This is a genomic window from Clostridia bacterium (assembly GCA_026414765.1).
GTDB lineage: Bacteria > Bacillota > Clostridia > Acetivibrionales > DSM-27016 > SKW86.
The window spans coordinates 1-115,343 of the sequence record JAOAIJ010000010.1 but is presented as its reverse complement, the minus strand read 5'-3'; the positions used below and the strand labels follow the sequence as shown (position 1 = coordinate 115,343).

The following is a 115,343-nucleotide window of genomic DNA, read 5'->3' as shown; positions in this document are numbered from 1 at the left end:
CAGTTCCGCGATCTTCTCTATAAGCCTTGCCTTATTTACTTGATAGGGAAGTTCCGTTACTATTATTCTTTGTTTATTGTTAGTCATCTGCTCTATAGTAGCTTCCGATCTAACGATTATTCTTCCCCTACCTGTTTTATAAGCTTCCCTTATTCCCTGCTTGCCTACAATTGTTCCCGAAGTAGGGAAGTCAGGACCCTTAATGATTTTATTTAAATCTTCTGTTGAAATATCAGGGTTATCTATCACCATTTTTATACCATCTATAACCTCACCAAGGTTATGAGGTGGTATGTTTGTTGCCATTCCTACGGCTATCCCCGTAGAACCGTTGACAAGAAGGTTTGGGAACCTTGATGGAAGAACAACGGGCTCCATTTCATGCTCGTCAAAGTTTGGTTTGAAATCTACTGTATCCTTATTTATGTCACTGAGCATTTCCATAGATATCTTCGAAAGTCTTGCTTCTGTATACCTGTATGCTGCAGGTGAATCACCATCCAGCGAACCGAAGTTTCCATGCCCATCTACCAGTGTGTGGCGTAAAGACCAATCTTGGGCCATACGCACCATACTGTCGTAAACAGCGGCATCACCATGCGGATGAAACCTACCGAGAACATCCCCTACTGTCGTAGCACACTTTCTGTACGCCTTATCCGGTGTAAAGCCTTGAGTAAACATTGAATATAATATACGCCTGTGAACAGGCTTTAACCCATCTCTTACATCTGGAAGAGCACGGTCTATAATAACACTCATAGCATACTCAATAAAGGATTTTTTCATTTCCGTTTCTATATCAACCGGTATTATCTTCTGTTCTTTTACCTCATTTGTATCTGCCATTAAACTTATACCTCTCTTTACTAAGCGTTTTCAGCGTATGCTTCAGGAGGCAGGACAAACTAACTTTATAGTGATAAGATAGACGTAAAGGTAAAAGAAGAAAGCCTTTACCTTTTTCAGATTTCTTAATTTTGTCCATTGCCTATATTATATTTTAATAAACTTTTACAATACTGTCCACTTTTTTGATTATTTATAGTCATACCTTTATAATAGGCTATCTGGTTTAATTCCTTATATCATAATAACAAGGTATAATGATACCAGGATGTATGCCCTTTTTCTAGTAGTATTTCCAATTCTGCACCTGCTTTTACACAAAAATAAAAGAGGATAGCTCATTTTCCGCCATCCTCTGAATTATAATTCCGTTATCCTATTGAGTTTTCTTTTTTTGGTATGCGTACAATAAACTCTATATATTCTCCCCTGTCTATTTGTGCTGCCTTTGCACTTACTCCTGATTTTTTCATAAGCTCAATAGCCTGTCTTATGGTATTAACAAATATTCTTATATCTTTGATAGCCTTTGTGCACTTTTTCTCACTGTTTTTTTCTCTTCCTTCACGGGTGTATCTCTCTATAGCCCTCTCTACAAGATCTTCTGTTTTCTTAACATTTAGCCCTTTTTCACATACATGCTTGAGAACTTTTAATTGAAGCTGCTCATCGTGAAGCTTGAGCAATGATCTTGCATGTCTTTCTGTCAGGTTGTTGTCTGCGATAATCTTCTTAACAAGTGGGGGAAGCTTTAATAGCCTGATTTTGTTTGCAATGGTTGATTGGCTTTTGCCTATCTTCTGTGCAAGCTCCTCCTGTGTAAAATTATGCTCTATGATAAGGTTATTATATCCTTCAGCTTCTTCCATATAACTAAGATCTTCCCTTTGAAGGTTTTCAATGAGGGCTATGACAGCAGAATTATTGTCATCTACATTGACAATAATGGCCGGAATTTCTTTGAGTCCCGCCATTGTTGCAGCCCTCAAACGTCTCTCTCCTGCTACGAGTTCATATGTGTTGCTGGAAATTTTTCTAACATTGATAGGTTGAATAACTCCGTACTGTTTTATTGATTCGCAAAGCTCTTCTAAGGACGCTTTGTTGAACTGCTTTCTGGGCTGATATGGATTTGGCCTTATCCCATCAATGTTTACATAGGTTATGTTTTTTTGTTCTTCTTTTTTCTCTGTCTTTGTAACATGTAATCTATTTTCTAGCATTCCGGCACCATCCTTTGTAAAATTAATATTCTTCAAAAGTAATAAACAAACCTTGGTTTGTTAGAATCAGGGGATAGGAATAATATACCTTTAATGTCATAATTTAATATTCTCCAATTATTACCTATTACCTTTTTTTCTTTTAAAGAATCGTTCGCCAGAAAGCTCTTTTTTACTGCATTTTATCACTTATATCAACGGTTCTTTTGATGGTTTGCCCGCTTTCCTTGGATATTTTGTCGGTGTTTGTCGTAACTTTTTTATTATGATGATATTTCTTTTCATATCACTGAAAGGAAGAGTCAATTCTTTAACCGAATCCAGTTTACCGCCCAGTATGTCCAGAGCTTTGGCAGAAGCATCAACTTCTTCGATATTGCTGCCCTTCATAGCAATGAATATACCTCCAGTCTTAACAAAAGGAAGACAGTATTCAAGCAGCACAGGAAGGTTGGCTACAGCTCTTGCTACAACAATATCGTACTTCTCCCTGTATTCCTGTTTCATTCCGTATTCTTCGGCTCTTCCGTGCAGTGCTCTGATACCTTGAAGCTTCAGTTCTTCGATTACAATATTTAAGTATTTTATTCTTTTTTCTAATGAATCAAATAGAGTTATATCAAGGTTACTCAGGACTATTTTCAGTGGAATACCGGGAAAACCCGCACCAGTACCCACATCCATAACCTTTTTATTGGTATTTTCTAGATATGGGAGTATGCTTAAGGAATCAACAAAATGTTTTATCATAACATCTTTGTCATCTTCAATGGCAGTAAGGTTAATCTTTTCATTCCATTCCTTCAGTAAATCCTTATACTTCATGAAATTTTCTATTTGAAGCTCTGTTAATACAACTTCATACTCTTTTGCTCCCTCAATAAGGAGATTCTTCAAATCTTTTTCCATAACTCACTCCTATCCCTGAAAATTTTATTGAATATAGTTATTATTACTCTATCCTTTTACTTTTCTTTTTAGATACAGATTATCCCAAACTCGGCCTTTTTCCCTCATTTTGTAAGATAGGGATGCAGGGGTAAGTTATTTTCCTCTACGTGCCTGTTCCAGATATACCAAAAGTACAGATATATCTGCAGGAGATACTCCGGAGATCCTAGATGCCTGCCCTACTGAATCAGGCTTTATCTGATTAAGCTTCTGCCTTGCCTCAATCCTTAAACCCTGTATATCATTATAATCTATATTTTTAGGGAGTTTTTTTGTTTCCAGCTTTTTGAACTGTCCAACCTGCATCATCTGTCTTTTTATATAGCCTTCGTACTTAACGGAAATTGCCACCTGTTCTCTTATCGAATAACTTAATTCCGGCCGTTCCTCATCTATCTCTGCTAGGTCATCATAATTAATTTCCGGCCGTCTCAGAAGTTCTACCAGCTTTACACCACTTTTTATAGTTGAACTGTTTTTGCTTTCAAGAAATTTATTAACCTTCTCACTCGGTGGAACAACTGTCTTTTCCAGCCTTTCAATTTCAGAATATATTTTATCCCTTTTATCCACAAATTTATTATATCTTTCTTCAGTTATCAACCCTGTTTCATAGCCTCTGGGGGTAAGTCTCAGATCTGCATTATCCTGTCTCAACAACAGTCTGTATTCAGATCTTGAAGTCATCATTCTATAAGGCTCCTTTGTTCCTTTTGTTATGAGATCATCTATTAAAACTCCTATATAGGCTTCCGATCTATCAAGTATCAAAGGCTCCCTGCCCTTAATCTTCATTGCAGCATTAATACCGGCAATCAGCCCCTGTGCTGCCGCTTCCTCATACCCCGAGCTTCCGTTTATCTGCCCTGCAGCAAATAATCCATCTATATTTTTGAATTCAAGTGACAGTTCGAGCTGAGTAGCGTCAATGCAGTCATACTCTATTGCGTACGCACTCCTCATTACAGATACATTTTCCAGCCCAGGAATTGTTTTCATCATTGCGATCTGCACATCTTCCGGTAAACTGCTGGACATGCCCTGCAAGTACATTTCTTCAGTCCCAAGCCCCATAGGCTCAAGGAATACCTGATGCCTGTCCTTATCGGCAAATCTTACTACTTTATCCTCTATGGAAGGACAATACCTCGGCCCTACCCCTTTAATATCACCACAATATAGGGGAGATCTATGTAAATTCTCTTTTATAATTCTATGAGTTTCCTCCGTAGTATAGGTAAGCCAGCATGATACCTGCTCCCTGTCTATTTCCTCAGTTTCAAACGAGAAAGGAACTACCCTCTCATCCCCAGGCTGTTCTTCCATCTTTGAAAAATCAATACTTCTTCTGTTCAACCTTGCAGGTGTTCCAGTTTTAAACCTATATAGCTCTATACCGTTTTCAACAAGACTGTCTGAAAGCTTGTTTGCAGGGAACAATCCATCCGGTCCCCCACTATAGCTTACATCCCCGATTATTATCCTTCCCTTTAAAAAGGTGCCCGTAGCCAATATTATAGCCCTGCATTTGTATACCGCTCCAGTGTGAGTCTTTACACTTTCGACTCTTCCATCCCTGATCAGCATATCTACTATTTCTGATTGCTTTATATCAAGATTTTCCTGCTTTTCTACTACGTGCTTCATTTCCATCTGATATTTTCTCCTATCAGCTTGAGCACGAAGAGAAAAAACAGCAGGGCCTTTGGCTGAATTAAGTATTTTGGATTGAATAAAAGTCCTGTCAGTGTTTTTTCCCATTTCTCCACCAAGAGCATCTATCTCTCTCACCAAATGCCCTTTTGCAGTTCCCCCTATACTGGGATTACAGGGCATATTTGCTACACTGTCCAGATTTATTGCAAACATTGCTGTCTTGCAGCCAAGCCTTGCTGCAGCAAGAGCGGCTTCACAGCCGGCATGTCCTCCGCCAACTACTACTATATCGTATTCACCAGCAAAATAATCCATTATTGCTCCTCCCCATCGTCATCACAGGCTAAAGGCGACTGTCCACTGCCTGCAAAAAACCTTGTACCGTTTTACTTTCCGATACAAAATCTTTTGAATATTTCATGCATTACATCTTCACTTATTGATTCACCGGTAACCTGCCCCAGATATTCGGCTGCATTTTTTATATCTATTGTTATACAATCCAGCGGCATTCCTGCTTCATAAGCACTACAAGCTTCACATGTACTGCTGATAGCTTTATCGATAAGATCTTTATGCCTGATATTAGTTACAAGTATTTCATTATTTGCATTTATTTCGCCTGTAAAGAACATTCCGCTAATTTCATCCTCAAGTTTGTCTATACCTATATCATTTTTTACCGATGATTTCAATACCTTTCTTCCTGCAAACCTGCTTTCAATTTCATTTATTACAAAATCATCCACAAGATCAATCTTGTTTAGCAAAACTATCAACTTTTTATTCCCGGCTTTTTCAAGTATTTTTAAATCTTCATCATCCATACCCATGCTTGTATCTATGACAATTATAATCAGATCTGCTGCATCTATAGCTTTTTGAGCTCTCTCAACACCTATTCTTTCAACAATATCCTCTGTTTCCCTTATACCTGCCGTATCTGTTATCCTTACAGGTATCCCGTTTATATTTATATACTCTTCAATTATGTCGCGGGTGGTCCCCGGTATGTCAGTAACAATTGCTTTATTTTTTCCTGAAAGTTCATTTAGGAGAGAAGACTTACCTACATTGGGTCTTCCGACTATGACAATATTAATGCCCTCCCTAATAATCCTGCCTTTTTCAAACCCTTTGACTATATCCTGAAGCTTGTTTTTTATCTCCAATGCATTATTATACACTTTTTGCCCCGTTATTTCTTCGATATCATGTTCAGGATAATCGACAGTCACTTCTATATGTGCAATAAGCTCAATGAGTTTTGATCTTACTTCCCTGAGTTTCCTCGACAGTTTCCCCTCCAATTGATCCACTGCAGCCCTTGAGCTTTCATCCGTCTTAGAGTTTATGATATCTATTACGGCTTCCGCCTGAGATAAATCAATCCTTCCATTCAGAAAAGCCCTTTTGGTAAATTCCCCAGGTTCAGCTATCCTTGATCCTTGTTTTATAACAAGCTCAAGTATTTTTTTTATAACCACCATGCCCCCATGACAGTTTATTTCCACTACATCTTCTCTTGTAAAAGTATTTGGCCCTTTCATTTTAGAAATCAATACTTCATCAACAGTATCACCAGTTTTGGGATCTATTAATTTTCCATAGCTTATAGTATGGGATTTAATTTTATCAAAAGAATTTTTCCCTTTAAATAGTTTTGAAGCTATATCAAAGGCTCTGCTGCCGCTTATTCTTATGATGCCGATCCCGCCGGTTCCCTGTGCAGTTGAAATTGCAGCTATTGTATCATCAATGTACATATAAATCTCCTGACTTAAGGCAATAGGATATCTAAAGCAGGTAATAGAAATAGACTTTACAGTCAAGCGTTTTAGGAGCTACAAACTTGCTCAAAAAACAAACTTCCTGAACTATAAAAAATGGCTCAAGAAACCTTCCTCCTGAACCATTAATCATTTCTTATTATTAATTTTTCTATAACCTACAGTTAATAACCTTAGCCCATTTCTATTTTAAGGTTATTACTACCTTCCTGTTTGGTTCATCTCCTACACTATAGGTTTCAACATATCTATTATTTTGCAACGTTGAGTGAATTATTCTTCTTTCATAAGGATTCATCGGCTCAAGAGTAACATTTTTTTTATATTTCATTACTCTCTCTGCAAGCCTGTTTGCAAGCTTTATCAATGTTTCCTCACGTTTTTGCCTGTAGTTTTCTATATCTATTACTACTCTTTTGTAATCTTCATGCCCCTTATTAACTACCAGACTTGTAAGATATTGAAGAGAATCTAATGTTTCCCCTCTTCTACCTATGACAATTCCTATATCTTTTCCGCTAACTTTAAGGAGTATGGACTCATCACTTTCCTGTACGTCTACATCAGCATTTACATTCATTTTTTCAAACACAGAAAGCAGAAATGCTTTTGCTTTATCTGCGGAAGACTCCTTGACGGTGACCTTTATCTTGGCCATTTTATTTCCTATGAGTCCAAAGATACCTTTGTTTCCCTCATCAAGAACTTCTATGTTAACATTGTCTTCCGTAGTTTTTAGTTCTTCCAATGCAAGAGAAATTGCTTCTCTAACAGACTTTGCCGTTTTTTCAATACTATAAGCCATTTATTTCACCACAGCCTCCTTTTTATCCAGGACGTGTTTATTAATATATAACTGCTGTATTATCTGAATCACATAACCTACAGACCAATACAAGCTTAAACCTGCCGGAAATTGGAATGAAAATATAAGGGTCATTAATGGTGCAACATACATCATGGTATTAGAAATTCCTGCCATTTGTGCATTCTGGTTACTCTGGTTTGCTTTTGGCATCGAAATCCTAACTGATAAAAATGTAGTTACAGTAGCGAATATAGGTAATAACAATAATCCTATAGCTTCCCAACTCAGTGTTTCAAGATTTAGTCTCCATGTAGGCACACTACCGAGATTTAATCCGATGAAATGCATACCTTCTTTCAAATCTGCTATTTTCTGAGCAATATCAGGGCTGATTATATTACCTACCTTATCTAATGAAAACTGTTTGATAATATCAATCTGAGGATACCCTGCAGTCTTAGAAATATTAAAAGCAGTCCTGAGAGCTTCAACCTGCTGGTCAGTCACATTAAGCATGTGAGTAAACGGTTTTGTTATTACATACCATAATGAAAAAAGTATGGGCATCTGAATAAGGAGTGGCAGACAGCTTCCTGCAGGATTAACCTTATTTTCCTGATAAAACTTCATCATTTCCATCTGAAGTTTTTCTTTATCGTTTTTATAGCGTTTTTGAATTTCCTGTATCTGTGGCTGTAACTGCTGCATCCTTGCTGTCGAACGATATTGCTTTATAGTTAGCGGTAAAATAAGCAATCTGATAAAAATAGTGAATATAATTATGGCTAAACCGTAGTTATGAAAAGCCATGCTATTATATATGAAATACATAAATTGTCCTAACGGATTTGCAATAAAATTAAGCATTATGTCAATACTCCTTTACTTATAAACAAGAAACACCTTACTTTAAGGACCCTATTTTACAGGATCATACCCTCCGTGATTAAAAGGATTGCATCTGAGCAGCCTCTTTGCCGCCATAAAACTACCTCTTAATGCACCATACTTTTTTACAGCATCAATAGCATACTGTGAGCATGTAGGATAGAACCTGCAGCTTGGTCTTGTTTTTAGTGGAGATAGAACTAGCTGATATATTCTAATTAAAAAAACAAGTATTATTTTAAATATATTCATTAATCCTTTTTCTCCTGAATAAATACATCCAACTTCTTTAGAAGAAATTTCATTTCTCTTTTAATATCGCTGAAAACAGGTATTACATCTGTGTTTCTTGCTACAAAAACGTAATCATATCCTTCTTTAATAGTACTTTCATACATTCTGTAGTTTTCTTTTATCAATCTTCTCAATCTGTTTCTTATTACACTTTTTCCAACTTTTTTGCTGGCCGTAATACCTAATCTATTCATACTAAAATTATTTGCTAATACATATAGAATTATAAATTTTCCAACATAAAACTTTCCTTTTTTATAAATTCTGAGAAATTCATAATTCTTTTTTATTGGAACAGTTTTAATCATATATGGAGCTATCCCTCCGGTCATAATTATTCGGAAAAGAGTCATTGTAAAAAAGCTCCATAGGGATATCACAGCTTAAAGCGCGTTTTTAATATTTATGAGAGGTTATATTTGGTACACATAACTTCCTTTATATTAAAGAAAAAGACCACACTTGTGCGGTCTTACGCTGAAAGCACTTTTCTACCTTTCAATCTGCGTCTTGCTAATACTTTCTTACCATTAGCAGTTTTCATTCTTTTCCTAAAACCGTGTTCTTTTTTTCTTTGTCTATTTTTAGGTTGGTACGTTCTTAACATTAATATACACCCCCGTTCCCTTTCCAACAAATACAACTTTATAGTTTATACCGTTATTATCAAAACTTCATAGTGCTAACAAAGTTTTGATTCGGTACTCAATACGAATATCTTAACAAAATAACCGCATATTCAATATTATTTTTAAAGACACCGAGCTAATTATATATTAAAATAACAATACATGTCAAGAAAGTCTTTTGTGGATAAACATAAAAATATTTCATATTTTTTGTGGATATCTTTTCTATAATTATATTGAATAATCAACAAAAGTCTGATATATTATTAATGCTTGTTGATAACTTATCGTTTTTTTGTATATTATGTGTTAATAACTACAGAATTTATACACAATTTGTTAATAAACTATACAAAAGTTGTTAATAACTTTTGTTAATAACTTTTTATCACAAAATCATAAATTTAATATCATCAGTCTTTAAAAGCCCTGCATAAGGGCTTAATTATACGTAAATGCGTTAATAATTATATATAACAATACTCTTTTGGAGGAAATAGTATGAATACCCAATTATCAGATATATGGCAAAGGACAATGGATTTATTGAAAAACGAGCTTACAGAAATAAGCTTTAATACTTGGATTAAAACCATAGAACCATTATCACTAAATGCAAACTCCATAAATCTGGGTGTTCCCGCAGAATTCAACAAGGGAATTTTAGAATCAAGGTATACGGCATTAATAAAAAACGCAATCAAACAGATTACATCAAAAGAGTACAATGTTAATATAGTAGTCCCATCACAGGATGATACCAAATATAATAACCAATCGGATAATAACCAGAATGATGAACTGGTTGTATCAATATTGAATCCCAAATATACTTTTGATACTTTTGTAATAGGAAACAGTAACCGTTTAGCCCATGCAGCATCCGTAGCAGTAGCCGAATCACCGGCAAAGGCTTATAACCCTCTGTTTATATATGGAGGAGTTGGTTTGGGTAAAACCCACCTTATGCATGCTATAGGACATTATATATTAAGCCAGAATCCATCCTTAAAAGTATTGTATGTATCTTCGGAAAAATTTACAAATGAATTGATAAACGCGATTAAAGACGACAGGAATGAGGAGTTCAGGTCAAAATACAGAAATATTGATATTCTTCTAATAGATGATATCCAGTTTATAGGCGGCAAGGAAAGAACCCAGGAAGAATTTTTCCATACTTTCAATGCGCTATATGAAGCAAACAAGCAAATAATTCTTTCAAGTGACAAGCCTCCAAAGGATATTACTACATTAGAGGACAGGCTCCGCTCAAGGTTTGAATGGGGTCTTATAGCTGATATACAACCGCCTGATCTTGAAACCAGGATAGCTATACTCAGAAAGAAGGCTCAACTGGAAAATCTTGATGTTCCTAATGACGTTATGGTATTCATAGCTGACAAGATAGCTTCAAATATACGTGAACTTGAAGGAGCCCTTAATAGAGTAATTGCATATTCTTCTCTTACCGAACATGAAGTAAGTGTAGAACTGGCAACTGAAGCTTTAAAGGATATTCTGACAGTGGCAAAAGCTAAAGTTATTAACAGTACTGTTATACAAAATGCAGTAGCCAGATACTATGACATAAAGCCTGAAGAGTTCAAGTCAAAGAAGAGGAACAGAGAAATTGCATTTCCAAGACAGATTGCAATGTATCTGTGCAGAGAACTTACCGATATGTCTCTTCCTAAGATAGGTGACGAGTTTGGAGGACGAGATCATACAACAGTAATCCATGCCTTTGACAAGATAACTGAGGATATAAGCAACAACTCAGATACCAGGCGTGCAATAGAAGAACTTAAACGCAACATAGTGGGAAAATAATCTAGTCTTTGTTATTGGTTAATTATAGCAGAATTAGCTATATAAAAATTAAAGTTATTAACAGTTCATGTGGTTATGGGGACAAGTTTGTGTGGACAACTTTAATTTAATAAAACATGTGACTTAACTGTTAATTAATTAGTATATTTAATCAACACATTAATAACAGGCTAAACTAAACAAACATAAACACTGGTACAGGTTATTCACAATATCAACAGTACTTATTACTACTATTACTAAAATTTATTTATATTTATATTAAAGAAAAGTTCGAGCAAAAAGCCGAAAAAACCTAATTCAAATTTACCTTAGCGTGATTGTTAAATATGCAGGAGGTGCATGAAAATGAAAATAATATGCTCTAAAGAGGATTTAATAGAAGGTATTAATATAGTTCAGAAAGCAGTATCAACAAAAACTACTTTACCCATACTTGAGGGAATTTTACTTGACGCAGGTGATAGTTTTAAACTAACAGGAAACGATCTTGAAATTGGTATAGAGTGTTTTGTTGATGCAGACATAAAAAATCAGGGAAAAATTGTCTTAAATTCAAAGATGTTTGGAGATATAGTAAGAAGACTACCCGAATCTGAAGTTTTGATAGAGGTAAAGGAAAATAACCTGGTAGTAATTGAATGCGAAAATTCACATTTTGAGGTAAAAGGCTTACCTGCTGATGGGTATCCTGCTATACCTGAAATAAAGAAAGAAAATGCTTTTAAAGTAAATCAGAAAATGATAAGAGAAATGATAAAGCAGACTATTTTTGCTGTAGGAATTGATGAAAACAGACCTATTTTAACAGGTTCCCTAATAGAATGCAAAAGTAATGAAATTACTTTTGTTTCAATAGATGGTTTCAGGCTTGCTCTTAGGAAAACAGAGATAAGCAATGAAAATGCAAGTTTTAACGTTGTTGTTCCGGGAAAAACGCTTAATGAGATAGTAAAGATACTCCAACCTGTTGATGATGAACTGGTTATTTATAATTCAAACAATCAGATAATGTTTGATATGAAAAAATGCAAGGTTGTATCCAGATTGCTGGAAGGAGAATATCTTAACTACAGGGGAATAATCCCCCAGGAGCATGAAACAAAGGTAAAAGTAAACACAAAGGATATGCTTTCAAGTATAGAAAGGGCTTCATTAATTACTATGGAAGAAAAGAAGTACCCGGTAAAATTCAGTATTAACGATGATAAGATAATTATTTCATCAAATACTGATGTCGGTGCTGTAAGGGAAGAGATCAGAGTGGACATGACAGGTAATAAACTTGATATAGGATTCAATCCCAGATATTTTATAGATGCTTTGAGAATAATAGAAGATGATACTATAGATATATGTTTTACATCAAATATTGGGCCGTGTACTATAAGGCCGGTAAAAGGGGATAATTTCAACTACATGATTCTTCCTGTCAGGACAAGAAACGATTAAAGTATTTAAGAAAGTGAGGGACAGATTAAACTGCATGACAGTTTACTGTCCCTTTTATTTAGCATAATAAATAATATTTGTAAAAGGATAAAAAAATGATATAATGTAAAAATACGAACAAATGTTCGTAAAGGAAGGTGTATATATGGAAACAATTACTATTAATACAGAATTTATAAAATTGGATCAGTTTTTAAAATGGATAGGGGCAGTTGATACAGGTGCTGATGCAAAGAATGTAATTGCAGAAGGGATAGTAAAAGTAAACGGAAATGTAGAAATAAAGAGGGGAAAAAAACTAAGAAGCGGGGATACTGTGGAGATAGAGGGAAAAATATTTAAAATTGGATAAAATGTGTGTTTAGACAAATGTAGTATGGAGGTCTTAATTTGCATATAGAAAAGTTAAAGTTAATTAATTTTAGGAATTATGAAAAGATTGATATAAAATTTGGTAATAACTTTAATATTATTTTTGGAGAAAATGCTCAAGGAAAAACAAATATTCTTGAGGCAATTTTTTTATGTGCATCAGGCAGATCGCACCGTACATCAAAAGACACAGATCTTATTAGAATAAATGAAAGTGGATTTCTTATAAAGGTTGAGTATAAAAAACAGAGTATGGAATCCCAAATAGAAGTGTTATACGAAAAAGAACAGAAGAAAAGGATTAAGATTAATGAAATACCAATAAAAAAGATAGGTAATCTAATAGGGAATTTAAATGCGATAATATTCTCTCCGGAAGATCTTATGATAATTAAAGAAGGTCCTTCCGAAAGGAGAAGATTTATTGACATTACACTAAGTCAGTTAAGGCCATCATATTTTTATGATTTGCAGCAGTATGCAAAGGTACTTCATCAGAGAAACATACTTTTGAAAGATATACAAAAAAACAGAAATTTAATTGATACTTTGGAAGTATGGAATATGAATATGGCAATTATAGGAACAAAAATAATGAAAGTACGCCATGAGTTTATAAAAAAGCTGAATAAATATATAGAGGAAAGCCACAGAAGATTGGCAGGGGGACAGGAAAGTCTAAAAATTAAGTACAGTCCTTCTATAGCAATAAAAGATTTTGATGAAAAGGATATTAAAGAAGAATTCACTAACACACTGAAAAAGAACATTAACAAAGAAATATTAAAACAATCTACATTATATGGCCCACAAAGGGATGATTATGAAATTCGGCTGAATGATATGAGTTTAAAACTCTATGGATCACAGGGGCAACAAAGAACTGCCGTGTTATCTATAAAGCTTGCTGAAATGGAAATAATGAAAGAAGAAATAGGAGAGTATCCTGTTTTATTGTTAGATGATGTAATGTCTGAACTTGATAACAATAGGCAGGAGTATTTGATGGAGAATATGAGACATATACAGACATTCATCACCTGTACAGATTCAGAATTTTTTAAAAAAAGAGATAAAACAGAATACACATTCTTTAATATAAAAAAGGGAGAAGTAACTGAAATAAAGAAGTCTATAGAGGAAAATAATTAACATACAGTAAAAATTTGCACTTATAAGGTAATTAGGATAAAATATATATAGCTAATTGATGTTGGTTAATGGAGGAAAATATGTTTTTGCATATAGGAGGGGATGTAGTAATCCCTGTAAAAAATATAATAGCAATAATGGATATTGAAACTACAACCATATCCAAGGATACGAAAGAATTTCTGAAAATAGCTGAAGAGGAAGGGTTTATAGAAAGTATTTCACACGATTTGCCAAAATCTTTTATTATAACTGAGTATGACAAAAAGAGTAAAATATACCTTTCTCCCATATCTTCGGTTACTCTTCAGAAGAGATCCGGATATATTGATGAAATATCCAATCTGTAAACCTATAGTTATGGATAGAGAAAAATTTGTAATAGTAGATAGAGAATTTGATTTGAAGCGATAAGATAATATTAATAAGTACTTCTGTAATAGGGTTATTGTATTAAGGATAATAGGTTTTGTTAGGAGGATAACATAAAAAATGCTGGAAAATGAAAAAGTAAATGTATCCTATGATGAGAGTCAGATACAGGTATTAGAAGGTCTGGAAGCAGTAAGAAAGAGACCGGGAATGTATATAGGAAGTACCTCTATAAGAGGGCTTCACCACCTTGTCTATGAGATAGTAGACAACAGCATAGACGAAGCTTTGGCAGGATATTGTACTGAAATAGAAATTACTATAAATAAAGATAACTCTATAACAAATATAGATAACGGAAGAGGGATACCTGTCGGAATTCACCCTAAAATGGGAATACCTACTGTAGAAGTAGTTCATACAGTTCTTCATGCCGGCGGAAAATTTGGAGGAGAAGGATATAAGGTATCGGGGGGACTTCATGGTGTAGGAGCTTCAGTTGTAAACGCCCTTTCAGAGTATTTGGAAGTGGAAGTTTCCAGAGATGGTAACATATATAAACAAAGGTATGAAAGAGGAAAAACTGTATCTGAAATTGAAATAGTGGGACATACTGATATAACTGGAACAAAAACTGTATTTAAGCCTGATAACGAAGTCTTTGAAGACCTCGTATTTGATTTTGATACTCTTCTGACTAGATTCAGACAAATGGCTTTTCTGAATAAAGGAATAACTATCAGACTTATTGATGACAGACCTGAAGAAAGAGTAGTTAAAAACCTGCATTATGAAGGCGGTATTATTTCCTTTGTAGAATATATGAACAGAAATAAGGAAGTAATACATCAGAAACCTATATATATAGAAGGTAGTAGAGATACTTCATATGTGGAAATAGCAATGCAGTACAATGATACGTATGTAGAAAATATATATAGTTTCGCGAATAATATAGAAACAACAGAAGGCGGTACTCATATGACCGGCTTCAAGGCTGCAATAACAAAAGTATTTAATGATTATGCAAGAAAATATAATATTATTAAAGATAATGATAAAAATCTTTCTGGAGAAGATGTAAGAGAAGGCTTAACAGCAGTAATCAGTGTAAAGATTTCTGAACCTCAGTTTGAGGGACAGACAAAAACGAAATTAGGAAATAGTGAAATAAGAAGCTTGGTAGAAAATGTAGTTAGTGAAAAGCTCACAGATTTTCTTGAGGAGAATCCATCAATTTCAAAGGTAATTCTTGAAAAGTCTCTTACTGCTGCAAGAGCAAGGGAAGCTGCACGTAAAGCAAGGGAACTGACAAGAAGAAAGAGTGTACTCGAAACAAATACTTTGCCTGGAAAACTAGCAGATTGTTCGGAGAGAGATCCATCATTATGTGAGATATACATCGTAGAGGGAGATTCAGCCGGGGGATCGGCTAAGCAGGGAAGAGAAAGAAGATATCAGGCAATTCTACCACTATGGGGAAAGATGATGAATGTAGAAAAAGCCAGATTGGATAAAGTATATGATAATGAAAAGCTTCTTCCGGTAATAACTGCTTTAGGATCAGGAATAGGTGATGATTTTGATGTATCAAAATTAAGATATCATAAAGTAATAATAATGGCAGATGCTGATGTCGACGGATCACATATCAGAACACTTTTACTTACATTCTTCTTTAGATATATGAAACCACTAGTAGAAAATGGACATGTATATATAGCACAGCCGCCTTTATTTAAAGTAGCAAAAGGTAAGGAAGATTTTTACGCATATAATGAAAAAGAGGTAGAAAAAATAGTAAAGGAAAAAGGATGGAGAAAAGAGGATTGCAGTATACAAAGATATAAGGGTCTTGGGGAAATGAATCCGGATCAGCTTTGGGAAACAACAATGAATCCTGATTCAAGAACAATATTAAAAGTAGAATTGGAAGACGCAGTAGCAGCAGATGAAATATTTACGACACTCATGGGGGATAAAGTTGAACCCCGGAAAGAATTTATACAAGCATATGCAAAGATGGCTGCAAATCTCGATATATAAAAATTAATAATAAATAAAATAAAAATATAAAGCAAGGATAACTCCTTGCTTTATATTTTTCCAGATACTAATAAGACTCCTATGATTATAAATGCAATGCCGGAAAATAGCTGTACATAAAATGCAGGTATAAATTTATTGATAACAGAACCAGCCAAAACTCCTAAAAGAGATGATAAAACTAAAGCACATGCCGAGCCAATAAAAACATACCAGATAGATTTTGATTTAGAAGCAAGAAGCATGGTAGATAATTGAGTTTTATCTCCGAGTTCTGCAAGAAAAACAAGTAAAAAGGTCGAGATTATAGTTTTATACATTTATTCGTCTCCCATATTCTTATTGTCTCTAATATTATTCAAAACATTATATTCAGTAATTTGTAAAATATACATTGTTTCACGTGAAACATTTTTGAAACAGTGATAAATAAAGGCTTATATGGCATAGGTATTTTTTATCTATTTACTATTAATTTTTCCGATCTATAACTACAATTTATTAAAATTATCCAGACTATGAAAAATCGGACTTTGTGTTCGTAAGTACTTTTGTTGCGGCTCGTGAAGTACTATGATATAATCATTTAAGTGACCTAAAGAAAAACAAGAATTACAGTTTTTATAGAATTAAGGAGTGTGAGGTTGTGGCAAAAGTAATTGCAATAGCAAACCAAAAGGGTGGGGTAGGAAAAACTACAACGGCAGTTAATCTTAGCTCATGCCTGGCCTATAAAGGCAAAAAGGTTCTTGTTATTGATATAGATCCACAAGGTAATACTACAAGTGGTCTTGGAGTAGATAAAAAGGCAGTAGAGAAATCAATATATGACGTATTAATAAATGATGTAGAAGTAGAGTCTACTTTAATAAATACAGCCATTGATAATTTAAAACTGTGTTCTTCTAATATCCAACTTGCTGGTGCGGAAGTTGAACTTGTTTCTGTGATCTCAAGAGAGAATAGAATGAAAATGGCTTTAAGCGATATAAAAAAAGAATATGATTTTGTTATAATAGATTGTCCACCTTCACTTGGTCTTTTAACTGTAAATTCACTTACTGCCGCTGATACTATTCTAGTACCTATACAGTGTGAATATTATGCCTTAGAGGGGTTAAGCCAACTTATGAATACAGTGAAACTTGTACAGAAGCATCTTAATCCGAGTCTGGATGTAGAGGGAGTAGTACTAACAATGTTTGATGCACGTACAAATCTCTCTTTGCAGGTAGTAGAAGAAGTAAAAAAATATTTCAGAAACAAAGTATATAGGACTATAATTCCGAGAAATGTAAGATTAAGTGAAGCGCCAAGTTTTGGGCTACCTATCATATTATACGATCCAAAATCAAAAGGTGCTGAATGTTATCTTGAGTTAGCCCAAGAGGTTATTGATTATTCTGAGGAGGATACTAAGGTATGATGAAAAAAGGTCTTGGAAAAGGTCTTGGGGCTTTAATTACTTCTGCAAATAATGAAAATGAAGAATCAGGAATTTTAGAACTAAAAATTAATGATATAGAACCTAATGTAAATCAACCAAGAAAACACTTTAATGATGAGAAGCTTACCCAGCTGTCTGAATCTATAAAGCAGCATGGGATAATGCAGCCAATAATAGTAAAAAAAGAGCAGGAAACTTATAGAATAGTAGCTGGTGAAAGAAGATGGAGAGCAGCGAGACTTGCTGGTCTTACTAAAGTGCCGGTAATTGTAAAAGAACTTTCAAATAAACAGGTAATGGAAATAGCATTAATAGAAAATCTTCAAAGAGAAGACTTGAATGCAATAGAAGAAGCAGAAGCTTATGATAAACTTATAAAAGAATTCAATATGACACAGGAAGAAGTCTCTGCAGCTGTAGGAAAAAGCAGGTCTGCAATAGCGAATTCGACAAGGCTTTTAGGATTGTATGATAAAGTAAAGGGATATGTAATAAGTGGAGATCTAAGCAGTGGACATGCCCGGACTTTAATAGTAATTGAAGATAAGGAATTGCAGCAAAAAGTTGCTGAAGAGATAATAGATAAAAACTTAAATGTAAGAGAAACAGAAAAACTTGTAAAGAAGTACCTTACTAAAAAAACTGTAAAGAAGACTGAAAAAAGAAGCATAGAAATGGATGAAATAGAGGACAGGCTAAAAAATATTTTTGGAACAAAAGTACAGCTATTATCTAATAATAAAAAAGGTAAAATACTTATAGAGTATTACTCAAATGATGAATTAGATCGAATATTGGAATTATGTGGAAAATTTTATCAAAATTAGGTACCTCCTAAAATTGTTTTAAAAGGATTATTAGATATGGGGTAATATGGTTTTTCATACAAATGGTAAAATTGATTTAAAAGGAAAATAGGACGTAATACGGAAAGTTCGAAAGAGAGAAGAAAATATTACTCTATCTATTATAATATTAATTTGTATGAAACTAATTTATAGGTGTAAGGGTTTTATTAGTTACTTTTAGTTTAAAGAATTTTTATTGCATGCAGCTAGAATTATAAGTTACATAAATATGATCTTATGAAAATAATTAAATGAGTATTATTTAGATGCTTTTTCAAAGATATATATTTAAATTGTGGCTGACTTTATTTACCGGCATAAAACCTGGCGATGAATAAGTGTTTCACGTGAAACAAGTACTTATGATTAAGGTACATTTGTATTTATAAGAATTATCTTTTAAGGAACTACATAATTAAAGGAGTAACTTCATGGATTATATATTTTCTGGTATTTCATATGAGTTATTGATTATACTTGCAATAAATTTTTTCTTAATATTTATATTGTTCTTAATGAATATTGGAAACAGATCAAAATATAAAAAATTAAAAGCAAAATATAATAAATTTATGAATGGTCTTGGAGATGCTAATATTGAACAACTGCTTGAAAACTGTATTGAGAAAATAAATGGAATGAATATAAAAACCAGGGACTTGGAAAATCAGATAAACAGTATAGAGAGAAACTTGATTCAATGCGTGCAAAAAATAGGAGTTGTTAGGTATAATGCATTCGATAATGTAGGAAGTGACTTGAGCTTTTCAATAGCACTTTTAGACAATAGTGACAGTGGAATAATATTGAGCGGTATCTATGCTAGAGATAGTTCTTTAACTTATGCAAAACCGGTTATATCCGGAAAATCAAAGTATGCATTGTCAGCAGAAGAAATACAGGCACTGGAAACAGCCAGAAAATCATCAAGGGAAAGAATTTATACGGACAAACATATATAGTATATTTTTGGGGGGAGACTGAGTGGCAGAAAATAATAGTGATAAGAAAAAAGTTTGGATATATGCAATTGTTTTATTTACAAGTGCGTTTGTAGTTTTACTGCTTACTGCCGTCAGCCAGATTAAGCTAAATAAGAATATTAGTGATTACAAAACACAAATACATATGAAAGAAAAAGAAAAAAGCAATTTCCAGTTAAATCTTAGTTCTTCTGAAAATCAGAATAAAAAACTTCAGGAAGAGCTTAAAGCAACTAAAGAGAATCTAAAGAATGAGTTAGAAAATAACAAGGAAGATATAAAAAAATATAATGAATTAGAAACAAAGCATAAAAGAACAGTTGAGGCATTTGAAAAGCTTATTTTAGCAGAAAGTGAATATGATAATAAAAATTTTGCTGAAGCTGCACTAATTTTACTTAAACAGTGTGATTCGGACTATTTGAGCAATGAGTCATTAAATAAATACTTTTCGCTCAAAGAAAAAGTATATAAAATAGCTGCGAGACAGTTTTATGTCGAAGGGTTCAAAGAGTATAAAAGATCAAACTATAGTAATGCGATCCTAAAATTTCAGTATTCTATAGACTTAATACCGGATGAATATTACTCTGATGATTGTATTTTCTTCATGGCATATTCATTTTATAAAAATGGGAATAATGAGGATGCGGAGAAAAATATAAATATACTATTTAAAAATTATCCGGACAGCACTTATATAAATGATGCACAAGATCTTTTAAAAAATATTAAGGGATAATTTGTTTATGGGATTTTCCGCTTTTACTTGTACGTAAAGATATATGTAGCGGGCTACATTACGATAATTATTCAAAAGAAATTTTTTTACGGATACACTGGCTCCATATGTGTTTATAAATATTGTAGTTCATTAGGAAGAAAGAGTATAAATGTATGATAACAATTTATATTCTACGATATTGTAAGTACACTTCAATGAAAAGATAGTTTATTATCATAAAGTTTTGACAAAAAATTTTACTGTAAGGAGATTGAAGATGTTAGACATAAAAATGCTAAGAAATAATACAGAAGCCTTGAATAAAGCCTTATTGAAGAGTAAGGGGAAATTTGATATTGACAGGTTCTTATCCTTGGATGAAAAAAGAAGAGATCTGCTTTATAAGGTAGAACAACTTAAAAGCAAACAGAATGCCGATTCAAAGCTTATACCCCAATATAGGAAGGAAGGTAAGGATGTTTCTTCCATTATGGATGAAATGAAACTTTTGTCTGAAAACATCAAAGTGATGGATATACAGGTGAAGGAAGTAGATGATGAACTTGAGCAGTTATTGCTTACTTTGCCTAATATTCCTAATGAGGCAGTACCTGTAGGAGATTCTGATGCTGATAATATTGAAATCAGAAAGTGGGGAGAGCCAAGGAAGTTTGAATTTGAACCCAAGGCTCATTGGGATATAGGCGAAGATTTAGGGATTCTAGATTTTGGAACTGCTGCCAAGGTGACAGGAGCCAGATTTACATTTTATAAGGGTATAGGCGCAAAGCTCGAAAGAGCTCTTATTAACTTTATGCTCGATCTTCATACTGAAAAGCATGGCTATACGGAAGTTTTTCCACCCTTCATGGTTCATAGAAACAGTATGGTCGGGACAGGACAACTTCCTAAGTTTGAGGAAGATGCATTTAAAGTAGCAGGAACAGAATATTTCCTCATCCCTACAGCAGAGGTACCTGTAACAAATATGTACAGGGAACAGATACTGGATATAAAGGATTTGCCAATATATCATACGGCTTATTCTGCATGTTTCAGAGCTGAAGCAGGTTCTGCAGGGAGAGATACCAGAGGACTAATCAGGCAGCATCAGTTTAACAAAGTAGAGCTCGTAAAATTTACTACGCCTGAAGAGTCCTATGGAGAATTAGAAAAGTTAACAAATGATGCTGAAGAGATACTAAAATTACTTGGCATACCTTACAGGGTAGTAAAGCTTTGTACTGGAGACCTAGGTTTTTCTTCAGCGATGACGTATGATTTGGAAGTATGGATGCCAAGTTATAACAGGTATGTAGAGATTTCATCATGTAGTAATTTTGAAAGCTTCCAGGCAAGGAGAGCAGGCATTAAGTTTAGAAGGGGACCAAAGGAAAAAGCGGAATTTGTACATACATTGAATGGATCGGGAGTAGCCGTGGGAAGAACAACTGCGTGTATTTTAGAGACATATCAGCAGGGAGATGGATCTGTACTTATCCCTGAGGCATTACAGAAGTATATGGGAGGTAAGACTGTAATTAGAAGATAATAAAAAACCTCCACTTAAAGTTCCTAAGTGGAGGTTTTTTTAGGTATATTACGATATTTGGGAAAAAAGGATTATTGTTTCACATATTAAGGTGTTGACAAATGGCTTGTTTCATTGTAGAATATAATTCGTTGCTTGACATTTAGCTTGGAGAGATGGTCGAGTTGGTTTAAGGCACCGGTCTTGAAAACCGGCGTAGTCGTGAGGCTACCGTGAGTTCGAATCTCACTCTCTCCGCCACAGTTTTATATCAATATAATATAAAATTGATTTATGGAGAAGTACCCAAGCAGGTCGAAGGGGACGGTTTGCTAAACCGTTAGTAGGAGTAATCCTAGCCAGGGTTCGAATCCCTGCTTCTCCGCCAAAATTGTCTGAAAACCCTTGATTATCAAGGGTTTTTTGATGTTTAAGAAAAGAAAAATGGTGCTGGATTTATATGGAAAACTAATGAGAATTGAAGCTCTTACAGCCCTATATTTTATACTAAGTAATATTCTCTTTAAAAAGACCCCTTATGCGTATATTTGGATCGCTGTTATAGTCCAAGCATTGTGATAACGTGCTCAATATCTTTTGCTACCGGGACGTTGCAAGATTCCAATCTATCATGACTGTGATGTCCTAAGGATAAAAGTATGCATTCACAACCTACTGCTTTTGCAACTTCATAGTCATGCACCGTGTCGCCGATTAGAACGATTTCTTCTTTTTTATATGGTATTTCCGAAACCCACTTTTTACCGTTCTCAAGCTTGCCTGCAGCGTGTGTGTTATCAAGGCCAATAAGCTTAATAAAAAATTTTTGAATACCATAATAAGAGGCGCATTTTTCAAGATAATCCTGATGTGCCGCAGATAAAATGGATTGTGTAATACCCGAAGCATATATCATCTCTAATGCCCGTTTTGCTCCTTTATGCAGTGAGCACGAGAAACAGTTCTTCTCATAGCTGCCTGTAAATTCATCAGAAATGCTTTCGAAAGGTTCATTTGTAAAATCAAAACCCAAATCTATATAATAATCCTTGACGGGAAAGTTAAATATAGACATATATCTTTCTTAAGAAAGATGGCTAAGGTTACGTTTACTCAGAATTGAGTTCATTATTTTTATACAAGTATCCGTATCGTCTAAAAGTGTACCGTTCCAATCCCATATAATATGTTTATATTTACACATTTCATACCTCTTCTCATATATTTATCCACAGATTTTATTACATTCTGTTGATAATTTCAAGACTTTCTAAAACACATGTGAGTTTTTTTATTATTATAATAATTTTGCAGACTTTTTTTTAGTGTGTTCGTATTTATATATGAAATGGAAATGCAACAATACAACTAAATTTCCATTGAATCATATATTAATGATCTGGTACTATTAGTCCATTCATTAATAAATTTATATAGATGGGGTTGAGTATATATTATGAAAAAAATCAGTTTGGTTTTATTAATCGCTATGTTTGTAACAGTACTGTCTGGTTGTGCAATTTCAATTAACGGTAAAAAAGTTGTTTCGTTTAACGAGGATAGAAAAGGTTTTGAATGGCCTGCAGGAAATAATGTTGCAGAAAAATCCGAAGTAAAAGAACAGGATGTAGAATCACAGAACAGAATTAATGTATCAAATGCAACAGGTAAGATTGAATTTAAGGTATGGGACAAAAATTTGGTGCAGGTTACTTCACATAAAAAAATAAGAGCAGGTGGAGACAAAGCAAAGCTGGATAAGCTTCTTGACGAAATCAAAGTAGAAGTCCAAAAAGGCTCAAACAATATTGATGTGAATGTAAGATATATTAATGGAATGTGGGGTCTTAACAATCAGAGTGTTGAGCTTGAGATTATGGTTCCTAAGGGAATGACATATATTAAAGCACATTCTGCTTCCGGCGAGATTAAAATTGATAATTTTAATGATATTGAAAGATTGGATTTATCCTCAGTTTCAGGGGATGTGGAAGTAAAAAACACTACAACAGATGAATTTGAATTTGGAACTACTTCAGGAAGTGTAAATATCGATAAAGTTACCGGGAATGGAAGTATCCATACTGTGTCAGGTGAAATAAATGTGCGTAATATTGTTGGAGATGTGAAATATAAGACAACTTCGGGTTCGATTCAATCCCGGGGAGTTGAGGGTGAGGCGGATGTGACCACTGTATCTGGTTCTATAGATATATTCAGCAATTACTTCAAGGCTTCTGAAATACATTCCACATCGGGGAGCGTAAACATACATGCAGATAAGATAGATAATAGCGGCAGATATACGATCAATAGCATATCGGGTGGAATAAATATCAGACTTCCCCAGGAATCCGGTTTTGAGCTTGATGCAAGCTCTACATCAGGAAATATTAGAAATGACTTCAGTAACGAATTTGATGGTGATATAGGAAAGAAAAGCATGAACGGTGTTGTTGGAGCAGGTGGAGCAGAGATAGAAATCCATACTGTATCAGGTGGAATAAATATTATGAAATGAAAATATAAAAATAAACAGGGTAGCCTCTAAAAAGCTACCCTGTATCAAATATATTATCTTTTTTTAATTTTAATCCTGCATATCATGAAATAAGATAGAAGAACAGTAAAAGCGGCTGTTACTATCGAGTGTATGGAAGTAATTTTGTTATTTACATAAGCAAACCAGTTAAATAAGTTTGCAATTGATAAAAATGCACCAGCTATGGTAATAGGCATCCCTATAAAGAAGTTGTCAAAAGTTGTTACGTTAAAACGAGCCAATCTGTAAGCGCCTGCCATAGGAAAAATCAATGCAAGTATATAACCTGGTATCCCCAGGTGCATGAAGCTTATTCTCCATGTAATTATTATTGGTGCTACACCAAAGGAAATTAAGTCTGCCAGTGAATCCAGTTCTTTCCCAAGCTCACTGGTTTTACCCAGCATTCTTGCCACCTTTCCGTCAAACCTATCAGTAAGTGCTGCTATCATTACCAACAGAGACGCAGTAAAAAGCAGATTTATGTCATTACTTGAATTGGTGGCCAATAAAATAGCAATCACACCAAGGGACATATTTAATAAAGTCAATATATTTGGAATTGTACTTTTTATTTTCTCCAATTTATCACCCCTAAATAAACTAAACATTCAGACTGAGATATTCGAAACTCCATTGTATATTCCTGAATGTACCTCTATTGCATTTAATTTTCTTTACCTATACTTACTATTTTAGTTATTCCTGTATGTCGTATACAGCCTTGGCCGCTATGCTGCTAAAAATGCTATAAGCACAATTATATACATAATCGGATCTTTAGCAATGGGAAAGTTTCTCACGTAATCAGGTGTGAAGCCTGCTTTCATTAGTAAAGGAAAGTATAACGCTTTAAGTATTGCTTATAATTATTACTAGGTCATAATATATATTTTACACTTTGACGTTTATAATGTTATAATATGAATGTATTTCTAATGTTTTCTTATAATTACTATAGTGACGCCAAACACATGGCGTAAGCTGAAAATGTTTTTGTGCATAATTAGATTATAAATAAAATTGGTTTTTTCTACAAGCATTTTATTAATTAATGTTCTGGTAAAGGGAGAATATGAGGAATAAAAAAAGTATTATTAAAATAACGGCTGTTCTTATTACATTATCCGTAAGTATATACTTTGGAATAAGGTTTAACCTGATTGGAGAAATCAACTTACAGGGAATTAAAGATTACATATATTCATACGGAAATTTTGCTGCTCTTGTTTTTATACTATTTTTTACCCTAAGAACGCTATTTGTTATATTTCCGTTCTCTGTAATGGTTATTCTGGGAGGAAATATATTCGGGTTTACCAATGCTTTAGTATATTCCATGATATCTGCCTTCTTAAGTGCTTCATTTGCATTTTACATAAGCAGATTTGCAGGCAAAGATTTTGTTCAAAAACTATTAAAAGGAAGAATGGAAAAGCTGGATTTGAAAATTGAAAGACATGGTTTAAAAATCATTTTCTTAATGCGGATTTCTTCTATATTTCCTTTTGACATACTGAATTTTACTGCGGGGCTTTCAAAAGTAAAATATAGGGATTTTATCCTCGGAACTATTATAGGTATTGCTCCCGAAACCTTTTCCCTGTCTTATCTGGGAAAAAATTTGGACAACCCTTTTTCCAGCAAATTCTATATAGCTATTGCATTGGTAATATTAACTATAGCTATACCTTTTATCATCAGCAAGGTGAGGGGTAAAAAGTTAATATAAAAAGAGCTCATGATGATCTACGCTTCAGCCAATGTAGATCTTTTCACACCTATAAACAATTATGGTATCCATGGGTACCACGACTGCCCACAAGCACTACAAAACCTACACTAACCTATGCTCGACTATCAAGAGTACCTTAGAAACCTACTGCAATCTTCCGACTGCAATAGACCTCCAGCAAACAGCATATACTCTGTAGAGGGACTGCCGCCACCTATGCCAACAGGCTTCATACAAAAATGCTTTATGCCTGCGGAACCCTTAATAATCTTAGCTCGAACCTTACTCATCCCTTTTAACCATGCTGCAATGCATAAATGTATAAAGAACCATTAAAGCACTGCAACACAGCCTTACAGAACAAAATGTAAGGTTCTGCTCTCCGACTAATACCAAGCCTTTGCGTCAACTATAGGACGAAACCTGGTATTAATCTTTGACCGAATATTATAAAGCCCTTCACGGACCTTATGACACTCTTGGCTCAACCACCACGAACCCTTGTGCTATTATTGTGTCCGCATACTGCGAATATATTCAAAGAAAATTTTTCTTAAATATGATGGAGAATACTATATATTATTTAAAGATAACTTGTATTGATAAAATGAATTACCATTTATATTACATAAATAACATATTTAAGTATGTTATTTATTTTTTTATAATTTTTTAAAAAAAATATTAAAATTTCTTAAGTTAATTGAGTAATTTCGTATCTTTATACGTATAAGTAAGTGTGGGCATACGGAAAGTGTGCTGGTGCAAAGGAGATAATCTGTGTTTAAACTGGCTTGGAGAAATATAATGGAACATAAGATGAGAATGCTTCTTACTGCTCTGGGAGTTATCCTCGGAGTATCAATGTTTCTGGCAGTCAGCATTCTTAATCAATCAATGCTCAGGACCTTTGAAGAAATAAATATGAACAGCGGCGGAAGGACAGATGTAATAGTAACAAAGAATAATGCGTTTTCTTCCAGTGACCTGAAATATATAAAAAGTCTTGAGGGTGTAGAATATATTGCTCCTTTTTCTTCAGATTATGTACGGCTTAAGAATATAAAAGGGGAAAAGGAATGGGTCAGAGTAAAAGGGATTGATATTGGTTTAGACCGTGCGATAAGGGATTATCATATTTCCGAGGGTGAATGGTTCTCGGGTAGTGAAGAAAGGGAAATAATAATTAATAAGAAAAGTGCGGGCCAGCTTGGTCTATCATGTAATGATATTGTATATCTACCGACAAATACTGGAGAGAAAAAATATAGGGTAGTGGCAATTATTGAAGACAAGGGTGCAGGGCTGCCTTTCTGGCATCCTGAAATGTATGCGCCAATCGATTCAATAACATTTGATTCCGGCCATCGCAATATTTATGGAAGAATAGACCTGGACATAAGTGATGATTCGCTTATTGTTCCTACAGCAGAGAAGATCAAAAAGCACTTCGGGGATGTGGTAAACACTCAGACTTTAACCGAAAGGCTAAGTATGGCAAAACGAAATATGGGGGGCATGGTAATGGGCTTTTACTGTGTTCTTGCCGTCGTTATATTTGTAGGATGCTTTCTTATCTATAACACATTTATGGTCATAGTAATGGAGAGGATTCAACTCATAGGGCTATTAAGAACCTTGGGAATGGATAAAAAACAAACAATACGTATGATACTTGTAGAAGGGGTTTTACTTGGAATAGTAGGTACAATAGTGGGGATTGCACTTGGCCTTGGAATTGCATGGGGTTTACTAAACCTGATGAGCAAATCAATCAATATTGATTACAGCGGATTTATTATTAATCCCTCAAACATAGTCTCGGCAAGTGTTATAGGACTAGTGATGCCCATATTGTCATGTCTGATACCAGGGAGAAGGGCGAGCAAGTATGTACCTATACAAGCATTAAAGATTACCGACTCGACATATTCTGCATCTGATAAGAAAAAAGGAATCTTTAAGAGGTATAAGACTCTTTTCGGTATGCTTCTTATTGTGATATTTGTAATTAACTTTGAGGTTTTAGCAAGATATACAGACAGCGAATTAATCAATAATGTTGTTCTCCCGATGTCCTTACCTGTTGCATTCCTCGGAGTAATATTCATTATACCCTTTTTGTTGGAGAAAACTGTTAACATCGTAAACGGTTTGACAAAAAGTATGATGAGTGGCAGAACAATTCTTTCTACAAGAAATTTGCTGAGGAATAAAAGCAGAACCTCTATCACTGTTTCAATAGTTATTATAGGAATAACTATGTCTATAGGTTTCAGCGGTATGTTTAACAGTGTGACAGAAACTGTAGTTTCCCTGCTGGATAGATCTTTAAAAGGTGATATTGTAGTGCATATAGACTGGAACCTGGAAGATGACAATAATATGAGAAAGCTTAAAAGTATAAGAAAGGCACCTGGCGTAGAATGTGCTTATTACCTTAGAGAAGAATACTTTCAGGATGATGATAAAAGATGGATTAAGATAATGGGAGTAAAACCTGATGAACACAAAGCTACCGGGTATTTTGACATGATAGAAGGCGATTCCGATGAGGTATATGCAAGAATGGAAACCGGAGAAAGGGTTGCTGTAGTAGGCGAATATTACTCAAAGGAATTGGGGCTAAGAGTCGGAGATACGATCAATCTCAAAGGGCGTACAAAGAAATACCAGTTTACCATAGCAGGTATTATAAATGATATGAATCCTGAGGTTGCATACATAGACCGCGATATACTGGATGACATGTATGGGGGTAAGGGTGCCAACGCCATTATAGTTAAAGTGGTAGAAGACACTGATATTGATGCTCTGAGGGATAAGATAAGTGATGATATTATCAAGGATGATTCCGTAAGTGTAGAGACATCTTATGAAATGAGAGAAACTATGAAGAAGGAAGTAATGTCAGGGACTGAGCCTTTTGATGTTATTAATGTTGTTACACTCATAGTTGCACTTTTCGGGCTTATGAATACGCTCCTTATGAGTATTCTTGAAAGAAGAAGGGAAATAGGTATGTTGAGGTCCATAGGCTCTTCAAAGAGTCACATCAGGAGGATGATATTCGGAGAAAGTATAACTATGGGATTATTCAGTATTATCATAGGAACTCTTACAGGGTTTGCATTTGTAAGGGAAGCAAATACTGCAATGGGAGGAATGTTTGGTGTCAGTATTAATATGTATATGCCTTACAACTTCGTAATAGTGTCCTGTATTGCTGTTTTTATCTGTGCTTTTGCAGCAGCGATATATCCATCAAATCTGGCAGTTAAGACAGGTATAGTGGAAGCTATAAAAGGAGAGTAGGGAGTTTGACATAAAACAAATAATCCTAAGAAAAAACATTAAAATATAATGGAGGTTAGTCTAAATGAAAAAGGGAAAGCTGATAGCAATTGTTTTAGTCTGTGTTGTACTGGCAGGAGCAGCCGGATATGCAGTAATGGCTAAAGGAGAAAGTAGTGTAGATGTTAAAGTATTTAATGCAAGGAAGGATGATATACTTTCCACAGTATCTGCAACCGGGGTAGTAAAGGAGCAATCCAGTTCAAATGTATATATAAATACTCCCTTCAAGGTAACAAAAGTAAATGTAGAAAAGGGTGAAAATGTAAAAAAGGGGGATGTATTGGCCGAGCTGGATACTGCCAGTGTAAGAATACAACTGCAGCAGGCTAAAGTCAGTTATTCAAATGAAAAAATCAGCCTTGAAAACTTGAGGAAGAATACGGGCATAATGAGTACTCTTCAAGCAGAAAATGCAGTGGATTCTGCAAAAATGGAAATAAGGCAAAAACAGGTACTAAAAAATGAAGCGCAAAAGAATTACGAGAATAGTAAAAGCCTTCTTGACACGGGTAGCATATCAAAAAGTGATCTTGATAAATCCAAACAGGCTTACGATTCTGCAGTAATCGACCTTGAAGCTGCAAATCTAAAACTGGTGAGCCTTGAAAAAGAGCTCAAAAATGCAAATGAAGATAAATCACGAGCTGCGGGAGATAAAAGGGCGCAGATAGATATGCAGGAAAACAGGGTATCTGTAGCTGAACTAAAGGTAAAAGAGCTGGAAGAAAATATTAAGGATGTAGATATAGAAAGCGGTAAGGTTATAGCTCCTGCAGACGGTTGTATTGCTTCTATAGGAATAAACGAAGGTGATTATACAAAAGTAAATGAAGCTGCTTTCAGTATAGTAAATCTAAGCGAGCTTATAATAAATGCAAAGATTTCTGAAAGTGATATAAAAGATATAAAAATAGGAAATAAAGTGGAAATTTCGGGGGATTCCATAGATCCGGAAAAGTATGAAGGAACAGTAAAAAGTATAGCTCCTGTAGCAAAAAAAGAGGTAGTAGATAAAACGGAACAGACAGTAGTAGATGTAGAAATTCAGGTAGTTAGCAAAGGTACAATTCTTAAGCCAGGATTTAACGTAGATATAAAGATCCAGACTAAAAGTATGAAAAATGTACTTTCGGTAATAAACGATGCTGTAAAGGAAGACAAAGAGGGTAAAAAATTCGTATATGTCGTTGAAAATGGTGTGGCTAGGGAAATTGGAGTTGACATAATCATAGAGTCAGAGCTTTATGCAGGGATAAAGGAAAATAAGGATGGAATAGCTGAAAAAAGCAAGGTAATATACAACAGCTCTGAAAGTTTAAAATCAGGAACTCCTGTAAAGGTTATACAGGAGAAATAGGAGAATTATTATGGTTATTTTAAGAACGGAGAACTTGATTAAGGACTTTAATACAGGAGAAGTACCGCTGCGTGTGTTAAGGGGAGTTAACCTTGAGATAAATGAGGGAGAATTTGTCGCTATAATGGGACCATCAGGTTCAGGTAAAAGTACGCTTCTATATTTGCTTGGAGGGCTGGATCAGGCAAGTGGGGGTAATATCTTCCTCGGAGGCAGGGACATAAGTACCCTTAATGATATGGAAATAAGCAAGGTCAGAAGAAGGGAAATGGGTTTCATTTTCCAGTTTTATAACCTTATCCCTGTACTGGATGTAGAAGAAAATATAATGATGCCGATAAATCTGGATGGACAAAGAATATTAGACTATACCGACCGGTTGAACCGGATAATCAATCTGGTAGGGTTGGGGGAGAGACGCCATCACCGTCCGTCCCAATTATCGGGTGGACAGCAGCAGAGGGTAGCCATAGCGAGAGCGTTGATAAACGAGCCTAAATTGATTCTTGCAGATGAACCTACAGGGAATCTGGACTCAAAGACATCAGAGGAGATACTTTCGCTACTGCGCAGGCTCTGTGATGAAGAGGGGAGAACAGTTGTAATGGTAACCCATGACCCAAAAGCGGCAGAGCATGCGGATAGAGTTATTTTCATCAAGGATGGGGAGATAGAGAAGGAAAAAATCAACCTGCGGGTAAAGGCTATAGTGTGAATAAAGAAAAAGGATCAAAGCAGGCCGGTGTAGACCGGCTTTCTTTGATCCTAAATACGGGGTTTAATACTATGCCATAATAGCGCAACAATATAAGCGCGAGTATGCTATGGTAAATTTGTATATCCCATCAGGTACTTGTCACATTCTCTTGCTGCAGCCCTTCCTTCATTTATTGCCCATACGACAAGGCTTTGACCGCGGCGCATATCTCCTGCTGAGAAGACGCCTTTTACATTTGTTTCAAATTTGCCGTAATCAGCTTTAACATTGGAGCGAGCATCCTGCTCTACTCCCAGAGGCTTCAGAACTGTATCTTCAGGCCCGAGGAAGCCCATTGCAAGGAGTACAAGCTGTGCGGGATATACCTTTTCAGATCCTGGAATTTCAACAGGTATGATACGACCTGAGTCATCCCTTTTCCATTCTATCTTAATAGTATGAACTTCTTTTACGTTTCCGTTCTCGTCACCTACAAACTTTTTCGTTGTTATGCAGTACTGACGCGGATCACTTCCATGGACAGCAGCAGCCTCTTCCTGTCCGTAATCTACTTTCAGGACTTTAGGCCATTGTGGCCAGGGGTTGTCAGCCTGCCTCTCGCATGGAGGCTGTGGTAGTATTTCAAGCTGTGTAACACTGTTGCAGCCATGACGCAGCGATGTTCCTACACAGTCTGTTCCTGTATCACCACCTCCAATTACTATCACATCCTTACCTTTGGCACTGATGAAATTAGCATTAGCATGGTTTGAGTCGAGAAGGCTCTTTGTATTTGCATGAAGAAACTCCATGGCAAAGTGAATACCTTTAAGGTGTCTGCCTTCTACAGGTAGGTCACGAGGTTTTGTAGCACCTCCGCATAATATTACTGCATCAAATTCTTTAAGCAGGTTTTCAGCAGGGTAATCTTTTCCCACCTCGGTACCGGTAACGAAATTGATACCCTCCTGAGCAAGTATATCTACCCTGCGATTTATAACTTTTTTATCCAGCTTCATATTGGGAATGCCGTACATAAGAAGTCCGCCAACTCTATCCGAACGTTCAAATACAGTTACCAAATGACCTGCTTTATTGAGTTGAGCAGCACAAGCAAGGCCGGAAGGGCCAGAACCTACTACTGCTACTTTTTTTCCAGTACGTACTTCTGGGGGCTCCGGCACTACCCATCCTTCAGAAAAAGCTCTGTCTATTATAGAACATTCATTGTTTTTTATAGTTACCTGCGGGTCATTTATACCTACGGTACAAGCACCTTCACAGGGAGCAGGACAAACTCTGCCTGTAAATTCCGGAAAATTGTTTGTCTTGTGGAGACGGCTTACAGCTTCGCGCCACAATCCACGGTAAACTAAATCATTCCACTCTGGTATAAGGTTATTTATAGGGCATCCCGATGCCATACCGTTTATAAGAATACCTGTATGACAGAACGGAATCCCGCAATCCATACAGCGTGCACCTTGAGTACGCTGCTGTTCTTCTGTGAGATGTAAGTGAAATTCCTGCCAGTCCTTTATACGCTCCAGTGGAGGACGGTCAGCCGGAAGTTCGCGCTTATACTCCATAAATCCTGTTGGTTTACCCATTGTATTTCCTCCAAATCTTTATAAATACTACATTTACCTCTTTTATTAATTACCTGTTACGCGGGAAACGTCCTTGTTATTTGCTTCAAATGCTGCCATAAGAGCTTCTTCACCACTTAACCCGGCAGCATGCATTTGCTTGATTGCCTGCAGCATTCTTTTAAAGTCCTTAGGCATTACAACTACAAACTTTTTAGCCATCTCATTCCAGTTATCGAGTACTCTTTTGGCTAGACTACTGTTTGTATACTCGTAGTGCTTCTGTACCATTTCCTTAACTTCAGCTACAGCATCCGGTGCTTCTAGTTTTTCAAGGAGAACCATTTCCTTATTACATCTTGATTCAAAATTGCCTGCTTCATCAAGAACATAAGCGACGCCACCGGACATACCGGCTGCGAAGTTTCTTCCTGTAGAACCGAGAACTACAACACGTCCTCCGGTCATATATTCGCAACCGTGGTCACCCACAGCTTCAACAACTGCACGTACACCGCTGTTTCTTACACAGAAACGTTCCCCTGCCATACCGCGTATATATGCTTCGCCTTTTGTCGCACCATAGAACGCAACATTGCCTGTGATAATATTTTCTTCTGCAACAAAGGTAGAAGCCTTAGGCGGATATACTACTATCTTACCGCCGGATAGTCCCTTACCCAGATAATCGTTTGTGTCTCCTTCAAGAGTCATTGTAATCCCTTTAGGAACAAATGCTCCGAAGCTCTGCCCTGCGGATCCCTGGAAATTGAGTTTTATTATATCTTCAGGAAGCCCTTCTCCACCATACTTTTTGGATATTTCGCTGCCTAAAATCGTACCAACAACACGGTTCGTATTTTTTATAGGCAAGGTTGCTTCTACCTTTTCACCTTTTTCTATAGCAGGCTTACATAAATCTAGGAGTACCTGCATATCAAGTGATTTCTCAAGTTCGTGATCCTGCTTCATCTGACAATATCTGCCTACAGTTTCCGGAACTTCAGGCTTGAAGAGTATAGATGACAAATCAATACCGGAAGATTTCCAGTGCTGCACAGCCTTGTTGGATTCAAGTTTGTCTGTACGTCCTACCATTTCATCTATTGTACGGAATCCCAGCTTGGCCATCCATTCACGCATTTCCTGAGCTATGAAGTACATGAAGTTAACCAGATGCTGAGGATCTCCTTTAAATTTCTTACGTAGTTCAGGATTTTGAGTAGCTACACCTACAGGACATGTATCAAGGTTACATACCCTCATCATTACACATCCGAGAACAACCAAAGGAGTAGTTGCAAAACCGAACTCTTCAGCTCCGAGAAGAGCTGCTATTACTACATCACGGCCTGACATAAGCTTACCGTCAGTTTCCACAACAATACGGCTGCGCAAATCATTTAACAACAGTGTCTGGTGTGTTTCTGCCAGACCCAGCTCCCACGGAAGACCGGCATGTCTGATACTGGTCCTTGGGGAAGCACCTGTGCCGCCATCATAGCCGCTTACTAATACGACGTCTGCGCGCCCTTTTGCAACACCTGCTGCAATAGTACCGACACCTACCTCAGAAACAAGCTTTACACTTATTCTTGCATCACGATTGGCATTTTTGAGGTCATGTATCAATTCAGCCAAATCCTCTATAGAGTATATATCATGGTGGGGTGGTGGAGATATAAGACCAACACCGGGCGTTGAGTTTCTTACATTTGCTACCCATGGATATACTTTACGTCCCGGTAACTGTCCGCCTTCGCCGGGCTTAGCACCTTGAGCCATCTTAATCTGTATTTCTTTAGCATTTACAAGGTAATGGCTTGTAACACCAAAACGGCCTGAAGCGACTTGTTTTATAGCACTGCAGCGTGAATCGCCGTTCGCATCAGGTATAAAACGTTCAGGATTTTCACCGCCTTCACCTGTATTACTCTTTCCACCTATCCTGTTCATGGCTATAGCCATAGCCTCATGTGCTTCCTGGCTTATTGAACCGAAAGACATAGCTCCTGTTTTAAAGCGTTTGCATATGGATTCAACGGACTCTACTTCTTCTATCGGAATCGGATTTTCTGCCAGCTTCAGATCCATCAGACCGCGGATTGTACACAATCTCTGTGTCTGGTCATTAATAAGCTGTGCATATTCCTTATATAGTTTATAGTCATTTGTGCGGCATGCATGCTGTAGTTTTTGGATTGTTTCAGGATTAAACAGATGGTATTCTCCATCCTTACGCCACTGGTACTGTCCACCTGAATCCAATATGCTTTTATCAGTACGCCTTTCACTGTAAGCGCTCGAATGTCTCATCTGAGCTTCCTTTGCTATTGCATCAAGACCTATACCGCCTATACGTGAAGGGGTTTTGGTGAAATAACGGTCTATCACTTCCTGGTTTATACCGATAGCTTCAAATATCTGTGCGCCCTGATAACTCTGGATTGTAGATATACCCATCTTTGAGAGGGTCTTAACCACACCTTTGATTGCTGCTTTTACATATTTTTTAACTGCATACTCATGAGTAGTATCAGTTAATAATCCCTGGCGGATCATATCGTCTATAGTTTCAAAAGCAAGGTATGGGTTTATTGCTGATGCACCATAACCTATCAGGAGGGCAAAGTGATGTACTTCACGCGGTTCTCCCGATTCAATAACAAGGCTTATATTTGTACGGGTTCCTTTGCGGATAAGATGATGGTGTAATCCTGAGGTTGCGAGTAAAGCCGGAATTGCAGCATTTTCCGCATTTAGACCTCTATCTGAAAGAATCAGTATGTTTGCACCTTCACTTATCTGACGGTCCGCATCTTCGCATAATTTATTCATAGCTGCTTCAAGTCCTTTTTCCCCTTCAGAAGCACTGAAGAGTATCGGAAGGGTTACTGACTTAAAGCCTGTTTTATTAATATGACGAATCTTTGCCAGATCATCATTGTCTATAACAGGGTATTTGAGTTTTATTTGGCGGCAGCTCTCAGGAACAGGATTTATGAGGTTTCCTTCAGTACCCATCATTGTTTCTGTTGCAGTGACAATTTCTTCACGCAGAGCATCAATCGGAGGGTTTGTAACCTGTGCAAAAAGCTGCTTGAAGTAGTTATATAAAAGCTGAGGCTTATCTGATAAAACAGCGAGCGGAGTATCTATACCCATAGCACCTGTGGATTCTATTCCATCCTTTGCCATAGGAGCTATAATCATTCTCAGGTCTTCATACGTATAACCGAAAGCCTTTTGGCGTTCAAGAACAGTCTCATGGTCCGGTTCCGGTACATGAGGAGCCTCAGGAAGCTGTTCAAGACTGGTAAGATGATTGTTGAGCCATTCACGGTATGGATGTTCTGAAGCTATTTTGTGCTTGAGCTCGTCATCATTGATTATGCGTCCTTCAATTGTATCTACAAGGAGCATTCTTCCAGGGTGTAAACGTTCCTTACAGAGAACGCGTTCGGGGTCTATATCCAGAACGCCAACCTCGGAAGCCATTATTAAAAGATCGTCCTTAGTAACGTAGTAACGTGCAGGGCGCAACCCGTTTCTATCAAGGACAGCACCTACAACCGTACCGTCAGTAAATGCCATTGCTGCTGGACCATCCCATGGTTCCATAAGACAGCTGTGATACTCATAAAAAGCTTTCTTTTCATCGCTCATGCTTTCATGGTTTGACCATGGTTCCGGAATCATCATCATGGCTGCATGTGGAAGTGAACGGCCTGAAAGTGCAAGGAATTCAAGACAGTTATCATACATTGCAGAGTCACTTCCGTCCGGATTGATGATAGGGAATATTTTTGACATGTCATCCCCAAACAGCTCGGACTTCAACATAGACTGACGCGCAGACATCCAGTTTACATTTCCGCGAAGAGTATTTATTTCTCCGTTATGGATGACATACCTGTTAGGGTGTGCACGTTCCCAGCTTGGGAAGGTGTTTGTACTATAACGTGAGTGAACCAAAGCAAGTGCGGATTCTACCGATGTATCAACCAATTCCTTATAGTATAAATCAACCTGATCAGCTGTAAGCATACCTTTATATACTATTGTTCTGGCTGAAAGGCTGGCCATGTAAAAATACTCGTTATTATCCATTGCTGCCTTTTCTGCAAGTTTACGAATAATATAGAGCTTTCTTTCAAAAGATACAGTATCCTTTATGCCAGGGTTGCGACCTATGAATATCTGGCGAATAAAAGGCATACATGATTTAGCTGTTTCACCCAGTGATGAATCGTCGGTAGGAACAGTTCTCCATCCGAGAAAAGTCTGGCCTTCCTCTTTGACTATTTTTTCAAGGCGATTTTCCAGTATTTTGCGCTTTTCGGTATCAGCAGGCAAAAAAACCATACCTACGCCATATTCTTCTGAGGACGGTAAGTTTATATCGATTTTCGCGCACTCATTCTTAAAGAATTTATGGGGAATCTGTATGAGGATTCCTGCGCCATCTCCCGTGTTGGTTTCAGATCCACATCCGCCTCGATGCGATAAGTTAACAAGGATAGTAAGTGCCTGGCGTATGATCTCGTGTGATTTGTTTCCTTTAATATTCACTACGCAACCTATACCACAGGCATCATGTTCAAACTGCGGGTCATAAAGTCCCTGCTTAGCGGGCAATCCATTTTGTTTCATGTCAAGCAACCTCTCTAAACTTCATTGTTATATTAATAATAAATAGTTTTACTGCCGAAACCCGGTTGTGTTATGTCAGAAAACTATAATAGAGTACAAAATTTATCAAAAATGAATGGATAAATACTAAAACTTGCAAATTAACTAATTAAAACTTAATGTATACTGATGCTGTTTTGAGGGTAAAATAAAAAGGCGTAAAAACAAAGACATTTGACCTCTTCGTTGAGTACGCCTTAAAATCAGCTCTAAGTGCACCTTTGCACTAAATTTGTAATTATTTTTCAATATTAAGCTAAAAATCTGATAAAAAACAGCAATTTATATCTATTAGTGTTTTTTATTATAACATGTATACATAGTACATTCAATAGCAAAAATAAAAAAAATAATAAAATTTGCAACCGCAAAAAAGAATTCCTGCAAATTTTATTATTTTTATTCTGACTGGCTTAATAATTTTTGCTCAAGTGAGCTAGCACTGCATGTTTTAAAAAATTAAAAGAAAGAATCAAATCAATAATTGATACTATAAACGTTAATTCTTTCATTATTCTATTCACCAGCAAATTTCACATAATATTTTTTACATATTTATTATAAGCGACAACGATGATAGTAAAAATAATCGATAAATCTATTATTAATGAAGTAAAAGCCCGAAGCCTAGGGTGGTTGTCTAAAAAGCCGGTTGAGGTATGGCTGCTGATAGTATTAAGCGCTACCCTCATACAATATAGAAGTATTGCTGTAATAAGAATTTTAATCGGAAGACTGCTTACATTAAAGATACAATATAGAAAAAATAGGATGAGTATTAAGCTTCTGGCAAAATTGACTCCTGTACTGAACTTTTTTACATTTATATTTGTCAGGTCTTCCAGTTCGCCGGCAATTTCTTCATCCTTGGCAATATCATTATTTTCTCCTGCACCGTTGTTGCCGGGTTTTGTGATATGGAAAAAAGCTATAGGTATATCCTTTAAAGAGATTACCAAAAGTATGGCAGCAACCAGCATAAAAAAAATATTGTGATTGGCTGACATTATTATTATTGGTATTACAATAGTAAAGAATAGCATCATCATGAGGCCCTGCAGCTGCATAAATTCTCTCCTGACCAATTAATTGAATTCTTTTATATATTTAACTATTAAGGTGTTAAACAGCATTTATTAATTTGAACTATTATTCTGCGTATAAAAATCTACTAAAAGTGAATTATTAACAATTACATATGCCTCTCCGTATGATATCTGCTTTGAAGCTGATATAGATGCCTTTTCTGTGACACCTAAATCAGTTGCGGTCTTTATAACATCCTCCGGTGACATATCCTTAATCATACCTGAATAACCAAGCCCGTTCAATACCATACCAAGAGCTCCACTATAAGAAATATATCCGTTTGGGAGCAAGGTGCTGCCTTCATCACCGGATAAAATTCCATATTTGTATGCAATCTTTATATTATTATATGCCTTGTGCGTTTTGTCAACATCTTTATACGGCAGCTGAATATTTTCTGTGTCTTTCTCTTCATCAAGGCTGAGCATTTTTACAACTAAGGAGATATATTCATGCTTTATAATTTTCTTTTTTAACAGAGTAGAGCCTGTTTTTGAATTATCTATAATACCCAGACCTAAAAGAATTTTAGAGCTTTCTGCCTGAAAAGCTGAATCTACGGAAGCCGATATACTTGCAAGCGATATGGATAAAGTAAAAAATAAAAGCAGTAGAAGCCTTAGAGGATAAAACTTTTTCATAAATGCTCTCCCCATTTGTCACTGGGACAAAAATATTACTGATATGATTATATATTAACATGTATGCATAATTATACACAACAGTTTTGCAATATTGTATGCTGCATATTGTGTATAAATTATCATGCTTAAACTAAAGCTATATATGAAATTTTATATATTTTTATAGAGGAGGAAGATTTATGTCAAGAACGGTAGTTGCTATCTTTGACAATTACAATCATGCAGAAACAGCAGCAAGACAAATCAAAGACCAGGGGCTGAGAACTGATGATATCTCTATAGTAGCAAAACAAGGAGATCAGAATACAGGGACTGGAGGAAATACAGCTACTATGGGAAGAAATGCCGGTGCTACCAATGACAATATTTCTGATGGTGTTGTTACAGGCGGCATACTTGGGGGATTGGCAGGACTTCTTATAGGTGCGGGCAGCATGGTGATACCGGGGTTAGGTATTGTAGCAGCAGCAGGACCAATAACAGGGCTTATATCCGGTGCGGTTACAGGCGGTATAGTTGGTGGCCTTGTAGATTTGGGAATTCCTGAAAACAGAAGCAAGCAGTACGAGACAGACATAAGGGCTGGAAAGGTGCTTTTCAGCATGAGATCGGATGAAGATAAAATAGACAGTATAGCATCGATATTGAGAAGCAATGGAGCGACAAGTGTAGATACTTACTGAAAATGATTGTACAGGAAACCATATGGTTTGCTCCAGGGCGTTTATAGTATTCATTGAATATATTAAACTAATGAATAATAACATAATAAATAAACGGTAGATCTTTGTCTACCGTTTATTTATTATTTCACAAATCAGATAATGCTTTACATGATAAAGAGCATTTTCTGTTCTTATTCTAACGAAACCCGACATTTAGCGGTTTTTATTGTCCAGGGTCAATTACATCATCAGGAGCAGGGTTCACAGCATCTGTATCTGTACTGTTTCCGGTTTCTGGGGCATTGTCGGCTGGGCTGCCGTCGGTGTCTGTTTTTGGTTTTGTATCGGTATTGGCATCAGGCTGCTTTACCGGCTGGGTAGTTGTTGTGGTTGGTACTGCAGCTTTTTTTGTACCCCTTGCTATTTCTTCAGTTAAAGGTTGATAAACACTGGTATCAATTTTTACCTTTTCTATTACTTTTCCATTAACCTTGATTATTTTGTAGGTGTCCACAGTCATGCCTTCATGGCCCTCTTGAAGCACTTTTGGTTTACTTCCTTCTTCCATATTTGGATCATCAATGTATTTTGTTTCAAAACTCTTTTTATTTCTTATTTCCGGAAATATTTCAATAACTCTTTCCGGATTTTCACTGGTCCCTTTGATAGTGAATACAAGATAATTATCCTTTGTAATGCTGCTTTCAATTTTTATAGGCCACTTTGTTGAGTTTTTAAACTTAAAGTCTGTGGTGTTTCCGAATATGGTAGCGTCAGTACCGGGTTTTACATAAGTAACAATAAACATATGATTTCTTCGTTCTACGATATCAAGATCGCTTTTTAGTACTGCGTTATATAATGTAGAAGATACCTGGCATATACCTCCTGCCAAATCAGGTACCACTTTTCCTTTCTTATAGACATATGCATCGAGATAACCGGCAGCTTTAGTCCTTTCCCCTACGGTTTCATTAAATGAAAAGACTTCATCCGGTGCGAGTACTTTTCCGTTTATCCTTGACGATGCAAGCTTGATATTTACGCTTCTGTTTTTGTTGTTTTGTGTATTTGTCTTAAAAGGAGTTTTTACAGTACATAGTATATCTTTAAAAAGCTTTGCATGTATATCTGCGATTGTTATTTTAGGCTTTGCAAAAGAAACGGGGAGGACTTTTTCCATATTTTCAGCTTTTTCAAGCTCCGTAGCTATACTTTCCAGATCATCTTTATTAATACTTCTTCCTATAACCTCAGGAACAAATTCAACTGCATTATTAACTATTTTAAAAGTTGCATCCTTAACTTCACGGTTTATCTGGTTATAGTATTCATTCACATTGATTCTGCTGGGAGCAGTTATAATTACTGGAATTTCCAAGTTAAGGTTTTTGCCGGACTTAATAGATTCTTCTATTTCCCTAAAGGATTTATCCTTATCTATATTTTCACCATGGCGTCCCGAACGTATTGTAATCCGGTCCTCCTGTACAAGCAGATCCGCTTCCTTAACGCTGATTAAAGTTCTGGAGTATATATTCTGGAGTGTATCGGTGATTTTATCCTTATCGTAGGAAACCGGAATTTTTATCGTTACATTTGATCTGCGGGCTTTAAGTATGTCAGAAAATCTTTCGAAAATGTTGCCTGATCTTCCTAGGTTGTATGCCAGTTCGACTGCCTTGTTTATATCATAATTTACTTTAATATCCTTAAAACTTAGTTTTTCAGTAATATCCTTGCACTTTATTACAATGTCGGAATGTTCGGTCTTGTTGGTAAAATTACTATGTAAAAGCTCTTTAAGATCTTCCTTTGAAAGATTTCCGGCATAAATACTATTTACATAGACTCCCTTATATATTTTGTCATAGTTCAATATCATGTAACTGAATTGGGCTGTTAAGGCTAGCATGAGCAAAATGAACGATATTAACGAAATGTAGACCGCTTTTCGAGATAAAAATTTGAAAGGCGACTTCTGTGGGTTTGTATTCTGAACTTCAGGTTCCATATTTAAAGCACTCCAATTTATTTTATTTAATATCCGATAACAAACAAGCAGGCAGGGGAGCTTCAATCCTGAAAATTGTCTTCTATCGCTTATTTAGACGTTTTTCCCTATGATTTGTTCCCTATATAGATACTTATATATTATCGCAATTTTACTTAAAAAACTCAATACATTTTATATGCAAAATTGTTACTATCAGACAAAAATCTTACCGTATTTTGCAGGTTTTATCAACACCTAATAATATATTCCTAAATGATGCTTTTTAGAATTTATTTAATAAATTATTGTAGCGCAGGTGCTTGGGACAAAGCAGCAAATATTACATATTAATTAAAAATTAAGTATGTATATGGAAAAAATCGTACAAAAGTATTAATATTATTAACTAAGGGGGGACAGGAATGAATAGTTTTAATGAAAGAGAATTTCTTTCTATTTGTAATCAGTTCAATGTTGAACCTTATTGTGAAGAAATAACCATTGAATACAAGAACAGTAGTTTTTTTAATAAAATGAAAAAGTCAGTAGAAAAGGACAGGCGCGGAGAAGTTGTTTTTTGTGTTGTCAGACCGAACGGTAAGATAATTACAGTTACATGTGAAGAGTATCCTGGAGGAGTTTTCAGAATACCTACCGGCGGCATTTTCCATGGTGAAGATATAGTTGAGGCAGTTTTTAGAGAGACAAAGGAAGAACTTGGCCTTGAAGTAAAGCTGGAGATATTTGCGGGTGTACTAAAAATAAAATTTGTACATGGTGAAAACTGTGTAATGTTTTATTCCTATTTATTTATAATGAAAGAAATGGGTGGAAGATTGCTTGTGGATGCAAGTGACAATGAAGTTAGTGAAGTTAGTGAAGTAGAAGTTGAGGAATTGAAAGCTGTAGCAGATACATTGAACAGCATTGCCGGAAAATGGGCTGACTGGGGAAGATTCAGGTATGCAACCACTGAGGCTGTTTATAGAGTTCTTAAATCCCATGGATACTAAAGCATAAAAGTAAAGCAAAGGGTGTTAACCGGTATTCTATAATTAAGAGTGTGGTATGAGAATATTATTATTTAGTGATTCCCACGGAAATATCAACAATATGGTGAAGGCCATAAGGAAAAGTAAAGATATAGATATGATTATTCACTTGGGTGATTTCGTTTCGGATGCTTTGAAATTAAAAGAACTGTACAGTTACATAAGTTTTGAGTATGTGCATGGAAATAACGACTGGTCCAGGGAAATTCCCGGGGATAAGATATTGGAACTGGAAGAGAAAAAAGTGCTTATCACTCATGGTCATAATTATAATGTAAAAAATGATTATCAGAAGATTATACGCAAAGGAAAAGCTGCAGGTACAGATGCAGTTTTTTTTGGACATACACATATTAATGAAGAGATCTTTTACGAAGGAATGCTTGTGCTTAATCCTGGGAGTATAGGTGCACCGGGATATTTCCAAAAACCTACCTATGCTGTTGTTGAAATTAGCAAGGGGAAAATTTGTTCAAGGTTTCAAAGTATATAGTAACTAAATTGATTACCAAAATATTCAAAATGATGTATAAAAAGGGTAAATTCTGCTTATACTTAGAATGTATGACATTTAGAAAGTGTAAGGAGAATTTACATGTATATAAATGCACAAAAAAACATCAATATAAAGCTTGGAAAAGTTAATTTTTTCGGTAAGCTTATCAGGCTTTTATCAGTTAAGGAAAAAAGCGAAATCATTTCTTCGGATCAGGCCTGTGAAAATCTCGAAATTGTAGAGAATATAAGAGACGCAAAAAGTGAATGGATATACGCAAATATTAATTTTAATTATGCAGACGAGCAAGAGCTTGTAGATTATTACACTTATAAAATTAAGGCTTGCCAGGTAAGATATGAGTACTATATAAAAAAGGCAAAGGAAAAAGGTATACGCCTGGATTCCCTGGATACAGCTGAATCAATATATGGTAGAGATCACTTAAGTTACTGAAAAAAAGGTTGATTTAGTCAACCTTTTTTATTATGGTTTTTGTAATAAATATTTGGCCAAGTATATATATATAATTATGGCTATAGAGTTAAGTGTTCTATTTGCATATGTTATTGGAATAATTATTTTATTTTTATTGGGGAGAATGTGTATATATCCTATGAAGATATTGGTTAAACTGCTTTATAATGCAATAATAGGCGGGATAGTACTGCTTTTTATAAACCTTATTGGTGGTGTATTCAACTATCATATTGCTTTAAATGTTGTATCTGCTTTGATAGTAGGATTTTTAGGAATACCCGGAATAATACTGCTGGTAGTATTCAAAGTTATTTTTAGCATCTGAAGTCATAACTGATTACACACAATCATTGACTTCCTAATCTAGAGGTCTGAGCCAGTATGCAATACTGGCTTCTTTTTTATGTGGCAGACTATGCTGATACTTTATGGATTAATTTTCTAAATATATAAACCTTCATTTTACGCTTGCAAAAGGGCGATAGTCTTTTCTTGTATACAAAGAACAATTTAACTACCTATTGTTCCCTATATATAAGTGTTTTATGCTTCGTGGCTTGACAAAAAATAAACAAGGAAGTATACTTTTATTTGAGTGAAAATAACATTGTTGTCTGGTTAGTCAGTTATTTTTAATTTTCAGGTAAGGATGTAAACATGACTGATTCCCTGATGTTGTATATAAGAATACTTTCATGATTTTTACATATAACCTGAAAGTTTCTTAAATCAGCCAATCCTTTCCGCTGTTGCATTATAACTAATATGACCAATAGCAACATTATATTTAATTATAAAGAGGAGGTTTACCACATGGGCAAGGTTGTTGAGATTAGATGGCATGGACGAGGTGGACAAGGCGCAAAAACTGCATCATTGTTACTCGCTGATGCAGCGTTCAATACCGGAAAGTATATTCAAGGTTTTCCGGAATACGGTTCAGAAAGAATGGGTGCACCTATTACTGCGTATAACAGAATAAGTGACGAGAAGCTGACAATTCACTGTAATATTTATGAACCTGAGTTTGTTGTAGTTGTTGATGATACACTTCTTACTTCTGTGGATGTTACAGCTGGTTTGAAGGAATCAGGTGCAATTATAATAAACACTACTAAAACACCGGAAGAAGTAAGGCCTTTATTGAAAGGATATAAAGGAAAAATTTGTACAATAGATGCAAGAACAATCTCCATAGAAACTTTGGGCAAATACTTCCCAAATACTCCGATGCTTGGAGCTGTAGTAAAAGTTAGCGGTGTTATGGATGAGAAGAAATTCCTGGAAGATATGGTTGATTCCTTTAAACATAAATTTGCAAAGAAACCTGAAGTTGTAGAAGGTAATGTTAAAGCTCTTGAAAGGTCAATGCAGGAGGTGAAAGGGTTATGAGTTGCAAAAAGGAGTTAAAAACTGTTTCTATTGATGTAACTTGGAAGGATATTACCGAAGGTGGTACAATACCTTATGCTGGTAATGCACATCTTTTTAAGACAGGTGACTGGCGTTCAATGAAGCCTGTTTGGTTGCAGGAAAAATGCAAACAATGTCTGTTATGTTTCCCCGTATGCCCTGATTCATCAATTTTAGTTAATGAAGAAGGTGCCATGACAGGTTTTGATTATGATCATTGTAAAGGCTGTGGAGTATGTGTAAAGGCATGCCCATTCAAGGCTATTGATTTTATAGAAGAAAGCAAGTAATCCGGATTGATACAGATGCCGGGGGCTTAAATGAATTTTAAGGAGGGAATTAATAAATGGCTATTAGAGAAAGAATGAGTGGTAACGAAGCTATGGCCGTTGCCATGAAGCAGATAAATCCTGATGTAGTTGCGGCTTTCCCGATAACTCCATCTACTGAAGTTCCCCAGTACTTCTCAACTTTTGTTGCAGATGGTGCTGTTGATACAGAGTTTGTTGCAGTAGAATCAGAACATAGTGCTATGTCAGCTTGTGTAGGTGCACAGGCAGCAGGTGCGAGAGCAATGACTGCTACATCAGCAAATGGTCTTGCACTTATGTGGGAAATTCTTTATATCGCTGCATGCTCAAGATTACCTATAGTTATGGCATGTGTAAACAGAACTCTTTCAGGTCCGCTGAATATACACAATGACCACAGTGATTCAATGGGCGCAAGGGATTCAGGTTGGATTCAGTTATACAGTGAAAACAACCAGGAAGCATATGACAATATGCTTATGGCAAACAGAATCGGTGAGCATCCTGATGTAATGCTTCCTGTTATGGTATGCCAGGATGGTTTTATCACTTCCCATGCTGTTGAAAATATTGAATTGGTAGAAGACGATAAGGTTAAGGCTTTTGTTGGAGAATACAAGCCTGAAAATTATCTTTTGAATAAAGAAACTCCTATAGCTGTTGGTCCTTTGGATCACTTCACACACTGCTTTGAGCATAAGAGACAGCAGGCTCAGGCAATGATGAATGCTAAAAAAGTTATTCTTGAAGTATCAGCTGAGTTTGAAAAAATGACAGGAAGAAAATACGGCCTGTTTGAAGAGTATAAGACAGAAGATGCAGAAGTAGTTGCTGTAATACTGAACTCAACAGCAGGAACTGCAAAATACGTTGTTGATCAGTTAAGAGCACAGGGTAAAAAGATAGGCTTAATTAAGCCAAGAGTATTCAGACCATTCCCTGTAGATGAAATAGTTGCTGCATTGTCAAAGTTTAAAGCAATAGCTGTAATGGATAAGTGTGACAGCTTCAATGCTGCTGCAGGTCCATTATTTACAGAAATAACAAGTGCCCTTTACGCAAAGGGTGTATTCGGACCTAAGGTTGTTAACTATATCTATGGTTTGGGTGGAAGAGACGTTAAGACAGAAACCATTGAGTTTGTATATGATGAATTATTAAAAATCGCAAGCACAGGTAAGGTTGAGTCAGTATACAACTACCTGGGCGTAAGAGAATAGGAGGTGCACTAATGGCTTATAATTTGAAGGAAGCTGCAAAAAAGCCGGAAAGACTTACCGGTGGACATAGAATGTGTGCAGGTTGTGGTGCTCCTGTAGTTGTCAGACAGATATTAAGAGCATTAAAACCTGAAGACCATGCTGTTATAGGAAGTGCAACAGGATGTTTGGAAGTTACAACTTTCCTTTATCCATACACTGCATGGAAGGATTCATTTATTCATAACGCTTTTGAAAACTCAGCTGCATCGGTATCCGGAGCAGAAGCGGCTTACGTTGCGATGAAAAAGAGAGGTAAGCTTGAAGGGGAAACTAAATTTATAGCCTTCGGTGGTGACGGCGGAACTTATGATATAGGCTTGCAGTCATTATCTGGTGCAATGGAAAGAGGACATGACATGGTTTATGTTTGCTATGACAATGGAGCATACATGAACACTGGTATACAGAGATCCTCAGCAACTCCTAAATATGCAGATACAACAACATCACCTGCAGGAAAGAAGATTCCAGGTAAGCAGCAGTGGAGAAAAGACCTTACAGAGGTTATGGCTAACCACCATCTTCCATATGTTTGCCAGACAGCTGCAATTGGAAACATGAAAGATCTATATGAAAAGTCTGAAAAGGCTATATATACAAAAGGACCTGCATTTATGAACGTATTGGCTCCATGTCCGAGAGGATGGCAGTACAATACTCCTGACTTGATGGAATTGAACAAGCTGGCTGTAGAAACTTGTTTCTGGCCATTATACGAAGTAATTGATGGTAAGTATATAGTTAACTATATACCAAAGAACAAGCTTCCTATTAAAGATTTCTTGAAGGTTCAGGGTAGATTCAAACACCTCTTCAAAGCTGGAAATGAATACATGATTGAAGAAATCCAGACTGAAGTAGACAAGAGATGGGAAAATCTATTAAAGCTTGCAGGACAGGCATAGTGATAAAAGTTTATTAATAATAAAAGCAGGCTGAACATCTTCAGCCTGCTTTTATATATAATCGAAAAATGTAAAATAAATAATAAGTCAGCAATAATATGGTATATAATGGAATAGAAATTAGTAGAAAAATGTAATAGAAATATAACATGATTTTAATATACCATATATTGACAATTTTTCTCATTTATAATAACATAAACATAGGTGATTAAAAGTTTAGTTTATGAATCAGCGCTGATAACTAAAAATAGATAAATAGATATAAGGGGGAGGTTGTCAGCGCCCTTTTTTTAACTCCCAAGTTACCAGTAAACAATTTCTCTCAAGTTCCTCTTTAGTTAGCCCAGGAGACAAAACAATAAAAATCTTGGCTTTGGTGTGTAAGATTCATATGAAAGGAAGTGATAAAATGGATTACCTGATGGACAGACTTATCAGGGAAACAGTGAAATTTCTTGAAATATGTCAGGAACAAACATTAGAAGGAAAAATATCTGTTAGAGATTATAATTCACTTACTACCAGCAAATTTAAGTTTATAAATGATATTTTGGAAGAAGAAAAAAGGCCTTTGTTTTTTGATAAAAATTTTTGTAAGCGTTTATATAGATTATATATGAATGGATACTTTCTTAATAGTTTAGATAAGAGAATAGTAGGCAACTAAAATATTTCCACAATTTGAATATTTTTTTTATTTTTAGAAAACCTTTATTTAGAAAGAGAAATGGGCTTATTTTGGCTCAGCTATCTAATATCTGAATATGGGGTTTTTTATGTTTAAGAAAAATTATTCAAATTGTATCCTTGCTATATTAGTAGGATTATCTCTGGTAATAAAGCTTGTATTGATTGCCAGATACAAAAATTTACTGACACTGGGCAGTGATGATATAAATTATATAAAAAGTGCAATAGTTCTTGCAGAAAGGGGTACTTTCACCTTTCACAATTATAATGAGCCCACAGTATTTATCATGCCATTGTATCCGATGTTTCTTGCATCTGTATTCAAAATATTCGGATATGGGTTAGCAAGTCTGCAAATCGTGAGAGTTATTCAAGCTGTCCTAAGCTGTATAACTATTATATTGGTATATCTGACGGCTAAATTTTATTTTAATAAGGTAACCGGCTTAATAGCTGCCCTTCTTATGGCATTTTACATTCCTAACATTATTACTGTCGGATATATGCTGACGGAAACAGTTTTTACCATGCTGTTATGCCTGTTAATTTACCTATCACTAAGGTTTTTAAGTGAGCCCGGATACATGAAAGTTACTATTCTGGGATTGATCTGGACAGCTGCAACACTATGCAGGCCTACGGTTGCACTATATCCTATACTCTTCTTCTTTTATCTGCTTGTGAACTTTAAAATGAAGGTGACTCAAATAATTAAGTATGGTGCGGTGATGTTGGCGGTATTTTCAATAATAATGTCGCCATGGTGGTTGAGAAACTACCGGGAATATGGAGAGTTTATACCGCTTGCGGCATCAAGCGGTAATCCTATGCTCCAGGGCACATATGTCGATTATAAGCAAACACCTGAAAATATTGTATATTACAAACTGGGTAGAAATGCGTATGAAACGAATAGAATAGAAGTCAGTGTTGCAAAAGATAGGATAAAAGCTGAACTTAACAGGGACTTTTTTGGATACATAAGGTGGTTTATATTAGGGAAAACCTTCTATCTCTGGAATAGTGCGTTTTACTGGAAACAGTTTTTTGGTATAAGCCGGTATTTCGTATTGGCACACCACTACATTATTTTATTGGGATTTTTGGGGATTGCTCTACTGCTCTTCAACAAAATACATAAGTACGTCCTGCCAATATCCGTAATACTGTATTTTAATGCTGTACATTGTGTATACATGGCCTTTGACAGGTATGCTTTTCCTTTGCTTCCGCTATTATCTGTCTTTAGCGCATACTTTATTTATACAGTTTATTCGTTGTGTAAATCTTTTTGTGCAGCGGTTATCAAGGGCTCCGGATGAGAGTTTGCAAATAAAGGCTTCTTAGCACTAATTGTAAGAAGAGCAGATCTGCGTTGCAATTTTGCTCTTCTAGGGAAAATACTCGCGGCATATATTTATAATGCACACAAATATGTGCAGGTTGAGATTAAGATTAAGTTCAAATACATAGTGGATAGTCAAGCGACTCATTACTATTAGCATTTTACCAATTTTGAAACAGCTTCTATAATATGGTTTTAGGGTTGTTATTAATAAATTAATGCGTTGCGTGGAATTACTTAATAATCAATACTGGACATTGGCAGCTTATATCTTTACAGGCTTAATCTCAACCTTAGCCTTAAGCAGTTTTGCTGCACAAGTGGAGGTCAATATGCAGGATATAGATAAGGATATTGCCGCTAAGTATGACTTGGACATAAAAAGTATAACTCCCCACAAGGATGCTTTCATTTTAAATACCCAGAGGGGAAAGAAGCTGCTGCGGAAAAACAGTTTGGCAGGGGAAAGGATATTATTTACGCATGGTGTGAAAGAGCATTTATATGTGAAAGGTTTCAGAAATATAGATAGGTATTTGTGTACGACAGATAGACTTCCATATATAGAAGTTGACGGCAGTAACTTTACTGTCAGTGATTTTATAGAAGGGGTAGAATGCAGTTTTGATAATAGAAAAGATATTATTAACGCTTCAATACTGCTTGCAAACCTGCATAGTGCCTCCAGAGGTTTTTTAGCACCGGAAGGGAGTAAAACCCGGGATGAACTAGGAAAGCTCCCCTCATACTTCGGAAAAAGACTAGATGAGATAAAAAAGCTTAGAAAGGTGGCAAGAAAAGGCAGAAGCAAATTTGACTACATGTTCCTTGATTATTTTAACTATTTTAATACACTCGGAGAGCAGGCTATACAAATGATAAGCTTATCAAAATATGATGAACTGGTAGCGGCTACAAAAAGCGAAGGATTGTTATGCCATCATGATTTTACACACCATAACATTATTTACAGCTCTGATAAATACTACTTAATAAACTTTGACTTTTGCTGTTTTGAGCTGAAGATATATGACCTGGCTAACTTAATTAGGAGAAAAATGAGAAAATGCAACTGGGATATTTATGAAGCTAAAGTGATAGTAGATAGCTACAGAACTGCAGAGGTAATAACTGATGATGAAATGTATGTAATGAAGATTATGCTTCAATTTCCACAAAAATTCTGGAGGGTTGTAAACAAGTACTATAACAGCAAGAGGAGCTGGTCGGAAAAAATATATGTAACAAAACTCCAGGAGGTAGTAGATGAAATAGAGTATCATAAAAAATTTATGGATAAATATGAGCTGCTGATGTAAAAAGCGGATTCTCCTGAACTGGAAATACCGGGAGAATCCGCTTATCTTCATAAAGTTGCAAAGAATAAACTCAAGGTTCTTCTGCTCGCATTATTGCTTCACCTAGAGCTCGATTTGCTGCCGCATTCTTTTTCAGGGGGATATCTGATTTTACTGACGGAAGAATATATTCCTTCATATATCTGAAGGGTTCAGCTCTTTCTTCATTATTCATTTCTCCTGTAAAAACCGTAATCAAATTGTACTCAGGCATAACCACTATGTATTGGCCGGCATAGCCGTCAGCTCTGTATCCACCGTAGGGATTCATCCACCACTGATACCCGTAATTGTCACCCTTGTTATCTCCCCAATAACTCTCAATGTGTTTTGAGGTAGCTTCTTTAACCCACTCTTCTGGCACAAGCTGCTTTTCTTCCCATTTTCCTTTCTTTAAGAATAGGTAACCGAACTTTGCCATATCTCTTGGCTTGAGCTGAAGTCCCCAGCCTCCGGTGTTAATCCCTGTATTAAGCATTTCCCAGTTATAATCCGTTATTCCCAGGGGAGTAAATATATGTTCTTTAGCATATTCTTCAGGTTTCTTACCGGTTGTTTTGTATATTATTTCTGCCAGTAAATGAGAAGCGCTGCTGTCATATAAAAACTTTTCTCCGGGTCTGAAGCTGAAAGGCAGGTTGAAAAAATCCTGAGGCCAGTTCATGCTGCTATACGTATGTCCGACATAATCCTCAGTATGTCCCGCCGACATGGTGAGTAAGTCTTTTATGGTGATGCTTTCTGTGTTTAAATCGTTTTTCTCGATTTTTATATCAGGGAAAATATCAATGACCTTTTGGTTTACTCCTTTAATATAGCCCTCATTTATAGCGATACCAACCAGTGTGGACGTAAGGCTTTTAGTTACGGAATATAAATTGTGTTTTGAACTTATTGTATATGGTTCAAAGTATGCCTCTGCAACTATGTAGCCATTCCGTATAATAATGATGCTGTGTAAGGGAAGCTCCTTATTCTTGATATCATGAAATACTTTTGTCAGCTGGTTAGAATCCATTCCCTGAGTTTCCGGTGATGATTTTTTCCACTCTGTAGTTGGATAGTAGGGGGGTGTAGTTTCAGATTCTTGTTCCATGGCAGGTGCGGCTGCTTCGATTTTATCAGTACTCACTACAGTTGTTGAGCTTGATTCCGGTTCTTCAGGGCTAGCAGGTGAGCATCCGGCTGTAAAAAGCATAACAAAGGCCAGAAGAATAACAAACCTGGTCATTATATATTTTTTCATATAGGATTGCCTCCATTTAAAGTAATATGTAATATGTTATCAGTACCGGGATACATTTGTAAGTAGATATTCTTCGGGAAAAGAGTGGCTTTTTTTAGGCTCTTATAAACAAAAAGAACCTCTATCAAAAAGATAAGGTTCTCTGCTCATAATCTCTAAAATAATCCTGTAATTACTCCATTTTCGTCAATATTTATCTTTTCGGCAGCAGGAATTTTCGGTAAACCCGGCATGGTCATTATTTCCCCTGTCAGGGCTACTATAAATCCTGCACCTGCCGATAGTCTTACCTCTCTGACCGTAACATCAAAACCTTCCGGCCGTCCTAAGAGTGATGCATTATCAGATAATGAGTATTGGGTTTTTGCCATACAGACAGGCAGTTTGTCCATACCCATCTCTTCAATTTTCCTAATAGCTTTTTCAGCCGATGCGGTTAATACTACGCCCCTGCCACCGTATATTTCCCTGGTAATTATCTCTATTTTTTCTCTTATAGAAAGATTGACATCATAAAGGGGCTTGAAGTCTGAGGCAGTGGTGTCAATAATATTCACAAGCTTCTCAGCCAATTCCATACCGCCATTACCGCCTTTTGCAAAAACCTGGGAGAAAGCTACTTCTACATTCATGCTATTGCATCTGCTTTTTATGTATTCTACTTCCTCTTCCGAATCTGTATCGAAATGATTTATTGCAACTACAAGCGGTACACCGAACTTTCTCAGGTTTTCTACATGTTTTTCCAAATTTACGAAGCCCTTCTTCAAAGCATCAAGGTTTTCTTTCTTCAAATCTTCCTTCTTTAGGCCTCCATTGTATTTCAAAGCTCTGATAGTTGCTACAAGAACTACTGCATCAGGCTTGAGGTTTGCGTATCTGCATTTTATATCAAAGAATTTTTCTGCACCAAGATCAGCCCCGAACCCTGCTTCTGTTATTACATAATCGGCCAGCTTCAATGCCAGTTTGGTAGCGGCTACACTATTACACCCATGAGCAATATTGGCGAAAGGCCCACCATGCATTAGAGCTGGTGTATTTTCCAGCGTTTGAACCAGATTTGGTTTTATAGCGTCTTTAAGCAGCAGAGTCATTGCACCGTCTACATTAAGGTCTTTGGCGGTAACTGCGCTTCCACCATAGCTATATCCTATAATTATATTGCCGAGGCGCTTTTTTAAGTCCATTAGGTCAGAAGCGAGACATAATATAGCCATTACCTCAGATGCCACAGTTATGTTAAAACCATCTTCCCTCGGGGTACCGTTAGCTTTACCCCCTAGACCGACGATTATATTTCTCAGTGATCTGTCATTCATGTCCATAGCTCTTTTCCAAATAATCTGCCTAGGGTCGATACCCAGACAATTTCCCTGTTGGATATGATTATCTATCGCTGCTGACAACAGGTTGTTTGCTGTCGTTATAGCATGCATGTCACCGGTAAAATGAAGGTTTATATCTTCCATAGGAACAACCTGTGAGTATCCGCCTCCTGCTGCTCCGCCCTTGACACCCATAACAGGACCCAAGGAAGGCTCTCTAAGTGCTATAATGGCCTTTTTACCTATCCTTGCCATTGCCTGTCCCAAACCTACTGTAGTGGTAGTTTTTCCCTCACCGGCAGGTGTTGGATTTATAGCGGTTACTAAAACAAGCTTTCCATCTTTATTGCCTTCTATTCTTTTCCATAAATCATCTGTAAGTTTAGCCTTGTATTTACCATATAACTCCAGTTCGTCAGGCTGTATTCCCAAACCTCCAGCGATTTCTGCTATCGGTTTCATTTTGCAACCCTGAGCGATTTCAATATCAGTAAGCATAATACATACTTCCTTTCAAGCGCAGCTGAATGCGCTGTTATCATCTCTTTCCGTTTACCTGCAACCTTATGCCGCGTAAAGAATTACGCTCTAAATGTTATTATAACGTTTAGCATTGCTGTTAATCAATACTCATTTTCTCACATTACAGGTCTTTCAGACATATTATGTAGCAGACGAAATATTGAATGAAGGAAGGTGACAGGATGGGGGATTTGAAAGTCGGAGATATTGTAGCTAGGAAATCCTATGGCGGCGATGTCTATTTCAAAGTTACCGATATCAGGGAGCTAAACGGGGAAAGGGTGATCATACTTAAAGGTATCAGTTATAGAATTGAAGCAGATGCCCCTGAGTCAGATCTGATCGTATTGGATGATAAAAATGTAACAGAGTATAACTCGAGGATTAATTCGATTGTAAGCAGGAAATGCAGGGAAATTCAAACATCAAACCATATGGCAAGATATAGAGGTGGCTCAAAAAAATTATATTATAGAAACACTCCGACAGACAATGCCCGGAAATTTTCCAGGTCGGGTAAGATACTACACGTTGATGGAGATAATGATTATTTAGAGAATTGTTTAAATCAATATAGAAAATTTGGTTTGGATGTTATAGGAGAGTTTATACCTGAAAGTGAGCAGCCGGGAAAAATTTATGACCTCCTTAGGAGGCATAGACCGGATATCCTTGTCTTAACAGGCCATGATAGTGTTATTAAGGGAGATAACAACTATTCCAACATAGATAACTATAGGAATTCAAAGTATTACATTGAAGCAGTTAGAGAAGCGAGGAGGTATGAGCCTGATTTTGACAGTCTGGTTATTTTTGCAGGAGCGTGCCAGTCAATGTACAATGCTATACTAAAAGCCGGTGCAAACTATGCCAGTGCACCTTACAGAGTACTTATACACGCACTTGATCCGGTATTTATCTGTCAGAAGGTGGCACTTTCAGGCATAGATAAAGTGCTTAAACCGTCTGATGTTATCAGCAATACGATAACAGGAGCAGAAGGGATAGGTGGGATAGAAACGCGCGGGAAATATAGGAATGGATTTCCTTTGGAACCGTACAATAATTAGTATTTCAAAAATAATACTTGACATAATTTAATTTCCCCTGTTATAATATTTAAATTTTTTTGACAAGCACTAAAGTTTGTGATATAATACTTGCAAACAGAAGATGAGGTGATTCAATGATAGGAAAGAATGACCTGACCCAAATAAGGAAAGACATAGAAACCTGCATTGGTCAAAAAGTTCAACTAAAAGCCAATAAAGGTAGGAAAAAGGCATTTATTAGAGAAGGAGTCCTTGAAAACACCTATCCCAGCATCTTCATAGTAAAGTTTGAAAACGATTATGAAGCAACTAGAAGAGTATCTTATAGCTATACTGACATACTGACAAAAGCTGTTGAACTTGTTGTATGCAAGGATAATAAAAGGATACAGGTTAGCTGATAGTGTTAGGGTAGAAGATTGCGCCAATGGACAAAGTAAGATTAACTTATTATACAAAATGAAACCAGTTAGACCCCTTTTCTAAAAGGTTGGTTAAAAAGTCAGGTGATTACCTGGCTTTTTAATTTTTCTGAAACCATATACTATTAACTCTCTTTGTTTGGCAATAAGTAAAAAGCATATGCAGTGTTTTTACTCATAATAATTTTACGGGTTTAAGTTAGTCATATTTCCCTGACCTTGTCAATATATATATACTACAATATAGTCGCAGGCAATAGGTGATAGGCGATAGGCAATGGGACAAAGAGAAGGAAAGCCCGTTCCATAGTTCGTAGCCAGCGTCTTCAAAAGAAGGCGAAGCCGCGCATGAAGTGCGTTTCATATATAAAGCAGGGGGAGGATTGTAAAATGTCGCTTGAACTTATCAGGGACTCTATAAGAATTAATCAGGTAATTGGTGAAGATTCAACACAGACTGTTGTTGAAAATGATATAATCGTACCCGATGTTAAGCCGGATGTCGACCGGATACTACTCTTAGACGGAGACATTTATTCATACAACTCTGACATTTCACAGGACAGGGTACTGGTTAATGGGGCAATTCAGTACAAGATACTCTATGTGTCCGATGATGAAGACAGGAGTATTAAAAGCATAAATACCAATACCAGCTTTATGTGCAGCCTTGATATTCCTAGTGCCAGATCTGGAATGAGCGGTAGGGTAAAGTGTGAATTAGAACATATAGATTATGAGATTTTAAATGGGCGTAAAATAAATGTAAAAGCCATTGTTAAAGTAACGGGAAAAGTAACTGATGAAATTGAAAAGAGTGTTATAAGCGGCTTTGGAGATAGTGATGAAGTCCAGATATTAAAAAGCAATGTGAGAGTAAACAGCTCATTAGGTGAAAGTACAGAGGAGTTTTCCCTGCAAGAGAGTATGGAAGTACCGGCAGGAAAACCGACTATACGGGAAGTTTTAAGAAATGATATTAAAATTATAGGTAAAGACTACAAGGTAAGTGATAATAAGATTATCACCAAAGGAGAGCTTCTGGTATCTACGCTTTATACAGGGGATGATGAGAATAACAGTATCCAGTATATGGAGCACGAATTACCATTCACGCAGTTAGTCGATCTGACAGGAGCTAACGACTACTCGACCTGTGATGTAGATTTCCGAATTACTGATGCCAGATTTGAACCAGCAGAAGATAGTGACGGCGAGTTAAGGATACTAACCGGGGAAGTGAAATTAAAGGTTACTGCGTCAGGATTCAACAAGAAGAATATTGAAATGGTTGATGACGCTTACAGCCGTCAGATAAGGCTTAATCTTGACAAGGAGCCTTTTAGAGTAGAAGAAACTGTAGCAGAGAATAAGGGACAGATAATTCTTAAGGATACTATTTCCATGCAGGAAGGAAGCCCGGAAATATCAGAGGTATTTAATGTCTTGAGTAAACCTTCTGTATCTGAAGTAAAAGTTCTGGATGATAAGATAGTTGTAGAAGGTGTTGTGGACAACAATATACTTTATCTGGCTAATAGTGAAGAACAGCCTGTATATTGCAGTAACCAGGAAGTACCTTTTAAGCACACTATGGATGTAAAAGGTATAAATCAGGATATGGCGTGCGATGTGGGCCTGGATGTTGAGCACTGTAATTACAGTATGGTTTCAAGCAATGAAGTTGAAATCAGACTGGTTATGAGTATAAATACGAAAGTCGTCAGTCATAATGAAATACCATTAGTAGTAAAAGTGAATGAATTGCCTGTAGACGAAAGGTTAATCGAAAACCAGCCAAGTATTACTATTTATTTTGTAAAGCCCGGAGACTCTTTCTGGAACATTGCAAAGAAGTATTATACAACGGTAGAAGAAATAAGGGGAGCAAACAATATAAATGACAGAGAAATCCTATATCCCGGACAGCAATTGGTTATTCCTAAAAGAAGGATATAAACCGGTAAATGATTAAGATAATATTTTGCACAATGTACTAAAAATTAATAATAAGTGGGATTTTAGTGCCTGAAATTTAGATTTCAGGCACTTTTTGTTGAAAGTATTATGTTTTTTGTATATAATATACGTAACTAATTAGGGGAGTATAGTTATGCAAATGATTCAATTAAAGGCCAGGGCTAAGATAAACTTATCTCTTGATGTTGTAGGAAAGAGGCCTGATGGATATCACGAAGTAAAAATGATAATGCAGACAATAGATTTGTATGATGATATATTTATTGAGCAGACGGATCATGGGATCAGTATAGAGTGCGGCTGCCCATGGGTTCCGGAAAACTGTGATAATATAGCCTATAAGGCTGCCCAATTGCTTGTAGATAATTATAACATAAAGGGTGGAATAAAGATAAGAATTAACAAAAATATTCCTGTTGCAGCAGGGCTAGCCGGAGGAAGTTCTGATGCGGCTTCTGTGATAAAGGGAATTAACAAAATATTTGATCTTGGTATTAACGAAGCGGAAATGATGCTATTGGGGAAACAGATAGGAGCGGATGTTCCTTATTGTATAAAAGGGGGAACGATGCTGGCTGAAGGTATCGGAGAAGTATTGACGGAGCTGCCCGCTCTACAGGAAACACATATTGTGCTTGTAAAGCCTAAGATAGGAGTATCTACACCATGGGTGTATAAAAATCTCAGGCTGGATACTATAAGTCAGAGGCCTGATACTGAACTACTTATAAATAGCATAAAAAACCATGATAAGCATTATCTGGCGGCTAATATGGTAAATGTACTGGAAACTGTCACTATCCCTAAATATACCGTAATTCAGAGGATAAAGGAAGCACTGTTGGCACTGGGGGCATTGGGGAGTATGATGAGTGGCAGCGGGCCATCTGTGTTCGGTATATTTGACAATAGCCAATCGGCTGAAAAAGCCTATATAGAAATTAAGAAAAGTAATTGGGACTGCTTTCTGACTAAATCCGTACAGTAAATAACTGATATGATATGCCAGTCTGGAAGTTTTAGTTTAGTACAGGCGATTTTCAACAGAATGATTGAGTAATCCCAGATATTTAAACGGATGCAGATTCAAGCTGCAAAGTCTTAACTATAAGTGAGGAGAGATAAAAATATGGCGGGAAAACTTTCAAAAGTAAATTTAAACGATTATAAACCCTTAAGGGAAGTAATATTCAACACATTAAGGGAGGCAATTATAGTAGGGGAACTAAAGCCGGGAGAAAGGTTGATGGAAGTCCAGCTCGCGGAGAAGATGGGTGTGAGCAGGACTCCGGTAAGGGAAGCCATAAGAAAGCTGGAACTTGAAGGTTTGGTAAACATGGTTCCGAGGAAGGGTGCACAAGTTGCCGATCTCTCTGTAAAGGATATAATGGATGTGCTTGAGGTGAGGGCAACACTGGATGGTCTGGCAACAGCACTTTCTGCACAGAGAATAACAGAGGAAGAGCTCAAGGAGTTAAAGCATGTAAATATGCAGTTTGTTAACTACATGGAAAAGGACAACCTTCAAGGGACTATTAAAAAGGATGTAGAATTCCACGATATTATTTACCGCTCCTCCAGGAATGACAAGCTAATTCAGATAGCCAGCAATTTAAGAGAGCAAATCCATAGGTTCAGGGTTATTTACCTGAAGGATTACAGCAGCCCCAAGGATATTATTAAGGAGCATACGGATATTATTGAGGCCATATCGGCTAAAAATAATGAAATTGCAGAGACTGTAGCGCAAAAACATATAAGAAGACAGGAAGAAATAATAATTAATTCAATAAAAAAGCATAATTTGACTTAAAATATTAAGAGAGGTGAAAAACACCTCTCTTAATATTTTAAACGGGGAAAGGGTAGGGCTAATGCTGAATGTAATAATACTTGCCAGTGATCACGGTACGCACAAATGGAATGATACTGTCAATAAGGCTTTACTAAAAATTAACGGCAGAGCTATGATTGATTATGTTGTAGATGCTTTTAGGAATGTTGAATACATAAAGAAAATAGTAGTTGTTGGTAATGTAGATGAACTGGAGACCGTGCTTAAGGATAAGGTAGATGCAGTTATTGCCCCTGAAGGCCTGATAGTGGATAATATAATCGCAGGAGTAAAGTATCTGGGGAAGGAGATGCCGCTACTCATCAGTTCCTGCGACATACCGTTGATTACTGCAGATGCGGTAAAGGATTTTATTTTTAATGCCAGGGATATGGGTGCAGACTTTTGCTACCCTATAGTGGAAAAAAGTATTAATATATCTAAATATCCTGAATTTGAAAGGACTTACATAAAGGTAAAAGAAGGAACGTTCACAGGAGGGAATATTTTTTATCTTAATCCTCAAATAATTGAAAAGGGCTATGCTTTAGCCAGTAAGCTTTTAGAAGCGCGGAAAAACCCCCTGAAAATGGTTACCATAGTAAGTCCTGGCTTTGCAGCTCAGTTTGCTATGGGAAGGCTGACTATTGATAAGATGGAAAAAAAGTTTTCTGAATTGTCAGGAATCAAAGCAAGGGTTTTTGTTTCGGAATATCCGGAAATAGGAAATGATGTGGATAAGTCAAGTGATGTGATAGCTGTTACTGCTCACCTCTCACAGTGACAAAAGTACATGCATGAGCATGTACTTTTGTCACTGGACCACTTCATAGCCCAGGCTTGAAACCTTTTTTCTTATATCCTGAGGTTGTACATCATTTGGGTTATATTCAACATTAACCATTTTAGTTTTCAAATCAACGGAAATATTACCGACACCGTCTAGAGTTTTTAAACCTTCTTGAATTTTGTCCGAGCATATGTTGCAGGTTATTGATGGAACAGTAAATGTAGTAGTTTCCATAAAATCCTCCTGAAATTAATGATATTATAGTTTAGCTCCATATGATAAAAATTATTTATATATAATCCGGCTCCTCATACATAATTTTTTTTTAAGTTCAGGATTGTCATAACTGTATATGAAGTATTTTATTGACAAACAATGTAGAGAGTAGTAATATATACTATAGATATCGAGTCTATAATAAATACATGGACAGATCGTTAGTTATATACTTATAAATAGCGTTATATTAATTAACTAGGGAGGCAAGGCTATAATTTCTATGTGGTATGAAGAATTTTTGAGCAAATATAAGGCAGGTATTTCACATGAGTTCCTCTTATATTTCAATGTAAGGGACCTTGTTGATAATTACAGATATGTAGACAGATTTCTTTATGATGAATTCATTAAGCAGAGGGGTTTTGGGATAGTTGCTTTTTATGATATTTCCCATGGGCTTACATTTATCGATCCTGGTATGGAAAGAGAATTCCATAAGATTACCTCAAATGAAGCTGTAAATCTGCTTCATGCTCTTCCATCCAAGATATTTCCTTATATAGATATGGCTTTAAGAGGTACAAAAATGGTACTTTTTATAAACCATGCCGAAAAGATAATTCCTGCCGTAGATGTAGGAAGCATGTCTCTTGAAGAAAGGGCAGCCCTTATATGGCTTTGCGAATGGTCTGTGGATCCCAAGATATCCAACGTGGGAAGTACAATAATAATGCTTGCAGACAATATTGCAGATGTAAGCAGGGAAACTTTAAAGTCCTCTTACAGAATCGAGCCTGTATTGGTTGAGTTACCTGGCGAAACCGATAGAAAAGAGTATATAGAGTATCTTTTGAATGACAAAAATGTCAAGTCAAATATTTCGTCGGACGAATTTGCGAAACTGTCTTCAGGACTCAGTAAGAAGTCCATAAAAGATATAAAGCTAAAAGCGGAAGCTGAGGATGTACCTGTAAGTTTCGAATTCATTAAGGAGAAGAAGCATTCTGTTCTAAAAAAGGAATATGGAGATGTTTTAGAGTTTATTTACCCCGAAATCGGTTTTGAGGATATAGGGGGCATGGAAATGGCAAAAAACTACCTTGTAAAAAATATCGTCAACCCTATCAAAAAGGGAGATTTGAGAAGAGTGCCCATGGGAATACTATTATGCGGGCCATCTGGAACAGGAAAGACTTTATTGGTTAATGCCCTGGCAAAATCCAGCGGGTTTAACTGTGTAAAGATAGATATGTCAAGGATATTGGGTCAATATGTGGGTGAGAGCGAGAAGAATTTCAAAAAATGTCTTTTGGGAGCCCAGTCACAGCAGCCTGTAATCGTTTTTGTCGATGAAATAGACACTGCCTTTAGAAGAGGTGAGAGTGGGGACAGCGGTGTGAGTAGAAATATATTCAGTGAATTTTTGCAGTTTACCAGTAATACTAATAATAGAGGGAAAGTAATTTTCATTGCAGCAACTAACAGACCTGACTTGCTTGATGCTGCACTGAAAAGGGCAGGCAGATTTGATAAAAAGATACCTATTCTTCTTCCTGAGGCACCTGAAAGGGCAGAAATATTTAAGATTATGATAAAAAAGTATGGCTTTGAAACTGACATTGCGGATTTTTTACCTTTTGCTGAGAAAACAGAAAGCTATACAGGCGCGGAAATAGAAACTGTTGTAAGAAAAGCCTACGAGCTCGCAAATGAGGATGAAGCTGAGGGGAGTGTCCTTACCGGTGATATACTGGATAGGGCGATAGAAAAATGCCGACCGAGCACTCAGGAAGTTGAATTTATGACCATGCTTGCTGTCAGAGAATGTGATGATAAGGACTTGTTGCCGGATAAGTATAAAGAATGGCTGGATAATAAGGATTCACTTGAATTTGCAGAAATTAGGGAATAGGAAATTTGTTTCATACCAGACAAAAGCCTGTAATAAGCGTATAAATAAATTACCAGGGGTTCATGCAAAATGTCTGTAGAATTTATATTTATGTATTTACAAGGTTCTGTATTTATAATAAATTATTAATGTAGAGTAAATATTCAAATAAATCAATGTTCTTGGTTTTGTATAAGAATAATAATGGGGAGGCAGTTTTATGGGTTTGTTTAGTAGATTAGGTGCTGTTATAAGAGGATTTTTTGGACTCTTTGTAGGAGGAATAGAAGAAAGAAATCCTGATGCACTTTTTGAAGATATTAAGAATCAGATTGATAGGGCCAGAAAGGAAGCAGAACATCAGATTATAGAAATTCAGACAAATGCAGAGTTGATTAAGATAGAAATGAAAAATGCAGAGAAGAACCTTAATGCTATAAAAGCCCGTATCGAAGCGGCTCAGAGGCAGGGAGACAAAGATGTGCTTATCGAGCTTCTTGTGCAGGAAGAAGAGTATCAGACCGTATTCGATACGCATAAGGCTACCTACGAAAGTGCTATGTCCGATGTTGCAAGGATAAGGGAAGATTATAAGATATTTGAGTCTGAAATGAACGCTAAACTCAATGAATTAAAAACTCTTAAATCCCAGGCTAAGATGGCTACATTAAAGGAAAACATAAACTCTGTAAATGCAAAATATACCTCAAAGAACAATGCAGTCGGTAGTGTGAACGAAAGTATGGATAGAGCAAGAGACCTTGTTAACAAGAAAACTGCAAGGGCAAATGCTATAGAATCACTAAATGATACTAATATGGATATGAAACTAAAGAGACTTGACATGAACTCTGCAAGAGATAGGGCGCGCGCAAGGGCAGAGGCAATGCTGGGCGGAGAGCAGGGTTTTGAAGTAAAGGAAAGAACAGATAATAAAGCAACTAATTAATATTATTAATAATTATTTTGAAAAAGATAAATATTTTTTAGTTTTTGCAGACATAAATTAATATAATACGTATATAATATTGAAAAGCGCCTTTAATTAAGCGCCATAAGGGCTTAACTTCTAGCGCTTTTTCAATTTAGGATTTTTGAATACTGAAATCTGCCAGACCTAACACGATAAATTAAGCTGGCTTTTTATGAGGGATAACTATGAAATTCAGGATGTTTATGAGTGCAATTTTTAAACCCAGGAATCTGGGGCTGCTTTTGTTGTTTGCCGGTATATCGGCTGCCCTGGTGGCAGTATTGGATGTAGGTGTTCTCCAGTCCCTTATACCATTTGAACTAAACACCAGTACGGCAATAACTTACGTTCCTGCTATTTTTCTATACCTTGTTTTTGTAGGTCAAACTCTCTTAAACAAGGATTTTCACGAGAAATTTAACAGGAAGGAAAAGATAAGAAATATACAGGATTTGAATTTTTCATGCTCACGGCTGGCTAACGAAGCCAAGAAGCATGTCAGTTCTACCTATCTGCAAAAACTCCGCAAAGTAATGGAGGATAAAACCGATATAGTAAATTCTTTCTTTAAAGGAGAACACAGCTTTATTAAAGAAAGGATTGTGGAGCAGACACTAAACCTTGTACAGGCATATATAAAGCTTTCCGTCAACTTCTGCAAAAGGAGCAGAGAGCTAAGTGAGATGGATGTAGGTGATATTGCAAACAGGATAAATGCAAATATGCGTAAGTTGAACTTTGCCAGCGACCCTCATATAGTTCAGGATATAAAAAATCTTATTGAAATGGATGAAAGAATAATAAACAGGCTGAAGGAAGAGAAGAAAGATATCGAGAGGATAGCGGCAAAACTTGATTATATGGAAAGTACCGTCAATATGTTCAGGCATCAGATAATGTCGAGTATAGAAACAGCCGAAATGGTTGAAAAGCTTGAGACAGCTGTTAATGAAGCTACTGCTCTTGATAATGTGCTTGAAGAAAGACGGAGAAATAAAATTAATCTGTAATATGAGCAAAAGAACCCACTTTTCGGGTTCTTTTTTTATGTGGCCCTGCTTAAACGACAGAAAAGTATGATAAAATGGGTATACGGGGGTGCTGTATGGATATAGACCAACAAGTACTTGTATACCTTCTTTCTTTGGCGATACGGGGGAAGAGACCTCAGGACTTTGTAATCGGAGAAGCTGATTGGAAAAGCATATTTGAGCAAGCAGTGTCACATGATGTGTATGCCTTAATGTATCCTGCGGTAAAGGATTTGAGTCCCGAATACGGTCCTGACAGAGACCTTATGTTAAAATGGGAGAGGGCAGTCCTTTTTGCCGGTATGACACAGATACAGCATATGGAAAAATTGGGGGAAGTGTTCAGGTGCTTTAATGATGCAGGGATACCGGTAGTTGCATTAAAGGGTATAGTACTCCGGGAGCTATATCCGCAGCCGGAATTGCGGACTATGGCAGATGTAGATATTCTCGTGCGTGATGAACATAAGAAAAGGGCAAAAAATCTTCTTCTTTGTATGGGTTACGTAGAGGATGACTCTGATTTCAAGCATACAGTTTTACGCTATGCAGATCTGGTAATAGAGCTGCATAATATGCTTATGAGCCATGAAAGCCTAAAGGCGGCTGAATGCTTTGAAAAGAGCATATGGAGTAGTACAGCTCCGGCTCAAATAAACGGTATGCCTGTTTTACTGCTTTCATCAGATGATAGCTTGTTATATATGTTCCTGCATTTGGCAGAGCATATAGCTTCATATGGTTTTGGACTTCGTCAGTTATGTGATATAGTGATTTTTATAGAGTCTTATAAGGATAAATTGGACTGGGATTATTTATATAGCCATATAAAAGCATTTGGTATAGAAAGATTTGTATTTGCGGTTTTTGTTACCTGTCATAAGTTGTTTGGAATGGAGTTGCCAAATGGGCTATTCTGCCGGGAGGTCGCCGACCATCCATATCTGGAAGTATTTATAAACGATATTCTTTCCGGTGGAGTCCATGGACATACAGACTTCAGCAGGCATATAGGGAACTCACTACTAAGATATGTAAATTACGACGGTTCTGAAAATTCGTCCGGGAAAATAAAATATTATATATCATTTTTGTTTCCAACGGCAGACAGGTTGAGAAAAAGGTATTCCTATGCACGTAGATCTCCTTTTCTTATTCCTGCGGCATGGCTGCACAGGTTGCTTTACAATATCTGCCGTAAGAACTTTGTTTCTATAGTCAGGACAGCCTTTTTACATCCGCGTAGATCCCTGGCGACCTTTGAAGAGCGTACCGGTCTTCTGCGCTGGCTTAATCTGAAGTAACTTCACTTCTCGTTTCACTGATACACTGGTTTTCCAGCCTTACTACCCTATGGCACATCCTGAGTGCTTCAGGTCTGTGGGATATAATAATGCATGTGCGGGATGGATCTAAAGTATTAATTGACTTTAGTATTCTAATTTCTGTATCAATATCGAGCTGGGAGGTTGCTTCATCTAAAATCAGAACAGGCACATTACGGAGCATTGCCCGGGCGATGGCGATTCGCTGCGCCTGCCCTGCGGACAGACCCAGCCCCCGCTCACCTATTTTTGTATTCATACCTTCGGGTAAATCTTTTATAAATTCCCAGGCACATGCTGAGCATAAGGCAGCTTCCAATTCTGTATCAGTAGCAGCCGGGTTACCTACCAGTAAATTTTCTGCTATGGTTCCAGAGAACAAGGAACTGCCTTGAGGCACATATGATATCATTGCCCTGCTATCTGCTGATGCTTCTATACGCCTCCCCGACTCATCTACAAAATATATGTGACCTTTTTGTGGAGTAATAAGTGAAAGCAGCATAAGTATAAGGGTGGTCTTGCCTTCACCTGACGCACCGGATATACCTACTATCTCGCCCCGGTTTATTATTATGGAGACATCCTTTAAAACAGGTTTGCTCTGATCATAATAAAAACAAACATTCTCTGCGATTATTCCAGCAGAAGGTAAAGGTGGTATTGGGCAATTCACTTTCTCAGGTTCCAGCTTTTCGAGTTCTCTTAGCCTGTCGGCAGAGGAGATTGAGGAAATGAACTGAGGAAGTGTATTTGAAAGTTCAAAGAAGGGCGTCTGTATTTGTTCTACCAGTTGAAGGAAAGCTGCGAGGGTTCCGAAGGTAGCGATGCCCTTTGAGAGATTCATAACTCCCCAAAAAAAAGCAATAAAGTAACTTATCCAGTAGCTGAGTGAAATCATGGATCCTGCTGCTGCCTGTATACGGCTGCGCTTCATTATCAACCCGAATTTTTTACTCAGGATGCTGCCGGATCTAATGCTATACTCTTTTTCGACACAGAACGCTTTGATGACAGGTATATTTTGCAGAATTTCGTGGAGAAAAGAACGGTATTCACTTTCTGTTTCTTGTATAGCAGTGTGAAGCTGTTTCAGGCGATGACCAAGAAACCTGCTGAATAATACAGCAGAAGGAGCTAAAATAATAGCAAGTATGGCTAATGCGGGCTCGAACACCAGTAATGTGATAAAAGCAGCCAGAAACTGCACCACAAGTGCAAGCATTCCTGGTAAACTATTTACAATACCATTTGTAACAGAAGAGACATCGCTGATTATTCTGGTTAATATATCTCCGCTGTGGTATTTTGAAAAGTTTGACCATTGAACTTGTGTCATATGAAAAACAAGGTTTTTACGGATACTATTGGATACTGATTCCGATATACGTACAGACATTACAGAGGAGGCGGACTGCACGATTACCTGTACAAGTATGAGTGCAATAAATAAAGCAGCGCAAAATAGAGTTTTTTGCCACTCGCCGGCTGAAGCAGAGTCAATCAATTCTTTAGAAGCAATAGCCATGCCAACTCCGCTTAGGGGTATTATGGCTCCAAGTGCTATAACTAAAAACAGTGAAGTACCGAAGGGTCTCACCTGGCTTAGCATCCATCTTATAATTGCAAAGCGGGTTTTCAACTGAAGTCCTCCCACAAAGAGTTATTTGAAGCCTTTTAGCTTCCAGTATGCATTGATAATAAAAGCCCTGAAGGGTAATAAATAAAGCCAAGTTGAAGATAGTAACTTCCATAGGAAATTGTCATGTTTTATTCGCTTCCCCTCTCGCCAGACTGCGGTTACAAGAGCCCGGATATTCCTGGGGTATATTGGCCCATCCATGTGTTTTTGGGCATCACCACATATATAAAGGTAATCCTTCTCTTTTCTTACTACCCTATGGAGGATATACTCCTTATTATCGGTATGAACCAGTATGATGTCTCCACGATGCAGGTTTTTAAAATCAGTATGAGAAAGTTCTACACTATCGACACTATTACGTAGAAAAGGGTACATACTTGTGCCTGTGACAGTAATGCGTACACTTGATCCACTATCAAGCAATTCATTAATTAATGGAAATATCCTAGCCGAACTTAATTCTACTACCTTATGCATCTATATACCAGCTCCACAGATTCTTTATCGGGACGACACTTCAGCAAGTAAACAGGAGATGTCCCAATGATTTTTTCCAGGTTTTCCAGTGCCATTTCCATTAACAAACTGTCGTGATATGGCAGAAAGCATCTGGGCATAATAAGGGGTAGCGCAGCCTCAACCGAAAGATGCTTAATAACATTTTCATCTGATTGTTCCAATAGTATTATTGCTGATAATGGCGAATTACTATTTGAAAAGCAGGGTGTGGAACCGCTCCATGGGGTACCGTATATATTAGTCTGCGTGTCTACTATCCTTACAGCAGGCCGGTCGTCATTTAGAATTTCAGCCCCCATCAGTTTTTTCCAGAGTTTTGCCTGTGTAGATTTTCCGGTTCCGGCCGGTGCTGAAAACAAAATCCCCTTTCCCGCCCACCTGATAGCTGAAGCATGAAGGATTATTCCTCCGTAAAATAATATTCTGTTTCGGAAGAGAATTTCACTTAACGGCACAGCCATAGAACAGCTACTTTTTGAGGTATCGTTAATACAGGTTATGCAAGCTTTTGACCATTTATTGTTTACCTCAAGCAGTGAGATTATCTCGGTTGAAGCTATGTCATGCATACTGATTGACATATAAAAAGCATTATTATAGTTTTTGGTCCACTTAATTCCTTCATCATATAAGACAATGCCTTCAGGCTGAGGTATATAGTCTTTATGCTTCAAGTATACCGTCATGTCAGGATTTGCCTGTGCAGGCTTTGAAAGGAATGCTTTAAAACGACTGGCTATACAATCCGTATCGTCAGACTTGTTGAAATCATCAGTGTCAAACATTATATCAATATTTATATCACTTATTTTCAGATTCAACATATGATATTTCTCCTGTAAGCATAATCAGATAACAGGCCTGTCTTTTTGAGACAGGCCTTAACATGGTCCGAATTAACTGGCTGTCCGGTTCAGAGGACAGTTCCTCCCTTTGTTTCGTCCTACAAATACACATGCGGCCAGTCTTTCTTCCGGCCTGAGTTCAACGAATTCAAGGGTTGGTTTTACATATTTTTTCATTAGAGACACCTCCGGTACTAAATACGAACAATTATGTATTTTTATTAATTAGTTTCAGATTCATTCTTTTCTTTGCTAACTCGCAAAGGTATGGTGAAGGTTTATCAAAAGCTCCGGTTTCTGCTTCAAGTACTGCAGGGCATGACATACAATACTCGCTAAGAGAACAAATATCACATTCTTTGCAGGCAGGGACACGTGAACAGAGACGCTGTAACTTAGTCCAGGCTTCAGAAAAATTGTTCTTAATTAGGGAAACTGTGGGAGTATTTACTTGTCCGCAAGGTATCATTTGCCCATTCCACGTTATCCAAAAAGAACTGTGTCCTGCTGTACATCTGAATGATTCGCATGAATTATCCGGTAAATAGGATATTTTCAGTCTATCGGCAGCAGTATTATCAGAACAGCTCTCAAAAGTCTGTTCATTTTCCTTCTTATCCGGGTCCTTATCTTGATAATAGCTTTGTACATATACTTCAAATTCGGCTAACTCGTCAGGAGACAAGCGTTCAGCTTCCGGGGAGGTATCGCCCTTTTCCCGGCGGGGGGATATATAGTTCACAATCCCGAATTCAAGATTCCGCTTTTCTGCAAAGTCTGCAAGCTTCGTAAAATCGTTTTTATTTCCTTTTATTATGGTTGTTCTCAAATCTACAGTAATACCCTCAGACAGCAATAAATCTATACCCCGTACAGTACGTTCGTAGCTGCTGGCACTACCGCAGACTACCCTGTATGTTTCGGGAGAGGCGCCGTATATTGATACTGCTACTTTTGAGGGCGGGATTCTCCCAAGCCATTTTGCTACCTGAGGTGTTATCAATGTTGCATTAGTAAATATTTCTGTGACAAATCCCATCATAGAGATTTCTTCATATATGGTTTTAAAATCCTGCCGCAAAAATACTTCTCCACCGGTAAGCAGCAGATAGAGCATTCCTGCATCGCGAGCACCTGCGGCAAGCTGTATCCAAGCGTGGGCTGAAATTTCTTCAGCCAGTATCTCATAATCATTTTCCCGTCTGCATATATAGCACATTTTGCATTGTAGATTGCAGCGCGGAGTTAATTCGAATTGCCCTACGACAGGCACCTTTTTTTTCGCAGCCTGTTCCATTATCTTGTCATTTAGCTGGCTCCATGACGTGCTCATCGTTCAAACAACCCTTTTTCAGATACTAATGATATAAACTCTTCTACGTCAGCTTCTGCAGTAGTACTATCGATATCATATTCTTTCAGGAGTAATCCAACCAATGCGTCCTTCTCTGTACCTTTTTCCATTAATCTCCACAGGAGTGCGCCGCTTTCACTAAGGGTCAATAAACCATTAAACTCGACTACCCGATTACCCACAGGCACTACTACCCATGACCCGGCAATTTCACGGAGCAGGAAACCTTCTTTGATTTTCACTGGCAGCCCTCCTATAGAAATATTTTGTTAATCTGTATATTTCGACATTATTAATAAAAAACCCTCTTTTTTCATAGTCGCTTAGTTTATCTGATACAAATATATAGAAGGGATAAACGCAATACTATATTATTTTACAAATTACAAGCAGTAAAGCCAAAAAATGTCTTGATTTTTGTCGAATTTAATCTATAATATATTATGTATAAGTTTATAGTCCGGGAGACCTATGAAAATAGTTCCTTTGGGCGATAAAAAACAAAAGATGAAACTGGTATTAATCAGGCAACTTGGTAAATGGCTAAGTATGCCTTTTTTAGCACAATGAAAGCTTAACCGGTAATTATTTTATATTATATATTTATTTAAATATTACCTTTTATATAGGGGGGTTGGGAAAATGGGGAAAAGGCTTAGTACATTAGTTGCGATTTTAATGCTGTTCATATTCCCTGTACAGACTTTCGCAATTGCGAATGAAAGTATATTAAACCGCATATCTTCGGATAGCACTATTGCTAAAAATGAAAAATCCGATAAAAAAGAAAGTAAGCTGGGTATTCCAAAGAATCTTAAAGCTGAGCTAATAGGCACTACGGTATTCGTTAAGTGGAATAAAGAATCCAAAGCTACAGGGTATGATATAGAAATAGATGGTGTAGTAAAAGATAATAAAAAAAGCAATACATATATACACAAAAATCTGGAACCAAAATCGTGGCATACATACAGAGTGAGAGCAAGGTATTCAACAGAAGTAAGTGAATGGAGCAATCCTGTTAAGAAAGTGGTCGCAGCTCCTGTTAAGCCAATACTGGAATATGTGGTGCTAAATTCGGATGGAACCTGTACAGCATTCTGGGGATGGCTGAATATCAACTCTTTTTCTATCGATGTACCTCAAGCCGACTCAATGTTTACAGGGACTGTGACAGATGAAACTACTATTCCCCCTGCTGTATTTTCATCAGGTCTTCAGATCGATAAATTTTCAACTGTATTCAGTGGAGACACTTTGGTCTGGACAATAAAAAATCCTGACGGCACTACCCTTAAAGCTACTGCAAATAAGTCAGCGGCAAGAAAGCCTTATATTTCTGCACCTGTCAGTATATCTGCAGATGCAGATTTTAACTCTGTTACTGTTACATGGAATAAGGTCAATTGGGCTGCTGGATATGATATAGAGGTTGATGGGGTTATTGTAAACAACAGTACAGATACAAAATACGTCCATAAAAATATTACGCCGGGTACTGCTCACAAGTATAGGGTCAGAACAAGAGGTATCGGTACTGCCAGTTACTGGAGCTCGGTTGTTGATAAAACGACTCTGTTGGATAAACCTTTAAATGTAATAGTAAAACCGAATACCACATATATCACAATAGGATGGGATAAGGTTGAGGGAGCGACTAGCTATGATGTTGAAGAAAACGGTACAGTAATATACAGCGGTCAGGATACAGAGTATACACACGCAGATATTATACCCGGTACCATGCATTCCTATACAGTGAAGGCTAAGACAGCTTTTGCCGAAAGTGAGAAGAGTCAGCCTGTAACTGCAATAACACTATTGGACACACCTTCCGGATTGTCGACTGTATGTGACGAAACATCTATAACCTTAGCATGGAATCCGGTGGCAGGAGCTGACGGTTATGAAGCAGAAGCTGACGGAACTGCCATAGATGTAGGTGAAGCAACTTCTTATAGATTTAGTGGCTTAAATCCGGGAACACAGCATGTTTACAGGGTTAGGGCAAAGACTGCTTATGCCCGGAGTGAATGGTCAGATATTGCAAGTCAGGTAACAAAGCTGGGAGTTCCTTCGTATTTTAATGTCACACCGTCAGGAAATGAGATTACTCTTACCTGGGATGGAGTGGCAGGAGCGGAGAGTTATGAAATTGAAGTTGACGGCAATGTAATTGAAAATGGGACAAATACTTCTTATGTTCATACCGGACTACTGCCCGGAACTACTCATACATATAGGGTAAAAGCAAAGAATAGTCTGATAGCCGGGGAGTGGAGTGGGAGTACTACAGTAAATACTTTGTTTGGAATTCCTCAAAATGTGACCGCATCTGTAACTGAAGACAGTATATTAACACAATGGAATGCTGTCGATGGGGCTGTAGGTTATGATATAGAAGTAAACGGCACCATAACAGATAACGGTACAAGTACCAGCTATACAATTAGTGATGTGACACCGGGTTACAGTTATGTATACCGTGTAAGAGCCAGGACCGCGTTTATTGTTGGAAATTGGAGTGTTCCTGTTAATGCGGTTATACCTGTTGGGGTACCACAGAATGTGAGCTGTGCAGCAACAGAGAATACAATTACTGTTATTTGGGAAGCAATTAAAGGCGCGGAAGGGTATGACGTTGAAGTTGATGGAAGTGTAATAGATGCTGGAAATGTTACTTCCTATACCCATGACGGCTTGATACCTGGAGGAAATCATGTATATAGAGTAAGGGCTAAGGCTGGAAATGCTTTAGGAGAGTATAGTAATGCTGTAGCAAAGGCAACACTACTCGGAATTCCTTCAGGTATCACAGAGAGTGTGAACGGGGACTCTTTAACGATTACCTGGGAGCCTGTAACAGGAGCAACAGGTTATGATATAGAAATCAATGAAAATCTTGCAGATAATGCTGAGGCGACTACTTACACAATCAGCGGGATTGTTCCAGGAACTCAGTATGTATACAGAGTGAGGGCAAAAACTCAGGATGTAACAGGAGACTGGAGCGATTCGGTAACTAACAGTACATCATTGGGCACACCTTCAAACATCAGCTCAGTAGTAAATGAAACGGGTATCACTATAATATGGGATGCAGTTTCAGGTGCTACAAGCTATGAAATTGAAGTAAACGGAACTGTAGTGGAGCTGGGTGATAATACATCTTATACTGATATCAATCCCCTTCCCGGTACAGTGTACTCATTCAGAGTAAGAGCAAAAACTGCGGTTGTTTCGGGCGAATGGAGCATAATGCAGACTAGGGTGACCCAGTTAGGAGTACCTGATAATTTCAGGGCGTTTAACACTGAAAGTACTATTACATTGGAATGGGATACAGTTCCTGGCGCGACAGGTTATGATGTAGAAATAGATGATGGCGCTATTGTGAGCGTACAGGCACCAAGCTTTACACATGAAAGTCTGGAGGCAGGTTCGGAGCATACATACAGGGTAAGAGCACGGAATGATTCGGCTACAGGCGAGTGGAGTGTAGTGATCGGGACAATTAGCAAAATCTCTAAGCCATCAACGCCTCAAAATATTAATACGTCTCCAACGGACAATACCATTACTGTCACATGGGATAAAGCGGAGGGGGCATCGGGCTATGAAGTTGAGGCTGATGGAGTAGTAATAAAATGTAATGAATCTACAAGTTTTGTACATAACGGGTTGTATGCCGATACTCAATATACTTATAGGGTAAGAGCAGTAAACGGCAGTGGGGCTAGTGGATGGAGCGCTCCGGTTGTGCAGCGTACTAATTTTGCACCGGTTGGTATTGGTAAAGGACTAAAAGCAGAATACTTTAACGGGTGGAATCTGGATACCAAGAAACTTACAAGGATAGACAGTACTGTTAACTTCAATTGGGGAACAGGTACGCCTGATTCTTCAGTAAAGAGTGAATTCTTCAGTGCAAGGTGGACAGGTTATGTCCAACCAAGATATACAACAACATATAAGTTTTATGTCTTTGGGGATAACGGAGTAAGGTTATGGGTAAACGGGCAGAAGATAGTCGATAGATGGACTAACTCCTTTGGGGAAGAAGTGGGGACTGTAGACCTTGTTGCAGGACAGAAATATGAGATAAGACTTGAGTATTTCGACTATACAGGGGCAGCATCTGTAAAGCTTATGTGGTCGTGTGACAGACTGGCAAAGGAAATAATCCCTCAGAGCCAGTTATATTGCCCGACTCCTGATAGTCCGGCAAATATATTATCTCTTTCCTCTGAATCTGAGATTTCAATAACATGGGATAGTGTACTTGGTGCAGAAAAATATGATATTGAGATTAATGGGGCATATGTTGGCGAAGCAAATAACAATAATTATTTACATACAAAATTACTCCCTGATACACAGTATGTTTACAGGGTGAGAGCAAAGAATAATTCCGGTGCAGGAGAGTGGAGTGCGCCTGTAACGGTGAGGACATTACCTGCACAGGGTAATGGGACAGGATTAAAGGCAGAATACTTTAACGGGTGGAATCTGGATACCAAGAAGCTTACAAGGATAGACAGCGCAGTTAATTTCAACTGGGGAACAGGTTCTCCTGATACTTCGGTAAAGAGTGAATTCTTCAGTGCAAGATGGACAGGCTATGTCCTGGCTAAGTATACCGGAACATATAAGTTCCATGCCTTTGCAGACAACGGAGTAAGGTTATGGGTAAACGGGCAGAAGATAATTGACAGATGGACGGATTCCTTCGGAGAAGAAGTAGGAACTATAGACCTTGTCGCAGGACAGAAATATGAGATAAGACTTGAATATTTCGACTATACAGGGGCAGCATCTGTAAAGCTTATGTGGTCCAGTGATAAGCAGAGCAAGGAAGTGATCCCTCAGAGTTATCTGTATCTGCCGGTACCGGAGACACCTTCAGGTATAAGTGCTAATGGAACAGAGACGACAATCACGGTTACATGGGGAAGTGTAATAGAAGCTGAAGGGTATGATATAGAGGTTGACGGTACTGTAATAAGTAACGGAACAGGTACAAGTTATACGCATACAGGCTTGCAACCCGACTCACAACATACTTACAGAGTTAGGGCAAAGAATTCATCAGGTACAGGTGAGTGGAGTTCAGCCCTTGCAAAAAGGACACTGCTTGCGCCAGTTGGAAACGGTAATGGATTAAGTGCAGAGTACTTTAATGGCTGGAACCTGGATACAAAAATACTCACAAGGATTGACAGTTCTATAGACTTTAATTGGGGGACAGGTTCGCCTGATACTTCAGTAAAAAACGAATTTTTCAGCGTAAGATGGACAGGGTACGTCGAGCCAAGGTATACTGGAACATATAAATTCCATGCCTTTGCAGACAACGGAGTAAGGTTATGGGTAAACGGACAGAAGATAATTGACAGATGGACGGATTCCTTCGGAGAAGAAGTCGGAACTATAGACCTTACCGCTGGACAGAAATATGAGATAAGACTTGAGTATTTTGACTATACAGGAGCTGCGTCTATGAAGCTTATGTGGTCGTGCGACAGACTGGCTAAAGAAATAATACCTCAAAGCCAGCTGTATAGTCCGGTTCCGGAAATTCCGCTAAATCTCAAATTCAGTAATACAGACTCTCTGTTAACATGGGACACGGTAATAGGTGCTGAATATTATGAAATTGAGGTTGATGGCTTGGTAGCAGGTAGTACTGCAAATACTAGTTTTACTTTAAGTGATGAATTGTCAGGAACACAACACGTTTATAGGGTACGGGCGAAAAATTCGTCGGGCACCGGGGAGTGGAGCCTTGTAGCAGTAGCTAATACATAAATCAACTAGCACAATAGATTAATTTGATAAAAAAATTGCAGGTTGGGTAGGGGGCCGTCGAGGCCCCCTGATTTATAAAATTCGACATATATCAACAATTAATTGACTTTAAGTATTGCCGGTTGTATAATTTTATATAATAGGTATAAAATTTGGCTATTATTTTGTAATTAATAACGTAATCACTACTTTTTAGTATATTAAGAGCAGAGTTTAAATTTTGTTTAAAGGGCTCTTTTTTTATCTATATATAATATTAGTCAGCTTATTAAGCACACAATGTCGGCTGACAGAAAAAAGGTGTTTACAGTGGATATAAAGTACTATTTTTATATTATTATCAAAAAAATTTGGTTAGTTATTTTGTTGTCTGTTTTATCAAGCTCAGCAACTACGTACATATATTATAGTAATTATATACCTCTGTATGAAGCTAGTGCTACCTTATTAGTAATTAAAAATAATTCAAGTGAAATTGGAAATGTAACTGAGATAATATCATACAATGACGTGCTTGTAGATCAGCAGCTTGTTAAAGAGTTTAAAGAAATCATTAAAAGCAAGCTTGTGGGTAAGGCAGTTATTGAAGATCTGGCAATAAGTAGTATTACTTATCGTGATTATGTAAACATAATGAGTGTTAATCTAAAGCCTGATACAAGAATACTTGAGTTAAAGGTCAAGCATATTGACCCTAAAGTAGCTCAATTAATAGCAAATAAAGCAAGCGAGGTTTTTATTCAGAAAGTACACGAACTGATGAAAACTGAAAATGTTGTTATTATTGATAAGGCTGACCAGCCAGGCTCACCAATACCGTTTAATCTTAAAAAGAATGCACTTTTGGGGGGAGTAGTCGGACTATTATTGTCATTATTAATTATTTTCCTTATAGAGGAGCTGGATGATACGTTAAAGACAATTGATGATGTAGAAGACATTTTTGGACTTAAAGTTTTAGGTACGATTCCCGATTTAAAAATCAGAACAAAATAAGGAGATTCTCAAATGTGTGCGAAAACATATGAGGTATATGATAGTATTAATCCTCCAATTGAAGAAGCTTATAAAGTACTTAGAACAAATATACAATTTTGTAGTAATGAGAAAAAGGTCAAGACGTTATCAATAGTAAGCTGCAACAATAAAGAAGGAAAAACTACAATTTCTATTAATCTTGCGATTTCTCTGGCGCGCTCGGGGCAAAAGGTTTTACTGATAGATGCGGATATGCGTAAACCTATGGGAATAAAACGTTTAGGGGGTAATAACTATACCGGGCTATCTAATTTCCTACTAGGAGAAGTTTCTTTAGAAGAAGTTGTATCCCACACAAGCATAAAAAACTTATATTATATTGCCTGCGGTCAAAGATATGTGAATTCGACTGAACTGGTTGGTTCAGAGAGATTTTCTGAGTTTCTCGAAATAGTGAAAGAAATATATGATATGGTTGTGATTGACACTACTACACTTGGAAATATTATTGACGCTGCACTGATAGCATCTCAAACAGATGGCACACTTATCGTTGTTGCCAGCAGAGAGCTAAACGCGCGAAAAGCAAAAAGACTAAAAGAGCAGCTTGAGAAAGCAAACGCAAATATATTAGGTGTAGCTTTGAATAAAGTAAGTAAAAGGGATTATAAGCTCTACTATACGCATACGTACGATTTTTATTATTATAATGAAAAAGGACAGACCAATAGATTTGTCAAGGGTAGATTTAAGAGGGTAAAGCAAAATGAGGTAAAGTATAATGATTGATATCCATTCCCACTTACTTTATGGAATAGATGATGGGGCTTCAAGTATAGAAAACTCTGTAAAAATGATTTGCGAGGCAAAAAAGGCTGGAATCAATACTATCTTCTCTACAGTACATTATCATGAAAATGTGTTTGGTAATGAGAGAATAAAAGAGAAATATAAAGAGGTTGTTAATAGAGCAAAGGATTTTGATCTGGATATAAGGCTGGGGTATGAAGTGCATATAAACAGTATTAATAGTAACAATATTAGTAAAATTATGACACTTAGGATGGACCATTCGCCATATATTCTTATAGAATTCCCATGTTGTCTTTTTTCAAGTGAATATATAAAAAACCTTAAGCGCATGCAAAAAGAAGGGATTGTTCCTATTATTGCCCATCCTGAACGAAGCAGGTATTTTGTAAAGAATATTGATGCTCTGCATAGACTTATAGAAGCAGGATGTGTGATACAACTTGATGCAGCAAGTATAGCAGGAGTCTATGGTTATAGTATCAAGAGGGTAGCTAAGAAATTACTAAAGCTTAATATTCCAAGTTTTGTTGCGTCAAATGCTCATTTTTCTGATGACTACAGCAAGTTCTATATAAATGCTCTCTATAGAGTAAGAAAGTGGACAAGCTTGGATTATGCAGAAGCTGTCTTTAATAGAAATGCACAGCACTTGGTTGATTTCAGTCAGACACAGAAGATACATAGTTTTTAGAAGGTGTTAAAATGAAGATATCCGAAGAAGACATTAGGGAGACTATTGAAGATAGAATAATTTATGATAATGTAACTGTCTTATACTTGTTTAGTAAACGTATTTTTGATATAGCTGCTTCTTTTTTTGCACTATTACTGTTATCGCCTGTTTTTTTAGGTATCTGGATACTTATTAAGGTTGATTCTGAAGGGTCTGTAATATTTAAGCAGGAAAGAGTAGGTCATAAAGGAAAGATTTTTAAAATGTATAAATTCCGCTCAATGATAGTAAATGCAGAAGAGCATCTGGAGCGTTTGGAAAAGAAGAATGAAATATCCGGTTATATGTTTAAAATTAAGGAAGATCCAAGGGTAACAAGGATAGGGAGGTTTATTAGAAAAACAAGTATAGATGAACTACCTCAGTTGATTAATGTTCTAAAAGGAGATATGTCTCTGGTCGGTCCCCGTCCTCCGCTTCCAAGAGAGGTAATCAGATATGACAGATGGCATAATTTGAGAATGTCGGTTAAACCTGGCATAACAGGTCTATGGCAGGTGAGTGGGCGTAATAAGCTTGGGTTTGATGAAATGGTACGATTAGATCTTAAATATATACGAGAACGGAATTTTTGCTATGATATAAAAATTATTTTTAGGACAATTCCTGTTTTATTTGGGGATAGGCACGCATTTTAGATATTTAAGGAGGTCTCTTGTTTGAAAAAGGCACTTATCACAGGTATCACCGGTCAAGACGGATCTTATCTGACAGAATTTTTATTGGAAAAAGGCTATGAGGTGCATGGAATAATACGTCGTGCCAGTAGCTTCAATACGAAAAGGATTGATCACCTCTTTGAGAACCCGGAAATCGGTAATAAAACATTATTTTTGCACCATGGGGATTTGACGGATTCCAGTAATCTGAACAGGCTGATAGAAAAGGTAAACCCTGATGAGATATATAACTTAGCGGCACAAAGCCATGTACAGGTGTCCTTTGAAGTACCTGAATATACTGCTGAAGTAGATGCAATAGGTACTATAAGATTGCTTGATGCTATAAAGGAAAGTGGTATTAGAACTAAGTTTTATCAGGCCTCGACAAGTGAACTTTTCGGAGGGATTCCAGGCTCTGAGCCTCAGAACGAAAATACGCCTTTTTATCCCCGGAGTCCATATGCGGTAGCAAAACTCTATGCATACTGGATTACTGTAAATTATAGAGAGGCATATAATTTGTATGCATGCAATGGAATACTCTTTAACCATGAGTCGCCACGCAGGGGAGAAACCTTTGTTACCCGGAAGATTACAAGGGCTGTTGCAAACATTATTGCAGGGAAGCAAGAAAAATTAGCGCTTGGTAATCTGGATGCAAAGAGAGACTGGGGCTTTGCAGGAGATTATGTTGAGGGTATGTGGCTTATGCTCCAGCAGGAAAAACCGGCGGATTACGTTCTTGCCACAGGAGAAACTCATACAGTAAGAGAATTTGTTGAACTGGCGTTTGGTGAGGTGGGTATAGATATCAGATGGGACGGCTACGGGGTAAGTGAGAAAGGGTATGATAAAAAAACGGGTAAATTGCTGGTCGAAGTAAACCCGAGATATTTTAGGCCAACTGAAGTTGAGCTGTTGTTGGGAGATCCATCAAAGGCAGAGAGAGATTTAGGCTGGAAGAGGAAAGTAGACTTTGAGGGTCTTGTAAGGATGATGGTTCAGGCGGATTGCAATCATACAGTTTTTAGTAGCATAACATCTCTACAATATCAATATACCATGAATAGAGCATAAATTAAAAGGATGATAAATATGAAAGTAATAGGGGTGATTTTAGCTGGGGGAAGTGGAACAAGACTGTGGCCGTTAAGCAGAAGGCTGGTTCCGAAACAGTTACTTAACTTAACTGGTAACAACACGCTCCTTCAGGAGACAAGCAGACGTGTCTTGTCTGTGATAAGCAAGGAAAACCAGTGGGTTATCACTAACAAGGACCTGTATAGCCAGGTTAAGACACAGTTGAAGAACTTGTATGATAAAGATTCGGTCAATTCCTCTGGTTCTCAGAATTCTGTTCATATTATGACTGAGCCTGAATCAAAGAATACAGCACCTGCGATTTTATGGTCAGCTATAAAGTGTAGAAAAATGTATGGGGATGACTCTGTAATGGTTATTCTCCCCTCTGATCATTTGATAATGAGGGAAAATATGTTTTTAGAAGTATTGAAGAAAGGTATTGAAAAAGCAAGTGAAGGATGTCTGCTTACATTTGGTATACTTCCTACGTACCCTGAAACAGGCTTCGGATATATAAAGACTCTGGAAGTGCTGAATTCTTCAAGAGATATTTATAAGGTAGATCGTTTCATTGAAAAGCCCAATAAGGCAGTAGCCATTAAGTTGTTGGAAGAAGAAATGAACTTATGGAATAGCGGTATGTTTATTTTTCATGTAGGAACTTTATTAGAGGAAGCATCGAAGTATAGTCCTGAGATTTATAGAGCATTTTGTGATATCAATCCGGATAATGAGAGTGATGTAAGCTTGTCATTTAAAAGTATAAGCCCCATGTCAATTGACTATGCGATAATGGAACATACAAGAAAGGCTTTTGTAATTAAAGCTGATATAGGCTGGAGTGACGTAGGAAATTGGAAGAGCTTATATGAAGCAAGCGATAAAGACGACGATGGGAATATAACTAATGGCGAACACATATGCATTGATACGAAAAATTGCTATATATACGGAACTGACAGGCTAGTAGTATCTCTGGGGTTATCAGATGTTGCAGTAATAGATACTGCCGATGCATTACTAGTGGCACCTCTTGATCAGACATACAGGATAAAGGAAGTAGTTGATAAGCTTGAGGAAAAGAATAGTACCAAGCATATTGAGCATACAACAGTGGATAGACCTTGGGGACATTACAGGATTTTACATAAAGGTCCGGGCTATAAAATAAAAAAAGTTGTGGTACAGCCCGGAGAACGGCTCAGCACACAATATCACCACCACAGGAGTGAGCATTGGACTGTGGTCGGAGGAGTGGCAAAAGTTACAAGAGAAAATCAAGAGTATTTTGTTCATGAAAATGAGTCTACTTTTATACCTGTAGGGACTATACATAGACTTGAAAATCCGGGCTTTGTTGCCCTTGAAATTATTGAAACACAATGCGGGTCTTATCTTGAGGAAGATGATATTGTGAGGATAGATGATATATATGGGAGATAATTCGAAAGAAGTTTATTCAAATAAAGAGAATGTTATGAATAAGGATAGCAGAATATACGTTGCGGGTCACAGAGGTCTGGTAGGATCTGCAATACTTAGAAATTTAGAGGGCAGGGGCTATAAGAATATTATGGGGAGAACTCATAGGGAGCTTGACTTAACTGATCAGGCAGCTGTTGAGAGATTCTTCAAAGAAGAAAAACCTGAGTATGTCTTTCTAGCTGCGGCTAAAGTAGGGGGAATTGGTGCAAATTCTGCTTACCCTGCGGATTTCATAATGGAAAACGAGCTTATACAGTGCAATATAATTAAGAGTGCACATAAGCATAATGTAAAAAAACTAATGTTTTTTGGAAGTTCATGTATATACCCTAAAATGTGCCCTCAGCCGATAAAAGAGGAATATCTTCTTACAGGCCCACTTGAGCTTACAAATGAGGCATATGCACTGGCTAAAATTTCTGGACTGAAAATGTGCCAATATTTTAACACCCAATATGGTACTAACTATATAAGTGTAATGCCTACAAATCTATATGGGCCTAATGATAATTATGATTTAAATAATTCACATGTATTGCCTGCGCTAATTAGAAAGATACATGAAGCAAAGGTCAATGAATTACCCCATGTTGAAATATGGGGGACAGGAAAACCGCTTAGGGAGTTTCTCCATGTAGATGATTTGGCAGATGCGTGCCTGTTCCTTATGGAAAGGTATAACGGAAATGACTTTTTTAATGTAGGATCGGGAAAAGAAATCAGTATACGTGAATTGGCCGAGTTAATAAAAAAAACTATAGGATTTGGCGGAGAATTGAGGTTTGATACAAGTAAACCTGACGGCACACCAAGAAAACTATTGGATGTAAGTAAACTACAAGAAGTTGGGTGGAGGTATCGCATAGAATTAGAGGATGGCTTGAAAAGTGTATATAACTCATATAAAGAAAAGTGTAATTTACCGGAGAAAATAGGAGAATTATCTTGAGTATAGCTAAAAAGGTATTTAAAAACTCTAGTGCAAACTTGATTAGTTTTGTTTGGAATTCATTATTGTTTTTTCTTTTGACACCGTTTATGGTAAATCAGCTTGGGGCCGCTAGCTACGGTATAATTGCGCTTACAGCTACATTGACGGGTTTTCTCGGGTTTTTGGATTTAGGTTTTACAGGAGCAGCTGTAAAGCAGATATCTGAAAGTTATGCAAAGAGAGATATAGCAAGGGTTAGGAATGTTGTAAATCTGTCATTAATAATTTATACAATAATGGGAGTGATAGCATCACTCTTATTAATTTTATTTATTAATTCTGGATATTTATACTACTTTAAGATTGATGCCGGCCTTATGACAGATTTAAAGTTTTCATTATACATAGCAAGTGCAAATATCATTTTGAACATGGTATTGTCAGTTTTCAGCAACATACCCTATGCACTGCAGATGAATGTAGTACAAGCAAAATGCAATATTATGCTATCGACATTCACAAACTTTGGAATAGCTCTCTGCTTGATTCTTGGATACGGCTTGAAAGCTGTAATGCTGATAAAGTTGGCATCCAGCATTGCTGCAATTATTGTTTATTATGTTACCGATAGAAAATTGATACCGGAACTGTCCGTTAAGTTTTACTTTAATAGAGTGCTTTTCAGAGAAATGTTCTCTTTCAGCGTGTACAACATGATTACTCAATTAAGTCAGGCTTTTTTCGGTCAGTTTGACCGTCTAATTTTAGGTTCCATGGTAAATGTTTCATCAGTTACATATTACGTAGTTCCTGCCGGGGCAGCAGTAAAGTTTAATAATGTGATAACTAATATCACAAATGTAATCTTTCCTCTGACCAGTGAGCTATCGGCAACAAGCAATACTGATAAAATAAGGCGTTTGTACTGTAAATCTCTAAAGTATATATCATTAATAAGTTTTTGTATAACAATCCCTGTTTTTTTATACTCAGAAAACTTGCTTACGTTATGGATGGGTAAGGATTTTTCACTTGAATCTGCAAATGTATTTCGTATACTGTTAGTTTCAAACCTGTTATTATCAGGTAATGCAATATGCTACTATATGTTTAACGGCTTAAATATGCCTAAAATTAACACAATCTATGTTATTATTACGAGTGTTATGAGAGTTGTTTTATCCGTAGCTTTCATTCCGATATATGGAGTATCGGGAGCTGCAATAGCGTTTCTTGCAAGTATGATACCGGTACCTTTTTTCATTTGTTATTTTGAAAGGGTATTGAATATAAAGACATTATACTTTTTGTTTAGAGTGTATCTACCTCTGGCTGTTTCAAGCGCTGTAGTAATATTTGGTTTTAGTATTATTGATTATAGTGGTGTGAATATATTAGTGCTGGCTTTTTTAGGGGCATTATCTGTTCTGGCCTTTCTGGCGGTATGCTTTGTTTTTAGATATTTTGACAGTGAAGATATAAACAGGTTAAGGCAATTTGGTAAAAAGGTTAATATTACTTTCAATAAGGTATTAAAGAGGAATCTACATTAGATTGAAATAGAAATATGGTGATATAATGAGTGCTTTAAAGAAGGATTTAGGGAGATTAGTAAATAGGGATGTAGGAATTTATGCTATTATAAAGTACTACTTTTTACACATGGGTTTTAGAGCTGTAGCACTTTACAGGATATCTGATTACTTCAGTTCTAGGAAGTTATATCTGCTAGCGAAGCTTATCAGGAATCACAATATTAAATGTACGGGTGCAGAGTTTTGTTTAGGATGTAAGATTGGCCCGGGATTGGTTATCCAGCATCCTAACGGGATTGTAATCGGAGGGAATACCTACATAGGGATAAATGCAACTATACTTCAGCAAGTAACATGTGGTGAAAACTATAAGGATGACAGGCATGATTATCCATATATAGGAGATAACGTAGTGATTGGAGCCGGAGCAAAGGTATTGGGAGGAGTAAAAATTGGGGACAACTGCAAAATTGGTGCAAATTCAGTTGTAGTACACAGCTTTCCAGACGGAAGCACAATAGCAGGAATACCGGGACGGAGACTGAATAGGGACTAGGGCTGAAGAGTATAATATCATGTTTATATTTGTACCACGTGTTATGCTTGTCTGCAAAGTGAGTTAATAGATATAAGAATTTTTTCGATAGATATAGTGAAGCAGCTGATTTTTGTATTAACAGATTGGATTAAGGAGAAAAGCAATGAAGGTCAAAGAAAGTATAAAAGAACTCAGGACAGTTTGTCAGAAGGAAGACAAGGATGAGTTTCTGATAAGTAAATACGGTTATAGATATTGGTCTATCTACTTTACCAAAATTTTTTTGGTAATAGGATTAAGTTCGAATACAGTTACATTTTTAAGCCTTTTAGCTGCACTTGCCAGCTGTTATTTTCTCATTTACAATACTGCTACAGCTTTGTTCTTAAGTGCCGCATTTATTTCGTTTTACTTCGTTTTAGACCATTGTGATGGAGAGGTAGCAAGGTATTATATAAGAAGCGGCATTAAAAAGCCTTCAATGTCAGGAAAATACTTTGACTTTCTTGTACATTACTTTTCCAGCAACTTAATGTTTTTCTTCATGGGAATGGGTCTATATAATCTATATGGAAATTCGCTTATTTTAATAAGCGGCCTTATTTCATGTATAGGAATGAGCAACTTCCCAAATCTATGTATTGCTTTTTCCGTAATCGAATCTGGAGTTTATAAAGAAAATGTAAAAGCAGAAGTTTTAGAAAAGAGGATATTTGAAGATTTCGAAAAAAGGCACAACATGGAAGATGTTATCAGTAGTAAAAGTGTCAAAGTTAAGATATTTGCACTGATTAGGGAATTGATAACATTTCCGGGTTGTCTGGTAGTACTGTCAGCAGTATGTATCTTAGATATGCTCACGCTTAAGGTATTCAGCTTCAGACTTGTTTATCTGCTGTCTTTTACTGTATTCTCTGTCATAAATACTACAAGAAAGTCTATTTATTGGGTTAACAAGCTGAAGTAAATCAATAACCTTTTCAGGAGGAAGAATGTTAAGAGTTCTTTATATTACAAATATACCCACTCCATATAGAATTGATTTTTGGAATGAGCTCGGTAAACATGTAGATTTGACAGTTTGGTTTGAAGCTGCTAACTATAAACACAGGAAATGGGACATAAGAGACCTTGGGTTGAATTTTAAGTATGAATTTCTGAAGGGTTTAATGTTTGGCGCCGGGAGACAGTTTAATATCGGTATGTTCAGAAAACTGAAACAGGAAAAATATGATGTATTAATAATAAGCTGTTACAATTCACCTAGTGAAATGTTGGTAATAACATGGCTGAATATAAAGAAAATACCCTTTATTTTTACTTCTGATGGAGGATTTCCAAAGAAAGATATAAAGATAAAATACCTATTAAAGAAATATCTTATTTCATCTGCAAGAGAATGGCTTTCTTCCGGGAGTAATTGCACTAGATACCTGAATCATTATGGGGCGGATAAGGAGTTAATTTTTGAATACCCATTTTCAGTGGATTTTAAGGTGGAAGGACAGACTTCCTTAACCTGTGAAGAACGTCTGGAGCTTAAAAATAGGGACAATTTAAATGACGTAGTGGTATTAACAGTGGGACAATTTATACACAGAAAGGGTATAGATGTTCTCTTGAGCGCTTTTAAAGAAATAGGTAATAAAAATGTAAGCCTGGTTATTATTGGTGACGGTCCGTTAAAGGAGGAATATGGCAGTTATGTTTCCGGAAATAACCTCCAAAACGTTGTCATTAAAGATTTTATGCAGAAAGATGAGCTAGTCAAGTACTATAAAATTGCAGATATTTTTGTACTACCAACCAGGTACGATATATGGGGCCTGGTAGTGAATGAAGCTATGTATTTCGGCCTTCCGGTTATTGCTACGAATAAAACCGGAGCAGCCTTTGACTTAATAGAAGACGGTGTAAATGGTTATGTTGTTGATTCGGAAGATATAGGGCAGTTAAAGTCTAAGTTGGCATACTTAATTGATAACGCTGAAGTGCGGGCTGAGTTTTCTAAAAAAAGCTTTGAGAAAATCCAGTATTACACAATAAAGAATATGGTTAAGCAATATTTAAATGCAATCAACAAGTTTCATAGTTTTCAGGGAAGGGAAAAGCATGAATAGAATCCTGTTCTACGACTTATTGAACGATGGACACCATTGGAACTATAATTTTAACCTGGTAAAAGGATTTAGTGACTATGACTGCTGTTATTACACTTCGTTAAGCGGGAGTGAAAGCGGTATGGCGGAGCAGCTGGATAGTGCTAGTGTAAAAATCCATACTGTCAAACTTTTGACATCCAAAAACAAGTTTATCAGGCTGGTGCTAAATTTACTTAATACATTGAGGCTAATCAGGTTTGCAGAAAAGAATAGATATGACCGTTTACACATTTTATATTTTGACCAGGTAATAGTCCATTTATTATTGAAGATATTCTTTGGAAGAAGTATAAAAGTATCAGCAACGCTGCATTGGCTCCCAAAACAAAGAATAAAACTTTATATCTTAAGTTTTCTATTAAAGTATAGCGTAGTTGATATTGTGATAGTTCATGGCGAATACTTAAGGAATAGGCTAATAGAGAGCTTGGGTGACAGATTTGCTCATAAAATTTTTTCTGTACACTACCCTATAATGAGTAAAAACACTATTAATAATAAAGAAATTCAGCTTGATTTACCTGAGCTGCAGTATTATCACAGGCCTTTTGTCCTATGTTTTGGAGGAACACGCTACGACAAGGGCTTAGACCTGTTGCTAAGCGCAGTCAACCTGATTCAGGAAAAACAGTTTTCTCTCTTGATAGTAGGAGAAGAACAGTACTTTAAGAGACAATATATTGAAGGTATGGTGAGCAGTATCAGAAACAAGGTGTTTTTAAAACTGCAGTATATTCCCGAGAACATGATGAGTATGTACTTTTCAGCTGCAGATATTGTTGTTTTACCGTACAGAAAGTTTTTTTCAGGGCAGAGCGGACCTTTGACAGAAGCTGCAAACCATAGATGTATTGCTATAGGCCCGGATGTTGGACAAGTTGGGTACACAATACAGCATTACCGCCTTGGGGAAGTTTTTGAAGCCGAGAATGTAACAAATATTGCAGAAACGTTGGGGAAGGTGATCGACAACGCTGAGGTCATAAAGAGCCGAATATTGGAAAACCAAAAGAAGTATTGTGAAATTTGCAGCCTGGATGGATTCGTAGAGGCGTATAGAAGAATTTTATTCTCATGATAGTATGGTAAAGAGGTCTTATGATGGGAAAAATCGAAAGAGTAATAATTTTATTATATATTGTTTTCCTACCCGTAACTAATATCACTTTTTTAAAAGATAAGATATACACGGCGGGTAATTCCTTATCTTTTTATGTACACATATTAGGAATGGTACTGATGGTCTTTAGCTGTATTAAAGCCAAAAGGCTAAATCTGGATTATAGAATTAAGATGTCAGTTTATATACTTACCATTTTGAATATTTCCAGTTTGCTAATGGCTGTGGTGCTGCATGAAAATCTAGGTGTGTTGATAGGGAGAGATACATACAAGGCAGTTTTTCCATATCTGATCTATTACTCACAATATATACTGATAATTATTTACAATAGCTATATTTTTAACGAAGTCGGCATGAAAAAAATTGTCCGGTGGATAATGTTCAGTTTTATTTTGCTGCTGATTTATGGATATATACAACTATTGCTCATGCGGGTTAATATTGGTATTTTAAACTTGGCTATGAGTTTTCTGGAAAATGTTGATATACCTTATGTATTGGACAGAGGTAAAATTAACTTAACAAGTACAGAAGCCTCAAAAGCCGGATGTTTACTGAGTGTTTATGTTTTTCCATTGTTGTTTTCCATATATAAGAACAACGTGTATAAGAAGTCCTTTATAGTACTGCTTATAGCTCTCTATCTTCCTATATTATTCTTTACGCAAAGCACAAGCGGTTACATCGGTTTCGTCATTGCTGTTCTTTGCTACTATATGCTTGATTTAAAACGGAGTATGGAGAAAAGGCGGGTACATATACATTTGACAATAGCTGCTTTAGTAGCCGTCATTGCGTTATGGATTGTAATTGATAATTTTGAGGCAATAGAGCAGTCTACAATATATCAGACAACCTTTGTCAAGCTGTCCGATTCAGAAAATTTATCAACGATGCAAAGATCAACCTCAATATATACAAATATGAAGGCTGTTTTAGATTATCCCATTCTAGGAGTAGGCAATGGAAATCAAGGATTTTTCTATATTAAGTACTTCCCTGATTGGGGATTTCAGTCCTTTGAGGCAGCAGAACTTTATTACGATCGCACCAAATGGCCGGGTGCAGGGGCTTTTATTCCGAGCTATGTATCAGGTTACGGGGCTTTGGGTGTTATTTTGCTTCTTATACTGATCAGAAATGCATGGACAAGTATTAGAAGGTTAAGAGGTTCAAAATTGAATTTTATATCCGATTTTGTAATAATCTCCTCTGCGGTTTTTATTTTTCAGGCTATATCAACAACCGATGTTATAGGCATGTATTACCTTGTATTTATATATAGCCTTGCTATTGATACATATAGTACCAGTATTAAATAAAATTTATAAATTAGACAGAGGTGATTCCTATAAAACCCAAGATATGTATCATTGGACAGTTTCCTCCACCTATTCATGGTCTTTCAAAAGCTCTTGATACGCTGTATAACTCCAGACTATCAATAAAATACAAATTTTCTATGATTGATCTTACAAAGAACTGGAAGTTTTTATTTAATCTGATGAATATTGTCTTGAACAGAAGCCAATTATACTACCTTACAATTTCTCAGACTAAATTCGGAAACTTGAGAGATTTATGCATTCTATTCATTCTCTTATTAAAAAGAAAGAAAATAATTATACATCTTCATGGAGGGTACTACGGAAGATTGTACGAATCTGATATGGGCATAGTAATGCGGTTCCTAAATAGGATATTACTCTCAAATGTAAATAAAGCTATTGTCCTTTCAGAGTCACTTAAAAATTCCTTTGAAGGCATATTACCAAAACATAAAATTGAGATAGTCAGCAATTGTATTGATGATGAAATATTTATTTCTGAGTATGAGTTTGATGAAAAGCTGCAGTCAATAGACTGCTTGGAAACAGTTAATATACTGTTCTTAAGTAATATGATAGAGAGCAAAGGCTATAGGACTGTACTTGAAATTTCAAAGATTTGTAAAGAAAATAGGCTGGAAGAATATAGATTCATTTTTGCAGGAGGTTTTTTCTCAAAGGCTGATGAGGAATACTTTTTTGATTTTACTAAAAAGCATCAATTATCAGAAACTGTAGAATACAAGGGAATTGTTACAGGGTTAGAAAAAAGAGAATTACTTAGAGGAAGCCATGTTTTTATTCTGCCTACAAACTATAATAAAGAGGGACAACCCATATCCATAATAGAAGCTATGGCTGACGGTATGTGTATTATAACTACTAAGCATGCAGGCATTCCAGATTTGGTTACGGATAGGGAAAATGGGTTTTTAGTGCCATATGGAGATTACAAAAAAATGTATGACAAGATAAGAGAAATATCAAGTGACAGGGGTAAGCTTAAAGAAATCTATCTAAATAATAGAGATAAAGTAAAAAAATATTTCTTACAGGAACATTACATAAAGAATTTAGAAAAATTATTTGATGATGAGTTAATTTGAAAGCCTCATTATCAAAGAGTGTAACAATGGGATATTTTGTGGGTGTGGAGGTTCATATGGTTGATTTGAGCAAATATAACCAGCAATGGTTTGACCGTGGGAGAAGCAGTATAACTGTGCTTATCTGGTACATAGTGCAGCATACCTTATTTAAGTTTTCCCTTCATAACATGTATGGGTACAGAGCTTTCTGGCTCAGGCTTTTCGGATGTAAAGCAGGTAAAAATGTCAAAGTCAGGCGTACTTGTGAGATAACTTATCCCTGGAAGGTTGAAATAGGGGATAATAGCTGGGTTGACGATGAAGTACTGATATATAGCCTTGATAAAATAGTAATTGGTTCAAATTGTTCAATAACCAGAAGGAGCTTTCTCTGTACCGGTAACCATGATATAGAGGACCCCTACTTCGGTCTTGTCGTTAAGCCTATAACAGTCAAAGACGGTGCATGGATACAGGCTGATTGTTTTGTTGGACAAGGTGTAGTGATTGGACAGAATTGTGTGGTAGGTGCAAGGAGCAGCGTCTTTAATGATTTACCTGACAACATGATTTGTTATGGTACTCCGTGCAAACCTGTTAAAGGGAGGGTCTTGAGAAGTGACTAAAAAAATATTGGTAATGGGAGATTATTTTTATCCGGATGTACAGTCGACGGGACAGATTTTGACAGAATTATGTACTGAACTTCAAAACGATTTTAGTATTACAGTACTTACATCTGTCCCATCGTCTAACACCGATCAATATAGTGAGGCGATTAATTACGAGAATTATCAGAACTTAAGGTTAGTAAGGATAAAAACTAAGCCGTTTGATAAGAGGAGCAAATTCAGCAGAATTAAGCATATAGTTGAATATTTTTTTCTTGTAAGACAGGCTATAAGAAAGCTGGAAAAACAAGATATCGTATTAGCAATATCTCAACCACCTATACTGGGAGGACTTCAAGGTATTTACGCAAAAAAAATTCACAAGGCCAAATTTATTTACAATATACATGATTTTAACCCTGAACAGGCAGAGGCGGTAGGATATTTCAAATTCAGCTTTATTTATAAAATTCTGAAAATGATAGACACAAGTACATGCAAAAAGGCAGACAAAATAGTTATTGTAGGCAGCGATATGAAGGAAACTCTGAGGAGAAGGGGAATTGAAGAAGACAGTAAGATTTTTCTAATCAACAATTGGATTGACGAAGAATGTGTGTATCCGTTGGCAGATGAAAAAGTCGAAGAGTTCAAGGTGAAATACCGGATAGACAACAAACTTATTATTATGTATTCGGGGAATATAGGACTCTATTATGATCTTGAAAACATTATAAAGGTGCTTGGCAAGTTCAAACATAGAGAAGATATAGTATTCGCATTTGTAGGTGATGGAGCAAAAAGAGAAGAACTGGAGCTATGGGTAAAAACAAATTGTATAAACAATATCAGATTTATACCCTATCAGAAGAAAGAGGAAATAATATACTCTTTAAATGCCGCAGATGTACATATTGTAGCAAATAAAAAAGGTATCAAAGGGGTGTCTGTTCCGTCAAAAATCTACGGCGTTATGGCATCAGGCAAATACATACTTGGTATTCTTGAGGGTGGTAGTGAAGCAGCAAGCCTAATAGAAAACAGTAGTTGCGGCTGTATCATTGAACCAGGTGATTATAGCAGGCTGCATAGTACTATTGAGGCTATTATTGATACAGACAAGGTGAGTCTGGCCATGTCAGGAATCAGAGGAAGAAAGTATCTGGAAACTTATCTGCGAAAGGGTCAGGCTATAGAGAAGTATTTATCATTATTCAAAAGTTTATAGAATAAAACAGTGGATTACAACACTTGCCAAGGGGTATAGGGATATGGGAAGAGTTTCCGTAAACAATATGAAAAAAAAAGCTTTATTAAGTGCCAGCATCATACTGGTAGTAATATTTGTTTCAATGTCATTTTTATTTTCCAACCAAAATGGTACTGTTTCTAATAGTATTACAAAGACAATTAAAGATGAAATCATAAGGACGTTTTTCCCGGACTATGAGGGAACATACCTAAAGATAGTAAGAAAAGGGGATAAAATATTCTCATATGGTTCTGCAGATAATAAGAAATGGTTATTAATCAGTCAGCCTGTCCATATCCCGCTAAATAATACGGTTTATATAGGTATGGCTGTAATATCTCCAGACCCCAATCTCCTCAGTTCTGCTATTTTTGACAAAATCACGATAGACAATTCAAAAGAGATACAGGACTTAAGCTTTTGGAAGCAAGCCGATATAGGTAAAGCTAAATTACAAGGTAGTACTGAATATGTTGAAAATAAATACATAATAAATAGCTCAGGTGTAGATGCATGTTCTGGATTTAGATACTTATACAAGGAGGTATATGGTGATTTTTCAATCTCCGCCAGAATCAATTATAGCAGTAAAGCAAACAGCCGGATAAAGAGCGGTATAATGGTGAGGAATAAGCTTGATTTATCAGATAAGTTTTCTGATTTGATGATAACCCCTTCCGATGTGTTTGTATTTCACTGGAGAAATGACAATAAGGTTAATTCTGTATTGAAAACTAAAATCGCATTAGGAATAGATTATAACTATAAACTTAGAAAGGTATTGCATTTTTCAAGCTTTTTAGTATTAGCCTTTTTGATATTTATTGCTCTTAGTTTTTTTAAACTCAAAATAAAGCTAAAAATGCTACTAACATTGCTTCTTTGTGTAATTCTAGCTATATTTGATGAATTGCACCAACTATATATTCCCGGGAGGAGTTCACAATTTACAGATGTGCTTATAGATACTGCCGGTGCTGTGTTAGGGACGGTTATTATTTCTATTGGCAACGCATTGAGGAAACGGAAAATATAGTAAATACTGTTACTTGTTTGATATTCTGCTTTAAGGCAAAGAAGCAAGGGCATATTTTATAGAAATCCTTTTTGTCACAAAAAAAGGAAATATTTATTTTATGTCGAATAATATATGTATTCATACCTACAAAAATCCTATTCAAATGGGGTCTTAAAATGGAACAAGATATCATTTTCTCCTCTGAGCACATATTGATAACAAAACGTCAGGATGGTTTTTATATTGAATCTTTCAAAAGCGGCATGTCTGTTGAGCAGTTTAATAAGCTGATGAGTGAGCATAATGAAATCAGGATTACCAGCTTTATTGCCATAAAGAATGCTCTTGTTTTTGCGCCCAAACCTGCTGTTAAATTCGGGGAGATAAAGGAAAGGATAACTGTGGATATTTCCAGTGATGAACTTAAAGCCTATATAACGCTTTGTGTTATGGAAACTGAAATCCAGAGTGACAAGAAAGCCTTACTGGCTAAGGAAATACTAAAGAAGCTGGGAGAAAACGGAGTAGTATTTGGTGTAAAACATGATGTCATACTAAACCAGTTGTGTAACAATAAGCAGATTTTGATAGCTGAAGGAATTCCACCCGTTAACGGCGAGGATTCCATAATAAAGATGTACGAATTGAGAGAACCTAAGCCTGAAGCGAAGGAAGATGGAAATGTAGACCATTATGAGCTTAATCTGATAAACAAAGTCCAGGCCGGAGAGTGGCTGGGTGAAAGGACAGATCCTACATTAGGAACTCCGGGCAAGTCAGTCCGGGGTGACACTGTTATGCCTATGCCGGGAAAGAAATATCCCATCCTTTTTGATAAAAGGTCCGTAAGGGAAGTATATGAAAATGGCGTGACAACGCTTAAAGCCCTGTTTGACGGAGCTGTCTTCTACGAAGGGGAGAGGGTAGGCGTTTCCAATCACCTGGAGATAACGGGAAATGTAGACTTTAAAACAGGTAATATAGATTTTGAAGGTTTCCTGACTGTGAAAGGCTCTATTGAAGATAATTTCTCTATAGCAGCCGACCAGGATGTAGAAGTTCTTGGTGATTATGGGGTAGGAAGTGTAAGGGAGATCGTAAGCCGGGAAGGAAGCATATATATAAAGGGAGGTATAGCGGGAAAGAACAAGGCCGTAATAAAATCCCAAAAGGATATATATACAAAATTTGTTTCTGATGCGACCATAGTTTGCGAGGGAAGTGTACATATAGGGTTTTACTGTTTAAATAGTAATATTGTAGCGAAAGAGGTAATACTGGATTCTCCTAAAGGGCAAATAATCGGAGGAAATATTGAAGCGGAAATAAAAGTAGTATCATCAATTATAGGCTCTGCAAGCGAGAAACGGACAGTAATATCTGTAAAAGGGTTTGACAGGAACTTTTTGAGAGACCGTCTTGAAAAAGTTATTTCAAGGGCGGAAGTAATGAAAAATGATCTAAACAAGTGCAAACAGGAGATAGCAATCTTTTCAGGAGCACAAGAGCTCACCCGTGAGCAGAACAGCATATACGAGCATACGAAAGACAGGTTTTTTGACTTGAAGAAAGACCTGAAGCATCTGGAAGATGAGAAGAAAGCATTGGTAAACTATCTCAAGACTCACGGTGAAGGGGAGATTGCTATTTTGAAAAAGGCTTATCCAGCAACGGTGCTTGAAATAAAGAAGATAGTGAAGGAGATCAATGTGGTTACCACAAATACAAGCTATTATGTTCAGGATGGGGAGCTAAAAGAGCTATAGGGATCTGATCATTTGTGCTTGCAGCTATAAAGGGACTTACTGATAAATCCATTTATGTGTGTAATAATGAGGGGGAAAAGCTATGGAATACAACTCCATTTTAGATAGAATTGAGGAACAGAAAAAAGATCTGCTTTCTGCAAAACTGTTCAGATATGCAGGTCTTATACAGGCTATTGAGTTTTTTTCTCAGAAGCTGAATTTTGATCAGATTTTGGATGCGGGATTTGATTTTGTAAATGAGCTCTTAACTGTTGAGCATTCTGCTGTTTTTGTGCTACAAGGTAACAGCTACATACTGAGGAAGCTTAAAGGCTATGAAAATGGGGCAGCTATAGTAAAAAACAATGAAAAGCTTGAAAACTTTGCAGTATTACACGGAGGTATACTCCATGACCGGGAGCACCTGGAAAGGTTTTTTGAAGGTGATATATTAAGTAAGTATAATGTTTCGGTTGTAATTCCATTAATAATGGATAACGTATTGTTTGGGTTTATATTTATTGACAACAAGATGGTTGGGCAGCTTAACGAGGAAGACTACATAATTTCAGAAGCATTAATGAAGCTGCTTAATAACGCACTTGAGAACTATAAACGGTATGAAGAGCTCCAGAAGGCAAACAAGGAGCTTGATGAAAAGATATTCAACCTTTTTGCCATAAACCAATCATCAAAAGCGCTTTTAAGCGAATTAAGCCTCGATGTATTATACAACCTTTCTGTCGATGTTTTTTCCGAACTGACTCAAAACAGTATTACCGGGTTTGTACTGTTTGATGAAAAGAGTGAAAAATTTATACTGAAGGCCTTTAAAGATATATACTACAATGATATTGATTCCAATACAGGTCTGACTTTAAACAAAAAAGCGAGAGTGGATACAAACAGGGTTATAATAAATACTTCTGAAAAGAGGGATGTTTTATACTTTAACAGCCTTTTTACAGAGGGGATTGACGGACTTAAAGCACTAAAAGTCCACTACATAATTCTACTCATAAAAAATGGTAAGATACTTGGCTTTGTTACTCTCGGACAATCTGTCACCGGAGTGGAGTACAAGACAGGTATGTTTGAACTTATAGAAAGTCTTGCTTCTGCCACATACATAGCCCTTTCCAACGCTCAGCTGTTCAAGCAGGTAAACGAACAGAAGAAAATTATACAGAGCAAGCTTGAAAAGCTTACTTCCCTTAATGATTTGATGAAGAATATTAACAGCTCATCAAGTGTTCAGACACTTATAGAGCTGACATTGAGGACTTTTGAGATATCGTTCCTTGTGGACAAGGCTTTAATAGCTTTATTTGATAAGGAAAAAGGATCGTTTCATGTTGAAAAGACCTTGAATATATCAACCAAAAAAAGGGAGATAAAACTTACAGATAGCTGGAAAAGAGTCATGGAGGGGGATACGGTATACGAGGCAAGGGAAGACGGAGTCCTCAAATATATCGATAAAGCCCTGATAGAGGATATTGGGGATAGCTCGGGCATATTGATTATACCCATATATCTGGACAGGCTGGAGATAGAACTCCTGGGGGTACTGATTTTCTTCAAATACAAAAAAACTGCTATAAACGATGAAGAAAACATTCTTACCATGGAAACCGTCGCCGGACATATTGCACCTGTATTGAGCAATCTTTTTACAATAGAAGAACAGAAGCGGTTTTTACTGCCTAACTATATTGAGATGTTCAAGAAGGATCTAAAGGAAAGCATAAGTGAGGCATTGGAGTTTTCTTTAGATTTGGAGGTGCTGCAGGTAGTTGATACAAGGAAATTTGTATTTAAAGGGAATACTATTGTCGGGAAACTGGAGACAGCTTTTAAAAAGGTTTATCCGTTCTCAAACAACGATATATTCATAATTTGCTCCGATGATAAGGATATAGGCAAGAAGCTCAAAAAAATAGCAAGCTCTAATGATATTAATGTAAAAAGATTAAAACTAGGCAAGGATTTCAGGAGCTTTCAGGAATTCTTCAAACTGTTTTAGTCTGAACGGAAGGTGTAATTGTTTGGCTATATTGTGTGGTGTTGACATAATAGAGATTCAGAGGATAAGAAAGTCTATTGAAAGTACCGGAGGTGCTTTCAAGGGGAGAGTTTATACGGATAGAGAAATTCTATACTGTGAAAGCAGAAAAGTTGTGAAGTATCAGAGCTATGCAGCAAGGTTTGCAGCAAAAGAAGCGGTATCAAAAGCCTTTGGGACGGGAATAGGAAAAGGAATCGAACTAAAGGATATAGAAATTCTAAATGATGATTATGGAAAACCTTATGTTATTCTTAAGGGAAAAGCCAGACAGATATATAACGAGCTTGGAGGACAGGAAATATCTCTTAGCATCTCCCACTGCCACGAGTATGCGGTAGCATATGTTATTGTGCAAACCCCATGAAATGCAATAAAAAAATACACAGAACCGGTTATCTGAGGCGAGGATTAGTTATCTCGCTTTTTGAATATTTTCCGATATAGGTGCACTTTATTTATTAATACAAGGAGTGTTACAAATTTGAAGAAAGTTAAGTTTTTACATTGTGCAGACATACACCTTGATACACCCTTTACATCACTCAGCGGAGGAAAAGGAAGAGCTTCCATAAGAAGACAGGATTTGAAGGATGTATTTGGGGATATAATTTACAGGGTAAAGAGTGAAAATGTAGAGCTTCTGCTGATTAGCGGAGATTTGTATGAGCATAATTATGTGAGAAAATCTACAATTAATCATATTAATGATTTGTTCAGGGAGATACCTGACACAAAAGTTTTCATCGTTCCGGGAAACCACGACCCTTTCATTATCAACTCTTACTACTATAACTTTAAATGGAGTGAAAATGTTTTTATACTGACAAGTGAAAATCCTTATGTTGTTTTGGATGATATGGGGGTGTGCATATATGGTGTAGGGTTCAGGAATTTTTATGAGGAAAAGTCTCTTACCTATAACATAACATCAATTGATAAAACCTACATCAATATACTACTCGTACATGGTACTGTGGATGTGAATATTAAACAGAACATGTACAACCCTATGGATAGCAAAAATCTATCAGGGATGGGCATGGATTATATAGCCCTTGGGCATTTTCACAACAGGATAGATGACATAGGTGGATATGGTGTCATATATAATCCTGGAAGTCCTGAAGCACTGGGGTTTGACGAAACGGGGAACCATGGTGCCTTTATAGGTACATTATCAAAAGATTACAGTGGAAATAGAAAGCTGGATATTGAATTTATAAAACTGGGAAAGCGGTTTTACAAAAAGATAGAAATAGATGTCAGTGGCTGCTGCACTAATGAACAAATAGCCAGTCTGATAGAAGACTCTCTGGTAAAGTTCGGAGACTCTGCAACGGATGCAAAAAGCGGTTTATTCTCTATTACTTTAACTGGGTATACCGACAAAGACTTCAAAATAGATTCCTCTTTTATACAAGAATGCTTATACGATAAAACCTTCTTCATAAAGGTATGTGATGAAACGGACATAAATTATGACTTTGGCGAGTTAATGAAGGAAGCTGGCCTGAGGGGTCTCTTTACACGGAAGATTTATTCGCTTATAGAAAAAACAGAAGATGCATATGAAAAGAGGCTGCTTATGAAAGCTCTTTATTATGGACTGGAGGCGCTTGAAACAGGGAAAGTGGAAATTAATTGATAACTCATACCTATCAATTATTATTTGGGGGTTTTTATGAAGATAGAAAAACTGGAGATAAGAGGCTTTGGTAAGTTAAGCAATGTCATCTTGCCACTGGATAAGGGGTTTAATATAATTTTCGGAAACAATGAAGCAGGGAAATCAACTGTACAATGGTTTATAAAAGCCATGTTTTTTGGGCTAAAAGGGGGAAAAGCTGCAAAAGACGGAACTTTGCCGCCCTTAAAAAGATATAGGCCATGGAATGAAGGCGACTATACCGGTTTTATGGAATACAGACTCGATAACGGGCAGCTTTACAGGATAGGAAGAAATTTCGCTACAAATTCCGTACGGGTATTCGATTCTCTATTCAATGATATTACAAACACTTTTGATGCAAGCAAGGAAAGGGGAATACACTTTGCAGAAAGGCATCTGGGGATAGACGAGACAAGCTTTGACAAAACGGTATTTGTCAGGCAGATGGAGGCAAAAATCGGTGAAGAGGGTAGCAGGGAGCTTTATAACAGGATGATGAATATAAGTGAGACTGGCTTTGAGGATATTTCCTTCAGAAAGGCACAGGAAGCACTAAAAGAGGCACTTAAGAACTATGTGGGTACAGACAAGACTTCCACCCGCCCCCTTGATAAGGTTGTAGGCAGGCTTTCCGAATTGAGAACCAAAAAGGAAGAACTGCTACAAAAAAAGAATTCTATTTTTGGTATTGAAAGCGAACTTAACAATACTGTAACGCTTCAAAACAACCTTGAAGGTAAAAAATCATTTCTAGAAAAGATAAAGAAGATAATAGAAGTGAGAAAAGAGATTGAAAAAAATAAAGGCATAAGGGCTCATGCTGAGGAAATTTTACGGAGCATAAACAGCGATGAAGAGGAATTGAGAATAATACTGGAGCGTTCTGAGGATTTTAGTAAGACAAAAGCAGAGTTTACCCGGTTTTCAGCATATGACAATGATGACATTGATATGCTGGACGTATGGTATCAGAAACTTCTTAACAGCATGGATAATAGCAGGAAGCTGGGAACTGAAATAGGAAATAAAGAGAAGGAACTGGAGGAGAACAGAAGGTCTCTTCGGCCTATCCTTTCTTTCAGTGAGCTGGGAGACGGGATAGAAAGCCATGTTATTGAGATAAACAAGGACCTCGAATATCTGAAAAGGGATTATGAAAAGAGCAACCTGGAAATACTTAATGAAAAAATAAAAACAACAGAAAGCAAAGTCAAGCAATATAAATCTGTATCAATCATCTCTGCGGTTATGGCAATAATACTTTTTGCAGCGGGCTTTGCCGAGGTACATGTAAGCTTCATTATTTCTGCAGCTGCCCTGGCAATTGCCGTGATTTCCCTGATACTTAGAGGAAAAGTTTCGAGAGAGCTTACCAGGCTGTTGGATGAAAAAAGAATGTCATTTATTAATATTAATAGTGTTATAGAAGAAATAAACAAAAAGAAAAAGACCCTTGTTTCTATCTATGAAAAAGTCGGTGCCGCAGGAATAGAGGACTTTTTACGGCTTAAAGCGGAATACGATGCGAAATCAAAGCTTATAGCTGCTCTGAATAGTGATATTAACAGATTGGAAAGTGAGCTTGCCATAAATGACAGAGAAGTCTCCAGACTGAAGAACGATATACTTTCCAAACTGATAGAAGCGGACATTGTTGATAACTGTGAGGGTGAATTTGAGGAAGAACATATAAAAGCATTTAAGTACGGGGTAAGAAGGTATAAGGGAATTGAACCAAGCATAAACTATACGGCACAGAAGCTGGAAGACATAAATAGAAATCTGGCGAGGCATTACAAAAATGCTGCGTCTTTGTGTGAGGAAGCTTTTGAGAGCAAGGAATGTCTTCAGAAGAAAATAAATGAGATTAATGAAAGTCTTTTAAAGCTAGAAACAGATATGAAAGCAGAAATAAAAGAGCTGTCCTGTTACTCATACGACAGTCTTTTTGTTAGAATACTTCCGGAAATAGCCTGCAGTAATGATAAAACAGATTTACTTTCACTTAAAAGTGACTGGTCCAGAGAGTATTTACTCGTTGAAGAAGAATACGGTAAGGTTTGTGAAGAGCTCAAAAACGTTCTTTTGAACATACGGGAATATGAAACCCTGATTAAAAGTGTCTCGGGTGATGAATCTGAGCTTCAGAGCATAGCGGCAGAGATAGAAGAACTTGAAGCAAGGAAAAGCCAGCTTGAGGATATTAATTTATCACTTAAAACAGCCCTTGATGTGCTTACTGAGGCCAGTACCGAAATCCAAAAGGATTTTGTCCCGCTGCTAAACTGTAAAATGGCAGATACAGTTAAGAGAATAACAGGAGGAAGGTATAGAGACCTGAGGGCTGATAGTTCATTTGTACTTAAAGCCATTGCACCGGAGACAGGGGATGTCGTTTCGGTATCAGCCTTAAGCGGGGGAACAGTAGATCAAATGTACCTTGCTCTGCGGGTAGCCATGTCGGACATGGTTGTACAGGCTGGAGAGAGGCTGCCATTCATTATGGACGAAATTTTTGCCCAGTATGATGACACAAGGACAAGAGAAACCTTGGCATTTTTAAAAGGATTATCTGAACAGAGACAGATTATATTATTTACCTGTAAAAGCAGGGAAGTAGAGATAGTGAGACAGATATTTGGCAATAGTCTGAATTTAGTTGAACTGTGAGCCAAGATTTAAGGCCGGGTCAGTCTTTGCTGAACCGGCCTTTTTTAACTGTATTTTTCATTGATTCTCTCATTTTCCCTGACGAGCTGTTCCAGCAGCTCCATTGTGTTTTCACTGGAATTCGGCTTAGCCAGGAACCGGCACATTTCCTTCATATGCTTTATCCTTAAAGGGTTATCGATTATCTGATTCAGCACTGCATCCACGTTATCCGTATCAAGAATCCTTGCCGCTGCGCCTATGTTGGTCAGAAAATGCGCGTTCCGCTCTTCCTGTCCCGGTATAGGTGAAATGATTATTATAGGGAGCTCCTTTACCAATGCCTCGGCTATGGTCATTCCACCAGGCTTTGTTATTAACAGGTCCGATATATCCATCAGATCTGCTACACGGTTTGTATAGCTCAGTATCACTACCTTCTTCTTGGATGCTTCAGTATATTTCTCGAGCTGTCTTTTCAGTTTTGTATTTTTTCCTGTAATGGCTATTATCTGCAGGTCTTTTTTACTGTTTAACAGAGACTGGAAGGTATCACGTACTTCTCCAAAACCAAGGCTTCCTCCCATCATAAGTACAGTCAGCTTGTCTTCAAGCTTAAGTTCTCTCAATATAGCAGCCCGGTCCTTCTTTTGAAGGAAGCTTTTTGATATGGGGATACCAAAGGGGTGTATAATATCCTCGGATAAATTTCTATTTACAGCTTCATACTTCATATAATCATGTGCAACAACATATGCGTCAATGTGCTCATGCAGCCAGAAGGGATGAGTTGCAAAATCCGTAAGTATTGCAACAGTGGGTATGTTAACTTTCCCTTTTTTCTTCAGATTTGACAACATCTGCAGAGGAAAGGGGTGAGTACAAACAATTACCGAAGGTTTGAAGTCATTTATAAGATTTTTGATTTTTACTGATAATAATTTGTTCACTGCTTTGCTGAAATCTGTTACGTTATCTCCTGATTCAGCGAGTTCATATAATATACCCCATAAAATGGGAGCATTCTTAACCGTATTCAGATATAAGCCTCCTACAATAAACTTATCTATTATAGGATTTACGTACCTCAGTGTATCGACTATCATCGTTCTTGCACCTGGATATTTATGCTCGATACATTCCTTTATAGCTTCTCCCGCTTTCATGTGCCCTCCGCCTGCAGATACAGACAGAATTAAAGTATCCATAATCAAACACCTCTAAAAGATATATCATATGCTATTAATTATATAAAAACTGCAAACACGGATATGTAATTGCTAAACCTAAAAAAAATTGCTGCCTGTCCCTAAGCTAAAGCGCTGTGTCATAAACAGTATAATAATGCTATTAATATTGATTATAAAGCATTTCTTACGTAAGTGCAATAAATGCGGATGTCTGAAATTCATTGTTAATATACGAACAAGAGCTTATACGTGTATATTTTTCATATTAGAACAAAAAATATCATTTGACTGGATTAGGAAAAATATCTGGAACAGGTTTGAAGGGAGGGGATTATGTGAAAAAATTCAGAGTTGCTATCGTATTAGCCATAGTATTTTCTATATTCATATCAATAACTGCAGAGAATAATTTCTTTGTATCTACCGTATCTGAGACCTTGGGTTTGGGAAGCAGGGGCAGCAATGTCGAAGAAGTACAGCAGAGGCTAAAGAATTGGGGCTATTATACAGGAGAAGTAGATGCGAAATATGGTATAAAAACTTTCATTGCCGTTATGGAGTATCAGAGGAAAACAGGGCTTGTTCCAAATGGTATAGCAGGAGTTGATACATTAGCTTCAATGGGAATTACGACGATTTCGCGCGGAGGAGTAGCACATGCTGAAGGCCGAGGTGTAGGAGAGGAGCAGCTCCTTGCGAGAGCTATAAACGGAGAGGCAAGAGGGGAGCCGTATGAGGGGCAGGTAGCTGTCGGTGCTGTAATCATAAATAGAACAAGGAATCCTAAATTTCCAAAGACCGTGGCAGGGGTGATATACCAGCCTGGGGCATTTACTGCGGTAGCAGATGGACAGATAAATGTACCGATTAAGGAAGGTTCTACAGTTGTTAAGGCCGCCCGTGACGCTCTGCAGGGATGGGATCCGACTAATGGGTGTATATATTACTGGAACCCGGCAACAGCAACAAGCAAGTGGATATGGACCAGGAAAATTGTTAAGAAGATAGGTAAACATAATTTTGGAAATTAGATTGAAGGTATTGAGGATACAAATATGGAGGTGTAACCTTGGGTTTCAGAGATAAATTACTGGATTTAAAGCGTAGACTGTCCGACAGGAAAATGTACAGCGTAATAATTGTTATTATAGGTGCTGTCGCAGTATGGGGATTGTATCAATACAAGCATGCAGCAGATCTGAGACAACAGCTTGATAACCAATATAACCGTGCATTTTATGAAATGGTAGGTTATGTTAACAATGTAGATGTATTACTTATAAAATCACTTATATCAGCATCACCGGCAAAAACTGCTGCAACGCTTCAGGAGGCCTGGAGACAAGCAAACCTGGCACAGACCAATCTTGGTCAGCTCCCGGTATCACAGCAGGTACTTGCGAACACTTCAAAGTTTTTGACACAGGTAGGAGATCTTTCCTACTCACTGAATAATCAGGCGATTCAAGGCAAGCCGATGTCAGATCAACAGTTTAAAACCATTGAAAAACTTTATGGATATTCAGTATCTTTAAGTAGAAGCCTGAATGATCTGCAGGCACAAATAACGTCCGGTAGAATCAGGTGGGGTGAACTGGCTAGAAAGGGAACGCCTCTATTCAGAAAAACGTCTGCATCACTTCCCCAGCAGCAGTTTGAAAATATTGACAAGCAGTTCCAGCAGTACCCTACACTTATATACGACGGTCCTTTTTCAGATCATCTGGTTAAGACTGAAGCAAAGGGACTTAAAGGAGATAAGATAACCCGTGAGCAGGCAAAAAAGAAAGTCCGTGATATTTTTGGTGCCGGAAAGATAGAAGCAATAACTGATAATGGAACTAACAATGCCGACGTATTTTCCACATACAGTTTCAGGGTTACTTTTAAAAATGCGCCTGATGACCAGGTAGCAGTGGTAGATATCACCCAAAAGGGCGGATATATTTACCAGATGCTTAATAACAGGTCTGTAAGCAAGGCTTCACTAAATGTTGACCAGGCAAAGGCGGCAGGTAAGAAATTTCTTGACAGCCATGGCTATGGCAGTATGAAGGATACTTACTATATTAAAGAAGATAATACGGCAATAATAAACTATGCATATCAGCAGGGGGATGTTACTGTATATCCTGATCTGATAAAGGTTAAGGTGGCCCTGGATAATGGAGAAATAGTAGGCTTTGAGAGCAAGGGATATCTTTCTTCACATACTGAAAGAAAAATACCAAAGGCAAAAATTACGCTAGAGGAAGCAAAAACCAAGATTAATCCCAGAGTAAAGCTTGCAGGGTCCGGTATGGCCATTATCCCTACAGACTATAGGACTGAACTGTATACTTACGAATTTAAGGGAAAGCTGAATGATAAGGATTTCCTGGTATATATTAATGCCGAGACTGGCAAAGAGGAAAATATTCTGATGATTATTGATTCTCCGCAGGGAATATTGACAATATAGAAGAGGTAATCTGCAGTGTCATAGCGATAACTTTTACATTTATCGGGGATATTTGTTTGAAAAGAAAAGAGATTATCTTGGAGTGGCAAGATTTATCTCTTTTCTACAGTTATAGAGAATATTCTATGAGTATACCAGTAATTGCTTGAAACATGGTTAAAGCTTTATTTACCAGAGGCTCAAGAAATTCTTTGAAAGCTTTTGAATCTCCTCCCCTTAGATTATCTCCGGTCTTTACTGAAACTGTTACGTTCAAGAGCCATCTCAATGCTGCCATTACTTTAAAATACTCCAGATTATCTATCCTGCTGCCACACATTAATTCATACTCCTCTAAAAACCCTTTAGCAAAAGATTCGAAGCCTGCCCTTTCCATAAGCGTAACAGTCCAGGCCAAATCAAACCGGAAGTCGCCTATGCTCCATATCCAATCTATCACAAAATGATGCCCAGCAGTATCTTCAATTACATTCCAGGGGTGATAATCCCTGTGAAGGATGGAGGGCTTTATACCAGAAACTGTTTTTTTGTTATTGATTATCCACTCGTATATTCTTCTAAGACTGTCAATCTGGTACAGGTCTATCAATGCCTTGATTTCTCCGATCTCTGTATCAAGCAAGGCTTGTCCGCGGGAGCTGAAGCCGGGTTCAATCCCTTTCGCGTCAATTGAATGCAGGTGGAAAAGCAGGTGCGCAAAGGTTCTCAATACAGAGGCCTTTTTATCTAATGGTGAATTAGTATAAGATTCGAAAAGAAGCATTCCCTTGATCTGTTCCATAATGATAAAGGGTTTACCGAAAAAAACCGTATCAGTGTTGTGAATAATGGGCTTTGGCACGGGATAGCCACTGCTATATAGGAAATCCAGAGCTTTATACTCTTTAATTATAGACTTTACTCCTGAGTCACTTTCTGAATATGTCTTTATAATATAGCTTTCATTTGCAGTCTCTGTTTGTGTATCCAGGGCTACAGAAAAAGAATACACATCTCCTGCCCAGCCTGAACTAAGCTGTTTTAGGTCAAAAACTTCCAGGATATGCTTGTATGGGAATTGATCATCTAAATAGTTCTTTATTCTATTTGAATCTATAGACATTTTGAAATTTCCTTCATTCATAACTATTATTAATAATAAATAATAACATACTATAACTGATGCTTTAATTCAATAGCTGATATTGATCCGTATGTAAAAGTATAATTATTGCATATTTTTTCCGGTAATATTATTATATATATATTGTAATATCGGAGGTAATGATGAAAAATAAGCTTTACACTACTAATATTTCGACAGAACAGGATCTGGGAAGAGCTGCAAATACAAAACCTTCTCTTGCACAAATAAGTGTTTTATACTCTCTTGCGGTAATACTCCTGCTGTATGTAGGCTTCAGGGCGCAGAGGTACAGTGTTTACTCCGGCCTTTTGATAACTGAATTCGGCCTGATACTTATTCCCTCACTGGCTCTTTTATTTATATACAGATATGATGTGAAAAGCACTTTGAGGCTATACAAAACAAGACCGCTTAATCTCCTTCTGGTTTTTGGCATAATGCTTTTTGCACTACCGATAGTAGGAGTGCTTAACCTGATTAATCTTCTGGTTATCGATAGTATCTTCGGCAGGGTAATATTGCCCGATATTCCTGCCGCCGGCAATTCCACTGAGCTTATCAGGAACATACTTATCATCGCAGGTTCTGCTGCGATTTGTGAGGAGGTTATGTTCAGGGGTATTATACAGCGGGGTATGGAAAGGTTTGGTGCAGTAAAGGCTATTTTGATATCCGCATTTTTATTTGGGCTTATACACCTCGACTTTCAAAGATTTCTGGGTACATTTCTGCTTGGAGCGCTGATAGGTTTTATAGTATATAGAAGCAACTCACTATATAGCGGTATGTTTGCGCATTTTTGCAATAACTCTTTTGCTGTACTGGGAGGGTATATGGGAACGAAGCTTAACGAACTGTTCAAGTCTCCTGGAATGGACAAAGCAGGTGGAAATATCGACGATCTGTTTGCGAGCTTTGCAAATATGCCCCAGGAGCAGCTGATAATGCTGATAATTACCTGGAGCTTCATAGTTCTTGTATGTGTAAGTATTATTTCTGGGTTGATGATCGGCTTTATAAGAATTACCTCGGAAAAGGTTCAGAGGGTACAAAAAGAAAATATAGCAATAAAAAAGACCGGTTTATTCTGGCTTGCACCCGGTCTGATTTTTGTCTTTATTATGTATATTGCGGAAGGTTTAAGGCTTAGGAATTCAGCAAGCCCTTTAGCAGAGACTATTATGAGGATTATGGGTCTCAGGTAAAATCCGGATTATCTTTTTATGCCCCGGATATCTTCACCTGCAAACATAAGCCTGTCAAAGTAGCCTACTATACGAGAGGTCACTCTTTCCGTATAATACTCATATAATTTTTTGGCACCGATATTAGTAGATATTATGGTTTTGCACGGCTTTGTCAGGTTATTTGTATACCTGGTGTTCAATATGTTAAGAAGCTCAGAATACCTTGCCGCACTTGGAGTTTCGGTTCCCAGGTCGTCTATTATAAGGAGCTCCGCGTCAAATATGCTATTATAGCCTTCGTCCTCAAACTCATCTTCCTTGTAAGCTTTCATTTTATACTCTGTTATGGTATTGAAAAGAACAGGGGCAGTCTGGTAAAGAACGGTTCTTCCCTTGTTTATAAGCTCCATGGCTATACAGTTGGACATAAAGGTTTTTCCTACACCTGTAGGGCCGCTGAAGAACAGATTTCTTTCATCAGGGGAGCCAAAGCTTTCTATGAACCTGTGACACCGTTCTTTTATGGCTAATATATTTTCCCGTGGGGATGTTTTTATCCCATATTTTGCTTCATCCGGCTTTTCCGGATAGTAACTCTCATCAAAGCAAGCGAAGTTCTCCTTTTCAGTCAGCCTGAGGTTTGACCGGCTGTAAAGCAGATTAACCAACTGCTGCTTATAGCAGGAGCACTTTTCCGAGCCGTAGGAACTATCTATAAATCCCGTATCCCTGCACCTTTCACAGGAATATGACATCTCAAGATAATTTGCCGGATATTTGTATTGAGATAATATAAGTGCCTTTTCATGTTTCAGATCGTCAATTTTTACAGCAAGTTCATTAACTACTGTACCTGCAGAACCATTGCCCAAAAGAATGGCCTTGTTATACCTGATACCTGAGAGCTGTATTTCATGGTCTATTTCCTGAATTCTTGGTATGGAGGAATAAACTTCGCTTTTTCTTGCCATCATATTGTCAAAAGCGGTTTTTTGCCTTCTTTCATATTCATTTTTAATAAGGTTATGGATGCCTCTGCTCATGTTTTACCCTCTGTTATTTTTCATTCGCCACATTACTGAAGAAGTTGTTGTAATAGTCTTCATCATGGCGTCTCTGCTCAAAATTTTCATGCTGCGGAATTGCAGGAGATTTTGCCTGAGGTTTCTGAGAAGTTTGTTTTTTGCTCTTTTCGTAAGCTATTATTTCCTCTCTGCTTCTCAAGCCTTTATTGTACCAATCCGTAAGTATGGTATGTATGTATTTGAAATTTGGGTTTGTTTTAGCTGTAGTCTTTTTTAGAGATAAATCTATGATATCAAAACTGTATTTGTAATCAACAATCCACTTTTCCACATATTCTTCCTCATACTCTGTGAGGTTCCGGGTAAGTTTCAGCTTTTTCACTATGGTTGTTCTTATATCTCTTATTTTCTGATACTCCATGAAGTATTTGTCCAAATCAAAGGAGTTCCTAATATTCTTGTTGTACCAGTTGTCGGCAACCTTTATTATATAGTTCTTGGCCAATCCCTTATGATCGTAGCAGTGCTGGAAGAGAGCGTACATTACGTCCTCTTCAAACTTATACTTATCAAACCATGCATCTATGTCTGTATACCAGGAAGGAGACATGACACCCTGGAAAAAGGAATTGTTTATGGCAGTTATTATCCTGTTTCGTTTTTTGTTTCTTTCAGCACTCAGAATAGCTTCTTCAGGAGAAGAGGTAGTTTTCAGCCTGTACATTTTCCTGATTTCCTTTTCCTTCAGGTCAACCATGATGATGTTGTCATCTTTTCTTATTATAACCCCAATACTTTCAAGGAAAATCAAAGCTTCCTTGACTTTTTGAATGTCTATTTCCAGCTTTTTTGACAGTTCTTCGGTTGAGGCATTTTTGTTGTGCTTGCTCAGAAAAAGGCAGTACATATATACCTTTACATGCTCACAGTCCATAGAGGGCATGTATTCGGTAATGAAAATGTCAGGAATTAAAGTATCAGAGTATAAAATTGATTTGTACGATTCGAAATACATAACGCTCAACCTTTCAACAGCATAGGTTTGACTGCATATTTTTTCTAATTATATCATATAAGTTTGCCAGAATACAAAACTAATAAACTATGAGAAACGGTTTGTTGCAGATATTGCAGAAGATTATTGCACATGTTTGAGCTAGTTTGTCCGAGGCAATATTTGATATTATTTTGCCCGAATATTCTAGTTGATTTTTTTTTAGATTTGTATTAATATATTATATGCACGTTTTTAATGCGCCCGTAGCTCAATTGGATAGAGCGTCTGACTACGGAAGAAGACCAGTGGAAAACAGTTCTTTCAAAGTGTAAAACCCAGTGAAATGGCGCGTTTGAAGCAAATTGAACAGCTGATGATTATACGTCAGGTGAACAGGAATCAATGGCAGTCCCTTGAAACAGAAAAACTGTTTTGAAAGGGGCTTTTTTAATGTCGAAAATCAGGTTGATGAAGTCAGTAAATTCCATGACAGTGGAACAAGCATTTCAGGAATTTCTTGAAAGCTGCAAGTTGAAGAATCTTTCAAAAGCAACGTTGAAAAATTACGACAATCAATTCAAAGTGTTCACCCAGTTTTTTGATGACAGCCAGCCTGTCTTCTGTATTGACCAGCAAACTGTCACAGCTTACACACAGTATCTTCAAAGGAAATTCAGCAATGCCGAAAGTATCAACACTTCTTTGCGGCACTTACGTTCAATGTTGAATTACTGGTGTGAACAGGACTACTGCCAACCCAGCAAAATCAAGCTGTTGAAAACGGAAACAAAAATCAAGGATTGTTATACAGATACTGAACTGAAGGTTTTGCTTCAGAAGCCTGACATCAAAAGATGTTCTTTCAGTGAATACAGGAACTGGACAGTTATAAACGTCCTTGTTGCTACAGGTATTCGTTTGCGCTCCCTTGTAAACATCAAGGTGGGAGATGTCGATTTTGACAATGGCTTTTTAAAGGTCACAACAACAAAGAACAGAAAACCGCAGCTTTTACCGCTTCCGCAGTCAATGCTGACAATCCTGAAAGATTACCTGAAGCACCGCAGGGGCAATCCCGATGACGTTCTCTTTTGTTCAGAAGCAGGGTCAAAGCTGTTGGAAAGTTCAGTGAATCACAGCTTATGCAAGTACAACAGGGAACGGGGAATTGAAAAAACAGGTGTACACCTTTACAGGCATACATTTGCCCGAAATTTCATTTTAAGTGGTGGAGATGTTTTCAGACTGCAAAAGCAGTTGGGGCACAGTACCCTTGACGTGTCCAAACGTTATGCCAATCTTTACGACACTGACTTAAAGAAGGATTTTGAAAAGTTTAATCTGTTGGAACGACTGCAGGTGCAACAGCAGAGAATCAAGATGAAATGAAACAGGAGAAGGGACGACTTTCAACCGTCCCTGATTCATTCCTCTCTCATAATATTTGTGTCAGATTCCTTCCCAGTCTTGAACTGCATTCCAGTGCATTACAGGACTGTTGTCTTCTGCACTTACAGTACCAACGAAAATGTCTTCAGTTTCATTACCGAATTTCATGAAGTGTTCAAGAGAAATTCTTGTGGTTACTGACAATACTCTGTCAAACAGTTCACTTTCTTTAAGCCAAAAAAGTTCCCCTTCGTCTGTGTCAATAACATCTCTTGCACTTGTACAGCCGAAAAAGACATATTGTACTCTGATTTCATCTTTACTTCTGCGTAGAATGATGTACTTCAATTTCAAATTTGAAATGTCTTTTTCAGTTATCCCTGTTTCTTCTTTGATTTCCCGCAAACATGCTGATTGTGGACAGTTAATTTCATCTGGTTCAAGATGTCCACCAACCCCTGCTCATATGCCAGGTGCAAATTTTTGATTTACTGAACGTTTCATCAGGAGAAAATCACCGTTGTTCATCAAATAAGCAGTCGCTGATGTTCACAATCTAATCACAATACTTTCTCCCAATCCTTCACAGTAAAACCTTCTCAAATTCGATTTCATGACATATTAAAATGTCATCAAAGCCTTTCAGTGGAATTTCCGGTTTAATTTCTCTTGCTTTGTTTACAGCATTATAATGAAGTGCGACCATGTTGAATCCTCTTTTCTGGTAAAAACGCATTGCGTGTGTGTTGTCATTTGTTGTGATAAGCCAGACCCTTTTACAGTCTTGTCCTGCTGCAATGCAAACAACTTTCTCCAGCAAACTGCTTCCAATCCCCTGATTTTCAACGAAACTGTCTAATGACAGAATTTCACACTCACCTTTATTGATTTCAAATGTAATCAAGCCCTTGATTTCATTGTTCACTGTGGCAATCAACCCTGGCAGTTTATCAACAAAGTGAACTTTCCCTTTTGTAATCATTTTTGTTGAACCCCAGTTTTTTTCAATCAGATTGGAAATTTCGCTTCTGTTCATTTCATTGATTTCATGAATTTCAAACATTCCCCTTCTCCCTTCTTCATACAGACTTTCTTTTCAGCATTCAGGAAGACTTATGTTGCGAAAATATTCTCTTAATTTACTGGAGAATTCAACACGTTCAGCAGGGGCTGAAATACGCATTTTTGAACTGTAAAGATTATCACCTTTGTAACGTGGGAAAACATGAAGGTGATAATGCCAGACATCTTGATTTCCCGAAGGTTCATTATGCTGCCTTGATGAAACACCATCACATTTATAAACAGCCTTTAAAGCGATTGCAATTTCTTTTTCCAAACAGTGTATTTTTGTTAAAAGCTCAACTGGCATGTCATATATGTTTTCAATGTGCTTGATTGGAACAACCAACACGTGACCTGGATTGTTTGTCACCCAACGGGACCCAATGAAACAAATGACAGAATCATCTCTATAAAAAACATCTGACTGTTTTGTTTCAACATGTTCATTTTCAACCCCTTTAACAATTAAACAGAAAGGACAAATGTAATTACTTGGTTCATGATTATACATTTTTTGCCCTCCTTTCACTTTCATCCATTTTTCAATATGTTTATAATGATTATACTGATGATTACAGTAATTTACAATCACATTTTAGATACATACACAGCTATGTTTACTGATGATTTCCAGTGACAAATGTTCACTTTTCCTGTACACTGTCCAAGGCGCAGCGTGCGCTTACAGTTGCCAAAATACGAAGAAAGGAGGGAAACCAGAATGTTGAAAAGACCAATTGAAAAGCAGGACAAAATTACTGTCATTGACAGCATGATGGGGTCAGGCAAGACGTCCTTTGCAATACAGCTTATGCAGGAAGCCCCAGTGGTTCAAAGGTTCATTTACATCACGCCTTTTTTGACTGAAGTGGAACGAATTAAGACATCAGTAACAAACAGGGACTTTAAAGAACCGACGACCAAAAACAGTGATGGTACAAAGCTGAAGGATTTTAAGAATCTCCTGCAACAAGGTGCAGACATTGTGTCCACGCACAGCTTGTTTTACAGGTGTGATAATGAAGTCTTTGAACTGCTTCAGAGACAGAATTACATTCTTGTTCTTGATGAAGCAATGGCTGTTGTTGAACAGGTCAAAATGAATGACAAGGACTTGGAAACGTTAATTCAGCAGAATTTTATTGCTGTTGATGACGTATCAGGTCTTGTGACATGGACAACTGACCCCAATTATAACGGAAGGTTTGCAGACATCAAAGAAAAAACATTCAACGGAAACCTTTACAGGTACAGCGACAGAAAGAAGCTGTTTTTGTGGACATTCCCTGTAAACATTTTTGAATCGTTTGACAGGGTATTTATTATGACATACATGTTCAAGGCACAGCTGCAGCGGTATTACTTTGACATGCATGGCGTTCAGTACGAATTAAAGTCTGTAAAAGCAGTCAATGAACGTTATGAACTGACCCAGTGTACAGACAGCAGCAAATACAGCTTAAAACCGCTTATAAACGTCTATGAAGGCAACCTGAATGATGTTGGACAGGATTATTATGCCCTGTCAGCAACAAAACTTCGCAGCCTAAAGAAGCAGCCTGAAAGTTCAAAACTGATACAAAACGGCATTTACAATTACTTTCGGAATGTTGTAAACGGAAAGTCCGAGGAAAACATGTGGACAACACTGAAGGACGCAAAAAGCCTGTTAAAAGGGAACAGATACACCAAGGGTTTTGTTGAGTGTAATGCAAGGGCAACAAATGAGTACGGGCACAAAAGGAATCTTGCATACATTTTGAACCGTTTTCCGGACACTGTTGAACAACAGTTTTTTGAAAAGCAGGAAATAAAGTTTGACACTGAAGCATTTGCGCTGTCTGAAATGATACAGTGGATTTTCAGAAGTGCCATACGAAATGGAGAACAGATAAACCTGTATATTCCATCAAGCAGAATGCGTTCATTGTTGAACAGGTGGCTGAATGATGATGTTTTGTTCAGTGAAGAAAATGATGACACGAACATTCAATGTAAGCAGCTTCGAGCAGGATAAATTTCTACCCTTTTTGCAGTTTTGAAACGGGTAATACTGTCATGAAAGCCTTGCAACATCAGTGTTTGAAGCTGAAAGTCTTAAAAGAAAGAAGAGAAAAGAATGATTTCTTTACATTTTGTGACGAAGGAAGGTTTTGAAGAACAGTTCATCAAGACTGTTGTTAAGCCCTTTGGGCTTGTGACTTCACTTCGTTTCGTCACGCAAAAAAGCCTTTCTGTTTTCAGTTCATGACACAACGTCAATGATTCATCAAAAGAAAAGACTGACTGTTTTTCAATGAAAATCATAAAAATTTTCAGCTGCCTTTTCTGATACTTCAACGTCCTCAAAAAGAAGGTTACCCCCCTGTTCCTCCAAAACTTTTTTCCACTCTTAAAAACGCATCAATGAATCAAATGCTCTCGAAACAGATTTGTACAGAAAAATTGATTGAAAAGCCTTGATTTCACAGTATTGTTTCCGACATCTGATTGGGAATCATGCGTTGTGACAGCCTTATTATGCATGGGCACAGACGGCGGACACCTTTCAGTTAAATCAAACTGTTCGAAAGGTAATTCCGGTGGCAGCATCACAAAGCATTGTCAAAAAAAGTCCCTTACAGTGTGGCGCAAATTCAATGAAATCTTTTTGGATTCGTCCACTGGGGGAGATGTAGAAAAATTTGTTTGCAACATTCAAAAGATTGTTCTGACAAAAAGATACATGTGAAGTCAGTTTCTTTACTTTTTTTCACAGGCTGCAAGTCGGCTTAAAAATGTGTTGAAAGTTTTATTGTCCTGCCCTGAAATAGACTGTAAAACTGGAAAAATTTAATTGTTGTTGTTCATTGACACACAGCAAGTTTTCAAGTATAATATATTTCTGCAAGGTGACTGCGAATCAACAGTTCTCCTTGACGAAAGAATCAACTGTCATGTTGAAAACGTGCGCCCGTAGCTCAACTGGATAGAGCGTCTGACTACGGATCAGAAGGTTGTGGATTCGATCTCTGCCGGGCGCGCCAAATGCGAAAACCCTTGATACTCAAGGGTTTTTTGTTTTGTCTTTGTTGCTGTATGACTAAATTTTTTAGTGTAGTCAGAGGGTCTATATTTTT

At 37.0% G+C, this 115,343-nt stretch carries 100 protein-coding genes, 3 tRNA genes and 1 pseudogene (1 of these 104 running past the window's edge); 70 read left to right on the top strand and 34 right to left on the bottom strand.

The genetic code is table 11. From position 1 onward, the window contains the following. The 10 genes from gyrA to rpmH form a co-directional block, all read right to left on the bottom strand. A protein-coding gene (gene gyrA, locus N3I35_02720; protein MCX8128995.1) for a DNA gyrase subunit A crosses the window boundary here: on the bottom strand, positions 1-849 show its beginning. Its footprint begins 1,641 nt before the window's first position; only the first 849 of its 2,490 coding nucleotides appear in the window; it begins with the start codon at positions 847-849; its stop codon lies off the left edge, out of view. 371 nt (positions 850-1,220) lie between these two features. Continuing rightward, a complete protein-coding gene (gene noc, locus N3I35_02715; protein MCX8128994.1) occupies positions 1,221-2,072 on the bottom strand; it encodes a nucleoid occlusion protein in 852 nt (283 codons plus the stop codon). A gap of 189 nt (positions 2,073-2,261) precedes the next feature. After that, positions 2,262-2,981 (bottom strand): 16S rRNA (guanine(527)-N(7))-methyltransferase RsmG, encoded by a 720-nt coding sequence (gene rsmG / locus N3I35_02710; GenBank protein ID MCX8128993.1) that lies wholly within the window; start codon positions 2,979-2,981, stop codon positions 2,262-2,264. Between the two features lie 135 nt (positions 2,982-3,116). Continuing rightward, positions 3,117-4,994: a tRNA uridine-5-carboxymethylaminomethyl(34) synthesis enzyme MnmG gene (gene mnmG, locus N3I35_02705; protein ID MCX8128992.1), complete on the bottom strand. Its 1,878-nt coding sequence runs from the start codon at positions 4,992-4,994 to the stop codon at positions 3,117-3,119. Between the two features lie 71 nt (positions 4,995-5,065). Further along, positions 5,066-6,445 carry a tRNA uridine-5-carboxymethylaminomethyl(34) synthesis GTPase MnmE gene (gene mnmE / locus N3I35_02700; GenBank protein MCX8128991.1) on the bottom strand — a complete coding sequence of 460 codons (1,380 nt, stop codon included), beginning with the start codon at positions 6,443-6,445 and terminating at the stop codon, positions 5,066-5,068. A 208-nt stretch (positions 6,446-6,653) separates the two neighbouring features. After that, positions 6,654-7,274, bottom strand: a complete 621-nt coding sequence (locus tag N3I35_02695; GenBank protein ID MCX8128990.1) for a protein jag — start codon at positions 7,272-7,274, stop codon at positions 6,654-6,656. Beyond that, complete coding sequence (locus N3I35_02690) at positions 7,275-8,144, bottom strand: YidC/Oxa1 family membrane protein insertase (protein MCX8128989.1); 870 nt, start codon at positions 8,142-8,144, stop codon at positions 7,275-7,277. It abuts the gene before it with no gap. Positions 8,145-8,195: 51 nt separating this feature from the next. Further along, positions 8,196-8,411 carry a membrane protein insertion efficiency factor YidD gene (gene yidD / locus N3I35_02685; GenBank protein MCX8128988.1) on the bottom strand — a complete coding sequence of 72 codons (216 nt, stop codon included), beginning with the start codon at positions 8,409-8,411 and terminating at the stop codon, positions 8,196-8,198. Positions 8,412-8,416: 5 nt separating this feature from the next. Next, the gene (rnpA, locus tag N3I35_02680) at positions 8,417-8,767 is read right to left on the bottom strand and encodes a ribonuclease P protein component (GenBank protein ID MCX8128987.1); all 351 of its coding nucleotides are present in this window, start codon (positions 8,765-8,767) and stop codon (positions 8,417-8,419) included. Positions 8,768-8,931: 164 nt separating this feature from the next. Beyond that, positions 8,932-9,066 (bottom strand): 50S ribosomal protein L34, encoded by a 135-nt coding sequence (gene rpmH / locus N3I35_02675; protein MCX8128986.1) that lies wholly within the window; start codon positions 9,064-9,066, stop codon positions 8,932-8,934. 523 nt (positions 9,067-9,589) lie between these two features. On the opposite strand from rpmH, the gene dnaA reads away from it, so the two are divergent. From dnaA to gyrB, 6 genes are all read left to right on the top strand, one after another. Continuing rightward, entirely contained in the window at positions 9,590-10,921 is a 1,332-nt protein-coding gene (gene dnaA, locus N3I35_02670) for a chromosomal replication initiator protein DnaA (GenBank protein ID MCX8128985.1), read from the top strand. A gap of 348 nt (positions 10,922-11,269) precedes the next feature. Next, positions 11,270-12,373: a DNA polymerase III subunit beta gene (gene dnaN, locus N3I35_02665; protein MCX8128984.1), complete on the top strand. Its 1,104-nt coding sequence runs from the start codon at positions 11,270-11,272 to the stop codon at positions 12,371-12,373. A gap of 145 nt (positions 12,374-12,518) precedes the next feature. Next, complete coding sequence (gene yaaA, locus N3I35_02660; GenBank protein ID MCX8128983.1) at positions 12,519-12,725, top strand: S4 domain-containing protein YaaA; 207 nt, start codon at positions 12,519-12,521, stop codon at positions 12,723-12,725. A 38-nt stretch (positions 12,726-12,763) separates the two neighbouring features. Continuing rightward, positions 12,764-13,897 (top strand): DNA replication/repair protein RecF, encoded by a 1,134-nt coding sequence (recF, locus tag N3I35_02655; protein ID MCX8128982.1) that lies wholly within the window; start codon positions 12,764-12,766, stop codon positions 13,895-13,897. Between the two features lie 80 nt (positions 13,898-13,977). Further along, complete coding sequence (locus N3I35_02650; GenBank protein MCX8128981.1) at positions 13,978-14,247, top strand: DUF370 domain-containing protein; 270 nt, start codon at positions 13,978-13,980, stop codon at positions 14,245-14,247. A 142-nt stretch (positions 14,248-14,389) separates the two neighbouring features. Then, a complete protein-coding gene (gyrB, locus tag N3I35_02645; protein MCX8128980.1) occupies positions 14,390-16,315 on the top strand; it encodes a DNA topoisomerase (ATP-hydrolyzing) subunit B in 1,926 nt (641 codons plus the stop codon). Positions 16,316-16,365: 50 nt separating this feature from the next. On the opposite strand, the gene N3I35_02640 is transcribed toward gyrB, so the two are convergent. Continuing rightward, entirely contained in the window at positions 16,366-16,635 is a 270-nt protein-coding gene (locus N3I35_02640; GenBank protein ID MCX8128979.1) for a TMEM165/GDT1 family protein, read from the bottom strand. 326 nt (positions 16,636-16,961) lie between these two features. On the opposite strand from N3I35_02640, the gene N3I35_02635 reads away from it, so the two are divergent. The 7 genes from N3I35_02635 (at position 16,962) to N3I35_02605 (ending at position 22,236) form a co-directional block, all read left to right on the top strand. Further along, positions 16,962-17,741 (top strand): AAA family ATPase, encoded by a 780-nt coding sequence (locus N3I35_02635; GenBank protein ID MCX8128978.1) that lies wholly within the window; start codon positions 16,962-16,964, stop codon positions 17,739-17,741. Next, entirely contained in the window at positions 17,738-18,589 is an 852-nt protein-coding gene (locus N3I35_02630; protein MCX8128977.1) for a ParB/RepB/Spo0J family partition protein, read from the top strand. The genes N3I35_02635 and N3I35_02630 overlap by 4 nt, the downstream gene beginning before the upstream one ends. Positions 18,590-19,041: 452 nt before the next feature. Beyond that, complete coding sequence (locus N3I35_02625) at positions 19,042-19,572, top strand: DUF4446 family protein (GenBank protein ID MCX8128976.1); 531 nt, start codon at positions 19,042-19,044, stop codon at positions 19,570-19,572. A 22-nt stretch (positions 19,573-19,594) separates the two neighbouring features. Further along, on the top strand, positions 19,595-20,335 hold the full coding sequence (locus N3I35_02620) for a hypothetical protein (protein MCX8128975.1): 741 nt from the start codon (positions 19,595-19,597) through the stop codon (positions 20,333-20,335). Positions 20,336-20,594: 259 nt separating this feature from the next. Continuing rightward, entirely contained in the window at positions 20,595-21,869 is a 1,275-nt protein-coding gene (serS, locus tag N3I35_02615) for a serine--tRNA ligase (protein ID MCX8128974.1), read from the top strand. 149 nt (positions 21,870-22,018) lie between these two features. After that, positions 22,019-22,109: transfer RNA gene (locus N3I35_02610), tRNA-Ser, on the top strand. A 35-nt stretch (positions 22,110-22,144) separates the two neighbouring features. After that, positions 22,145-22,236: transfer RNA gene (locus N3I35_02605), tRNA-Ser, on the top strand. A gap of 171 nt (positions 22,237-22,407) precedes the next feature. Here N3I35_02605 and N3I35_02600 read toward each other — a convergent pair. Beyond that, positions 22,408-22,923, bottom strand: a complete 516-nt coding sequence (locus N3I35_02600) for an HAD hydrolase-like protein (GenBank protein ID MCX8128973.1) — start codon at positions 22,921-22,923, stop codon at positions 22,408-22,410. A gap of 381 nt (positions 22,924-23,304) precedes the next feature. Here N3I35_02600 and N3I35_02595 point away from each other — a divergent pair, with 381 nt between their 5' ends. After that, positions 23,305-24,369, top strand: a complete 1,065-nt coding sequence (locus N3I35_02595) for a DUF4097 domain-containing protein (GenBank protein ID MCX8128972.1) — start codon at positions 23,305-23,307, stop codon at positions 24,367-24,369. Between the two features lie 53 nt (positions 24,370-24,422). Here N3I35_02595 and pssA read toward each other — a convergent pair whose 3' ends face one another. Next, complete coding sequence (gene pssA, locus N3I35_02590; GenBank protein ID MCX8128971.1) at positions 24,423-24,974, bottom strand: CDP-diacylglycerol--serine O-phosphatidyltransferase; 552 nt, start codon at positions 24,972-24,974, stop codon at positions 24,423-24,425. A gap of 491 nt (positions 24,975-25,465) precedes the next feature. On the opposite strand from pssA, the gene N3I35_02585 reads away from it, so the two are divergent. The 4 genes from N3I35_02585 (at position 25,466) to N3I35_02570 (ending at position 31,554) form a co-directional block, all read left to right on the top strand. Next, complete coding sequence (locus tag N3I35_02585; GenBank protein ID MCX8128970.1) at positions 25,466-26,122, top strand: TVP38/TMEM64 family protein; 657 nt, start codon at positions 25,466-25,468, stop codon at positions 26,120-26,122. Between the two features lie 810 nt (positions 26,123-26,932). Beyond that, a complete protein-coding gene (locus N3I35_02580; GenBank protein ID MCX8128969.1) occupies positions 26,933-29,440 on the top strand; it encodes an ABC transporter permease in 2,508 nt (835 codons plus the stop codon). Between the two features lie 64 nt (positions 29,441-29,504). Then, complete coding sequence (locus N3I35_02575) at positions 29,505-30,839, top strand: efflux RND transporter periplasmic adaptor subunit (GenBank protein MCX8128968.1); 1,335 nt, start codon at positions 29,505-29,507, stop codon at positions 30,837-30,839. A 10-nt stretch (positions 30,840-30,849) separates the two neighbouring features. Then, positions 30,850-31,554, top strand: coding sequence for an ABC transporter ATP-binding protein (locus N3I35_02570; protein MCX8128967.1), 705 nt, complete (start codon positions 30,850-30,852; stop codon positions 31,552-31,554). Between the two features lie 107 nt (positions 31,555-31,661). On the opposite strand, the gene N3I35_02565 is transcribed toward N3I35_02570, so the two are convergent. The 4 genes from N3I35_02565 to N3I35_02550 form a co-directional block, all read right to left on the bottom strand. After that, a complete protein-coding gene (locus N3I35_02565) occupies positions 31,662-33,146 on the bottom strand; it encodes a glutamate synthase subunit beta (protein ID MCX8128966.1) in 1,485 nt (494 codons plus the stop codon). A gap of 45 nt (positions 33,147-33,191) precedes the next feature. Beyond that, entirely contained in the window at positions 33,192-37,778 is a 4,587-nt protein-coding gene (gene gltB, locus N3I35_02560) for a glutamate synthase large subunit (protein MCX8128965.1), read from the bottom strand. 572 nt (positions 37,779-38,350) lie between these two features. Then, complete coding sequence (locus N3I35_02555; protein ID MCX8128964.1) at positions 38,351-38,884, bottom strand: hypothetical protein; 534 nt, start codon at positions 38,882-38,884, stop codon at positions 38,351-38,353. Between the two features lie 69 nt (positions 38,885-38,953). Next, positions 38,954-39,547 carry an S-layer homology domain-containing protein gene (locus tag N3I35_02550; GenBank protein ID MCX8128963.1) on the bottom strand — a complete coding sequence of 198 codons (594 nt, stop codon included), beginning with the start codon at positions 39,545-39,547 and terminating at the stop codon, positions 38,954-38,956. Between the two features lie 182 nt (positions 39,548-39,729). Here N3I35_02550 and N3I35_02545 point away from each other — a divergent pair, with 182 nt between their 5' ends. Continuing rightward, positions 39,730-40,233, top strand: a complete 504-nt coding sequence (locus N3I35_02545; protein ID MCX8128962.1) for a hypothetical protein — start codon at positions 39,730-39,732, stop codon at positions 40,231-40,233. Positions 40,234-40,438: 205 nt separating this feature from the next. Here the strand turns inward: N3I35_02545 and N3I35_02540 are convergent, their stop codons facing one another. Further along, entirely contained in the window at positions 40,439-42,229 is a 1,791-nt protein-coding gene (locus N3I35_02540) for a VanW family protein (GenBank protein ID MCX8128961.1), read from the bottom strand. Positions 42,230-42,633: 404 nt separating this feature from the next. On the opposite strand from N3I35_02540, the gene N3I35_02535 reads away from it, so the two are divergent. The 11 genes from N3I35_02535 to N3I35_02485 all read left to right on the top strand — a co-directional run bounded on the left by N3I35_02535 (position 42,634) and on the right by N3I35_02485 (position 51,487). After that, positions 42,634-43,224 (top strand): NUDIX hydrolase, encoded by a 591-nt coding sequence (locus N3I35_02535; GenBank protein ID MCX8128960.1) that lies wholly within the window; start codon positions 42,634-42,636, stop codon positions 43,222-43,224. Between the two features lie 55 nt (positions 43,225-43,279). Then, positions 43,280-43,756 carry a metallophosphatase family protein gene (locus tag N3I35_02530; protein MCX8128959.1) on the top strand — a complete coding sequence of 159 codons (477 nt, stop codon included), beginning with the start codon at positions 43,280-43,282 and terminating at the stop codon, positions 43,754-43,756. Positions 43,757-43,858: 102 nt separating this feature from the next. Then, positions 43,859-44,215 (top strand): YaaL family protein, encoded by a 357-nt coding sequence (locus N3I35_02525; GenBank protein MCX8128958.1) that lies wholly within the window; start codon positions 43,859-43,861, stop codon positions 44,213-44,215. Between the two features lie 76 nt (positions 44,216-44,291). Beyond that, on the top strand, positions 44,292-44,564 hold the full coding sequence (locus tag N3I35_02520; protein MCX8128957.1) for a pro-sigmaK processing inhibitor BofA family protein: 273 nt from the start codon (positions 44,292-44,294) through the stop codon (positions 44,562-44,564). Between the two features lie 488 nt (positions 44,565-45,052). Then, a complete protein-coding gene (locus N3I35_02515) occupies positions 45,053-45,631 on the top strand; it encodes a 2-oxoacid:acceptor oxidoreductase family protein (GenBank protein ID MCX8128956.1) in 579 nt (192 codons plus the stop codon). Then, positions 45,628-45,942 carry a 4Fe-4S binding protein gene (locus N3I35_02510; GenBank protein ID MCX8128955.1) on the top strand — a complete coding sequence of 105 codons (315 nt, stop codon included), beginning with the start codon at positions 45,628-45,630 and terminating at the stop codon, positions 45,940-45,942. Before N3I35_02515 ends, N3I35_02510 begins: the two co-directional genes overlap by 4 nt. A 56-nt stretch (positions 45,943-45,998) precedes the next feature. After that, complete coding sequence (gene porA, locus N3I35_02505) at positions 45,999-47,183, top strand: pyruvate ferredoxin oxidoreductase (GenBank protein MCX8128954.1); 1,185 nt, start codon at positions 45,999-46,001, stop codon at positions 47,181-47,183. An 11-nt stretch (positions 47,184-47,194) separates the two neighbouring features. Then, entirely contained in the window at positions 47,195-48,130 is a 936-nt protein-coding gene (locus N3I35_02500; protein MCX8128953.1) for a thiamine pyrophosphate-dependent enzyme, read from the top strand. Between the two features lie 394 nt (positions 48,131-48,524). After that, positions 48,525-48,800 (top strand): hypothetical protein, encoded by a 276-nt coding sequence (locus tag N3I35_02495; protein ID MCX8128952.1) that lies wholly within the window; start codon positions 48,525-48,527, stop codon positions 48,798-48,800. A gap of 109 nt (positions 48,801-48,909) precedes the next feature. Then, entirely contained in the window at positions 48,910-50,145 is a 1,236-nt protein-coding gene (locus N3I35_02490) for a glycosyltransferase family 39 protein (GenBank protein ID MCX8128951.1), read from the top strand. Between the two features lie 355 nt (positions 50,146-50,500). Continuing rightward, a complete protein-coding gene (locus N3I35_02485) occupies positions 50,501-51,487 on the top strand; it encodes a CotS family spore coat protein (protein MCX8128950.1) in 987 nt (328 codons plus the stop codon). A gap of 70 nt (positions 51,488-51,557) precedes the next feature. On the opposite strand, the gene N3I35_02480 is transcribed toward N3I35_02485, so the two are convergent. Together N3I35_02480 and N3I35_02475 are read right to left on the bottom strand one after the other, a co-directional pair. Then, positions 51,558-52,772, bottom strand: a complete 1,215-nt coding sequence (locus N3I35_02480; GenBank protein ID MCX8128949.1) for a beta-lactamase family protein — start codon at positions 52,770-52,772, stop codon at positions 51,558-51,560. Between the two features lie 155 nt (positions 52,773-52,927). Further along, positions 52,928-54,598 (bottom strand): formate--tetrahydrofolate ligase, encoded by a 1,671-nt coding sequence (locus tag N3I35_02475; protein ID MCX8128948.1) that lies wholly within the window; start codon positions 54,596-54,598, stop codon positions 52,928-52,930. Positions 54,599-54,804: 206 nt separating this feature from the next. On the opposite strand from N3I35_02475, the gene yabG reads away from it, so the two are divergent. From yabG to N3I35_02445, 6 genes are all read left to right on the top strand, one after another. After that, positions 54,805-55,692, top strand: a complete 888-nt coding sequence (gene yabG, locus N3I35_02470) for a sporulation peptidase YabG (GenBank protein ID MCX8128947.1) — start codon at positions 54,805-54,807, stop codon at positions 55,690-55,692. Between the two features lie 116 nt (positions 55,693-55,808). Next, positions 55,809-56,075: a Veg family protein gene (locus N3I35_02465; GenBank protein ID MCX8128946.1), complete on the top strand. Its 267-nt coding sequence runs from the start codon at positions 55,809-55,811 to the stop codon at positions 56,073-56,075. A gap of 411 nt (positions 56,076-56,486) precedes the next feature. Further along, positions 56,487-58,055 carry a DUF3794 domain-containing protein gene (locus N3I35_02460; GenBank protein MCX8128945.1) on the top strand — a complete coding sequence of 523 codons (1,569 nt, stop codon included), beginning with the start codon at positions 56,487-56,489 and terminating at the stop codon, positions 58,053-58,055. Positions 58,056-58,209: 154 nt separating this feature from the next. Further along, positions 58,210-59,064 carry a 4-(cytidine 5'-diphospho)-2-C-methyl-D-erythritol kinase gene (gene ispE, locus N3I35_02455; GenBank protein ID MCX8128944.1) on the top strand — a complete coding sequence of 285 codons (855 nt, stop codon included), beginning with the start codon at positions 58,210-58,212 and terminating at the stop codon, positions 59,062-59,064. Between the two features lie 141 nt (positions 59,065-59,205). Then, positions 59,206-59,889 (top strand): GntR family transcriptional regulator, encoded by a 684-nt coding sequence (locus N3I35_02450; protein MCX8128943.1) that lies wholly within the window; start codon positions 59,206-59,208, stop codon positions 59,887-59,889. 61 nt (positions 59,890-59,950) lie between these two features. Further along, positions 59,951-60,694 carry a nucleotidyltransferase family protein gene (locus N3I35_02445; protein MCX8128942.1) on the top strand — a complete coding sequence of 248 codons (744 nt, stop codon included), beginning with the start codon at positions 59,951-59,953 and terminating at the stop codon, positions 60,692-60,694. 30 nt (positions 60,695-60,724) lie between these two features. On the opposite strand, the gene N3I35_02440 is transcribed toward N3I35_02445, so the two are convergent. Next, positions 60,725-60,934, bottom strand: coding sequence for a heavy-metal-associated domain-containing protein (locus N3I35_02440; GenBank protein MCX8128941.1), 210 nt, complete (start codon positions 60,932-60,934; stop codon positions 60,725-60,727). A 265-nt stretch (positions 60,935-61,199) separates the two neighbouring features. Between N3I35_02440 and N3I35_02435 the strand changes: the two genes are divergently transcribed. The 4 genes from N3I35_02435 (at position 61,200) to N3I35_02420 (ending at position 66,118) form a co-directional block, all read left to right on the top strand. Then, complete coding sequence (locus N3I35_02435) at positions 61,200-62,831, top strand: ATP-binding protein (GenBank protein MCX8128940.1); 1,632 nt, start codon at positions 61,200-61,202, stop codon at positions 62,829-62,831. Positions 62,832-63,030: 199 nt separating this feature from the next. Beyond that, a complete protein-coding gene (locus tag N3I35_02430) occupies positions 63,031-63,759 on the top strand; it encodes a PspA/IM30 family protein (GenBank protein MCX8128939.1) in 729 nt (242 codons plus the stop codon). A 209-nt stretch (positions 63,760-63,968) separates the two neighbouring features. Then, positions 63,969-64,793 carry a hypothetical protein gene (locus tag N3I35_02425; GenBank protein MCX8128938.1) on the top strand — a complete coding sequence of 275 codons (825 nt, stop codon included), beginning with the start codon at positions 63,969-63,971 and terminating at the stop codon, positions 64,791-64,793. 95 nt (positions 64,794-64,888) lie between these two features. Further along, positions 64,889-66,118: a nucleotidyltransferase family protein gene (locus N3I35_02420; protein MCX8128937.1), complete on the top strand. Its 1,230-nt coding sequence runs from the start codon at positions 64,889-64,891 to the stop codon at positions 66,116-66,118. Here the strand turns inward: N3I35_02420 and N3I35_02415 are convergent. The 6 genes from N3I35_02415 to N3I35_02390 form a co-directional block, all read right to left on the bottom strand. Next, the gene (locus N3I35_02415; protein ID MCX8128936.1) at positions 66,105-67,781 is read right to left on the bottom strand and encodes an ABC transporter ATP-binding protein/permease; all 1,677 of its coding nucleotides are present in this window, start codon (positions 67,779-67,781) and stop codon (positions 66,105-66,107) included. The genes N3I35_02420 and N3I35_02415 overlap by 14 nt on opposite strands. Before the next feature lie 21 nt (positions 67,782-67,802). After that, complete coding sequence (locus tag N3I35_02410; protein ID MCX8128935.1) at positions 67,803-68,261, bottom strand: S24/S26 family peptidase; 459 nt, start codon at positions 68,259-68,261, stop codon at positions 67,803-67,805. Next, positions 68,249-69,127 (bottom strand): hypothetical protein, encoded by an 879-nt coding sequence (locus N3I35_02405; GenBank protein ID MCX8128934.1) that lies wholly within the window; start codon positions 69,125-69,127, stop codon positions 68,249-68,251. Before N3I35_02405 ends, N3I35_02410 begins: the two co-directional genes overlap by 13 nt. Before the next feature lie 72 nt (positions 69,128-69,199). Continuing rightward, on the bottom strand, positions 69,200-69,325 hold the full coding sequence (locus N3I35_02400; protein ID MCX8128933.1) for a hypothetical protein: 126 nt from the start codon (positions 69,323-69,325) through the stop codon (positions 69,200-69,202). 31 nt (positions 69,326-69,356) lie between these two features. Next, the gene (locus tag N3I35_02395; protein ID MCX8128932.1) at positions 69,357-70,481 is read right to left on the bottom strand and encodes a radical SAM protein; all 1,125 of its coding nucleotides are present in this window, start codon (positions 70,479-70,481) and stop codon (positions 69,357-69,359) included. Beyond that, positions 70,478-70,744: a PqqD family protein gene (locus tag N3I35_02390; GenBank protein ID MCX8128931.1), complete on the bottom strand. Its 267-nt coding sequence runs from the start codon at positions 70,742-70,744 to the stop codon at positions 70,478-70,480. The genes N3I35_02395 and N3I35_02390 overlap by 4 nt, the downstream gene beginning before the upstream one ends. A 400-nt stretch (positions 70,745-71,144) precedes the next feature. Here N3I35_02390 and N3I35_02385 point away from each other — a divergent pair, with 400 nt between their 5' ends. The 23 genes from N3I35_02385 (at position 71,145) to N3I35_02275 (ending at position 101,805) form a co-directional block, all read left to right on the top strand. Further along, on the top strand, positions 71,145-76,310 hold the full coding sequence (locus N3I35_02385; GenBank protein ID MCX8128930.1) for a PA14 domain-containing protein: 5,166 nt from the start codon (positions 71,145-71,147) through the stop codon (positions 76,308-76,310). A gap of 279 nt (positions 76,311-76,589) precedes the next feature. Beyond that, positions 76,590-77,306 (top strand): Wzz/FepE/Etk N-terminal domain-containing protein, encoded by a 717-nt coding sequence (locus N3I35_02380; GenBank protein MCX8128929.1) that lies wholly within the window; start codon positions 76,590-76,592, stop codon positions 77,304-77,306. Between the two features lie 12 nt (positions 77,307-77,318). Then, positions 77,319-78,077 carry a CpsD/CapB family tyrosine-protein kinase gene (locus N3I35_02375; protein ID MCX8128928.1) on the top strand — a complete coding sequence of 253 codons (759 nt, stop codon included), beginning with the start codon at positions 77,319-77,321 and terminating at the stop codon, positions 78,075-78,077. Next, positions 78,070-78,792, top strand: coding sequence for a phosphoesterase (locus tag N3I35_02370; GenBank protein ID MCX8128927.1), 723 nt, complete (start codon positions 78,070-78,072; stop codon positions 78,790-78,792). The genes N3I35_02375 and N3I35_02370 overlap by 8 nt, the downstream gene beginning before the upstream one ends. Before the next feature lie 11 nt (positions 78,793-78,803). Then, positions 78,804-79,472 (top strand): sugar transferase, encoded by a 669-nt coding sequence (locus tag N3I35_02365; GenBank protein ID MCX8128926.1) that lies wholly within the window; start codon positions 78,804-78,806, stop codon positions 79,470-79,472. 21 nt (positions 79,473-79,493) lie between these two features. Then, the gene (gene gmd, locus N3I35_02360; protein ID MCX8128925.1) at positions 79,494-80,573 is read left to right on the top strand and encodes a GDP-mannose 4,6-dehydratase; all 1,080 of its coding nucleotides are present in this window, start codon (positions 79,494-79,496) and stop codon (positions 80,571-80,573) included. Positions 80,574-80,591: 18 nt separating this feature from the next. Continuing rightward, entirely contained in the window at positions 80,592-82,022 is a 1,431-nt protein-coding gene (locus N3I35_02355; protein MCX8128924.1) for a mannose-1-phosphate guanylyltransferase/mannose-6-phosphate isomerase, read from the top strand. Between the two features lie 34 nt (positions 82,023-82,056). Beyond that, positions 82,057-83,013 (top strand): GDP-L-fucose synthase, encoded by a 957-nt coding sequence (locus N3I35_02350; protein MCX8128923.1) that lies wholly within the window; start codon positions 82,057-82,059, stop codon positions 83,011-83,013. Next, entirely contained in the window at positions 83,010-84,548 is a 1,539-nt protein-coding gene (locus N3I35_02345) for a flippase (protein ID MCX8128922.1), read from the top strand. Before N3I35_02350 ends, N3I35_02345 begins: the two co-directional genes overlap by 4 nt. A gap of 25 nt (positions 84,549-84,573) precedes the next feature. Continuing rightward, a complete protein-coding gene (locus N3I35_02340) occupies positions 84,574-85,086 on the top strand; it encodes a serine O-acetyltransferase (protein MCX8128921.1) in 513 nt (170 codons plus the stop codon). A 145-nt stretch (positions 85,087-85,231) separates the two neighbouring features. Beyond that, entirely contained in the window at positions 85,232-86,035 is an 804-nt protein-coding gene (locus N3I35_02335) for a CDP-alcohol phosphatidyltransferase family protein (GenBank protein ID MCX8128920.1), read from the top strand. A 25-nt stretch (positions 86,036-86,060) separates the two neighbouring features. Further along, complete coding sequence (locus tag N3I35_02330) at positions 86,061-87,188, top strand: glycosyltransferase family 4 protein (protein ID MCX8128919.1); 1,128 nt, start codon at positions 86,061-86,063, stop codon at positions 87,186-87,188. Beyond that, complete coding sequence (locus N3I35_02325; protein MCX8128918.1) at positions 87,181-88,308, top strand: glycosyltransferase family 4 protein; 1,128 nt, start codon at positions 87,181-87,183, stop codon at positions 88,306-88,308. The genes N3I35_02330 and N3I35_02325 overlap by 8 nt, the downstream gene beginning before the upstream one ends. A 20-nt stretch (positions 88,309-88,328) precedes the next feature. Further along, complete coding sequence (locus N3I35_02320; GenBank protein ID MCX8128917.1) at positions 88,329-89,675, top strand: O-antigen ligase family protein; 1,347 nt, start codon at positions 88,329-88,331, stop codon at positions 89,673-89,675. Positions 89,676-90,007: 332 nt separating this feature from the next. Then, positions 90,008-90,787 (top strand): glycosyltransferase family 4 protein, encoded by a 780-nt coding sequence (locus tag N3I35_02315; GenBank protein MCX8128916.1) that lies wholly within the window; start codon positions 90,008-90,010, stop codon positions 90,785-90,787. 56 nt (positions 90,788-90,843) lie between these two features. Then, positions 90,844-91,395 carry a WcaF family extracellular polysaccharide biosynthesis acetyltransferase gene (locus N3I35_02310; GenBank protein MCX8128915.1) on the top strand — a complete coding sequence of 184 codons (552 nt, stop codon included), beginning with the start codon at positions 90,844-90,846 and terminating at the stop codon, positions 91,393-91,395. Continuing rightward, positions 91,388-92,608 carry a glycosyltransferase family 4 protein gene (locus tag N3I35_02305; protein MCX8128914.1) on the top strand — a complete coding sequence of 407 codons (1,221 nt, stop codon included), beginning with the start codon at positions 91,388-91,390 and terminating at the stop codon, positions 92,606-92,608. The genes N3I35_02310 and N3I35_02305 overlap by 8 nt, the downstream gene beginning before the upstream one ends. Before the next feature lie 43 nt (positions 92,609-92,651). Next, positions 92,652-93,668, top strand: coding sequence for a VanZ family protein (locus N3I35_02300; GenBank protein ID MCX8128913.1), 1,017 nt, complete (start codon positions 92,652-92,654; stop codon positions 93,666-93,668). 158 nt (positions 93,669-93,826) lie between these two features. Further along, positions 93,827-95,416, top strand: coding sequence for a FapA family protein (locus N3I35_02295; protein ID MCX8128912.1), 1,590 nt, complete (start codon positions 93,827-93,829; stop codon positions 95,414-95,416). 82 nt (positions 95,417-95,498) lie between these two features. Beyond that, complete coding sequence (locus N3I35_02290) at positions 95,499-97,424, top strand: GAF domain-containing protein (GenBank protein ID MCX8128911.1); 1,926 nt, start codon at positions 95,499-95,501, stop codon at positions 97,422-97,424. Between the two features lie 22 nt (positions 97,425-97,446). After that, positions 97,447-97,830: a holo-ACP synthase gene (gene acpS / locus N3I35_02285; protein MCX8128910.1), complete on the top strand. Its 384-nt coding sequence runs from the start codon at positions 97,447-97,449 to the stop codon at positions 97,828-97,830. 117 nt (positions 97,831-97,947) lie between these two features. Further along, positions 97,948-99,111, top strand: coding sequence for a DNA repair exonuclease (locus N3I35_02280; protein MCX8128909.1), 1,164 nt, complete (start codon positions 97,948-97,950; stop codon positions 99,109-99,111). A 36-nt stretch (positions 99,112-99,147) separates the two neighbouring features. Further along, the gene (locus N3I35_02275) at positions 99,148-101,805 is read left to right on the top strand and encodes an AAA family ATPase (protein ID MCX8128908.1); all 2,658 of its coding nucleotides are present in this window, start codon (positions 99,148-99,150) and stop codon (positions 101,803-101,805) included. 44 nt (positions 101,806-101,849) lie between these two features. On the opposite strand, the gene N3I35_02270 is transcribed toward N3I35_02275, so the two are convergent. Continuing rightward, positions 101,850-102,992, bottom strand: coding sequence for a UDP-N-acetylglucosamine--LPS N-acetylglucosamine transferase (locus tag N3I35_02270; GenBank protein ID MCX8128907.1), 1,143 nt, complete (start codon positions 102,990-102,992; stop codon positions 101,850-101,852). A 317-nt stretch (positions 102,993-103,309) separates the two neighbouring features. On the opposite strand from N3I35_02270, the gene sleB reads away from it, so the two are divergent. Both sleB and ypeB read left to right on the top strand, forming a co-directional pair. Next, positions 103,310-104,005: a spore cortex-lytic enzyme gene (gene sleB, locus N3I35_02265; GenBank protein ID MCX8128906.1), complete on the top strand. Its 696-nt coding sequence runs from the start codon at positions 103,310-103,312 to the stop codon at positions 104,003-104,005. 38 nt (positions 104,006-104,043) lie between these two features. Continuing rightward, complete coding sequence (gene ypeB / locus N3I35_02260; protein MCX8128905.1) at positions 104,044-105,435, top strand: germination protein YpeB; 1,392 nt, start codon at positions 104,044-104,046, stop codon at positions 105,433-105,435. A 109-nt stretch (positions 105,436-105,544) separates the two neighbouring features. On the opposite strand, the gene N3I35_02255 is transcribed toward ypeB, so the two are convergent. Next, positions 105,545-106,537 carry an aminoglycoside phosphotransferase family protein gene (locus tag N3I35_02255; GenBank protein ID MCX8128904.1) on the bottom strand — a complete coding sequence of 331 codons (993 nt, stop codon included), beginning with the start codon at positions 106,535-106,537 and terminating at the stop codon, positions 105,545-105,547. Positions 106,538-106,701: 164 nt separating this feature from the next. On the opposite strand from N3I35_02255, the gene N3I35_02250 reads away from it, so the two are divergent. Further along, a complete protein-coding gene (locus N3I35_02250) occupies positions 106,702-107,766 on the top strand; it encodes a CPBP family intramembrane metalloprotease (GenBank protein ID MCX8128903.1) in 1,065 nt (354 codons plus the stop codon). A gap of 8 nt (positions 107,767-107,774) precedes the next feature. Here the strand turns inward: N3I35_02250 and N3I35_02245 are convergent, their stop codons facing one another. Together N3I35_02245 and N3I35_02240 are read right to left on the bottom strand one after the other, a co-directional pair. Further along, entirely contained in the window at positions 107,775-108,791 is a 1,017-nt protein-coding gene (locus N3I35_02245) for an ATP-binding protein (protein ID MCX8128902.1), read from the bottom strand. Between the two features lie 13 nt (positions 108,792-108,804). Beyond that, positions 108,805-109,788, bottom strand: coding sequence for a DnaD domain protein (locus tag N3I35_02240; protein MCX8128901.1), 984 nt, complete (start codon positions 109,786-109,788; stop codon positions 108,805-108,807). A gap of 432 nt (positions 109,789-110,220) precedes the next feature. On the opposite strand from N3I35_02240, the gene N3I35_02235 reads away from it, so the two are divergent. After that, positions 110,221-111,159 carry a tyrosine-type recombinase/integrase gene (locus N3I35_02235; GenBank protein MCX8128900.1) on the top strand — a complete coding sequence of 313 codons (939 nt, stop codon included), beginning with the start codon at positions 110,221-110,223 and terminating at the stop codon, positions 111,157-111,159. Positions 111,160-111,219: 60 nt separating this feature from the next. On the opposite strand, the pseudogene N3I35_02230 reads toward N3I35_02235, so the two are convergent. The 3 genes and pseudogenes from N3I35_02230 to N3I35_02220 all read right to left on the bottom strand — a co-directional run bounded on the left by N3I35_02230 (position 111,220) and on the right by N3I35_02220 (position 112,735). After that, positions 111,220-111,603 (bottom strand): annotated as a pseudogene (locus N3I35_02230) (NUDIX domain-containing protein). 139 nt (positions 111,604-111,742) lie between these two features. Next, positions 111,743-112,222 carry a GNAT family N-acetyltransferase gene (locus N3I35_02225; protein MCX8128899.1) on the bottom strand — a complete coding sequence of 160 codons (480 nt, stop codon included), beginning with the start codon at positions 112,220-112,222 and terminating at the stop codon, positions 111,743-111,745. A gap of 33 nt (positions 112,223-112,255) precedes the next feature. Beyond that, a complete protein-coding gene (locus N3I35_02220) occupies positions 112,256-112,735 on the bottom strand; it encodes an HIT family protein (GenBank protein MCX8128898.1) in 480 nt (159 codons plus the stop codon). 210 nt (positions 112,736-112,945) lie between these two features. Here N3I35_02220 and N3I35_02215 point away from each other — a divergent pair, with 210 nt between their 5' ends. The 3 genes from N3I35_02215 (at position 112,946) to N3I35_02205 (ending at position 115,250) form a co-directional block, all read left to right on the top strand. Next, entirely contained in the window at positions 112,946-114,241 is a 1,296-nt protein-coding gene (locus tag N3I35_02215) for a hypothetical protein (protein ID MCX8128897.1), read from the top strand. Between the two features lie 102 nt (positions 114,242-114,343). Further along, positions 114,344-114,475, top strand: coding sequence for a hypothetical protein (locus N3I35_02210; GenBank protein ID MCX8128896.1), 132 nt, complete (start codon positions 114,344-114,346; stop codon positions 114,473-114,475). A 698-nt stretch (positions 114,476-115,173) separates the two neighbouring features. After that, a tRNA-Arg gene (locus N3I35_02205) sits at positions 115,174-115,250 on the top strand. The last annotated feature ends 93 nt before the right edge of the window (positions 115,251-115,343 follow it).

Coding starts and splice junctions, on each gene's coding strand:
- N3I35_02595 (MCX8128972.1), top strand. CDS start 23,305: ATGAAAAAAATCAGTTTGGTTTTATTAATCGCTATGTTTGTAACAGTA.
- N3I35_02540 (MCX8128961.1), bottom strand. CDS start 42,229: ATGGAACCTGAAGTTCAGAATACAAACCCACAGAAGTCGCCTTTCAAA.
- N3I35_02255 (MCX8128904.1), bottom strand. CDS start 106,537: ATGTCTATAGATTCAAATAGAATAAAGAACTATTTAGATGATCAATTC.
- N3I35_02290 (MCX8128911.1), top strand. CDS start 95,499: ATGGAATACAACTCCATTTTAGATAGAATTGAGGAACAGAAAAAAGAT.
- N3I35_02490 (MCX8128951.1), top strand. CDS start 48,910: ATGTTTAAGAAAAATTATTCAAATTGTATCCTTGCTATATTAGTAGGA.
- N3I35_02355 (MCX8128924.1), top strand. CDS start 80,592: ATGAAAGTAATAGGGGTGATTTTAGCTGGGGGAAGTGGAACAAGACTG.
- N3I35_02220 (MCX8128898.1), bottom strand. CDS start 112,735: ATGTATAATCATGAACCAAGTAATTACATTTGTCCTTTCTGTTTAATT.
- N3I35_02485 (MCX8128950.1), top strand. CDS start 50,501: ATGCAGGATATAGATAAGGATATTGCCGCTAAGTATGACTTGGACATA.
- N3I35_02370 (MCX8128927.1), top strand. CDS start 78,070: ATGATTGATATCCATTCCCACTTACTTTATGGAATAGATGATGGGGCT.
- N3I35_02530 (MCX8128959.1), top strand. CDS start 43,280: ATGAGAATATTATTATTTAGTGATTCCCACGGAAATATCAACAATATG.
- N3I35_02600 (MCX8128973.1), bottom strand. CDS start 22,923: ATGTCTATATTTAACTTTCCCGTCAAGGATTATTATATAGATTTGGGT.
- N3I35_02410 (MCX8128935.1), bottom strand. CDS start 68,261: ATGCATAAGGTAGTAGAATTAAGTTCGGCTAGGATATTTCCATTAATT.
- N3I35_02630 (MCX8128977.1), top strand. CDS start 17,738: ATGATGAAAAAAGGTCTTGGAAAAGGTCTTGGGGCTTTAATTACTTCT.
- N3I35_02690 (MCX8128989.1), bottom strand. CDS start 8,144: ATGCTTAATTTTATTGCAAATCCGTTAGGACAATTTATGTATTTCATA.
- N3I35_02535 (MCX8128960.1), top strand. CDS start 42,634: ATGAATAGTTTTAATGAAAGAGAATTTCTTTCTATTTGTAATCAGTTC.
- N3I35_02350 (MCX8128923.1), top strand. CDS start 82,057: ATGAATAAGGATAGCAGAATATACGTTGCGGGTCACAGAGGTCTGGTA.
- N3I35_02520 (MCX8128957.1), top strand. CDS start 44,292: ATGGCTATAGAGTTAAGTGTTCTATTTGCATATGTTATTGGAATAATT.
- N3I35_02510 (MCX8128955.1), top strand. CDS start 45,628: ATGAGTTGCAAAAAGGAGTTAAAAACTGTTTCTATTGATGTAACTTGG.
- porA (MCX8128954.1), top strand. CDS start 45,999: ATGGCTATTAGAGAAAGAATGAGTGGTAACGAAGCTATGGCCGTTGCC.
- N3I35_02210 (MCX8128896.1), top strand. CDS start 114,344: ATGATTTCTTTACATTTTGTGACGAAGGAAGGTTTTGAAGAACAGTTC.
- mnmG (MCX8128992.1), bottom strand. CDS start 4,994: ATGGATTATTTTGCTGGTGAATACGATATAGTAGTAGTTGGCGGAGGA.
- N3I35_02400 (MCX8128933.1), bottom strand. CDS start 69,325: ATGAAAAAATATGTAAAACCAACCCTTGAATTCGTTGAACTCAGGCCG.
- N3I35_02385 (MCX8128930.1), top strand. CDS start 71,145: ATGGGGAAAAGGCTTAGTACATTAGTTGCGATTTTAATGCTGTTCATA.
- N3I35_02335 (MCX8128920.1), top strand. CDS start 85,232: ATGAAGGTCAAAGAAAGTATAAAAGAACTCAGGACAGTTTGTCAGAAG.
- N3I35_02250 (MCX8128903.1), top strand. CDS start 106,702: ATGAAAAATAAGCTTTACACTACTAATATTTCGACAGAACAGGATCTG.
- N3I35_02650 (MCX8128981.1), top strand. CDS start 13,978: ATGTTTTTGCATATAGGAGGGGATGTAGTAATCCCTGTAAAAAATATA.
- N3I35_02275 (MCX8128908.1), top strand. CDS start 99,148: ATGAAGATAGAAAAACTGGAGATAAGAGGCTTTGGTAAGTTAAGCAAT.
- noc (MCX8128994.1), bottom strand. CDS start 2,072: ATGCTAGAAAATAGATTACATGTTACAAAGACAGAGAAAAAAGAAGAA.
- N3I35_02495 (MCX8128952.1), top strand. CDS start 48,525: ATGAAAGGAAGTGATAAAATGGATTACCTGATGGACAGACTTATCAGG.
- N3I35_02585 (MCX8128970.1), top strand. CDS start 25,466: ATGAGGAATAAAAAAAGTATTATTAAAATAACGGCTGTTCTTATTACA.
- dnaA (MCX8128985.1), top strand. CDS start 9,590: ATGAATACCCAATTATCAGATATATGGCAAAGGACAATGGATTTATTG.
- N3I35_02380 (MCX8128929.1), top strand. CDS start 76,590: ATGTCGGCTGACAGAAAAAAGGTGTTTACAGTGGATATAAAGTACTAT.
- gyrB (MCX8128980.1), top strand. CDS start 14,390: ATGCTGGAAAATGAAAAAGTAAATGTATCCTATGATGAGAGTCAGATA.
- N3I35_02545 (MCX8128962.1), top strand. CDS start 39,730: ATGTCAAGAACGGTAGTTGCTATCTTTGACAATTACAATCATGCAGAA.
- N3I35_02395 (MCX8128932.1), bottom strand. CDS start 70,481: ATGAGCACGTCATGGAGCCAGCTAAATGACAAGATAATGGAACAGGCT.
- N3I35_02320 (MCX8128917.1), top strand. CDS start 88,329: ATGATGGGAAAAATCGAAAGAGTAATAATTTTATTATATATTGTTTTC.
- N3I35_02405 (MCX8128934.1), bottom strand. CDS start 69,127: ATGTTGAATCTGAAAATAAGTGATATAAATATTGATATAATGTTTGAC.
- N3I35_02300 (MCX8128913.1), top strand. CDS start 92,652: ATGGGAAGAGTTTCCGTAAACAATATGAAAAAAAAAGCTTTATTAAGT.
- N3I35_02525 (MCX8128958.1), top strand. CDS start 43,859: ATGTATATAAATGCACAAAAAAACATCAATATAAAGCTTGGAAAAGTT.
- N3I35_02365 (MCX8128926.1), top strand. CDS start 78,804: ATGAAGATATCCGAAGAAGACATTAGGGAGACTATTGAAGATAGAATA.
- yaaA (MCX8128983.1), top strand. CDS start 12,519: ATGGAAACAATTACTATTAATACAGAATTTATAAAATTGGATCAGTTT.
- N3I35_02270 (MCX8128907.1), bottom strand. CDS start 102,992: ATGGATACTTTAATTCTGTCTGTATCTGCAGGCGGAGGGCACATGAAA.
- N3I35_02235 (MCX8128900.1), top strand. CDS start 110,221: ATGTCGAAAATCAGGTTGATGAAGTCAGTAAATTCCATGACAGTGGAA.
- dnaN (MCX8128984.1), top strand. CDS start 11,270: ATGAAAATAATATGCTCTAAAGAGGATTTAATAGAAGGTATTAATATA.
- yabG (MCX8128947.1), top strand. CDS start 54,805: ATGGGGGATTTGAAAGTCGGAGATATTGTAGCTAGGAAATCCTATGGC.
- N3I35_02460 (MCX8128945.1), top strand. CDS start 56,487: ATGTCGCTTGAACTTATCAGGGACTCTATAAGAATTAATCAGGTAATT.
- N3I35_02430 (MCX8128939.1), top strand. CDS start 63,031: ATGGGTTTGTTTAGTAGATTAGGTGCTGTTATAAGAGGATTTTTTGGA.
- N3I35_02375 (MCX8128928.1), top strand. CDS start 77,319: ATGTGTGCGAAAACATATGAGGTATATGATAGTATTAATCCTCCAATT.
- N3I35_02575 (MCX8128968.1), top strand. CDS start 29,505: ATGAAAAAGGGAAAGCTGATAGCAATTGTTTTAGTCTGTGTTGTACTG.
- rnpA (MCX8128987.1), bottom strand. CDS start 8,767: ATGATTAAAACTGTTCCAATAAAAAAGAATTATGAATTTCTCAGAATT.
- N3I35_02330 (MCX8128919.1), top strand. CDS start 86,061: ATGTTAAGAGTTCTTTATATTACAAATATACCCACTCCATATAGAATT.
- N3I35_02225 (MCX8128899.1), bottom strand. CDS start 112,222: ATGTTTGAAATTCATGAAATCAATGAAATGAACAGAAGCGAAATTTCC.
- N3I35_02445 (MCX8128942.1), top strand. CDS start 59,951: ATGCTGAATGTAATAATACTTGCCAGTGATCACGGTACGCACAAATGG.
- N3I35_02215 (MCX8128897.1), top strand. CDS start 112,946: ATGTTGAAAAGACCAATTGAAAAGCAGGACAAAATTACTGTCATTGAC.
- N3I35_02465 (MCX8128946.1), top strand. CDS start 55,809: ATGATAGGAAAGAATGACCTGACCCAAATAAGGAAAGACATAGAAACC.
- N3I35_02565 (MCX8128966.1), bottom strand. CDS start 33,146: ATGGGTAAACCAACAGGATTTATGGAGTATAAGCGCGAACTTCCGGCT.
- ispE (MCX8128944.1), top strand. CDS start 58,210: ATGCAAATGATTCAATTAAAGGCCAGGGCTAAGATAAACTTATCTCTT.
- N3I35_02325 (MCX8128918.1), top strand. CDS start 87,181: ATGAATAGAATCCTGTTCTACGACTTATTGAACGATGGACACCATTGG.
- N3I35_02295 (MCX8128912.1), top strand. CDS start 93,827: ATGGAACAAGATATCATTTTCTCCTCTGAGCACATATTGATAACAAAA.
- N3I35_02240 (MCX8128901.1), bottom strand. CDS start 109,788: ATGTATTTCGAATCGTACAAATCAATTTTATACTCTGATACTTTAATT.
- N3I35_02555 (MCX8128964.1), bottom strand. CDS start 38,884: ATGCAGCTGCAGGGCCTCATGATGATGCTATTCTTTACTATTGTAATA.
- N3I35_02435 (MCX8128940.1), top strand. CDS start 61,200: ATGTGGTATGAAGAATTTTTGAGCAAATATAAGGCAGGTATTTCACAT.
- N3I35_02340 (MCX8128921.1), top strand. CDS start 84,574: ATGAGTGCTTTAAAGAAGGATTTAGGGAGATTAGTAAATAGGGATGTA.
- mnmE (MCX8128991.1), bottom strand. CDS start 6,445: ATGTACATTGATGATACAATAGCTGCAATTTCAACTGCACAGGGAACC.
- rsmG (MCX8128993.1), bottom strand. CDS start 2,981: ATGGAAAAAGATTTGAAGAATCTCCTTATTGAGGGAGCAAAAGAGTAT.
- gltB (MCX8128965.1), bottom strand. CDS start 37,778: ATGAAACAAAATGGATTGCCCGCTAAGCAGGGACTTTATGACCCGCAG.
- N3I35_02550 (MCX8128963.1), bottom strand. CDS start 39,547: ATGAAAAAGTTTTATCCTCTAAGGCTTCTACTGCTTTTATTTTTTACT.
- N3I35_02515 (MCX8128956.1), top strand. CDS start 45,053: ATGGGCAAGGTTGTTGAGATTAGATGGCATGGACGAGGTGGACAAGGC.
- N3I35_02475 (MCX8128948.1), bottom strand. CDS start 54,598: ATGCTTACTGATATTGAAATCGCTCAGGGTTGCAAAATGAAACCGATA.
- N3I35_02440 (MCX8128941.1), bottom strand. CDS start 60,934: ATGGAAACTACTACATTTACTGTTCCATCAATAACCTGCAACATATGC.
- N3I35_02420 (MCX8128937.1), top strand. CDS start 64,889: ATGGATATAGACCAACAAGTACTTGTATACCTTCTTTCTTTGGCGATA.
- N3I35_02580 (MCX8128969.1), top strand. CDS start 26,933: ATGGAACATAAGATGAGAATGCTTCTTACTGCTCTGGGAGTTATCCTC.
- serS (MCX8128974.1), top strand. CDS start 20,595: ATGTTAGACATAAAAATGCTAAGAAATAATACAGAAGCCTTGAATAAA.
- N3I35_02245 (MCX8128902.1), bottom strand. CDS start 108,791: ATGAGCAGAGGCATCCATAACCTTATTAAAAATGAATATGAAAGAAGG.
- rpmH (MCX8128986.1), bottom strand. CDS start 9,066: ATGTTAAGAACGTACCAACCTAAAAATAGACAAAGAAAAAAAGAACAC.
- N3I35_02480 (MCX8128949.1), bottom strand. CDS start 52,772: ATGAAAAAATATATAATGACCAGGTTTGTTATTCTTCTGGCCTTTGTT.
- N3I35_02310 (MCX8128915.1), top strand. CDS start 90,844: ATGGTTGATTTGAGCAAATATAACCAGCAATGGTTTGACCGTGGGAGA.
- N3I35_02570 (MCX8128967.1), top strand. CDS start 30,850: ATGGTTATTTTAAGAACGGAGAACTTGATTAAGGACTTTAATACAGGA.
- N3I35_02500 (MCX8128953.1), top strand. CDS start 47,195: ATGGCTTATAATTTGAAGGAAGCTGCAAAAAAGCCGGAAAGACTTACC.
- N3I35_02425 (MCX8128938.1), top strand. CDS start 63,969: ATGAAATTCAGGATGTTTATGAGTGCAATTTTTAAACCCAGGAATCTG.
- N3I35_02695 (MCX8128990.1), bottom strand. CDS start 7,274: ATGGCTTATAGTATTGAAAAAACGGCAAAGTCTGTTAGAGAAGCAATT.
- N3I35_02625 (MCX8128976.1), top strand. CDS start 19,042: ATGGATTATATATTTTCTGGTATTTCATATGAGTTATTGATTATACTT.
- N3I35_02640 (MCX8128979.1), bottom strand. CDS start 16,635: ATGTATAAAACTATAATCTCGACCTTTTTACTTGTTTTTCTTGCAGAA.
- N3I35_02450 (MCX8128943.1), top strand. CDS start 59,206: ATGGCGGGAAAACTTTCAAAAGTAAATTTAAACGATTATAAACCCTTA.